Annotated in this window: 99 protein-coding genes (2 of these 99 running past the window's edge); 85 read left to right on the forward strand and 14 right to left on the reverse strand. The window is 52.2% G+C overall.

The genetic code is table 11. From position 1 onward, the window contains the following. The 34 genes from KDC22_RS16025 to KDC22_RS16190 all read left to right on the forward strand — a co-directional run. Positions 1–518, forward strand: partial view of an ABC transporter ATP-binding protein gene (locus KDC22_RS16025; protein ID WP_211723775.1) — the final stretch only. It extends 1342 nt beyond the left edge of the window; 518 of the gene's 1860 nt are visible here — the last part of the coding sequence; the start codon falls outside the window, past its left edge; it ends in the stop codon at positions 516–518. Then, positions 512–2263: an ABC transporter ATP-binding protein gene (locus tag KDC22_RS16030; protein ID WP_211723776.1), complete on the forward strand. Its 1752-nt coding sequence runs from the start codon at positions 512–514 to the stop codon at positions 2261–2263. Before KDC22_RS16025 ends, KDC22_RS16030 begins: the two co-directional genes overlap by 7 nt. A 92-nt stretch (positions 2264–2355) precedes the next feature. Further along, positions 2356–3945, forward strand: a complete 1590-nt coding sequence (locus tag KDC22_RS16035) for a peptide ABC transporter substrate-binding protein (protein WP_211723777.1) — start codon at positions 2356–2358, stop codon at positions 3943–3945. Positions 3946–4097: 152 nt separating this feature from the next. Further along, on the forward strand, positions 4098–4928 hold the full coding sequence (locus KDC22_RS16040; protein ID WP_211723778.1) for an RCC1 domain-containing protein: 831 nt from the start codon (positions 4098–4100) through the stop codon (positions 4926–4928). 139 nt (positions 4929–5067) lie between these two features. Next, positions 5068–7728, forward strand: a complete 2661-nt coding sequence (locus KDC22_RS16045) for a sensor histidine kinase (protein ID WP_211723779.1) — start codon at positions 5068–5070, stop codon at positions 7726–7728. Next, positions 7721–8437, forward strand: coding sequence for a response regulator (locus KDC22_RS16050; protein ID WP_173127303.1), 717 nt, complete (start codon positions 7721–7723; stop codon positions 8435–8437). The genes KDC22_RS16045 and KDC22_RS16050 overlap by 8 nt, the downstream gene beginning before the upstream one ends. Positions 8438–8664: 227 nt before the next feature. Further along, entirely contained in the window at positions 8665–9033 is a 369-nt protein-coding gene (locus KDC22_RS16055) for a hypothetical protein (protein ID WP_211723780.1), read from the forward strand. Between the two features lie 188 nt (positions 9034–9221). Further along, positions 9222–9299: a K(+)-transporting ATPase subunit F gene (kdpF, locus tag KDC22_RS34060; RefSeq protein WP_173127715.1), complete on the forward strand. Its 78-nt coding sequence runs from the start codon at positions 9222–9224 to the stop codon at positions 9297–9299. Between the two features lie 19 nt (positions 9300–9318). Then, positions 9319–10995 (forward strand): potassium-transporting ATPase subunit KdpA, encoded by a 1677-nt coding sequence (gene kdpA, locus KDC22_RS16065; protein WP_281425103.1) that lies wholly within the window; start codon positions 9319–9321, stop codon positions 10993–10995. Positions 10996–11013: 18 nt separating this feature from the next. Continuing rightward, positions 11014–13047 carry a potassium-transporting ATPase subunit KdpB gene (gene kdpB / locus KDC22_RS16070; RefSeq protein WP_211723781.1) on the forward strand — a complete coding sequence of 678 codons (2034 nt, stop codon included), beginning with the start codon at positions 11014–11016 and terminating at the stop codon, positions 13045–13047. Between the two features lie 16 nt (positions 13048–13063). Then, positions 13064–13693, forward strand: coding sequence for a potassium-transporting ATPase subunit KdpC (gene kdpC / locus KDC22_RS16075; protein ID WP_211723782.1), 630 nt, complete (start codon positions 13064–13066; stop codon positions 13691–13693). After that, on the forward strand, positions 13680–16001 hold the full coding sequence (locus KDC22_RS16080) for a universal stress protein (RefSeq protein WP_211723783.1): 2322 nt from the start codon (positions 13680–13682) through the stop codon (positions 15999–16001). The genes kdpC and KDC22_RS16080 overlap by 14 nt, the downstream gene beginning before the upstream one ends. Positions 16002–16167: 166 nt before the next feature. Beyond that, entirely contained in the window at positions 16168–17115 is a 948-nt protein-coding gene (locus tag KDC22_RS16085) for a ketopantoate reductase family protein (RefSeq protein ID WP_211723784.1), read from the forward strand. 185 nt (positions 17116–17300) lie between these two features. Beyond that, on the forward strand, positions 17301–17636 hold the full coding sequence (locus KDC22_RS16090; protein ID WP_211723785.1) for a hypothetical protein: 336 nt from the start codon (positions 17301–17303) through the stop codon (positions 17634–17636). Next, on the forward strand, positions 17623–18108 hold the full coding sequence (locus tag KDC22_RS16095) for a nitroreductase family protein (protein ID WP_211723786.1): 486 nt from the start codon (positions 17623–17625) through the stop codon (positions 18106–18108). The genes KDC22_RS16090 and KDC22_RS16095 overlap by 14 nt, the downstream gene beginning before the upstream one ends. Before the next feature lie 32 nt (positions 18109–18140). After that, positions 18141–19886, forward strand: a complete 1746-nt coding sequence (locus tag KDC22_RS16100; protein ID WP_211723787.1) for an ABC transporter ATP-binding protein — start codon at positions 18141–18143, stop codon at positions 19884–19886. Then, a complete protein-coding gene (locus KDC22_RS16105; protein ID WP_211723788.1) occupies positions 19870–21711 on the forward strand; it encodes an ABC transporter ATP-binding protein in 1842 nt (613 codons plus the stop codon). Before KDC22_RS16100 ends, KDC22_RS16105 begins: the two co-directional genes overlap by 17 nt. Positions 21712–22328: 617 nt before the next feature. Next, positions 22329–23009, forward strand: a complete 681-nt coding sequence (locus tag KDC22_RS16110; protein WP_211723789.1) for a response regulator transcription factor — start codon at positions 22329–22331, stop codon at positions 23007–23009. Beyond that, the gene (locus tag KDC22_RS16115; protein ID WP_211723790.1) at positions 23006–24760 is read left to right on the forward strand and encodes a sensor histidine kinase; all 1755 of its coding nucleotides are present in this window, start codon (positions 23006–23008) and stop codon (positions 24758–24760) included. The genes KDC22_RS16110 and KDC22_RS16115 overlap by 4 nt, the downstream gene beginning before the upstream one ends. Before the next feature lie 38 nt (positions 24761–24798). Continuing rightward, positions 24799–25323: a CDP-diacylglycerol--serine O-phosphatidyltransferase gene (pssA, locus tag KDC22_RS16120; protein ID WP_211723791.1), complete on the forward strand. Its 525-nt coding sequence runs from the start codon at positions 24799–24801 to the stop codon at positions 25321–25323. A gap of 6 nt (positions 25324–25329) precedes the next feature. After that, positions 25330–25824 (forward strand): DedA family protein, encoded by a 495-nt coding sequence (locus tag KDC22_RS16125; protein ID WP_173127342.1) that lies wholly within the window; start codon positions 25330–25332, stop codon positions 25822–25824. A gap of 161 nt (positions 25825–25985) precedes the next feature. Further along, positions 25986–29099 carry a GNAT family N-acetyltransferase gene (locus KDC22_RS16130; RefSeq protein ID WP_211723792.1) on the forward strand — a complete coding sequence of 1038 codons (3114 nt, stop codon included), beginning with the start codon at positions 25986–25988 and terminating at the stop codon, positions 29097–29099. A 20-nt stretch (positions 29100–29119) separates the two neighbouring features. Beyond that, on the forward strand, positions 29120–29992 hold the full coding sequence (locus tag KDC22_RS16135) for an amidohydrolase family protein (RefSeq protein WP_211723793.1): 873 nt from the start codon (positions 29120–29122) through the stop codon (positions 29990–29992). A 473-nt stretch (positions 29993–30465) separates the two neighbouring features. Next, positions 30466–31593, forward strand: a complete 1128-nt coding sequence (locus tag KDC22_RS16140; RefSeq protein ID WP_211723794.1) for an NAD(P)/FAD-dependent oxidoreductase — start codon at positions 30466–30468, stop codon at positions 31591–31593. A gap of 140 nt (positions 31594–31733) precedes the next feature. Then, the gene (locus KDC22_RS16145; protein ID WP_211723795.1) at positions 31734–33353 is read left to right on the forward strand and encodes an ABC transporter substrate-binding protein; all 1620 of its coding nucleotides are present in this window, start codon (positions 31734–31736) and stop codon (positions 33351–33353) included. Continuing rightward, positions 33350–34339, forward strand: coding sequence for an ABC transporter permease (locus KDC22_RS16150; protein ID WP_246553611.1), 990 nt, complete (start codon positions 33350–33352; stop codon positions 34337–34339). Before KDC22_RS16145 ends, KDC22_RS16150 begins: the two co-directional genes overlap by 4 nt. Beyond that, positions 34336–35205: an ABC transporter permease gene (locus KDC22_RS16155; RefSeq protein WP_211723796.1), complete on the forward strand. Its 870-nt coding sequence runs from the start codon at positions 34336–34338 to the stop codon at positions 35203–35205. Before KDC22_RS16150 ends, KDC22_RS16155 begins: the two co-directional genes overlap by 4 nt. Then, entirely contained in the window at positions 35205–35969 is a 765-nt protein-coding gene (locus KDC22_RS16160; protein WP_211723797.1) for an ABC transporter ATP-binding protein, read from the forward strand. Before KDC22_RS16155 ends, KDC22_RS16160 begins: the two co-directional genes overlap by 1 nt. Then, positions 35960–36709: an ABC transporter ATP-binding protein gene (locus tag KDC22_RS16165; RefSeq protein WP_211723798.1), complete on the forward strand. Its 750-nt coding sequence runs from the start codon at positions 35960–35962 to the stop codon at positions 36707–36709. The genes KDC22_RS16160 and KDC22_RS16165 overlap by 10 nt, the downstream gene beginning before the upstream one ends. Positions 36710–36733: 24 nt before the next feature. Further along, a complete protein-coding gene (locus KDC22_RS16170; RefSeq protein ID WP_211723799.1) occupies positions 36734–37798 on the forward strand; it encodes a pyridoxal-phosphate-dependent aminotransferase family protein in 1065 nt (354 codons plus the stop codon). Continuing rightward, a complete protein-coding gene (locus tag KDC22_RS16175) occupies positions 37795–38946 on the forward strand; it encodes an amidohydrolase family protein (protein ID WP_211723800.1) in 1152 nt (383 codons plus the stop codon). The genes KDC22_RS16170 and KDC22_RS16175 overlap by 4 nt, the downstream gene beginning before the upstream one ends. A gap of 357 nt (positions 38947–39303) precedes the next feature. Beyond that, positions 39304–40161, forward strand: coding sequence for an HAD family hydrolase (locus KDC22_RS16180; RefSeq protein WP_211723801.1), 858 nt, complete (start codon positions 39304–39306; stop codon positions 40159–40161). Between the two features lie 297 nt (positions 40162–40458). After that, positions 40459–41940, forward strand: a complete 1482-nt coding sequence (locus KDC22_RS16185; protein WP_211723802.1) for an Lsa family ABC-F type ribosomal protection protein — start codon at positions 40459–40461, stop codon at positions 41938–41940. Positions 41941–41970: 30 nt separating this feature from the next. Beyond that, positions 41971–42951 carry an aldo/keto reductase gene (locus KDC22_RS16190; protein WP_211723803.1) on the forward strand — a complete coding sequence of 327 codons (981 nt, stop codon included), beginning with the start codon at positions 41971–41973 and terminating at the stop codon, positions 42949–42951. Positions 42952–43050: 99 nt separating this feature from the next. Here the strand turns inward: KDC22_RS16190 and KDC22_RS16195 are convergent, their stop codons facing one another. After that, on the reverse strand, positions 43051–43941 hold the full coding sequence (locus KDC22_RS16195) for a LysR family transcriptional regulator (protein WP_211723804.1): 891 nt from the start codon (positions 43939–43941) through the stop codon (positions 43051–43053). Positions 43942–44097: 156 nt separating this feature from the next. On the opposite strand from KDC22_RS16195, the gene KDC22_RS16200 reads away from it, so the two are divergent. The 8 genes from KDC22_RS16200 to KDC22_RS16235 all read left to right on the forward strand — a co-directional run bounded on the left by KDC22_RS16200 (position 44098) and on the right by KDC22_RS16235 (position 51416). Continuing rightward, positions 44098–44892 (forward strand): SDR family oxidoreductase, encoded by a 795-nt coding sequence (locus tag KDC22_RS16200; RefSeq protein WP_211723805.1) that lies wholly within the window; start codon positions 44098–44100, stop codon positions 44890–44892. 961 nt (positions 44893–45853) lie between these two features. Further along, complete coding sequence (locus KDC22_RS16205) at positions 45854–46561, forward strand: response regulator transcription factor (protein ID WP_173127387.1); 708 nt, start codon at positions 45854–45856, stop codon at positions 46559–46561. Next, positions 46539–47960 carry a sensor histidine kinase gene (locus KDC22_RS16210; RefSeq protein ID WP_173127390.1) on the forward strand — a complete coding sequence of 474 codons (1422 nt, stop codon included), beginning with the start codon at positions 46539–46541 and terminating at the stop codon, positions 47958–47960. The genes KDC22_RS16205 and KDC22_RS16210 overlap by 23 nt, the downstream gene beginning before the upstream one ends. A gap of 156 nt (positions 47961–48116) precedes the next feature. Next, positions 48117–49187 carry a hypothetical protein gene (locus KDC22_RS16215; protein ID WP_211723806.1) on the forward strand — a complete coding sequence of 357 codons (1071 nt, stop codon included), beginning with the start codon at positions 48117–48119 and terminating at the stop codon, positions 49185–49187. Positions 49188–49373: 186 nt separating this feature from the next. Then, positions 49374–49718 (forward strand): YojF family protein, encoded by a 345-nt coding sequence (locus tag KDC22_RS16220; protein WP_173127396.1) that lies wholly within the window; start codon positions 49374–49376, stop codon positions 49716–49718. 72 nt (positions 49719–49790) lie between these two features. Next, a complete protein-coding gene (gene bshB2, locus KDC22_RS16225) occupies positions 49791–50510 on the forward strand; it encodes a bacillithiol biosynthesis deacetylase BshB2 (protein WP_246553615.1) in 720 nt (239 codons plus the stop codon). Beyond that, entirely contained in the window at positions 50507–51064 is a 558-nt protein-coding gene (locus KDC22_RS16230) for a GNAT family N-acetyltransferase (protein WP_211723807.1), read from the forward strand. The genes bshB2 (KDC22_RS16225) and KDC22_RS16230 overlap by 4 nt, the downstream gene beginning before the upstream one ends. Positions 51065–51107: 43 nt before the next feature. Beyond that, positions 51108–51416: a hypothetical protein gene (locus tag KDC22_RS16235; RefSeq protein WP_173127403.1), complete on the forward strand. Its 309-nt coding sequence runs from the start codon at positions 51108–51110 to the stop codon at positions 51414–51416. Positions 51417–51433: 17 nt separating this feature from the next. On the opposite strand, the gene KDC22_RS16240 is transcribed toward KDC22_RS16235, so the two are convergent. Next, positions 51434–52834 (reverse strand): MFS transporter, encoded by a 1401-nt coding sequence (locus KDC22_RS16240; protein WP_211723808.1) that lies wholly within the window; start codon positions 52832–52834, stop codon positions 51434–51436. 111 nt (positions 52835–52945) lie between these two features. Here KDC22_RS16240 and KDC22_RS16245 point away from each other — a divergent pair, with 111 nt between their 5' ends. The 3 genes from KDC22_RS16245 to KDC22_RS16255 are packed head-to-tail and all read left to right on the forward strand — an operon-like array spanning position 52946 to position 55179. Then, on the forward strand, positions 52946–53818 hold the full coding sequence (locus tag KDC22_RS16245; RefSeq protein WP_211723809.1) for a LysR family transcriptional regulator: 873 nt from the start codon (positions 52946–52948) through the stop codon (positions 53816–53818). 22 nt (positions 53819–53840) lie between these two features. Continuing rightward, the gene (gene bshB2, locus KDC22_RS16250; protein ID WP_211723810.1) at positions 53841–54536 is read left to right on the forward strand and encodes a bacillithiol biosynthesis deacetylase BshB2; all 696 of its coding nucleotides are present in this window, start codon (positions 53841–53843) and stop codon (positions 54534–54536) included. A 31-nt stretch (positions 54537–54567) separates the two neighbouring features. Further along, a complete protein-coding gene (locus tag KDC22_RS16255; RefSeq protein ID WP_211723811.1) occupies positions 54568–55179 on the forward strand; it encodes a sugar O-acetyltransferase in 612 nt (203 codons plus the stop codon). 9 nt (positions 55180–55188) lie between these two features. Here the strand turns inward: KDC22_RS16255 and KDC22_RS16260 are convergent, their stop codons facing one another. From KDC22_RS16260 to KDC22_RS16270, 3 genes are read right to left on the reverse strand one after another with little or no spacing between them, the layout of a single operon-like run. Continuing rightward, on the reverse strand, positions 55189–55887 hold the full coding sequence (locus KDC22_RS16260) for a LutC/YkgG family protein (RefSeq protein ID WP_173127421.1): 699 nt from the start codon (positions 55885–55887) through the stop codon (positions 55189–55191). Then, entirely contained in the window at positions 55884–57311 is a 1428-nt protein-coding gene (locus KDC22_RS16265) for a LutB/LldF family L-lactate oxidation iron-sulfur protein (RefSeq protein ID WP_211723812.1), read from the reverse strand. The genes KDC22_RS16260 and KDC22_RS16265 overlap by 4 nt, the downstream gene beginning before the upstream one ends. After that, positions 57308–58057, reverse strand: a complete 750-nt coding sequence (locus KDC22_RS16270) for a (Fe-S)-binding protein (protein ID WP_211723813.1) — start codon at positions 58055–58057, stop codon at positions 57308–57310. The genes KDC22_RS16265 and KDC22_RS16270 overlap by 4 nt, the downstream gene beginning before the upstream one ends. 176 nt (positions 58058–58233) lie before the next feature. On the opposite strand from KDC22_RS16270, the gene aldA reads away from it, so the two are divergent. Beyond that, on the forward strand, positions 58234–59679 hold the full coding sequence (gene aldA, locus KDC22_RS16275) for an aldehyde dehydrogenase (protein ID WP_343222025.1): 1446 nt from the start codon (positions 58234–58236) through the stop codon (positions 59677–59679). Between the two features lie 17 nt (positions 59680–59696). On the opposite strand, the gene KDC22_RS33425 is transcribed toward aldA, so the two are convergent. Together KDC22_RS33425 and KDC22_RS33430 are read right to left on the reverse strand one after the other, a co-directional pair. Beyond that, positions 59697–60113 (reverse strand): zinc-binding dehydrogenase, encoded by a 417-nt coding sequence (locus KDC22_RS33425; RefSeq protein WP_246553617.1) that lies wholly within the window; start codon positions 60111–60113, stop codon positions 59697–59699. Positions 60114–60160: 47 nt separating this feature from the next. Continuing rightward, on the reverse strand, positions 60161–60721 hold the full coding sequence (locus KDC22_RS33430; protein ID WP_246553619.1) for an NADP-dependent oxidoreductase: 561 nt from the start codon (positions 60719–60721) through the stop codon (positions 60161–60163). 91 nt (positions 60722–60812) lie between these two features. Between KDC22_RS33430 and KDC22_RS33435 the strand changes: the two genes are divergently transcribed. The 5 genes from KDC22_RS33435 (at position 60813) to KDC22_RS16300 (ending at position 63791) form a co-directional block, all read left to right on the forward strand. Then, positions 60813–61076, forward strand: a complete 264-nt coding sequence (locus KDC22_RS33435; RefSeq protein ID WP_246553621.1) for a TetR/AcrR family transcriptional regulator — start codon at positions 60813–60815, stop codon at positions 61074–61076. Then, positions 61033–61326, forward strand: a complete 294-nt coding sequence (locus tag KDC22_RS33440; protein ID WP_246553623.1) for a TetR-like C-terminal domain-containing protein — start codon at positions 61033–61035, stop codon at positions 61324–61326. Before KDC22_RS33435 ends, KDC22_RS33440 begins: the two co-directional genes overlap by 44 nt. Positions 61327–61480: 154 nt before the next feature. Continuing rightward, complete coding sequence (locus KDC22_RS16290) at positions 61481–61855, forward strand: BlaI/MecI/CopY family transcriptional regulator (RefSeq protein WP_211723814.1); 375 nt, start codon at positions 61481–61483, stop codon at positions 61853–61855. A gap of 3 nt (positions 61856–61858) precedes the next feature. After that, positions 61859–63247 carry a M56 family metallopeptidase gene (locus tag KDC22_RS16295; protein WP_246553734.1) on the forward strand — a complete coding sequence of 463 codons (1389 nt, stop codon included), beginning with the start codon at positions 61859–61861 and terminating at the stop codon, positions 63245–63247. 184 nt (positions 63248–63431) lie between these two features. Next, on the forward strand, positions 63432–63791 hold the full coding sequence (locus tag KDC22_RS16300) for a GNAT family N-acetyltransferase (protein WP_246553624.1): 360 nt from the start codon (positions 63432–63434) through the stop codon (positions 63789–63791). Between the two features lie 134 nt (positions 63792–63925). Here KDC22_RS16300 and KDC22_RS16305 read toward each other — a convergent pair whose 3' ends face one another. Next, positions 63926–65074, reverse strand: coding sequence for an epoxide hydrolase family protein (locus KDC22_RS16305; RefSeq protein WP_211723816.1), 1149 nt, complete (start codon positions 65072–65074; stop codon positions 63926–63928). A gap of 108 nt (positions 65075–65182) precedes the next feature. Between KDC22_RS16305 and KDC22_RS16310 the strand changes: the two genes are divergently transcribed. The 9 genes from KDC22_RS16310 (at position 65183) to KDC22_RS16350 (ending at position 76654) form a co-directional block, all read left to right on the forward strand. Beyond that, complete coding sequence (locus tag KDC22_RS16310; RefSeq protein WP_211723817.1) at positions 65183–67438, forward strand: ATP-binding cassette domain-containing protein; 2256 nt, start codon at positions 65183–65185, stop codon at positions 67436–67438. A 15-nt stretch (positions 67439–67453) separates the two neighbouring features. Further along, positions 67454–68167, forward strand: a complete 714-nt coding sequence (locus KDC22_RS16315) for a class I SAM-dependent methyltransferase (RefSeq protein ID WP_173127452.1) — start codon at positions 67454–67456, stop codon at positions 68165–68167. A 551-nt stretch (positions 68168–68718) separates the two neighbouring features. Continuing rightward, a complete protein-coding gene (gene ltrA, locus KDC22_RS16320) occupies positions 68719–70011 on the forward strand; it encodes a group II intron reverse transcriptase/maturase (protein ID WP_211720874.1) in 1293 nt (430 codons plus the stop codon). Positions 70012–70523: 512 nt separating this feature from the next. Then, positions 70524–71762: an FprA family A-type flavoprotein gene (locus KDC22_RS16325; protein ID WP_211723818.1), complete on the forward strand. Its 1239-nt coding sequence runs from the start codon at positions 70524–70526 to the stop codon at positions 71760–71762. Positions 71763–71778: 16 nt separating this feature from the next. Next, a complete protein-coding gene (locus KDC22_RS16330) occupies positions 71779–72993 on the forward strand; it encodes an NAD(P)/FAD-dependent oxidoreductase (protein ID WP_211723819.1) in 1215 nt (404 codons plus the stop codon). 26 nt (positions 72994–73019) lie between these two features. Further along, the gene (gene rd, locus KDC22_RS16335) at positions 73020–73202 is read left to right on the forward strand and encodes a rubredoxin (RefSeq protein WP_076075525.1); all 183 of its coding nucleotides are present in this window, start codon (positions 73020–73022) and stop codon (positions 73200–73202) included. Between the two features lie 40 nt (positions 73203–73242). Further along, positions 73243–73953 carry a Crp/Fnr family transcriptional regulator gene (locus KDC22_RS16340; RefSeq protein ID WP_211723820.1) on the forward strand — a complete coding sequence of 237 codons (711 nt, stop codon included), beginning with the start codon at positions 73243–73245 and terminating at the stop codon, positions 73951–73953. Positions 73954–74110: 157 nt separating this feature from the next. Then, positions 74111–75202 (forward strand): PRK06851 family protein, encoded by a 1092-nt coding sequence (locus tag KDC22_RS16345; RefSeq protein ID WP_211723821.1) that lies wholly within the window; start codon positions 74111–74113, stop codon positions 75200–75202. Positions 75203–75745: 543 nt separating this feature from the next. Then, a complete protein-coding gene (locus KDC22_RS16350) occupies positions 75746–76654 on the forward strand; it encodes a glycerophosphodiester phosphodiesterase (protein ID WP_211723822.1) in 909 nt (302 codons plus the stop codon). A 117-nt stretch (positions 76655–76771) separates the two neighbouring features. Here the strand turns inward: KDC22_RS16350 and KDC22_RS16355 are convergent, their stop codons facing one another. Then, complete coding sequence (locus tag KDC22_RS16355) at positions 76772–77947, reverse strand: serine hydrolase domain-containing protein (protein WP_211723823.1); 1176 nt, start codon at positions 77945–77947, stop codon at positions 76772–76774. 84 nt (positions 77948–78031) lie between these two features. Continuing rightward, positions 78032–78994, reverse strand: coding sequence for a helix-turn-helix transcriptional regulator (locus tag KDC22_RS16360; RefSeq protein WP_211723824.1), 963 nt, complete (start codon positions 78992–78994; stop codon positions 78032–78034). A 98-nt stretch (positions 78995–79092) separates the two neighbouring features. On the opposite strand from KDC22_RS16360, the gene KDC22_RS16365 reads away from it, so the two are divergent. Continuing rightward, positions 79093–79578 carry a GyrI-like domain-containing protein gene (locus KDC22_RS16365; protein ID WP_211723825.1) on the forward strand — a complete coding sequence of 162 codons (486 nt, stop codon included), beginning with the start codon at positions 79093–79095 and terminating at the stop codon, positions 79576–79578. A gap of 23 nt (positions 79579–79601) precedes the next feature. Continuing rightward, the gene (locus KDC22_RS16370; protein ID WP_211723826.1) at positions 79602–80066 is read left to right on the forward strand and encodes a phage tail protein; all 465 of its coding nucleotides are present in this window, start codon (positions 79602–79604) and stop codon (positions 80064–80066) included. A gap of 128 nt (positions 80067–80194) precedes the next feature. On the opposite strand, the gene KDC22_RS16375 is transcribed toward KDC22_RS16370, so the two are convergent. Further along, a complete protein-coding gene (locus tag KDC22_RS16375; protein WP_211723827.1) occupies positions 80195–81421 on the reverse strand; it encodes an MFS transporter in 1227 nt (408 codons plus the stop codon). 14 nt (positions 81422–81435) lie between these two features. Continuing rightward, positions 81436–82242, reverse strand: coding sequence for a TrmB family transcriptional regulator (locus KDC22_RS16380; RefSeq protein WP_211723828.1), 807 nt, complete (start codon positions 82240–82242; stop codon positions 81436–81438). Positions 82243–82647: 405 nt separating this feature from the next. Here KDC22_RS16380 and KDC22_RS16385 point away from each other — a divergent pair, with 405 nt between their 5' ends. From KDC22_RS16385 to KDC22_RS16395, 3 genes are all read left to right on the forward strand, one after another. Further along, entirely contained in the window at positions 82648–83265 is a 618-nt protein-coding gene (locus tag KDC22_RS16385) for a lysozyme inhibitor LprI family protein (protein WP_173127489.1), read from the forward strand. After that, complete coding sequence (locus tag KDC22_RS16390) at positions 83262–84110, forward strand: helix-turn-helix transcriptional regulator (protein ID WP_173127492.1); 849 nt, start codon at positions 83262–83264, stop codon at positions 84108–84110. Before KDC22_RS16385 ends, KDC22_RS16390 begins: the two co-directional genes overlap by 4 nt. A gap of 102 nt (positions 84111–84212) precedes the next feature. After that, positions 84213–85166, forward strand: a complete 954-nt coding sequence (locus KDC22_RS16395) for an aldo/keto reductase (protein ID WP_211724072.1) — start codon at positions 84213–84215, stop codon at positions 85164–85166. Between the two features lie 56 nt (positions 85167–85222). Here KDC22_RS16395 and KDC22_RS16400 read toward each other — a convergent pair whose 3' ends face one another. After that, on the reverse strand, positions 85223–86095 hold the full coding sequence (locus tag KDC22_RS16400) for a DUF1835 domain-containing protein (protein ID WP_211723829.1): 873 nt from the start codon (positions 86093–86095) through the stop codon (positions 85223–85225). Between the two features lie 179 nt (positions 86096–86274). Here KDC22_RS16400 and KDC22_RS16405 point away from each other — a divergent pair, with 179 nt between their 5' ends. The 4 genes from KDC22_RS16405 to KDC22_RS16420 all read left to right on the forward strand — a co-directional run bounded on the left by KDC22_RS16405 (position 86275) and on the right by KDC22_RS16420 (position 92503). Then, entirely contained in the window at positions 86275–87546 is a 1272-nt protein-coding gene (locus tag KDC22_RS16405) for a BNR-4 repeat-containing protein (protein WP_211723830.1), read from the forward strand. A gap of 199 nt (positions 87547–87745) precedes the next feature. Next, positions 87746–90358: a phosphoenolpyruvate synthase gene (gene ppsA, locus KDC22_RS16410; protein WP_211723831.1), complete on the forward strand. Its 2613-nt coding sequence runs from the start codon at positions 87746–87748 to the stop codon at positions 90356–90358. Positions 90359–90383: 25 nt separating this feature from the next. Then, positions 90384–91157: an ABC transporter ATP-binding protein gene (locus KDC22_RS16415; protein ID WP_173127501.1), complete on the forward strand. Its 774-nt coding sequence runs from the start codon at positions 90384–90386 to the stop codon at positions 91155–91157. A 131-nt stretch (positions 91158–91288) separates the two neighbouring features. Further along, positions 91289–92503 (forward strand): peptidase G2 autoproteolytic cleavage domain-containing protein, encoded by a 1215-nt coding sequence (locus KDC22_RS16420; protein WP_211723832.1) that lies wholly within the window; start codon positions 91289–91291, stop codon positions 92501–92503. Positions 92504–92976: 473 nt separating this feature from the next. Here KDC22_RS16420 and melA read toward each other — a convergent pair whose 3' ends face one another. Further along, a complete protein-coding gene (melA, locus tag KDC22_RS16425; RefSeq protein WP_211723833.1) occupies positions 92977–94275 on the reverse strand; it encodes an alpha-glucosidase/alpha-galactosidase in 1299 nt (432 codons plus the stop codon). A gap of 182 nt (positions 94276–94457) precedes the next feature. On the opposite strand from melA, the gene KDC22_RS16430 reads away from it, so the two are divergent. The 16 genes from KDC22_RS16430 to KDC22_RS16505 all read left to right on the forward strand — a co-directional run. Further along, on the forward strand, positions 94458–95321 hold the full coding sequence (locus KDC22_RS16430) for an AraC family transcriptional regulator (protein ID WP_173127510.1): 864 nt from the start codon (positions 94458–94460) through the stop codon (positions 95319–95321). A gap of 330 nt (positions 95322–95651) precedes the next feature. Next, the gene (locus KDC22_RS16435; RefSeq protein ID WP_211723834.1) at positions 95652–96410 is read left to right on the forward strand and encodes an AIR synthase related protein; all 759 of its coding nucleotides are present in this window, start codon (positions 95652–95654) and stop codon (positions 96408–96410) included. 125 nt (positions 96411–96535) lie between these two features. Next, the gene (locus tag KDC22_RS16440; protein ID WP_211723835.1) at positions 96536–97120 is read left to right on the forward strand and encodes a MarR family winged helix-turn-helix transcriptional regulator; all 585 of its coding nucleotides are present in this window, start codon (positions 96536–96538) and stop codon (positions 97118–97120) included. Positions 97121–97325: 205 nt separating this feature from the next. Beyond that, positions 97326–98678, forward strand: coding sequence for an MATE family efflux transporter (locus KDC22_RS16445; RefSeq protein WP_211724073.1), 1353 nt, complete (start codon positions 97326–97328; stop codon positions 98676–98678). Positions 98679–99609: 931 nt separating this feature from the next. Further along, on the forward strand, positions 99610–100524 hold the full coding sequence (locus KDC22_RS16450) for an NAD(P)/FAD-dependent oxidoreductase (RefSeq protein WP_211723836.1): 915 nt from the start codon (positions 99610–99612) through the stop codon (positions 100522–100524). 75 nt (positions 100525–100599) lie between these two features. Beyond that, positions 100600–101799, forward strand: a complete 1200-nt coding sequence (locus KDC22_RS16455) for a phosphoenolpyruvate hydrolase family protein (protein WP_211723837.1) — start codon at positions 100600–100602, stop codon at positions 101797–101799. Positions 101800–101907: 108 nt separating this feature from the next. Then, on the forward strand, positions 101908–103125 hold the full coding sequence (locus KDC22_RS16460) for a Tm-1-like ATP-binding domain-containing protein (protein ID WP_211723838.1): 1218 nt from the start codon (positions 101908–101910) through the stop codon (positions 103123–103125). A gap of 24 nt (positions 103126–103149) precedes the next feature. Then, complete coding sequence (locus KDC22_RS16465) at positions 103150–103980, forward strand: phosphoenolpyruvate hydrolase family protein (protein WP_173127529.1); 831 nt, start codon at positions 103150–103152, stop codon at positions 103978–103980. Positions 103981–104146: 166 nt separating this feature from the next. Beyond that, complete coding sequence (locus KDC22_RS16470) at positions 104147–105502, forward strand: erythromycin esterase family protein (RefSeq protein ID WP_211723839.1); 1356 nt, start codon at positions 104147–104149, stop codon at positions 105500–105502. Between the two features lie 128 nt (positions 105503–105630). Then, entirely contained in the window at positions 105631–106878 is a 1248-nt protein-coding gene (locus tag KDC22_RS16475) for an MFS transporter (RefSeq protein WP_211723840.1), read from the forward strand. 199 nt (positions 106879–107077) lie between these two features. Then, positions 107078–108028 carry an ABC transporter permease gene (locus KDC22_RS16480; RefSeq protein ID WP_173127539.1) on the forward strand — a complete coding sequence of 317 codons (951 nt, stop codon included), beginning with the start codon at positions 107078–107080 and terminating at the stop codon, positions 108026–108028. Next, entirely contained in the window at positions 108022–108918 is an 897-nt protein-coding gene (locus KDC22_RS16485) for a carbohydrate ABC transporter permease (RefSeq protein WP_173127541.1), read from the forward strand. Before KDC22_RS16480 ends, KDC22_RS16485 begins: the two co-directional genes overlap by 7 nt. Positions 108919–109038: 120 nt before the next feature. Next, positions 109039–110646: an extracellular solute-binding protein gene (locus KDC22_RS16490; RefSeq protein WP_211723841.1), complete on the forward strand. Its 1608-nt coding sequence runs from the start codon at positions 109039–109041 to the stop codon at positions 110644–110646. A gap of 120 nt (positions 110647–110766) precedes the next feature. Beyond that, positions 110767–112209: a response regulator gene (locus KDC22_RS16495; RefSeq protein WP_211719673.1), complete on the forward strand. Its 1443-nt coding sequence runs from the start codon at positions 110767–110769 to the stop codon at positions 112207–112209. A 20-nt stretch (positions 112210–112229) separates the two neighbouring features. Beyond that, entirely contained in the window at positions 112230–114080 is a 1851-nt protein-coding gene (locus tag KDC22_RS16500) for a sensor histidine kinase (protein ID WP_211719674.1), read from the forward strand. 907 nt (positions 114081–114987) lie between these two features. Beyond that, positions 114988–115343, forward strand: partial view of a family 43 glycosylhydrolase gene (locus tag KDC22_RS16505; protein WP_211719675.1) — the 5' portion only. 2752 nt of this gene lie beyond the right edge of the window; only the first 356 of its 3108 coding nucleotides appear in the window; it begins with the start codon at positions 114988–114990; its stop codon lies off the right edge, out of view.

The raw sequence follows: 115343 nt of genomic DNA on the forward strand, positions 1-115343 counted from the left end.
GCGTCGTCTTCCAGGATTTTATGAAATACAGTTTAACTGTACGGGAGAATATAGCCTTAGGGAATATTACAAAAATCCATAACGATGCAGCTATAGATAAGGCCTTGGGACAGGCTGAACCAATGGGATTCCTTAAGCTTACCGGGAAAGGACTGAATACGCCTTTAGGGAAGCTGGAGGAGGACGGCATAGACCTGTCTGGAGGCGAGTGGCAGCGGATTACTATAGCCAGAGCACTTTTCGCCGATTCTTCATTTATCATTCTAGACGAGCCAACAGCTTCTTTGGACCCGGTTGCAGAAAGTGAACTTTATCAATCTCTTTCTTTAGTTATACAAGAAAAAGGTTCGATTATGATCTCGCATCGCTTGGCAAGTGCCAAATTGGCAGACAAAATCTTTGTTATAGATGATGGGCGGATCTGTGAAGAGGGCAACCATGATGAGTTAATCGCCAAACAGGGAATATATGCTGAAATGTTCAGAGCTCAGGCGAAATGGTATGACATCATATGTTAAAGCAGCTGGCTAAAATATTTAGAATAGCAATGGACTCTTCGCCCGGATCGCTTTTGATTATTGTAATTAGTTCGGCTGCCGGTTTCTTATATCCCGCAGTCTCAACCAGAATTTTGTCATCAATCTTTCATGAATTTAGCAACACGGCTTTGTTTAATCTGCATAAAATCTATTTTTTCATGGTGCTATTTATAGCGATTTATATCCTGAAAACCATCCTTCAGAGTATCGCCGGGTTATTTGTGTCTATTGGGATTTACGAGAAACTGGGATATCAGCTTAATATTTATATAGGCGAAAAGTGTACGAAGCTTCCTTTTATAAGCATGGAAACACCTGAAATATTAAATAAGTTAAATAGAGCAAAAGATTGTGTAACGAGAGCGGTAATTCCGCAATTAATTATGATAACCATCAGCGTGTTCTCCAGTTTCATCTCGGTGCTTCTTGTAATCACTCTGTTAGCATCCTATAGCTTATGGTTTATTCCAATCTCCTTGCTTAGCGTGCTTCCTTATTTAATATCCAGAATTATCCGGGGTAAAGAATTCTACTATTTGAAATGGTTTCAGGCCCCCAAGCGGAGATCCCTGGATTATTTCTGGAGTCTGTTCAATAATAAGCAGGCTGTAAAAGAGATGCGGGTTAACGGCAGCGGCGATTACTTGGCTGAGAAGTGGACCTATTATCGTGATGCTGTGTTGAGTCAAGAGTGGGATTTCAGAAGGAAAGATAGTCTGACTTTACTAGTGTGCGATTTTCTAAGGACACTTGGATACTTGACCAGCATATTTTTTGCCTACAGACTTGTTATCCATCATGAGATAACGATCGGACTGTTTGGTGCGTGTATTGCTGCTTTTGCAATAGTGCAAGACCAGACAAGATCTTTCCTGGTGGAATTTGGCCGTTTTAAAGAACACTTGTTGTTCTCGAAAGACTATCTTGATTTCTTGGAATTGGAGGAAGAGGTTGAGGGCAGAGCGCAAATAAAAGGAGATTTTAATCAAATTACTATGGACAATGTTACTTTTCGATACCCGAATAGTACAGATTATGCTCTGAAAAATGTGAGCCTGCAAATACACAAAGGAGAAAAGCTGGCAATAGTCGGAAAAAACGGGAGCGGGAAAACCACCCTGGCAAAATTAATCTTGGGGATGTATTCATCCAGCAGCGGCAGCATTTATTACAATGGCACGGCTCTTAAGGATATCAATAAAACAAGTTATTATTCTCTCATTTCCTCTATATGGCAGGATTTTGTTACCTACAAACTTACCATCAGAGAGAATATTGCGATTAGTAAGACTCAAAAAATGGATAGCGATGAGGCTATTTTAAATGTTGTGAAAATGATGGGGATGGAGAAGCTTGTCAGAGAAAACGGATTGGATACCCCTATCGGAAGTGAATTTGGCGGGATTGAGTTATCAGGTGGAGACAACCAGCGGCTTGGACTGGCCAGAACGATGTTACGGGATAGTTCAATGGTTGTTCTGGACGAACCAACTTCTGCTATGGACCCAACCTTCGGATCGGAAGTGCTGGAGAAACTCCTGGAAATTTCAGAGAATAAAACATCCTTGGTTATTTCTCATAGACTGGGGCTATGCAGAGTGGTGGACAGGATTATCGTCATGAATAATGGTGAAATTGTGGGAATCGGGACGCATAAACAACTGCTTGAGAACAATGCTGAATACATAAAACTCTATACAGCTCAAGAACAGTGGTATCACTAGTTACGCGCGGGAACGGAAATAGAGTATTAAAAGTTCTGCCCCCCATGCTATTCTATTACTAATACATAATGGCTTACAAAGGGGAAACGTTGATGAAAAGGTTGCTTTATATCATTTTGACAGTAGGTTTAATGATGAGTGTAACGCTCACAGGAGGGGGAGGTACTTCATCTGCTGCCCAAGCAAATAAGATACTACGTATTGGTCTGGGAAGTCTTCCAGATCAGCTTGATCCGGCAGCAGCTGCGGACGACAGCACAGTGACGGTTGTCAAAGGGTTATTTGAAGGACTGGTCCGCTTGAATGCGGCGGGTCAGGCCGTTCCGGCAATTGCAAAATCATGGACCCTCTCGAAGGATGGCAGAACGTATACCTTTGCACTCCGCGGGGATGCGAAATGGAGCAACGGGCAGCAGTTGCTGGCCTCGGACTTCGAGTATGCCTGGAAGCGGGCGCTGGCTCCGGAAGCCAAGAATGTCTATGCTTTTAATATGTACATGATTAATAATGCGCAGAACTACAACGAGGGACTTCTGAAGGATACCTCCAAAATCGGCGTAAAGGCGTTGAATAACACCACACTCCAGGTCACATTAAAGGAGAAAACCTCCTATTTCATCCAGCTGCTCGCAGAGAGCATCTATCTGCCGGTGTACGCTAAGACCGCGAAGGCCAACAACCAATGGGCAACAGACATTAAGTCTATGGTAACCAATGGTCCCTTCAAGCTCAAGACATGGAAGAGTAATGAGATTTCTATAGTTAAAAATCCTGCTTATTATGCGGCCCAAGAAATTAAGCTGCCGGAGGTACGTCTGCTGCTGCCTGGGAATCCGACCGTCGCTTATATAAATAAGGAGGTTGACTGGACTGGAGGCGGCGGGGAGGAATCGGTGGATTATACATCTTTAGATAGCGCATCTTCCCGCGACCTGCATGAAGGACCGTATGCTTCCACCTATTTTTATCAATTCAATCTGACGAAGCCGCCGTTTGACAATCTGAAGATCCGCCAGGCATTGGCGATGGCGATTGACCGTGAAGCCTTGCGTTACGGCAATCCGGCATTTGGATTGGTGCCGCCAAGTATTCATGGGACCAAGTTGAATTTCCGCACAGAGATGTCGGACAAGATGTACTTTCATGAGGATGTGGCGGCGGCCAAGCAATTACTGAAGGAAGGCATGAGAGAAGCGGGACTCACCAAGTTCCCCAGCTTCACTATTATCGTGAATGAATATATCAACCATGACGTTATCGCAACTAAAGTGATTAAGGACTGGCAAAAGAACTTAGGCATTGAAGCAAGTGTAGAAATCCAAAGCTTCGAGGAACTGCTGGATAATCGTATACATCAGAACTACGCTATAGCAAGAGCGGGTTGGAGCGCTGATTTCAATGATCCGGCCTCGATGCTGGAGCTATTCAGTTCACAGAATGTCTCCAATGATACGGGGTGGAGCAATGCAGGGTATGACCGTTATATGCAGCAAGCCCGGCAGGCGGCCGACCCCGGCACACGTATGCAGATCTATGCCACGGCCGAACAGCTGCTCATGGATCAAATGGCGGTTATTCCACTGTTTTACAGTGTGACTGATTATTTGAGTCATCCTAATATCAAAAATGTATATGTTGACTATGACGGGTCTATAGCTTTCACAAGAGGGTCGTGGCGGTGAAGAGCGTATAGAATACAAGATCAGGAGGCCATGAGCGAATTGCTGCTCGTGGCTTCTTAGCGGTGTCTTGTTCCTAAAGGTTGTGTGCTGACTAACGTTCTGCAATACTATCTATACCATTATGACAACGAAAGCAAAGGAGCCGCTAAAATATGCAGACCGCTTCATTGACAGCCATCGCGGCAGGTTACAGGCATTCTGTGCTGCTCCTGCCGGATGGAACGGTAAAGGCAACAGGGGACAATAAATTCGGGCAATGTGAGGTCAGCGGCTGGAGGAATATTATTGCGGTTGCAGCAGGCAATGCACACACAGGGAATGCCCATACCGCGGGACTTCGAGCGGATGGAACGGTTGTGGCAGCCGGCTGGAACAAGCATGATCAATGTAATGTGGGAGATTGGCGCGATATCATTGCGGTTGCAGCAGGCTGGCGCCGTACTGTCGGGTTGAAGGCAGACGGAACAGTGGTTGCGGCGGGAAGAAACAACGAAGGTCAATGTGAGGTTAGCGGTTGGGCGGATATTGTTGCGGTTACCGCAGGAGACTGGCACACGGTTGGACTCAAGGCTGATGGTACGGCCATAGCTGCGGGGAACAACCGCTATGGCCAGCGGAATGTGAACGGATGGCAAGAGCTGACGATGATCGCGGCGGGTTATCTTCATACGGCCGGACTCAGAGCAGACGGCACAGTAGTAGCTACAGGGCTGAACAAGCGTGGACAAGGTGAAGTAGGCGGCTGGTGCAACATTAAGTCCATTGCGGCAGGCAGTCACCATACGATTGGCCTTGCACGGGACGGCACGGTTATGGCTGCGGGCTGGAATGATTACGGGCAATGTGAAGTAAGCAACTGGCAGAATATCGTTGCGGTCGCAGCGGGCTGCACCCATACGCTAGGTCTTCAAGCGGATGGCGTGGTAGTTGCGGCAGGGAGCAATGCATACGGGCAATGTGAGGTTAGTCTGCTGCACCTCTAATCTTAATGCAATCTTAATGCCACAGCAGAATCCGTAATACTATGCTGATTATGCACATGCTATACTGACGCTAGAGTGTATAATGGCTGGGAGAAATCCATGGAACAATGAGGTTCATAAGAGGAAAGGAAACCTTCGGATGACAGGGCAGATTACGGCAGAGAAACGGCGGGGCCGGCTGAAAATATTCTTCGGGTATGTACCGGGAGCAGGGAAGACCTGTGCCATGCTGGATGCCGCCCGTGCAGAGCAAAAGGAAGGGACTCAGGTAGTAGCCGGCTATATTGAGACCCATGACCGAGCAGAAACAGCAGATCGGCTTAGAGGATTGGAGCTTCTTCCGCCGCTGGCAATTTCTGTGGACGGGGCAATCGTCCGGGAATTTGACCTTGACCATGCGATCCGCAGGAGACCGGAACTGATTCTGCTGGATGAACTGGCCCACATCAACGCTCCGGGAGTACGCCACAAAAGGCGGTATCAGGATGTGGAGGAGCTGCTGCGGGCTGGAATTAATGTGTACACTACCATCAATATTGAGCATATTGAGAGTGTGACCGATGTGGTAGCCTCCATTACAGGGATTCCTGTACCCGAGCGTATTCCGGACAGTGTGTTCGATCGTGCAGATCAGGTTGAGTTCATTGATATCGCACCCGGAGACTTCATAGAACGTCTGCAAAAAGGGCGGATCTGTCCCGATGAGCAGCTGAGACAGAAATACGGGGAGATCTATCAACCGCAGAAGCTGATTGCCTTGCGGGAAATCGCCTTGCGTTATACGGCGGATCAGTTAAACCGGATTGCTCTGCAGTTCGGGGAGGGAGCAGGCGCGGCGGGCTTTTATACCAAGGAACATATCCTGGTCTGCCTGTCGTCGGCAATGTCCAGCAAGAAGGTCATCCGCACAGCGGCCCGAATGGCCGAAGCCCTGCATGGGGAGTTCACCGCACTCTATGTGGAGACCTCCCGGACGAAGGAATTGACGGTGAGGAACAAGTCGGAGCTGAGGGAAAACCTGAGACTGGCCGAACAGCTGGGGGCCCAGATTGCAACGGTGTATGGTGAGGATGTTCCGGGACATATCGCCGAATATGCCAAAACCAGCCGGGTCTCCAAGATCGTCCTGGGTCGTTCACAGCATAAAAGCCGCTTACCGACCGGCTCTAACTTCGTGGATAAGCTGACGGCGGCCGCTCCGAATATTGATATCTATATCATCCCGGACCATGGGACTGCCGCGCACCCGAGAATTCCGCTGTATGCCAGACCTCCGCTGCTGTCACTGGCTGATACCGCCAAAACGCTGGGCATTCTGCTGGTCTGCACGCTGATCGGCTTATGGTTCAAGGTTCTGGGCTTCAGCGAAGCGAACATCATCACCGTCTATATTCTGGGCGTTCTGCTGGACGCGATGGTTACGAAGGGACGGCTGTACAGCGCGGTGACTTCGATTTTGAGCGTGCTGGTGTTTAACTATTTTTTCACAGAGCCTTATTTCTCGCTGAAAGCTTATGATTCCGGTTATCCGGTGACGTTCGTCGTCATGCTTGCCGCCTCGTTCATCACCAGTACGCTGACGCTGCGGGTCAAGGAACAGGCGCGGGAATCGGCGCAAAAGGCTTACCGGACAGAGGTGCTGCTGGAGACCAGCCGGAAGCTGCAGCAGGCCAAAGACACCCCGGCCATTATCAACGAGACGGCACTGCAAATGCTGAAGCTGCTGGACCGGAGCATTATCATCTATGAGGTTGAGGGAGATGAACTCTCGGAGCCGCTCGTCTATCCCAAGGCTGGAAGTGCTGTGGAGGCGGAGAGGGATACGCTGGAAGCTGAACGCGAGGTTGCGGAATGGGTGCTGCGGAATAATAAACGTGCCGGAGCCTCTACCGATACGTTCTCGATGGCACGTTGTCTGTATCATGCGGTACGCAGCGGGGATACCGTATTTGCCGTGGCAGGAATCGTGATGGAGCAGGAAGAACCGCTGGAGGTATTTGAGAAAAGCCTGATGATCGCGATGCTTGGCGAATGCGCGCTGGCCCTGGAGAAAGACAAGCTGAGTGAGCAGCAAAAAGAAAGCACGCTGCAAATCCGTCAGGAGCAGCTGCGTGCCAATCTGCTGCGCGGCATTTCGCATGATCTGCGCACGCCGCTTACCAGCATCTCCGGCAATGCGGGAATTCTGATCGGCAACTCGATGGTCCTTAGTGAGGACCAGAAGCAGGAGCTGTACAGCGATATCTATGATGATTCGATGTGGCTGATTAATCTGGTGGAGAATTTGCTGTCCATTACCCGGATTGACAATGGTGCGCTTCATCTGAACTTCCAGGCGGAGCTGCTGGAGGAAGTCATTGCGGAAGCGCTGCTGCATGTGAACCGCAACAAGGAGGATCATGTGATCCGGGTCCTGCTCGAAGATGAGCTGCTGATGGCCCGAATGGATTCACGGCTGATCATTCAGGTGATCATCAACCTGGTAGATAATGCGATTAAATACACCGGTTCCGGGTCACATATCACATTGACCGCCAGACAAGAGGCGGGCTTCGTTGTGGTAGAAGTCGCTGATGACGGACCGGGAATATCCGCCGAGGCGAAGGCCAAGGTGTTCGAGATGTTCTATACGGCGGACAATGTCCGGGGAGACGGCAGGCGCGGGCTGGGTCTGGGACTTGCGCTCTGCAAATCTATTATCCATGCCCATGGCGGGCATTTTGAAGTACAAGATCATGCTCCGCAGGGGACGGTATTCCGCTTCACCCTGCTGGCAGAGGAGGTGAACGTCCATGAATAAACCAATGATTCTGGTCGTCGAAGATGATAAGCCTATCCGTAAGCTGATTACCACAACACTGGAGACCCAGGGCTATAAATACCATACGGCGGAGACGGGAGAGGCTTCCATCCTGGAGGCGGTATCCAGTCAGCCGGATCTGATGATTCTGGATCTTGGTCTGCCCGATATGGACGGCGTTGATATTATTAAGAAGGTCCGGGCCTGGTCCAACCTTCCGATCATCGTGGTCAGCGCCCGCAGTGAGGACCGGGACAAGATCGAAGCGCTGGATGCCGGGGCGGATGATTATCTGACCAAGCCCTTCAGCGTGGAGGAGCTGCTGGCCAGACTGCGGGTCAGCCTGCGGCGAATCCGGGGGGACAGCGAGAAGCTGATGAAGGATTCGTCTGTTTTTACCAACGGGAATCTGCGGATCGACTATTCGGCGGGCTGTGTCTGGCTGGGCCAGGATGAGATCCATTTGACACCCATTGAGTATAAGCTGCTGGGTCTGCTGGCGAAGAATGTGGGCAAAGTCCTGACCCATAATTATATCCTGCATGAAATCTGGGGCAGCCCTACGTATGACATTCCGGCGCTACGTGTATTCATGGCGACGCTCCGCAAGAAGATTGAGCGCAGCCCTTCACAGCCTAAGGTGATCCAGACGCATATCGGTGTCGGTTACCGGATGCTCCAGATCGGGGACGACAGCAGGGTGATTTGAACAAGCAAGCGGAATCCGAATAGCGGTGAAAAGATAAAGGATTCGTAACCATGCCTGAACGGGCATGGTTTTTTGCCGTTCCAGCTGACAGAGAGCAACGGGGGTTACAGCACGCTGGCGATTTTTTACGTAATCTTAATCCGCTGAAGCAAACCCTAATCCTGAACTAATGGCGGGAGTGGTACGCTAAGTCCTGAAGTGAAACACATTAGAGAGAAGGCATGGAGATGGATGTGTGGCTAAGAAATATCGGACTGATGACAGTGCTGACTGCGGTGCTTGTGCTGATCAAACGGAAATATGACCGGGTCTATCTGCTGCAGGGCTGCTCCTACGAGAATAGCCTGGTATACGCTGCTGCGGGTAAGTTTGCAGGGGGCGCAGAGGCCGGGGAGGTCAGGCAGATGCTTCTCACCAGCTTCGAGTTCGATCCGCAGGAGACAGAGCTAATTCTGGCCAGGGCGCTGCCGTACAGAATGGAGCCGGATGGAGGGTATGGCGCTTTTATCAAGGAGGTCAATCAGGTACTGGGTGAAGAGATTTACCGCTCTTCATTCAGTCTTAACGGGATCTTAATGCGCCGGAGGAAACCCTAACCCTGAACTTATGGCAGAAATGATACGCTAGACCGGAGTTACAAGAGAGAGATTACATTAGGGTGAGGAGTGGCAAAGACGATGATGGATGTGTATATGACAGTGGTTATGGCAGCTCTGTTCACTTTGTTCTACGCGTTTGCACAATGGTGTGGCCGTGTGGTGGATGAACAAGGGGGGAATGAGTGATGGCGGTTGTGCTTGCAGCGACTGCGCTGCTGTTTCTTTACCTGGTCTATGCTTTGATTCATCCCGAGAAATTTTAAATATTAAGGAGGGTCATCCGTGGGGATTGTACAAATGGCAGTAGTGATCTTAATACTCGTACTGCTGGTGAAGCCAGTGGGAACTTATCTATATCATGTCTTCTCGAATGAACCGAACCGGACAGACCGGATATTCGGCAGAGCGGAGAAGGGGATTTATCGTCTGATCGGGCTGAAGCAGCGGGGCGGGATGTCCTGGAAGAAGTATGCGGTCAGCTTCATTGTAACGAATATAACACTGGTCGTATTCAGCTATATTTTTCTGCGGTTACAGAAGGGGCTTCCGCTCAACCCGAACGGGATCGGCAACATGGAAGAGACGCTCACCTTCAATACGGTAATCAGCTTCATGACCAATACGAACCTCCAGCATTACAGCGGGGAGAGCGGGGTATCCTACTTCTCGCAGATGGCGGTAATGACGATGCTGATGTTCACCTCGGCCGCCAGCGGCTTCTCGGTTGCGGTTGCTTTTGTCAGAGGGATTACAGGACGCAGCACGGTGGGGAACTTCTTCGAAGACTTCGTCAAAGCGCATATTCGGATCTTCATTCCGCTCGCGCTGCTTGTAACAATGGCGCTTGTTGCGCTACATGTGCCGCAGACTCTGAAACCGACACTTGAGGTGACTACGCTAGAAGGCCAGACACAGCAGATTGCCATTGGCCCTGTGGCCTCCCTGGAGTCCATCAAGCATATCGGCACGAACGGCGGGGGCTTCTTCGGAGCCAATTCGTCCCATCCTTTTGAGAACCCTAGTCCGCTAAGCAATGTGCTGGAGATTCTCTCCATGTGGCTGCTGCCGGCATCTCTGCCGTATATGTACGGGAAGTTCGCCAAGAACAAACGTCAGGGCTGGATGATTTTTGGAGCGATGATGACATTGTTCGTGCTGCTGCTGGGATTGAATTATGCGGCTGAGCGTGCGGGTAATCCGGCGATTAACGCGATGGGCATTGATGCCTCACAAGGCAGTATGGAAGGAAAAGAAGTCCGGTTCGGCATTGCCCAGTCGGCGCTCTTCACAACTGTCACCACAGCGGCAACCACCGGCAGTGTGAACAATATGCATGACACGCTGACGCCGCTCGGCAGCATTACACCGCTAACCCTGATGATGCTGAACAATGTGTTCGGCGGCAAAGGTGTCGGACTGATCAATATGCTGATGTATGCGATACTCGGTGTTTTCCTCTGCGGGCTGATGGTCGGGAGAACGCCGGAATTCCTGGGACGCAAGATTGAAGCGAGGGAAATGAAGCTGATCGCCATCGCTATTCTGATCCATCCGCTGATTATTCTGGTGCCGACGGCGGCCGCTTTTCTGACGGATCTCGGTAAGGGCGGCATCACCAACCCCGGATTCCACGGGATGACCCAGGTGCTGTATGAATATGTATCCGCTGCTGCCAATAACGGCTCGGGCTTCGAAGGCTTGGCGGATAATACGTCCTTCTGGAATATAACGACGGGTATGGTTATGCTGCTGGGCCGGTATGTCTCGATGATTGCGATGCTGGCGGTCGCCGGTTCAATGCTGCGCAAGAAGCCGGTGCCGGAGACGATCGGAACGTTCCGCACGGATAACGGGCTGTTCACAGGCATTCTGATTGGTACGGTGCTGATCATTGGCGCACTGACCTTCCTGCCGGTAATTGTCCTCGGTCCGGTTGCAGAATATTTGACTCTACGGTAGGGAGAGGGAGAGAAGAGAATGAGTACTGTACAACGCAAAAAATTGCTGACCGGCCCCATCCTGTGGAGTGCCGCCAAGGACAGTCTGGTGAAGCTTAATCCGGTGACTCTTATGAAGAATCCGGTCATGTTCGTGGTTGAGGTGGGTACGGTCATCGTACTGCTTATGGTGCTGGCGCCGGGGTATTTCAACGCTGAGCATGCCATCGGGTTCAATATTGCCGTATTCTTCATTCTGCTGTTCACCGTGCTGTTCGCTAACTTCGCGGAAGCACTGGCTGAAGGCCGGGGCAAGGCCCAAGCCGATTCGCTGAAAAAAACAAAGCAGGACATCACCGCCCGCAAGCTGGTGGGTTCAGCTATCAAGGAGGTACCCGCCTCGGAGCTGCGTAAAGGCGATGTGGTGGTCGTGAGCCAGGGAGAATTCATCCCCGGCGACGGGGAAGTGATTGAAGGGCTGGCTTCTGTCGATGAATCGGCCATTACGGGGGAGTCGGCACCGGTCATTAAGGAGGCCGGGGGAGACTTCGGCTCCGTGACCGGCGGTACCCGTGTAGTCAGCGACCAGATCAAGGTGCGGATTACCAGTGATCCGGGAGAGTCCTTCCTGGACCGGATGATCTCACTGGTCGAAGGGGCCAAACGTCAAAAGACACCAAATGAAATTGCCCTGAACACCCTGCTGATCAGCCTGACGATTATCTTCCTCATTGTCGTGGTAACCCTGCGTCCCATCGCTGATTATATCGGCGTTAAGCTGGAGATTCCGGTCATGATCGCGCTGCTCGTCTGCTTGATTCCGACTACCATTGGCGGGCTGCTGTCAGCGATCGGGATTGCCGGGATGGACCGGGTGACGCAGTTCAATGTCCTGGCGATGTCCGGTAAAGCGGTGGAAGCGGCCGGGGATATCAACACGATGATTCTGGATAAAACCGGGACGATCACCTTCGGTAACCGGATGGCGAGTGAATTCGTCACGGTAGGCGAAGCGTCAGGAACAGAGCTTGCCGCCTGGGCGGCGGTCAGCTCGCTGAAGGATGAGACTCCGGAGGGGCGTTCCGTCCTGGAGCTGGCGAAGAAGCTGGAGCTCCGGTATGACAGCAGCCTTGCAGACGGCGGGGAGTTCATAGAGTTCAAGGCAGAGAGCCGCATGAGCGGTATGGATCTGCAGGATGGGCGGTCAGTGCGCAAGGGAGCTGTAGACTCCGTGAAGAAATGGGTGCTGGCGCAGGGCGGGGTTGTCCCCTCCGATCTGGATAACAACTCGGATGCCATTGCCCGATTAGGCGGCACTCCGCTTGCGGTTGCAGTAGACAGCCGGATCTATGGGCTGATCTATCTGAAGGATACCGTCAAGCCCGGGATGAAGGAGCGCTTCGACGAGCTGCGCAGCATGGGGATCAAGACGATCATGTGTACCGGGGATAACCCGCTGACCGCCGCCACGATTGCCCGGGAAGCCGGGGTCGATGATTTCATTGCCGAGAGTACGCCAGAGGACAAGATTGCGGTGATCCGCCGGGAGCAGAACGAAGGCAAGCTTGTAGCCATGACTGGCGACGGTACCAATGATGCCCCCGCCCTGGCTCAGGCCGATGTGGGGCTGGCGATGAACAGCGGGACAACCGCAGCCAAGGAAGCGGCCAACATGGTGGATCTGGATTCTGATCCGTCCAAAATTATAGAGGTGGTAGCGATCGGGAAGCAGCTGCTCATGACACGCGGAGCGCTGACTACCTTCAGCATCGCCAATGATATTGCCAAGTATTTCGCAATCATTCCGGCCATGTTCACACTGGCCATTCCCGAGATGGAAGCCCTGAATGTGATGGGACTGGGGTCCCCCAGCTCGGCGATTATCTCGGCGCTGATCTTCAACGCCATTATCATTCCGCTATTGATTCCGCTCGCCATGCGCGGGGTATCGTACAAGCCGATGAGCTCGACCCGGCTGCTGGCGCGCAATATTGTCATCTACGGGCTTGGCGGTGTGGTTGTTCCATTCGCAGGCATCAAGCTGATTGACCTGATTGTCAGGATCTGGATCTAGAGGAGGCATCATTATCATGGCACAATCCATTCATGAGACGAACGGAGAACAGGCATCGCCTTCACCAGTTGCCTACTTCTTCACTATTGTAAGATTAAGCATAGTATTCATTATTCTCTGCGGAATGATCTATCCGCTGGCGTCTACGGCGCTTGCCCAGGTGCTGATGCCTGCCCAGGCGAACGGAAGCCTGCTGAAGAATTCAGACGGGAAGGTTGTCGGTTCTGCGCTGATCGGGCAGAAATTCAGTGATCAGGCATGGTTCCAGAGCCGTGTATCCAGTATTGAATACAAGGCGGAAGCTTCGGGATCGAATAACTACGGGCCGTCGAATCCTGATATGCTGCAGCGTACTAAGGACTTCATTGCCCAGTGGAAGCTGGACAATCCCGGTATCCCTGCCAGCCAGCTGCCTGTTGATCTGGTTACGAACTCAGGCTCCGGCCTTGATCCGCATATTACACCGGCTGCGGCACTCGTACAGATTCCCAGAATCAGCCAGCTGACCGGTATTCCGGCAGACACCCTTCAGGCCCTGGTGACCAAGCAGACCGAAGGCCGTGATCTGGGACTCTTCGGGGAGAAACGGGTGAATGTGCTGAAGCTGAATCTGGCATTATCGGAACTCACCCGTGGCACCCTATAAACGCAAGTCCCCTGAGGAAATCTTATATTCCATCTATCAGCTCCAGCGGGGGCGGCTGAAGATCATCATCGGCTCGGTCAGCGGGTCAGGCAAAACCTATCACATGCTGGAGGAAGGCAAGCTGCTGAAGCAGCAGGGCATTGATGTGGTGATCAGTGCCGTATCCACTATGGGCCGGGCGGAAACCGTCCAGCAGCTTGGCGATCTGGAGCGGGTACCCAGCATTCACTGGTGGAAGGACGGCAAGGAAGAGAAGGATCTGCCGCTTGAGGCTCTGGTGGAACGTAACCCCGAGGTGCTGCTGGTGGATGGTCTGGCGCACCGCAATCGTGAAGAGGCCCGCTTCCAGACACGGCTGGAGGACATCCGGTATCTGATGGATCAGGGCATCAGTGTGATCACTACTATCAATGTCTATGAGCTGGCCGGTGTAGGTGAGCAAATCTATGAGATGACCGGCATCCGTGCGGAAGAGACGGTCCCGCTGAACACTTTGGAATCGGCTGACGAGGTGCGGCTGATTGACGTCTCTCCGGAGACGATCCTGAAGCGGCTGGAGGAGGGCGTGCTTGGTGAGGGGACTCATCCGGCACTGTCCCGCCGGGGCAATCTTGGCGTACTCCGTGAGCTGTCGCTGCGGCTGATGGCGGAGGGGGTCAATGATTCGCTGGAGAAGCACCGGGAGGCAGAGGGGCTGATCGGTCCCTCCGGCGCAACCGAGCGGATTCTGGTCTCGGCGCAGTATCATTGGAATGGTTCTCTGTATATAAGAAGGGGACAGCAGATCGCCAAGCGGCTGAACGGTGATCTGATTATCGTGACCTTCCTCTTGCGCGGCCGTCCGCTGACCAAGGATCAGCAGGTATTCAAACGCTCCATTCTCAAGCTGACAGAGCGGATTCATGCCCGGTTCGAAGAGCTGGAGGTGCTCCGCCTGCGGCTGCTGCCCTCCATGCTGGTGCGTTATGCCATTCAGAATAATGTCACCAGAATTGTGATGGGCCATTCGCAGAAAAGCCGCTGGCAGGAGAAGTGGCAAGGCTCCATCGCAAGCCGTGTCCTGCGGCGGACGCGGAATATAGATGTGTTCCTGATGGCAGACCGCGCGGAGCAGGACGGTGAACGTATTCTGCCGGTCCGGCCAGCCCCGAAGGAGACTGCGGAACCGTTCCACCGTCTAACCACCCAGGAGCTGGAGAAGAAGATCGAGCATATCCGCCGGGGAACCTTCAAGGTATATATCGGCTCAGCCCCCGGAGTTGGCAAAACGTACAAAATGCTTCAGGAAGGCAATCTGCTCCGCAGCAGGGGAATTGATGTGGTCATCGGGCTGCTGGAGACCCACGGCAGGGAGGAAACCAGGCAGCAGGTAGGCGGATTAACGCTGATCCCCAGAGCGCGGATTCCGTATCAGTCTACGGAGCTTACCGAGATGGATACCGAAGCAATCATCGCCCGGCATCCCGAAGTGGTGCTGGTGGATGAGCTTGCCCATACCAATGTTCCCGGAAGCATCACGAGGAAACGGTATGAGGATGTCATCCGGCTGCTGGAGAACGGAATCTCTGTCATAACCACCGTCAATGTGCAGCATCTGGAGAGCCTGAACGATGCAGTGGAGCAGTTAACCGGTGTGCGGGTCCGCGAGACGGTGCCGGATGCGATTCTGCGGATGGCGAGCGAGGTGGAGCTGATCGACGTTACGCCGCAGATGCTGCAGCAGCGGATGCGGGAAGGGAAGATCTACGCGCAGGAGAAAGTAAATCAGGCCCTGGAGTCCTTCTTCCGGATCGGCAATCTGATCGCGCTGCGGGAGCTGGCCCTGCGCGAGATTGCCGATGATGTGGATGAGCGCCTGGAGGCCTGGGAACGGGAGCCTGCCCTGCGCGGCCCTTGGAGCAGACGGGAAGTCATCTTCGTCTGCGTGGATACGGGCCCGCAGGCCGAGCGGCTCATCCGGCGCGGGTTTCGGATCGCCCACCGCCTCAAAGCCGAATGGCATGTGCATTACGTACGCTGCTCCCGCATACAGACACCAGAAGAACAGAAGCGGCTGGATACGCTGAGGCACCTGACGGAGCGGCTGGGCGGTGTAATGGACATCACCGAGGCGGGAAGCCGCAAGCATCTGCATAAGCATCTGCTCCAGCGGATGAATGACAGGCAGACTACACAGCTGATCATCGGACAGTCACGCAGGCATTGGGCGTATAGCCTGTTCTCGGCAAGCTTCGTCCATTATTTGCTGCGGCACGCCCGGCATATGGATATGCTGATCGTGGCGGTCCATACACAGATCACGGAATGACCAGTGCGGACCGGACCGGCCGGTAATAATGTACAATGACCCCCGGTTTGTTCAATAATTGACATCCACCCCGCCATTGGCAATTGTACTATTTCGTATCCCCTGCTAATCTAATGAACAGATGTTCATAAAAGGACAAATGTTTGAATTCGAGAGGGGATACGATATGCGTATATTAGTTATGGGTGCGGGGGTTCTGGGCAGTTATTTGGCGCATGTCCTGATACGGGGCGGGAATGATGTGACGGTGCTCGCCCGAACGAAGCGGGCGGCCCAATTGCAGCAGGATGGTCTTGTCATCCGGCATTATTTTCAGCGCAGAACGACGGTAGACCAAGTGAAGGTGGTCTCCGAGCTGCGGGCGGAGGATATCTATGATCTGATCTTTGTGGTGATGAAATACAATGACTTCCCGGCGGTGCTGCCGGCTCTGGCGGACAACGGGAGCGCGAATATTGTGCTGGTCGGCAATAATGGGGATACCCGCGGAATGCAGCAGTTCTTCAAGGACAACAGCCGGGTTCCCCAGAACATAGCCTTCGGTTTCCAGCTTAACGGGGGAATCCGTGAGGCGGATGGGCGTGTAATCTGTATACGGGCCGGCAGTCAAATGGTGCTGGGCAGTCTTGAGGGTGAGGTTCCGTTCAAGCCACTGCTCACCCGGGCCTTCCGGCAGACGAAGTATAAGCTGGATTATTCTGAGGATATCAATGCTTGGCTCCTGAGCCATATCGTTCCCATTGTAGCGATCAATTCGGTCAATTATCTTCATGATTTCGACTTGTCCCAGGCGGCCAAGGACAGTGCACGCTGGAAACAGGCGGTTGCCGCGATGGATGAAGGGTTCAGCGTTCTCGCCAAGCTGGGGATTCGAACCAATCCCGCCTCTCTTGTGAACGGGGTCAAGCGGCATCCGGCCTTAGTCTATCAGGGGTTGAAAATAGTGCACAGACTGCCCTTCATGAAGCTGATAGACGGCACTTTCGGTGAACTATCTGCGCTCTACCGGGCTTTTGAATCTGTACAGCAGCAAGCGGGGCTGCCCACCCCGGCCTGGGATGATCTCAAGCAGCAGGCCTTCAGGAAAGATGCCCTGGAGCAGGCTGAAGGCTGATTCTACCGCTAATGCAGGTGAACGGCTGACAATAGCTTCTTAACTGAACAGCTTATGAAGCTCCCCAGCGGCGGGGCTCCATAGGCTGTTTCGTCATGTCTCTTGACAATGACATGAAACAGGAGATACATTGGTATACATGAGACATCCGTATACAATTGTATACATCTAAGGAGTGATTCACTATGCACGAAGGCAAACATGAGCCTGGAGGACATAGGGGGGCGAGAGAGACGGGTCACCCTTTCCATGAAGAGGGCAAGCGGGGCTTCCGCAGCGCCCAGACCTTCCGCCGCGGCCGGGCGCTTGCTTTTCTGGAACGGCTGTATGTCAAACGTTCGACGTTGCTGCAGCAGCTGAACCAGCCGGAATTCCAAGAGATCAGGCAGATAATCAGCGGTGAGCTTAAGGCAACAGACGGGATTATCCAGGAATTCATTCAGGCCTTCGAGCTGCGTGAAGTGCTGGCTGAACAAGAACTTACTATTGAAGGAGCGATACCCGACCATGACAACCCTTGAGACGATCCAGACCCGAAGAACAATTAAGGCCTTCAAGCCAGACCCCATCCCGGAGAATGATCTGAATACCTGGCTGGAAGCTGCCAGCTATGCCCCCAACCACCGGATGAATGAGCCCTGGGAGCTGCTGTTCATTGGACCCGAGACCCGGGCTGCATTGAACCACAAAACAGATTTCGGCGGCGCGCCCGTACTGATTGGAGTTGTATCCAAGCCTGCAGCTAGTGTAGTGGAGCGCGAAGAGAACATCATGGCGGTGTCCTGTTATATCCAGAATTTCATGCTGGCGGCCCATGAGGCAGGAGCAGGTGTGTTCTGGTCGTCCTTAGGCGGTACGGCCCGGGGCCATGAGGTGCTGGGCATTCCCGGAGAGCAGGATGTAATCGCTGTGCTCGCCGTTGGTTATCCCCAGGAGATTCCTGCGGCCAAGGAGAGAACGCCAATCACTGATAAGATCAGCTATTTACCTTAAATTTTACCCTTGATGAGATGAAGGTGAACGGAATGTGGAAGCTCAGAGGGTTCATGAAGCCGTACCTCCTCTGGAGCGTGCTCGCCCCGCTGTTAATGGTACTTGAAGTCGTGATGGACCTGCTGCAGCCTGCACTTATGGCCAGCATCGTGGATGAAGGCCTGATGAAAAATGATGTATCGCATATCCTCACCACAGGCGGAATTATGGTTGGAATTGCTATTATCGGCATGGCCGGAGGTGTGGGCTGTGCGGTATGTGCGAGCATCGCTTCACAGAATTTCGGCAATGATCTGCGGATCAAGCTGTTTGAACATGTTCAGAGCTTCTCGAACCGCAATCTGGACCGGCTGAAGACAGGGTCACTGATCACCCGGCTGACGAACGATGTCGTGCAGCTCCAGACCTTCGTGCAGATGATCCTGCGCAGCTTCGTGCGGTCCCCGCTGCTGCTGGTCGGCAGTCTGGTGATGGCGGTCATGATCAGCCCGTCCCTGGCGATGATCCTGCTGGCAGCGGTGCCGCTGCTGTTCGTCCTGCTGTATGTGCTGATCCGGCTTTCTTTTCCGCTGTTCGCACGAATGCAGGAGAAGCTGGACGGAGTAAGCAATGTGCTGCAGGAGAATCTCTCCGGTATCCGCGTGATCAAAGCCTTCGTACGCGCAGACCATGAGCAGAAGCGGTTCGATACCGCCAATACCGGCTATACCGATACCGGCATCCGGGCGATCCGCCTGATGGCGCTGAATATGCCGTTAATGATGCTGATTCTGAACGCCAGCATCATTGCCGTACTCTGGTTCGGCGGGCTGCAGAACTGGGGCGGCACGCTTCCCGTTGGTGAACTGATTGCTTTCATTAACTACGTTACCCAATTGCTCATGTCCATGATGATGCTGAGTACGATGCTTGCTTTCGTATCACGGGCTAAGGTGTCAGGAGACCGCGTGAATGAAGTGTTTGCTGCCTCAAGTGAAATCATTGAAGGGCCTGCGGCGAATCGTGAAGCTATTACACTCGGGCGGATTGAATTCAAGAATGTCTCCTTCGCGTATGACCGTGCCGATGAGAATCTGGTGCTGGAGGATATCAGCTTCGTAGCAAGTCCTGGAGAAACGGTTGCTATTCTGGGGGCCACAGGTGCAGGCAAGTCTACCCTGGTCAGTCTGATCCCAAGGTTCTACGAGGTATTATCGGGCGCTGTTGTCATTGACGGGACAGACATCCGGGAGATTAGCATAGATCATCTGCGCAGCCGGATTGGCTTCGTGATGCAGCAGTCGCTGCTGTTCAGCGGCAGTATCAGGGACAATATCCGCTACGGCCGTCCGGAAGCAACGGATGCAGAGGTGGAGCAGGCGGCGATTTCCGCTGAAGCCGATGCCTTTATCCGCGCGCTGCCGCAAGGCTATGACACTCTGCTGGGTCAGCGGGGTGTCAATCTGTCAGGCGGACAGAAGCAGCGTCTGTCTATTGCCCGTGCGCTGCTGATCAAGCCGGCGATTCTGATCCTGGACGACAGCACCAGTGCACTAGATGCGGTTACCGAAGCAAGAATTCGCACGCTGCTGAAGACGGAGCTTCAGGACTGTACCGTGGTTATGATTGCCCAGCGTGTGTCATCCATCATTGATGCCGACCGGATTGTCATCCTGGAGAACGGCAGGATCGCTGCCCAGGGTACCCATACAGAGTTAATGGCAGACAGCGAGATTTACCGGGATATCCGCCATTCGCAGCTCAGGGAAGAGGAGGCGCCGTATGTCCAGTCAACCTAAGCAAGAACAGGCTCCCGGCGGGCCTGGCGGGTTAGGCAGCGGACCTCCCGGCCGTGCTGGTGTTGTCCCCAAGGTACGCGCGAAGAATAGCAAGGCAACAATTACACGCATCTGGTCCTATCTGAACCGTCAACGGGCGGGTCTCATTATGGTCTATGTATTCACCATTCTGAATGCTGTTCTTGCGCTGATCGGTCCCTATCTGCTCGGACAAGCTATAGATACTGCGATTCTTCCGCGGGATTACTGGCTGCTCGTCCGGTTCTGTCTCCTGCTGGGCGGCATTTATCTCCTGGGCAGCGCAGTCTCGTGGGTGCAGGCTTATGTCATGACCTCCGTGTCCCAACGGACGGTGTATGAGCTGCGGCGGGATCTGTTCGCCAAATATCAGGAGCTGCCGGTCAGCTTCTTCGACACCCATGCCAACGGTGAGCTGATGAGCCGCGCCACCAATGATATTGATAACGTGTCTAACTCGCTCAATCAGAGTGTGACCCAGCTGCTGAACAGTCTGATTACGCTTAGCGGTTCTCTGGTCATTATGTTGATGCTGAATGTTCCGCTGACAGGTGTTGCCCTGGCAACGATCCCCCTGGTCGTGCTGGCAAGCCGCCGGATTACCGGCTTAAGCCGGATCTACTTCAAGAACCAGCAGCAGCATCTGGGTGAGCTTAACGGCTTCATTGAAGAAGCGGTCAGCGGCCAGAAGGTGATCAAGCAATACCGCCGGGAAGCAGCGGAGGTCACCAGATTCCGCGGCATAAGCGGCGAACTGAATCAAGCCAGCATTAAGGCGCAGATTGTATCCGGCCTGGTAGGTCCGGTGATGAACCTGATCAACAACCTGAACTTCGCACTGATTGCCGGAATCGGCGGATTGATGGCCTTCCATGAGCTGGTTACAGTGGGGGTCATCGTCAGCATGCTGAACTATGCCAAGCAGTTCGGACGGCCGATCTCCGACCTTGCGAACCAGTATAATCTGATCCAATCGGCCATTGCCGGTGCGGAACGGGTATTTGAAGTGATGGATATGCCTTCAGAGTACAGCGGTGAACAGCCTCAGGAGCTGGCCCGGATACGCGGGGAAGTGATTGCCAGGGATGTGGTATTCGGTTATCAGCCGGGTGCACCCATTCTGAACGGTGTAAGCTTCACTGCACAGCCTGGCGAGACCATCGCCCTGGTCGGTCCGACCGGGGCCGGGAAGACGACTATCGTCAACCTGCTGACCCGCTTCTATGAAGTGAACGGCGGTGAGCTGCTGATCGACGGAAGAGATATCCGGGAGCTCAATAAAAATGAGCTGCGCCGCCAGCTCGGGATGGTACTCCAGGACGCACATGTCTTCTCGGGAACCATCCGTGAGAACATCCGCTTCGGCCGCCTGGAGGCCACGGACCAAGAGGTGGAAGAGGCGGCAAGCCTCGCCAACGTCAGCGGCTTCATTGCCAGAATGCCGCAGGGGTACGATACGCTGCTGGGCACCGACGGGACAACGCTCAGCCACGGCCAGCGCCAGCTGTTGACGATTGCCCGTGCCATTCTGGCCGATCCGGCCATCCTCATCCTGGACGAGGCCACCAGCAGCGTGGATACCCGGACAGAAATGCATATTCAGCAGGCCATGCGGACGTTGATGAAGGGCCGCACCAGCTTCGTGATCGCCCACCGGCTCAGCACCATTCAGGATGCGGACCGGATTCTGGTGATCCAGGGCGGACAGATCGCCGAGCAGGGCAGTCACGCGCAGCTCCTTGCCCTGGAAGGTGTCTATTCTGAGCTGTACAACAGCCAGTTCAAGCAAGCTGGTGAAGCAGGGTAACCAGGACACCGAAGTATTGTATCATAGACGAAATGAATGACAGCAAAACAGCGATCCTCCGGTTAATAGAGAATCGCTGTTTTGCATTTTTGCTTCAGCCGCTATTAGGAATTGTGCCGATCACAGTATAGCTTACATCCGATACTCATACTGGTTACAAAGTGCAACAATGCATAGTTTCCAGCACCACACAGATGGAATTCCTGCACGGAATACAACAATGCGCATTATCCAACACCGCGCTGATAGAATTCCTGCACTAATTACAACAATGTGTGTTCTTCAGCCGTGAATCTCACCAAATTCCTGCAAAAAGTACAACAATGTGCATTATCTGAGCTCAAACTGATGGAGTTCCTGCAAAAAGTACAACATTTGTATTCAGTGAGGCTACTTACACTCAAACAGCGGAGCGGGCGGAATGATTGTAGAAAAGCGATTGTAACAACGTTCCGTTTGCGCAGCGTCCACCCAAGCTCTAACATTTCGCATACTCCAGCATGGTTTTCAGAACACATTCTCTACCCGATTACCAGCTAAATTTACACCAGGGCACATAAAGGACATAACACTCGACTATGCTGAGAGGTATAAACGGGTTGAAAGCAGGGAGTATATTGAAGAAAAAGTTGCTGCTTGTCGAAGATGAGCTGCGTATCCGTGAGCTCGTATCTGATTATTTCATCCAGGACGGCTGGGAGGTGCGCGAAGCAGAGAATGGACAGGACGCGATGCTCTGGTTCGATTCGCTGCTGCCGGATCTGATGATTCTGGATATTATGATGCCCAAAATGGATGGATTCGAGGTATGCCGGGAAATCCGCAAGAAATCTGCGACCCCGATTATCCTCCTGACGGCCAAATCCGCCGATGACGACAAAATACATGGCTTTGAATTAGGTGCAGATGATTATGTCACCAAGCCGTTTAGCCCCAAGGTGCTCGTAGCGCGGGCTGCGGCCATTATGAAACGGGTGGAAGGAAGACATCTGCCTGAATCCGGGGTGGTGAGATTCGGCTCGGCGATCTTCAATCCGATGGCGCACCGCCTCGAAGTGGAAGGCGCAGATGTTGAGCTTACGCCGAAGGAATATGACCTCTTATGGCTGCTGATCCGCAACAAGGGAAATGTTATTTCCCGGGATACCATCCTCAGCCGGGTCTGGGGAATTGAATTCGAGGGGGACTCCCGTGTCGTGGACAGCCATATCAAGAAATTGCGCAGCAAGCTGGGATATGAATCCCGCTATATCCGTACGGTGATCGGAACAGGGTACCGGTTCGAGGACGAAGAATGAAAAGATGGGGAATTACCTTCAAGCTGTTTGTGATGACCGTAATCTTTTTCGTCTTGTTCTACGGAATGGTGATCCTCAGCCAGTTCCTGCTGTTTGACCGCTTTTACCAGAATCAGAAGGAGACCCGGGTGGAGAGACATCTCAAGAGCTTCGGGACAAGTTATACCAAAGAGGGCTGGGGCAGAACCCGGACTTCCCGTGAGCTGGTGCGGTTCATGCTGCGCAACAAGACACAGATGGTCATCCTGAAGCTGGATGGCCGGATGAAATCGGAAGATCCGTTCCGGATGAAGCTGCTGGATGAACAGGGGAATACGCAGCTCATTCCCATGTCCCTGTTCATGAACCAGTATGGCGATCCGCTGAGAGCCGCTCATCTGAAAGAAAATGATCAGGTGACGATCCACGGCGAGCATGTCAAGGACGAGAGTGAGCTCGGGAATCTGTTCTACCCGATTACCATTACCAAACAAGGTGAACCGCCGGTAGGCGAAGAAGAGGTGGAGGGAATCACCACCATCTCCGGGACAATTACAGAGCTGGTCCTGCCGGATCTGAAAATATGGAATCCGCGTCAGGGCATTATGTTCGAGGCCGTGGAGGACTGGTTCCCGCTAAGCCCGGATCAGCTTGAGAAGCTGAGGAATCTGAACCTGTACAAAGAGGAGTGGACGGCTCCCTGGAGCGGCATCCGTAATTCTGTGATGATCCTGCCGGTACAGCAGAAGAGCGGAGAGATTGAGCTGTTGTTCTCGGTTACCTCCCTGCAGGATGTGAAGGATTCCAATGAGGCGCTGCGCTGGTTCTTTTTATACTTAGGGCTCGGAGGATTTGTTCTGATTCTGGTCCTGTCGCTCTTCTATTCCAAGATGGTTACCCGCCCGTTAATCAAGCTCAATAATACCGCCAAACGGATGGTGTCGCTGGACTTCACAGGCCATTCTTCGATTCGTCAAAAGGATGAGCTGGGCAGCCTGTCCAAAAGCATGTTCACCTTGTCCCAGAGCCTGGACGCTGCGCTGGGCGAGCTTAGAGAAGCGAATCAGCAGCTCGTTGAAGATATGGAGCAGAAGAAGAAGATGGAGCAGATGCAGCAGGACTTTTTCGCCAGCGCCTCTCACGAATTGAAGACCCCGCTTAGCATTATCAAGGGCTTCGCCGAAGGGCTGGAGGACGGGGTGAGCGCCGGCAAGCAGGATCATTACATCAAGGTGATTATTGAAGAAGCCGATAAGATGGAGTTCCTGGTCAAAGATATGCTGGATCTGGCCAGACTGGAGTCAGGAACGATCAAGCTGCGCAGAACCTCGTTCATGCTGAGTGAAATGACAGAGAAGGTTACGGATAAGCTCGTCCATTCCCTCCAGAACAAGCAGCTCGATGTGGTCATTATTCCTGCGAACGAATTGCCTGTGTATGCGGATGCGACATGGATTGAACAGGTACTCAGCAATCTGCTGACCAATGCGATCAGACATGCGGAAGAAGGCACTACGATTACGGTTACTTTGGAGAGTCAGGCTAAGAACCTCTTGTTCACTATACACAATAAAGGGGAACGTATCCCTGAAGATCAGCTGGTGCATATCTGGGAGCGGTTCTACCGGATTGAAGCTTCACGCAGCCGTCTGACGGGAGGGACCGGACTCGGGCTGTCCATTGCGAAGCAGATCTTAGATATGCACGGCTGCCGGTATGCAGTGATGAACACCTCGGACGGCGTCTGTTTTAGTGTTACCTTTGAAGGCTGACGCCCCATTACAACTTGTCAGGAAAGGAGTGAAACAGCATGAATTGGAAATGGCTGCCTTCAATGTGCACACTGGGGAACCTGGGCTTCGGATCAATTTCCCTGCTTTTCACCATTCAAGAACGTTATCATCTTGCCTTATTTATGATTCTGCTGGCAGCGATATGTGATGTCATGGACGGATTACTCGCCCGGATGCTGCATTGTACCAGTGATTTCGGTAAACAGCTGGACTCTTTGGCTGATATTATTTCTTTTGGCATTGCCCCCGTCTTTCTTATTTTGTTATACCGGCTGGAGAATGTGCAATGGCTTGGACCTGTGGCTGCCGTTGCCTTCCTGATTTGCGGGGCTTTGCGCCTGGCCAGATTCAATATAACGGCACCCTCAAAGAAATTCGTGGGGATGCCCATTACGGCTGCGGGCGTGATTCTCTCGATGATTGCATTAGTGGATGAGCGGCTGAAGCCGGAAATCGTCATCTTAATTATGGGATTGTTGTCCATACTGATGATAAGCCGTGTCCCGTTCCCGTCGTTCAAAAAATTCGTTAACAGGAAGTGATTCTTCATGCCATGGATCATCGAGATGATCTCACAATACGGTTATATAGCTATCTTTGCCCTCCTGGCGCTGGGGCTTCTCGGACTTCCCGTACCCGATGAGCTGCTGACGCTGTTCGTTGGCTATCTATCCTCCACCATGGTGCTGGATTTCTCGCTTTCGGTCCTGGTATGCTTCATAGGATCAATTACAGGTATGCTGATCAGCTATACCATCGGTCTCCGAGTGGGACAACCCGTTGTGGACCGGTACGGGAAATGGGTCGGGCTGACGCCCAAAAGGTTCGCCAGTGTCAAACGCTGGTTTTTCCGGTTCGGGAACTGGACCCTGTTCATCGCTTATTTCGTTCCCGGAATACGGCACGCTACCAGCTATATCTCCGGCATCAGCGCCATGTCCTTCAAGAAGTATCTACTTGTTACTGTTGCCAGTGCGTTTATCTGGTCCCTGCTGTTTGTCTCGATCGGCTATCTGATCGGATCAAGGATCTCTTTCGCCTAGTTTTGCACACAGCAGAGTTGCCGGGGTATGATAGGGGCATAAGTAATATTCTTTTATAATCAAACAGGATCTTACAGTCGTTGAATGATCTGATATATACTGCAAATAGTATTCATTCTATGCTGCTAGGAATTACAGCGATTCGAGGAGGTATTACCGTAATGCCGGATTCACAGGAAATTATCATTGAAGAATACGTACCAGCCAAGCACGCTGCATCCATTGCCGAGATGTGGAACCGAAGCTCTGAGAGCTGGGGCGGAGACGGGTCGTACCGGACAGAGGAGAGCGTGCTGCGGGAGCATGAGAACAGCCCTATGCTCAAGTTGTTCCTGGCGGTAAGCGGCTCAGAGGTCATCGGATATTGCAGCTTCTCCCACTATAAAGAGGATACCGGAGCGCTCTATATTCCGCTGCTGAATGTGAGGCCGGATTACCATGGACGCAAGGTAGGCAAGCGGCTGGTACGTCGTGCGGTCGAAGAGACGATCCGGCTGGGCTGGCCGAGACTGGATCTGTACACCTGGCCCGGTAATGTCAAAGCGGTTCCGACGTACAAGAAAAGCGGGTTCTTCTGGGAGAACCGGGATGATACCACCCATCTGATGAACTTCATTCCTTCCGTGCTCCAGACGGGAGCCGTGAAATCTTATTTCGGGCAGATCGACTGGTATAACGACAGCATCCGTGAAATCATTGTTCAGCCTGACGGCCATGGGGAAGGCGGGTTTGACTATTTTACATATGAATGGGTCAAAGACGGGTTAGCTCTACGAATGGAATATGAGCGGACCGGCCGCGGCCTGCGCCTGATTGAGACGGAGGACTACCGGATACAGGCAACCATCCCTGCTCAGCATGAGCTGCCGTTTGGAGCGGAATACCCTGTGATCTATGAAGCTGTGAATAAAAGCGGGAAGCCCTTATCACTGGCGATTGCCGGTAAGAGTAACGAACAAATCCGCTTTGAGCTGAATGAAGTGCGGGATGTTGAATCCGAGGCGCGGGTGGAAGGCAGCTTCTTCGTGCATCCGGTGAAGGAGGAGCAGGATCTCTACCAGACTCATCCTGTAGTAGAGGCAGAACTGCTCATTAACGGCCTGCCTGCCGTATTCAAGCTGGGGATCAAACCCAAGTTCCCGGTTAAGGTCAAGTTTCAGGTACCGGACAGAGCCGTCTTCGCCGGTGAAGAGGTGGAGCTGGATGTAACGGTGGAGAATGCGTACAGCAAGGACGCTGTGTTCGCTTTTGAGCTGCCGGAGGATGCCATCCTTGCCTTTGGGCAGGAATCGCTTACCCTCGAAGTCCCGGCCAAAGGGCGGAGAACAGTCACTGTGAAGGCCCGGCTGCTTGCTTATGGGATATGGAATCATACAGTGAATGTTCGTCATGCGCAAGAGGGGCTGGATTCAGTCATCCTGGAGCAGGAGCTTAGTCTGGTCTTCCCTGGGGCTGAAGCTGCCTTCGGCGGCCAGACCGATAAGGACTACATCATCAGCAACGGCCGATATTCGGCGGTGCTGAACAAAACCAGCCAATTCCTGGCTTTCTTGGAGGGACGCGAGTATATTCTAGGCCTGCCTTATCCCAAACTGGGCTTACCCTACACGAATGAGTTCAAGAAGCTCGCTGCACTGGATGTGAAGCATTACAGGGAGCAAGAAGCCATAGTGCTTGAAGCCAGCTATGGAGTCAGTATCCGGGAAGGCCTGCTGCTGACGATGGTAGTGAAATTGCACGGCAACGGCATCTGCTCCCGGCATTTCCGGATTCATAACCAGCTGGATACCGATCAAGAGGAGGAGCTGATCCTGAAGGACAGCTTCCAGTTCAGCCTTCACGGAGGGGTAATCCCTTATAACGGCAAGTATCTGGATTTGAGCCTGGGGGCCGAAGCGTCCGATTCAGATTACTGGGATGTACGGAATTTCCATGAGAACTGGATGTTTGCAGCGGATGGTGAACGCTCCAGGGGAATAAGCTGGCCGGCAGAATTGGAGCTTATCCAGGAGTCATGGCTGCACGCCGTTGAGCATTCCCTCGGCCGGCTTCCGGCTAGAGGCCAGCAGGAGACAAGTCCCCTGCGGATCGCGCTGGGAACCTGGGACCATTGGCAGGACTTCCGGGCTTACGCACTGCAACGCGGCAATGAAGAAGACCTGAATACCGGTCAGCAGCTTGAAGTAAGTCTGAATCATGGGAACCCGTTCATCAGCGGGCATGGCCAGCTTACCCTTCAGGAGCAGAAAAAGAGTTATTTAGCCGGTGAGATCAGTATTTCTTCCAGAACGGGCAGTATTGAGGCAACCGGGCTTACGGTGCAAGAGGAGCAGAAGCTCGGCGGGATCAGTCTGCCACTGACCCGTTCATCCAGTACTGCTGTGGATGTGCTTACCCTGCACCTGGATATGGACAGTTATGTGCTGGATCAATCCTATCTGATCCTACCGGTCTCGGAAGAGCCTGTCCGGCAGGAGAGACTGGAAGTGGGCCAGTCACAGGTTCTGGCCGTGGACAATGGGTTGATGCGGATACAGGCAAGCCCTGACTTCGCTCCGGGCTTGTTCTCACTCACACATCAGGGACAGGAATGGCTGGATTCCTCTTTTCCGCAGCCTGTCGCCAAATCCTGGTGGAATCCTTGGGTGGGCGGAATCATGGCTGGTGTAGAGGGAATCGCTCTGCGCAGCTTCATGGAGGAGCCGCGTACCGCTGATTTCGCTGAACTGACAGACAATAAGGGGAACCGCTGGTCGGGTATACGGATTAGCGTGACCATCGGGAAGAACGATAACTACAAAGGTCTTGTCCTGCATCAATATTTCATGCTGCTGCCAGGCGTCCCTATACTTGTCTCCACAGTACATGTTGAACAGAATACAGGCAGAACGTTATACCCACTGAAGCTGGAGACCTCAACCTTGTACCGTGCCGCCTCTGAGATAGCTAAGAGCAGAGGGTACATCAAGCGCAGCAGCGGTGAAGAGCTTGTCTATAAGGCCGGCAGAGTTCAAACAGGGGATAGAAGCACAAACGGGCTTCTGCAGTTGGGCTCCACGGAGCGTCAGCAGCGACTGACCTTAGTTACAGCATCCAAGCAGTCCTCGCCGTCTCTGATGGTCAGTGCGGATGTCGTATTATCCAATACGGAGGAGCGTCTATATCTGCAGGACAGCAAAGAACAGTTCAGCAAGCCCCAATTCTATCTGATCTCGGATCTTCAGGCACCGGAGCAGGCATACGCTGATCTGCGGACTATCCGGTTCGGGAAGTGAGTGAGAGAAAGGAAGCTACTATGAGAATCATTGACGCACATGTGCATTATTCCAATATTGCTGCCTTCCACGAGACTGCAGAAACCCTGGCGCATATTGACTATACCGGTACAGGACTGCTGGAGGAGTTCCGCCGCAGCGGCGTTATTGCCGGTGTGGGGATGGGAGTGACCGAGACGGTGGCCGGTGCATTCCCGGATGCCGATGCGCTTAATCCTATGCTGCTTGATCTAAGTGAGACCCTTCCGGCCAACCTGTTCACCTGTGTGGGCATTAACCCGCTCACGCTTCATCTGGAGGGACAGCTTGAAGCGCTGGAGCAATCCCTGCAGCGGGACGATGTCGTTGGAATCAAGCTGTACGCCGGGTACTACCACTTCAATGTGGGCGATGAGATCTATGATCCGGTCTACAGGCTGGCTGCGGCTTACGGCCTGCCGGTTGTCATCCATGGCGGACTGACTTATGCTGACCAGGGGCTGCTGAAGTATTCCCACCCGCTGTCGATGGAGGAGACCTTCCTGAAGCACCGGGAGCTTACCTTCATGCTCTGCCATCTGGGCGATCCCTGGGTCATGGACACCGCGGCGCTTCTGGAGAAGAATCCGAATCTGTACACCGACTTGTCCGGCTGGATTGTCGGTGATCAGGCCAAGGTGGACCGGCTGCTGACTGAGCAGACCTATACCGATCATTTCCGCCGGGCCATCGTGTTCGCCGAGAAATACGACCGGCTGGTGTTCGGCACCGACTGGCCGCTGGTTCCGCTGGATGCCTATATCGGCTTCGTGAAGCATCTCATCCCCGAGGCTCACTTGGAGGATGTCTTCTATAACAATGCCCTTCGGGTGTTCCCTAAGCTTGCGGAACAGATCAGGGAGCTGAATTTGTAGTGTTTGTAGCGGCATTATAGCGTATCCCCCGGACTGATGTTCCGGGGGTTTTTGAGTTTGTGCCGCGGGGAACGGCGGGGGGAGCAAGCCAGAGTAGACAAGGGAAGCAGGGGAGAAGAGGAAGAAGAGGAAGAAGAGGAGACGTCAGAGGCAGACGCATTAGTTGGATTTTATACACTTGCTAAGGACCGAATGACCGCTGCCCGGCCAATAGTTGGAAAAACAACACTTACAGTAGCCCTCTTAGCCCAAAGTAGCTAAAACTAACTATATTAATTGTACTTCTTCCACTTGCTTCCGGTCATCCCACGGAATCGGGCAAATTAAGATACGTTTGTACACTTCCTTGCTGGATGCCGCCGTTTCAAAAGAACATTCCGCTTCTACATATAACGAACAACCTGTGGTAAGCTGAATAAATGCGGTTTTATGCCATTCCAACTATTCCAACCACTAACGAAAGGGCTGTACATATGAAGAAAGTTATCGTAATCGGCGCAGGCATACTCGGGGCGTCCACAGCCTACCAGCTTACCAAGATGGGGGCAGAGGTGCTTATTATGGACCGTAAAGATCCTGGACAAGCTACGGATGCGGCGGCAGGCATTATCTGCCCCTGGCTGTCCCAGCGGCGCAATCAGGCCTGGTACCGGCTGGCGAAGGCCGGTGCGCGCTTCTATCCCGGGCTGATCGACGAACTTAACCAGGCAGGCATAACCCATACAGGGTATGCCCGGGTAGGTGCGCTAAGTATTCACACGGATGAGGGCAAGCTCGACAAGATTGAAGAACGGGCGCGGCTGCGGCTGCCGGATGCGCCGGAGATCGGAGTCATTACGAGGCTTACCGCAGCAGAGACCCAGGAACGGTTCCCGCTGCTTGCCGGGAATTATGCTGCGGTTCATATCAGCGGTGCTGCCAGGGTAGACGGCCGGGCCTTGCGTGATGCCTTACTGCAATCCGCACAGCAGCAAGGGGCGGTCATGATTAATGGGGATGCCGCGCTTGAATTTGAACCGGGCCGGGTCACCGGGGTCAAGGCCGGGGAGAGCTATTATCCGGCGGACGAAGTGATTATATGTGCCGGTGCCTGGGCGAACCCGCTGCTCCAGCCGCTCGGGATAGACTTCAAGGTCAGCTTCCAGAAGGGGCAAATCATGCACCTTCAGATCACGGACCCTCAGGAGACGGACGACTGGCCGGTAGTCATCCCGCCCAGTGATCAATATCTGCTCGCATTTGCCCGTCAGCAAATAGTGATCGGAGCTACTCATGAGAATGATATCGCAGGATATAATACCAGTGTGACGGCAGGCGGGATGCAGGAGATCCTGAGCAAGGGGCTGGAAGTGGCGCCTGGACTGGCGGACAGTATTTTTGGTGAAGTAAGGGTCGGCTTCCGCCCGTTCACTCCCGGCTTCCTTCCGGTCATCGGGGCTGTCCCCGGATGGAAGGGTGTTCTGGCCGCTAACGGACTGGGGGCCTCGGGACTCACCATGGGTCCGTTCATCGGTTCACAGTTAGCGAAGCTGGCGCTTGGCAGAGAGCCGGATATTGAGCTTGGTGACTATAGCCTTCAGACAGCGGTAACCGGCGGATGATTACGAATACATTTCCTGTGCTGGAACATTTAGTTTCCATTCTGCGTCCCGGATCAACTTTTGTTTGACAGAAGAAGAGGTCTGATCCATAATACAATCCATACTAAACATATATGATTTATAGGAAGGGTGGATCACACGTGATTAAGTTAAATGCTTCTAAGAGAAAAACAGCAGGGCTGAGCACACTCGCAGTATTGTTCGTTATGCTGCTTGCCGGCTGCTCCGGGTCTGCTAATAATACGGATTCGAGTAAGGGCGTTCAAGCAAGTGCGAGCCCAGCCGCAACAGAAAGTGCAAGCACGGCAGAGCCAGCGTCTGGAGGCACGTTTGTCTATGGCCGCCCGGCTTCGGTGACCTCGTTTGATCTGCATAACCAGATTACGTCGAATAACGCATTTGCGATTGATAAAGTGTTTGAATCGCTGGTTGCTTTTGACAGCAAGGGTGAAATTACAGATCAGCTTGCCCAGTCCCATACGATCAGCGAAGACGGGTTAACGTACACCTTCGTGCTGCGTGACGGGTTGAAATTCTCGAACGGTACGCCGGTCACAGCAGAAGATGCAGTGTTCTCTCTACAGCGTCATCTGACAGTAGGTGGTCCGCTGGCCATCTCCGCCAAGGTGGATACCCTTAAGGCAAAGGACGAGAAGACACTCGTAATTACGCTAAAAGAACCCTACACCCCGTTCATCTCGGAGCTGTCGAACTTCTCTAACGGCATCCTTCCGAATAACTTCGGCGGAGTGTCTGAAGAGGAATTCTTCAAGAAACCGGTGGGTACCGGCCCCTTCGTGATTGAAGCATGGGACCCGGCGGGCGATGTTACCTTCACCAAGAATACGAATTACTGGAAGGAAGGCAAGCCTTATATCGACAAGCTCGTATATAAGCTGATCCAGGATGACAGCCAGGCCATTAACCAGCTTAAGGCTGGCGCAGTGGATGCGGTTGAAGCCTTGTCCCTGCAGAATGCGGGGGAGATTAAGGATGGTACAGATACCACGGTAGTCACGAACGGCAGCTGGGTTACTGAGCAGTTGTTCTTCAACACCCTGGATAAGCACTTCTCCGATGTGCATGTCCGCCGGGCACTGGCATTGGCGCTGGACCGTGACGGTCTGACCAAAGCTTTAACCTTCGGGTACGCGCAGACCGCGAATTCCTTGCTCCCGCCAACGATCCCGTACAACGCCAATGATACCCTTAAGGCGCTGAACTTTGATCCGGCGGCAGCCAAGGCAGAGCTGGCCAAATCCGCTTTTCCTAACGGATTCTCCACCAAGCTGCTAATCGCTTCCGGCAACAGTACCAGAGCGCAGGAGGCCCAGATCATCCAGGCCGCCGGACAGGCGATTGGAATCAAGATTGAGATTGAATCCATTGAGCTGGCCACCTTCCGCGAACGCTTCTTCGCTTATGATTTCGCAGCGATGCTGAACAGCGGCCAGGCGGACTCCCCGGAAGCGAACTCGATTCTGGCGTTCCAGACCGATCCGGAAGGCTTCAGCAAATCGTACTGGACACATTACACGAATGCGGAGGTAACGAAGCTGTTATATGAAGGCCAGAAGACAGCCGACGGTGAAGAGCGGGCCGGGATCTATTCCAAGCTGCTGCAGACACTGGCGGATGAAGTGCCTTACCTTCCGCTCTACTACCCGGATATTCTGATCGGCGCCCGTTCTTCTGTAGACGGACTTGTTGTTCTGCCTAACGGCAGCCTCCGTCTGGAAGATGTCCGCACCCTCAAATGATGAACTCCAAGCGGACCCTAACGGGTGCAGCTGGACACAACGGTTCTTACAAGTGGCTGATCCTCGCCCTTGTAAGAGCCTTAATTGTTATCCTCTGCGTAATGACGGCCGTTTTTTTTCTGATCCGAATCGTACCTGGTGATCCTGCCAAAATGATCCTCGGAGAATACAGTACGCCTGAAGCCTTGAAGAACATGCATCACACGCTGGGGCTGGATCTCTCGTTATGGGAGCAATTCATCCGGTTTGGCAAGATGCTGTTCACTCAGGGAGATACCGGCAACTCGATTATTGTGGGCACATCGTCGCGTGAGCTGATTGTAGAGCGCGCACCCGTCACCCTGCTGCTAATTGGGATCGCCTCAGTCTTGGCGATTGTTACCGCCCTCCTGCTGGCAACGGTTGCAGCCACCCACAAGGATAAGCTGCTGGATCACCTGATCCGTATTATTCCTGCCATTACTCTCGGGATGCCGGTCTTCTGGGTTGGCATTCTTTTCATTCTGCTCTTCAGTGTTCGGCTCGGCTGGTTCCCGGTCGGCGGGATTAGCAAAGGGGGGCTGGGCACGCTCCATAGTCTGGTGCTGCCGGCGGTAACGATTGCTTTTTCACAGATTCCTACGCTGGTCCGCTCGCTGCGTGCGCAGATGCTGGAGGTGCTGGAATCCGAATTTGTCGTCACACTAAGAGCCGCAGGAATCCCCTCCAGGGTGATCCTGTTCAAGCATGTCCTGCGGAATTCGGCACTGCCGACGCTGATGCTGCTCGGAGTGAATATCTCTTATCTGATCGGGGGAACGCTCGTGGTGGAACAGGTCTTCGGCATCAAGGGTATCGGCAGTCTGCTGTTCACCTCCATCTCGAACCGGGATTTCCCGGTGATCCAGGGGATCGCGCTCTATTGTGCACTGGCTGTCGTGATCATCAGTCTTCTGATTGAAATAATCTCCGGGTGGCTCGATCCCAGAACGAAGGGGAACCAATGAATACTACTACCCATTTAGATCCATCGTTGCCGGAATCGGGGAAGACGCGAAGCACACTCAGACGGATAGGGAAGACCCCCTCGCTGCTGATCGGGATCATCATGTTCGCCATCCTTATTCTGCTGGCCCTGTTCATTCCTTACTTAAGTCCTTACCAGCCGTCGGAGCAGAATCTGAGCGCATTCCTGCAGCCGCCATCCTCTGCCCACTGGCTTGGAACCGACCAGCTTGGCCGGGATTTGTTCACCAGACTGCTCTATGCCGCCCGTACCGATCTGACGATCATGATTCTGGCCGAGATCATCCCGTTCTGCACGGGAGTCATGCTGGGAATGATCTCAGGATATTACGGCAAATGGACCGATAGAATCATTTCGCTGATCACAGACACTTTCATTGCCTTCCCCTTCTATCTGATCGTCATCATCGTGGCCTTCGCCAGCGGTGCCGGGGAGCGGGGGATATACATCACCTTCATCCTTGTAGGCTGGATTGTATTCGCCCGTGTGGTCAGAGGTCTCAGCGCTTCCTTCCGCAAGCAGGAGTGGATCGCATCTGCCCAGACGCTGGGTCTGCCCGGTATCCGCATTATTCTGCGCCATCTCCTGCCTAATGTATTGCCGCAAGCCGTTGTTGTGCTGATGACGGATATGATCGGCCTCCTGGTAGCCATTGTTACGCTGGGTTATCTGGGGATCGGGATTGCTCCTCCGACACCGGACTGGGGGACGATGATCTCCGATGGACAACCGTTCATTACCACAGCCTGGTGGCTGTCGGCGGTTCCGGGCTTCGCGGTGGTGTATACGGGAATTGCGCTGTCTCTTCTGGGAGATGGCCTGGCTGATATCTGGAGGAAAAAATAATGACTACACAGCCCATACTGGAAGTAGAATCGCTGACACTCGCCGCCAAGTCGCAAGAGAAACTCGTTCATAATATAAGCTTCTCGCTGGAACGCGGAGAGAGCCTGGGTCTTGTAGGCGAATCCGGTTCCGGCAAATCGCTGACCCTGCGGGCGATTCTCGGCCTCCTGCCGCGCGGAGTGGAGCAGACTGGCGGGACGATCCGCAGTAAGGTGAGCAGCAGCATGGTGTTCCAGGACCCCAGAGGTGCGCTCGATCCGCTCTGCCCGGTAGTGAAGCAACTGACAGAGGTCGTATATTACAGACAACAGACCAGCCGCAAGACTGCACGCAGCATTGCCCTGGAGCTGCTCGAACGGCTGGGTCTTCCAGATTCGCTGAGAACCAAAGACCGTTATCCGGGCCAGCTCTCCGGCGGCCAGTGCCAACGGGTGGTCATTGCTATGGCGCTAGCCTGCAAGCCGGGCATTCTGCTCTGCGATGAGCCGACAACGGCGCTGGATGTGACCGTTCAACAACAGATTATGGATACGATAACAAGTTTACAGCAGGAGCTGGGCTTCGCTATGGTCTTCGTCACCCACAACCTGGCGATTGCGGCCAATCTGTGCTCCCGGCTGGTGGTCATGAAGCAGGGCCGGATGATAGAGCATGGGGAGACACACCGTCTGCTGAGGCAGCCTGCCGAAGCTTATACACAGATGTTAATCGACTCGGTGCTTCCCCTGCCGGAGCTTGAAGGAGGCAGACCCTCATGGAATTAGCGTTACAGGTGCAGGATGTGACCGTACGTTACGGCGGATTCACCGCACTAGATCATATACGGCTGGAGCTTGAGCAGCATACTACACTGGGACTGGTCGGAGAGTCGGGGTCAGGGAAGTCCACACTGGCCCGGGTTATCGCCGGATTAATTGCTCCCGACGAGGGACAGATCCTGCTCGGTTCAGAGGAATTACGCAAGAAGCGGAGCAAGGAGCAGCACAAGCAGATCCAGATGATCTTCCAGAACCCGGATGCCTCGCTGAATCCCCGGCATACGGTCCGGCAGATCCTGGCTGAAGCGCTGCTGTTCCACCGGATTGTAGACCGTTCGCAGGTCGGGCGCAGAAGTACAGAGCTGCTTGACCGGGTTCAACTGGAAGCGAGATCACTGGACAGATATCCGCATGAATTCTCCGGCGGCCAGCGTCAGCGGATTGCGATTGCCCGCGCCCTTAGTGTGGAGCCCAGCCTGCTGATCGCGGATGAACCCACAAGCGCGCTGGATGTATCTGTGCAGCGGAGTGTGCTGGAGCTGTTCGATACCCTCCGGACAGAGCTTCATCTTACCATGCTGTTCATCTCCCACGATCTGGGGGTTATTCATGCCGTCAGCGATACGGTTGCCGTCATGCGTCAGGGGAAGCTGGTAGAGGTGAATACCAAGGATGAATTCTTCATTCGTCCCAAGCACGAATACAGCCGTGAGCTGTTGTCTGCGGTTCCGAAGATGCCGCGTTAAAATTCATACCATCAGGAGGTCTATATGAACCGCAAATATACAGGATTTGTACCGTTGTCATTATCTGAGCTTGACACGTTAACACAAGAGCTGTCCCGTCTCTTGGGGACACAGCATCCTCCGGTGATCATTCCGGGTGAGGCGATCATAGGCATTGAGGCGGTAGCTGCGGGGATCGCGGCCCCTGGCCGGACGATTCTGAACATCGTGACCGGCCCTTACGGCAGCTTGTTTGGAGAGTGGCTGGAGCGCGGCGGGGCAACCGTTGCGCAAGTGAAGGTTTCTTTTGACCAGGTAGTTACAGTGGAGGAGGTTGCTGCTGCGATTGAACGTTACCAGCCGGTTGCGCTGTCCTTCGTTCAAGCGGAAGTTGTTACAGGCGGCTCTAATCCTGCGGAGGAGATCTTCAAGCTGGCGCGCAGACATCACCTGATTACCGTAACCGATTCGGTCTCGGCAGTCGGGGGAGAAGCGCTGAACGTAGATGAGTGGGAAGTGGACTTTGCCGTAATTGGTGCACAAAAAGCGCTCGCCGGACCCAACGGGGTCAGTGCAGTCAGTATTTCACCCCGCGGCTGGGCCTTCCTGGAATCGAATGAGCGGGCCCCCCGTAATTCCATTCTGTCTTTGCTGGATATCAAGCCGTCCCCGGATGGTACAGCGCCGCTTCGCGTCCCGCCGAATATTCCGGTACTCGAAGCCAGAGCGCTAATTGAAGCCCTGGAAGCTGTTGCCGAAGAGGGGCTGTCTCAGGTGATTAAGCGTCATGAACGGGCAGCCGCTTCTGCCATAGCCGGTATCTCGGAGCTGGGGCTGGAAGCTTGGCAGAAGGACAGCCGACATTATTCCACGCTGACTACTACAGTACGGATTAATGACGAACAGCTTCTGCTGATCAAGCAGCCTATGGGTATCGTAGCTCCAGGTGACGGGGAGTTGTTCGGCCAATTGCTGCGGATCAATCATTTCGGCACGAATGCCAGCCGTGACAGTGTTGAATCTGCGGTGCAGACGCTTGCCAGACTGCTGAAGCAGGACGCGGGACAGGCCGTGCAGGCCGTCCGCCAGGTTTGGAGTGATGCGGAATGATCCTCAAGCAGCCTCAGTTCCAGGCCTATAGCGGAATTCATATTGCAGGTATCGAGGGGAAGCGGTTCGATATCGAGCTGACGAACGGGCGGTTCACGAAGGTGGCTGAAGCGGTCCCGCAGCAGGGAGAAGCGGAGGCGCCCCGGCAGCAGCTATGGATCAGCCCGGGCATTCTGGATCTGCATACCCATCTCGCTTGGACCGATTTCGACCATGCGGACCAGCTCCGCAGAGACAGCCGCGAGATTGAGGGGATGCAGGCGGAAGCTTTTGCCGCTACCTTGCGGACTGGCGTAACTACGGCCCGCGACGCCGGCGGCATTCTGCCTGCTACGATCCGGCATATCGTGAAGTATTATCAGCAGCCGCTGCGCGTGCAGACCAGTAGTGACATGCTGGGCACAGCGGATGCCAAGGGGATTAAGCATCTGGAGCAGCGTCTGAACGAGATCTACGCTACCGGAGCAGGCTGGGTCAAAATCATGGCCACCGGCGGCTTGGGCGCACCCACCGAGAAGGTAACGGAGCCGAACTTCTCCGAAGCAGAATTCGGCTTCATCGTCCGCCATGCCCGCGCGAACCAGAAGAAGGTCCTGGTACATACCTGGGGCGGTGTGACGATTGACTGGTCCATCCAGGCCGGGGTGGATTCCATCGAGCATGGGATGTTTCTGACCCGGGATCAGTCCGGAAGACTGGCCGAGTCCGGCGTGGCTTACGTGCCGACGGCTTCCATCTACCGGATCGCTGCCGATCCCAAGGGAGTGCTGGCGCTGAATCCGGTCATCTGTGACCGGGCAGCCCGGGCTGCTGATGCCCATGCAACAGCTATAGGGTATGCCAGACAGGCAGGGGTACGCCTTGGATTCGGCACGGATTATGCTACGCCTGCGCTGCATGGCTATAACCTGCAGGAATTCGACACGCTGCTGGATTACGGCCTGAGCCGGGCGGAAGCCTGGCGCTCAGCTACCCGGGACGCCGCCGCGATTCTCGGAAGCGGACATGAGCTGGGGCAGATTGCCGAAGGCTATATAGCCGATGCCGTAATCTACGCAGCCGATCCGTATCAGGCCAAGAACGCCGACCAGCTTCGTACAAGTATTGTTACGGTTATTACCGGAGCGCAGGAAGCGGATTTGATGTAGCATAGGGGGTCACGGCAGGCTCATCTGCACTTCGTACAACTAAAACGTCTCATTCCCAACCTATGATCAGTATAGATGTATTTCGTACAATTAAATTTACACTGTACCTTGCTTCTCACCCCTTCGGGCTGATTTAGTTGTACAGATTACAGGTATACGATTTTTGTATGCCTTTTTGCTGTTTTTAAATGTACATTTTACAGCTATCCTGAATTTCCACTCATAAAAGATCGCTGAAAATGCTATTTATGTGGACAGATCTGCAATGGATGAATCGGCCAGATAATAACCCTTGACTTGGAACGCATTTCATAGCTTATAGTTCAGTGGAACCATAACCAAGGGGGAGAGACATTCATGAACCAGCAGAATAATAGAAAAATTGTCTTCATAGATATTGACGGAACGCTTCTCATGGAGAACGGGATCATCCCGGAATCGGCAATCCAGGCGTGCAGGCAGGCACGGAAGAACGGGCATTTGCTGTACTTGTGCACAGGCCGCTCCAAGGCCGAAATCTATGATTACATCTGGGACATCGGCTTCGACGGGTTGATTGGAGCGGCAGGCGGATATGTTGAGAACGGGAATGAGATGCTCTACCATAAAAAAGTGACCCCGGAGGATGCCAGGCATCTGGTGGATTACTTCAACGCCAACGGGGTGGATTTCATTCTGGAGTCCAATACTGCCCTCCACGGAAGCCGGAATTTGCAGCCCCATCTGGAACGCAGAATCTATGGCGATCTGCTGAATGATCCTGAGGCGCAGGAGAGAAAGCGGCTGTCACCGCAGCATCCTTATATCGCTACGCTCACTTATGGAGACGAAGAATTATATTTAGATGACGTTAACAAAATTTGTTTTCTGGAGAGCAGCCTGCCCTTTCACCAGATCCAGGAGGAATTGCAGGACCGGTTCACGGCGATTCAGTGCTCCATCCCTATCTTCGGTGAGCATAGCGGGGAGCTGATGATGCCGGGTATCCATAAGGCCTCGGCCATTGCTGATGTACTGAACCATTTGAATATTCCCCGTGAACACAGCATGGCCATCGGGGATGGACTTAATGATATGGAGATGCTGGAATATGTGCAGGTGGGGGTGGCCATGGGCAACGCCAGGGAGCCGCTCAAATTCATTGCCGATGAGATCACAGACAATATCGAGGACGACGGACTGTATAACTGCTTCCGCAAGCATGGAATGATCTAACCCGAAGTTGATATCCGGGAAGACTCATGTTAAAATGCTGGTAACTAAAGCGATTGGAGTTGAAGAGTATCGTGCGGAAATTTCTTGCGTAATGTGAACAATAAAAGAGCGTTATTTGTGGCGCGCGTTTTATGGTTTATATGCAAGAAGGGTCTGCATCTTTTCACTCAATCCAAATATCCTTATTCAGGTCTCTCCGGGTGCAAGTCTGTCCGGGGCTGAATTTGCTGTATTTATTTGAGCTGTAAGAAGATCCCCTTCTTGCAGCTTTTATTATTTGGTACAGGAGGATATTGTATGTCATTGATCAATGTAAGCAATCTTACGTTTGCCTATGAGGGCACTTACGATAATATATTTGAGCAGGTGAATTTTCAGCTCGATACCGATTGGAAGCTGGGCTTCACGGGCCGCAACGGCCGGGGCAAAACCACCTTCCTGAACCTGCTGCTCGGCAAATATGAATATAGCGGAACGATATCGGCACAGGTTAGCTTTGAATATTTCCCGTATGCGGTTGCTGATCCTGCGGGCCAGACCCTGGATGTCATCCATGAGATAGACCCGGAGATGGAGCACTGGAAATTAATGCGCGAGTTGTCCCTGCTGCGGGTAGCAGAGGATGTGCTGTACCGGCCGTTCCAATCCCTGTCGAACGGGGAGCAGACGAAGGTGCTGCTGGCCGCCCTGTTTGTGAAGGAGAACCAGTTCCTGCTGATTGATGAACCGACCAACCATCTGGATGTGAAGGGGCGTAAGCTGGTCAGCGACTACCTCAGCACCAAGCGCGGTTATATTCTGGTATCGCATGACCGGGCTTTTCTGGATAACTGTGTAGACCACATTCTGTCGATCAACAAGACCAATATTGAGATCCAGAAAGGGAACTTCAGCAGCTGGTGGGAGAACAAGTCCAGACAGGATCAGTTCGAGCTGGCGGAGGACGAGAAGCTGCGGAAGGACATTAAGCGCTTGTCGGACTCGTCCAAAAGGACAGGCGGCTGGGCACATGAAGTCGAGAAATCCAAGAATGGTACGCGGAATTCCGGCTCCAAGCTGGATAAAGGCTATGTCGGCCATAAAGCCGCCAAAATGATGAAACGTTCCAAGTCGATCCAGCAGCGGCAGGAAACCGCCATCGCCGAGAAATCGAAGCTGCTGCGGAACCTGGAAAGCTCAGACAGTCTGAAGATCTCACAGCTTCCCTATCATAAAGAGCGGCTGGTGGAGCTGGAGGAGGTCTCGATACGTTATGGGGGCAAGGCCGTATGCTCCAGCGTGAGCTTAACCATCGAACAGGGAGACCGGATTGCCTTATCCGGGAGCAACGGCTCCGGGAAGTCCAGTATCCTCAAGCTGATCTGCGGGGAGAGCATGAACTATACAGGTGTCTTCATCAAGGACAGCCAGCTGGCAATCTCTTATGTAACCCAGGATACTTCGCAGCTCAAGGGAAGCCTGAGCGAATATGCCAGAGAGCGGGGGATAGACGAGAGCCTGTTCAAGTCGATTCTGCGGAAGCTTGACTTCTCGCGGCTTCAGCTGGAGAAGGAGATGTCCACGCTTAGCGGCGGGCAGAAGAAGAAGGTGCTGATTGCCGCAAGCCTCAGCGAGAAGGTGCATCTGCATATCTGGGACGAGCCGCTTAACTTCATTGATGTCATCTCCCGGATGCAGATTGAGGAGCTGCTGCTGGAATACACGCCGACGATCCTGTTTGTAGAGCATGACCGGGAATTCTGCGCGAACATCGCCACCAAGCAGTATGATTTGGATTGAAAATCACTACAAGAAAGCGGGGAACGATCAATGGAATATGTGAAACTGGGACATACAGGACTTGACGTATCGCGGCTGTGTCTTGGCTGTATGGGCTTTGGGGATGCTAAGCAGTGGGTGCATTCCTGGGTACTGGATGAAGAGCAGAGCCGGCCTATTATTAAGGAAGCGCTGGAGCTCGGGATCAACTTTTTTGATACGGCTAATATTTATTCCATGGGGACAAGCGAAGAATACGTGGGCCGGGCGTTGAAGGATTACGCGAACCGGGATGAGATTGTCCTGGCTACTAAGGTTCATGGACAGATGCAGCCCGGTCCGAACGGCGGGGGCTTATCCCGCAAGGCAATTATGAGCGAGATTGATAAAAGCCTTAAACGTCTGGGAACCGATTATGTCGATCTGTACCAGATTCACCGCTGGGATTATACTACTCCCATCGAAGAGACGATGGAAGCCTTGCATGATGTGGTGAAATCCGGCAAGGCCAGGTATATCGGAGCTTCCGCTATGTATGCCTGGCAGTTCCAGAAGGCGCTGTATGTTGCCGAGACCAGAGGCTGGACGCGGTTTGTCTCAATGCAGAATCATTTGAATCTGATCTACCGTGAAGAAGAGCGTGAGATGCTGCCGCTGTGCAAGGAGGAGGGAATCGCAGTTATTCCCTACAGTCCGCTGGCTTCCGGAAGGCTGACCCGCGACTATGCGGAATCCACTTCGCGTTCTGAGACGGACCAGATCCAGAAGTCCAAATATGACGCTACAGCAGCCACCGACCGTCTGATTGCTGAGCAGGTTGCCGCTATTGCTGAGCGGCGCGGTGTTCCGCGTGCCCAGATCGCTCTGGCCTGGCTGCTGCAGAAGCAGCCGGTAACCGCTCCGATTATTGGTGCAACGAAGATATCCCATCTCACGGACGCAGCAGGTGCACTCTCCATTCAGCTGACTTCTGAAGAAGTGGCCTCCCTGGAGGAGCATTATGTTCCCCATCCAGTGGTTGGGGCCCTGTAAGGAAGCGGACGGCTGTTACATTATAAAAGAGCAAAGGAGCAGTTCCCCCTTAGTGGAGAGCTGCTCCTTTTTGTTATCTTGACTGCACTGGAGCCTGTGCTAACCTCGCACAGGCTCCAGTGCAGTCTGCTGAATATAATCCAGGAAGCGGCGGGAGGCAGGGGACAGATAGTGGCTCCGGCGCCATTTTATCCCGACCTCCCATTCCCAGCCTTCTTCCTCAATCGGAATCCAGACCAGGCCGTCCAGCATCAGGCCCAGCGTCTGCGGCAGCACGGAGACGCCCAGCCCGGCTTTGATGAAGCCGGCTACAGTAATCAGGTCTTCTGCATAATAGGTGGAGGCCAGCTCGAAATTTGTATTTTGGAAGAGGGAGGTAATGGTGTTCTTCAGCCCGCAGTTCGTCTTCAGCCCGACAAACGGCTCACCCGACAGCTCGAACAGACTCAGACTGGTGCGGGAGGCGAACCGGTGGCTGCTGGAGACCACGATATAAATCGGCATTCTGCGGATCATCATCCATTCATTATCCTCTGTCGTAGTCTCTCTGGAGGTAATCAGCATATCGGAGGTGCCGTTCTCCAGCGCTTCATCTATATCCCCGTGATTCCCCTGATACAGGTCAAACCGGACCTTGGGGTGATCTGCCTGATAATCCCTGATGAGCGAAGGGATCAGGTCCACACCAAGAATATTCAGATACGAAATATGAATGATCCCGCTCTCGGCATTCGACCATTCCCCGATCTCCCGTACACCGTTACCGATATTCCGCAGCGCTTCTTCGACCCATGAACTGAACATAACCCCATAGCGGTTCAACTGGACGTTACGGCCCTTCCGCTCGAATAAAGGAACGCCCAGCTCACTTTCCAGCTTGGAAATCGCATGGCTCAGAGCAGGCTGAGTGATGCGCAGCGCCTTGGAAGCAGAGGTCATATGTTCGAGCCGGGCTACCGTCAGGAAGTACTCCAATTGTGTAAGCTCCATTCAGATTAGGCTCCTTATATATTAATATTAGTAATGAATCTAATGAAAATAATAAATTAGACGCACAACTTAATCAAGCTTAAGATCAATATAGACCCTGAAGGGCTGCACCTGGCAGCTCGAACAAGGAATATCTAATGAAATGAGGCTGTAACAATGACTATCACTTATGCAAACCCCATGACAGAATACGAAGGCAAAAAAATATTGGTCACAGGCGGAACCAAAGGAATGGGTGAAGCTATCGTCAACAGATTTAAGGCGGCTGGCGCTACCGTGATGACAACTGCCCGCACCGTCCCGGCTGATCTGGCAGATTCGGGATTATTCGTTGGGGCAGATCTGTCTAAGCAAGAAGGCGTGGAGAAAGTGATTGCGGCGGTCAAGGAACGTTTCGGCAGCATTGATATCGTAGTGAATAACATCGGGGGCAGCTCTACACCTCCCGGAGGATTCCTGGCAGCTAGCGATGAACACTGGATGGATGCGCTGAATTTGAACCTGCTGGCAGCCGTCCGGCTGGACCGGGGACTCATTCCTCTAATGCTGACCCAGGGTAAGGGGGTAATCATCCATATCTCTTCGATTCAAAGAGTGCTCCCGCTGGTCGAATCCACCATCCCCTATGCGGCCGCCAAAGCAGCGTTAAGCAATTACAGCAAAAGCCTGTCCAAAGAATTCTCACCCCAGGGTATCCGGGTAAACCGCGTGGCTCCGGGCTTCATTCAAACCACAGCAGCCGACGCCATGATGGAGAATATTGCGAAGGTGACAGGCAGTGTGGAAAGTGCGCTGCAGTCCGTGATGGATTCGCTGGGCGGCATCCCCATTGGCCGTCCCGGTTACCCTGAGGAGGTGGGTGAACTGGTAGCCTTCCTCGCTTCGGACCGTGCAGCCTCCATTACGGGTGCCGAGTACGTGATTGACGGTGGAACCGTGCCTACGGTTTAAGGATGTGTAGCACATTCCCCACTAAGAGCAGCCTAAGCTAGCACAACGTCAGATTTAAAAAGGTGGAGTGGGCGCGATGAAGCCAGAAGGACGATAAGAGTGAAGTCATTGGGCCAGACGTATGCGAAAACAAACATGTTTTCAAGGCACAACTCCAGCATGAAAATGAGCAGCGTGGCTAAAAAACAGAACATTGTCTTTTCATTTATTTAACATATTTTAACGGAAAACCAAACACAATTAGACTGGGTGCACCGCGTAAGCCGAAAGTAATCGAAAAACCGAACACAATTGGATTGGATACGCCACGTAAGCCAAATGTAATCGGAAAACCGAACACAATTGGACTGGTAGCGCCGCGTAGGCCGTGCGTTTATCGCAGTGCCAGACGTATTTTCACAGAGAACCGAACACAATCGCAATCTGCTGACATGAAGGTCCTTAGGCTGAATGTATGCGAATAACCGAACACAATAGTAGGTGTTTTGATCTTACTGATTCAATCTACTGTATAAAGTCCGATGCTCTACTAGCATATACCTCATAAGACAGTCCGTTAAGCCATTATTGGCTGTGCGGGCTGTTCTTTTTGTCTGTTTCGGGCTATTATTTCTTTTTAGCAGCGAAGCTGAGCTAAATGACCGTCCAGTAAGGAAGCCCTAAAGAAAAAAACAAAAAGCAAAAGAAGCGGAGGGGAAATTTGGAACTGTAGGAGCGGTAGTGACCGCCTTTGACTCCGGATTTCAACCGCGCACAGCAGTCCAATAGAAGAAATCTGGTGACAACAGCGGCCGGAAGTCCAAATGTTCACCGCAGTGACGATGAAGCTTCAAGTTCAAATCTTGTGTGCGCCTTATATATTCTTTAGTTTTTCTTTAGATTTGGTTTAGACTGGATTAAGAATGGCAGGCTATAGTTACAGTTAGTGCAGCTTGCATGACGAGATAGAGGGGGATTCACCATGTATACCATTCTCATAGCCGATGATGAATCGGAGATTGTTGAGCTTCTGCAGCTATATCTGGAGAAGGAATATAACATTCTGCAGGCACAGAACGGAATCGAAGCCCTGAAGGTGATGCAGAACAACAAGATTGACCTGGCGATATTGGATATCATGATGCCGGGGATGGACGGGCTGCAGCTGCTCAAGCGGATTCGTGAACACGAGCATTTCCCTGTGCTGTTCCTGTCCGCCAAGAGCCAGTATCATGACAAAATCCTGGGGCTTGAGCTTGGGGCGGACGACTACATAGCCAAGCCCTTCAATCCGCTGGAGATTGTTGCCCGTGCCGGGGCCATGCTGCGGCGGGTGCATCAGTTCGATGCCCAGGCGGTGGAGGAAGAGAAACCGAGTGAGCAGATTGTGCTGGGAAGGCTGACCCTGGACCGGAGCACCTGCCAGGTGGAGGTAGCCGGGGAAGCTGTTGCCCTGACCTCAACCGAATACAAGATCCTGGAGCTGCTGATGCAGCAGCCGGGCCGTGTGTTTACACGCAAGAAAATCTATGAGACCGTCTGGGAAGATTTCTATGTCTACGAGGACAACAGCATTATGGTGCATATCAGCAATATCCGCGACAAGATCGAACGAGATTCCAAGAGACCGGAATACCTGAAGACGATCAGGGGATTGGGGTACAAAATTGAAGCACCCGTGGAAAAGTAGAGATAACCGGCCGCTGCAATCGTCACTTACGATCGACTTCCTGCTGTTCAACTGTATGCTGCTGATGCTTGTGTTAGTGGTCTATCTATTCGTTCAAAAGGATATTACGCAGGTCCTCAGGGACCGGATGACTCCTGATCCCGATCTGTCCGTAGAAGCCGGGGCTTACCGCGACGAGCTGGGCCAAGGGCCGGAGAGCAAACGGCTGCTGCGCAGCGGCGGCTGGCTGGAGTTGCTCGATTCCGGCAAGCAGGTGATCCGTGTCGTTGGAGACAAACAGGATGATACCCTGGCTTATGACGAGAACAGTCTGTATCAGGGACTGGAGAACCGCAGCGATCAGCCCTATTACTATTCCATTACCAGCCTTAATGAGGACAGCGGGGCAGCCTGGCTGCTGCTCAAGATTCCCCGGGATGTGATCAAGGTGTCCATCAATAACGAGCTCCTGGTCGCCTATCTGAATCATTCTGTTTTCTTTTATGTTTTCTTGGTTAGCGGGCTGGTGCTCCTGCTGATCTTTGTGTACAGCTATTGGGTCTCCAGACGGATTAAGAAGCCGCTGCGGGTACTGAATCAGGGAATGAACCGCATGATGGAGGGACATTACAATACACGGATTACCCTCTATGCGGAGACAGAGTTCCTGCGGATCGGCAACAGCTTCAACTATATGGCAGATGTGATTGAGAAGACCACAGAGGAGAAACGTCAAGCCGAGAAGAGCAAGCAGCGGCTGATGGTGGACTTGTCACATGATCTGAAGACGCCGATTACAAGCATTCAGGGCTATGCCCAGGCGCTTATCGAAGGACGGGTTACCGACCCGAAGCGGCAGACGAAATACCTGAATTATATCTACACCAAGTCGGTGCAGGTTACGAAGCTCATTCAGCATATGCTGGACCTGCTCAAGCTCGATTCACCTGATTTCATATTGCGCATAGAGCGCCTTGAGCTGGGCGGCCATTTGCGGGAGATTATTGCCGATACCTACGGCGAAATTGAGCAAAAGTCCTTCGAGCTTCAGCTTCAGGTACCCGAAGAAGCGGTCTATGCCCGCTATGATCCCGAGCTGTTCGCCAGCGTCATCAATAATCTGATCTCCAATGCGCTCGCCTATAATCCGGAAGGGACACGCATCCGGGTATCGGTCATTCCAGAGGATACGGAGATCCGCATCGAGATTGCTGACAATGGAGTCGGCATTCCGAAGGAGCTGTGGTCTACCATCTTTGATCCGTTCGTGCGGGGAGATGAAGCCCGGACGACAGCAAGCGGGGGAACAGGACTTGGACTATCCATTGCCAAGAAGAACGTGGAGAAGATGGAGGGTACACTGGTGCTGGAGAGCAGGGAAGAAGAGCCGTCAGTGTTTGTAATCCGCATTCCGAAGTGAAGAACGGGTGAAGAGTACAAAGTTCGTGTTTTTTTATAAGGTTCGTGCTTTTATATGGAGGAAATAAATAACTTCTTGTCGAATGTACTGATCTGGAAGATTCCGGCACCTTGCCGGGGCACCTAACTTACATCGGGGGAAGGAATTAGAACATCTATGAAAAAACTTGCATTACTGCTCACCACTCTGCTGCTGACGATCGGACTGATCTATCCAGGAGGCACCGGACGGGCAGCGGCCGCAGCCGCGCCAGCGTATACTGAGATTTCTACGTTTGTCGAAGGCAAGCTGCTTATTACGCCAGTCAAATCTGTACTCGTGAATGGCTCTGCTTATGTGCCGGTTAAGCTTGTGGGGCAGATTCCGGGCTTCACTGTGGCGGCGGATACCGCTGGCGTAACCCTCACAGGCAGCAAAGGAAGCGCCAAGCTGAACAAGGATAACTCCGTACTGTACAAAAGCGCTAACTACGTTGCCTTCAAAACCCTGCTGAAGCTCGGAGCCATTGACGGCAAATATGCCTCCAGCGCCATATCGTTGTTCATTTGGAGCACAGAGGACGGCAAGAATAAGAGTAATAGTATGCTCTACGCCATCAGCAAGCTGCCTGGAACCATGGGCATTGTGTTAGGCAAAAAGGTCTATTTATACGGGCATCCGGGAAGCCATTGGGTGAAAAGTGTACAGTACGTTGATGATTACAACCAGAATTTTGTGATGCAAAATGAAGCCGGAACCGAGTGGGTCCTGGACTTGAACGATTTTGTGGACAATACCATGTACACCATGGAGAGTATAGACTATTTGAAGTATTACTATAATGGACTAACGGTGTGGACCCGGAACGCCTTGATTGCAGATAGTCCGTTCAAGAACTTTGAGAAAGCAACCATCGCCAATTTCCGCTCGAACCCGGCCAGTGGTAATTTAGAAATGATCATCCGCCGGGCCAACGGGCAGGAGGTTCCGCTCGAGATTGAACCTCGCGATGACTATAGTGAGTATGTCGAAGATATACTGTTCTTCAAGAATCCGCAAACGGCCTTCAAGATCAGTGATAAGATGTGGTCTGCCATCCGTGAAGAGCGGGCGGTCAGCGGCATGACGATTACCGAGCTTCTTCTCTCCTGGGGAGACCCGGACAGCGTTCATGAAGGGTATGTGGTGTACGGCGACCAATACGTCTATTTCATTAATGATAAGGTCTACTCTATAGTTAATTTGTAATTAAGCGTGGAAAAGGGCTTCCGTCAGCGGGCTTGCTTAAGGAATTCATGGAATTCCTTGGGCAGGCTCTTTTTCTGTTGATTTGTCAAGGTAGCTGGTGCAACTGTCACAGGTTTTGAGCTTCGGGGTTTTCATGTATAATGAATGCACTGGAAGAAGCCATCTTTTACACTATAGGAGGACAATATGCAGCTCATTCAACCCCACCTTATTCAGACTCAAATTGACCGGTTCGCCGGACAGGAACTATATATTCACCTTGAGCTTACGACAGGAGCTTATGCCAGTCACTTCGACAGCACCCGTCCGCCTGGATCGGCGTTCATCAGCAATGCGGTGATCCGCTATACGGTAGGCTCTATCTCCGGGACCGGCCCCTACCGGGTTGGCCTCAAGACAGAGAAGGGCTGGATCTATGCCGAGGGACTTACCCATGTGGATGAGAACGACACAGAGCGGCTGATTCTGGCCGGGCATGACAGTCAGGGCAAATTGATTGTCGCTTTACAGCTTAGCCGGAACCCTTTTTAAAAAGATAAGAATTTATAGGCTAAATGGACGGCAATGCCGTTTCCACTTGTGAAACCGGAGGAGTAAGCAGCCATGAATAACAGATCTATGAAGAATAAGAGAATCCTGGTGGTGCTTCCCCATCCCGATGATGAAGCGTACTTTGTAGCGGGAACACTGGCTAAGTACATCGCTGACGGGGCTGAAGTTACTTATGCCTGTCTGACGCTGGGGGAGATGGGACGCAACATGGGGGTTCCGCTCTTCGCGAACCGCACCACCTTGCCGATTATCCGCCGAGGGGAGCTTCTGGCTTCCTGTAAGGCTATTGGCATTCAAGACCTGAGGATGCTGGGCTTCCATGATAAAATGATTGAATTCGAAGACCGCACGCTGCTCGATAGCCGCATATTGTCGCTGGTCAAGGAGCTGACGCCGTCGCTGGTCATTACGTTCTACCCCGGGTACAGTGTGCATCCTGACCATGATGCTACCGGAGCTGCGGTGATCCGTACGCTTGCCGGCCTGCCCGCTGCGGAACGCCCGGTTGTACATAGCGTTGCCTTCTCTAATCATCATCAGCACAGCATCGGACAGGCGGATGTAGTTATAGATGTGACCCGGCATCTGGCGGTCAAAATCGCATCCATTCTGGCGCACAGCACCCAGTTCCAGGCAGATAAGGTGCTTGGCGGCCATCGTCCGGATGATGAGGTGATCCGCAAGAGGTTCGGTACTGAACGGTTCTGGACCTACCGGTTCAATGATTGCACGGAACCTTATGAGGAAGCCGGATTGGAGTGTTGCAGATGACAGAACAACGGGTATACCTCCGCTTTCCCGAGGAGACAGATGCCGGAGAGTTGACAGGGATGTACACGCGCAACCGTGAGTTTTTTGAGGAGCATTCGCCGGAGGTGAATGAGGAATTCTACACGGAAGCATACCAGCGTGAGAGGATAGTGCAGTATTCCAAGGATCGGGCCGCGGATGAGCGGTATGACTTCCTGGTTATTCATAAGGCAGACAACCGCATCATTGGTACCATTGGTTTGTCTTTTGTAGTGCGGGGGCCGCTGCAGAGCTGTATGATCGGATACAGCCTGGATAAGGATTATAACGGCAAAGGCTACATGACGGAGGCTGTGAAGCAAGCCGTGAGCTACGCCTTCGGGGAACTGAAGTTCCACCGGATTACAGGTGAGGCCTCTCCGGGCAATCCCGGATCGATCCGCGTTCTGGAGAATGCCGGGTTCCATAAGGAAGGGATTGCCCGGCTGAACGTGAAGATCCGGGGCGTGTGGCAGGATCACCAGATTCTCGCGATGATCAATCCGGCAGACCTGATCGAACAGACGGAGCAATAACCGGAGTCAACACATGAAATTTCACAACTTGGAGGTAACCCGTATGAGTCAACGTTGTCGTATCACCCGTTCCATGCAGGAAGAGACGGCGGAGCAAGCCATAACTTTGGAGGAATGCAAGCAATACTTTGCCGATAAATCCGGCTTCAGCTATTCCGGGGTCTTCACCGTGAAGGGGCCGGAGAGTACCATGACGATCGAGGGGGACTTCTTCATGTGGAGCCATGAGGGACTGGAGTATCCGTTCCGGCTGTACATGGGCGAGCTGTACGTAGCCCTCTCATCGGAAGCGATCATTCCTGTAATGATTGAGATTGCCACCGACCTGCGGGCCGATGTGGTGGAAGGGTAGGGTCTTCCAAAGGCTCCCTAGCGGTCATCAAGACTGTGATGGGAGCCTTTGGTCTCTACCGAACGCCGCCGGGACATGAATACCAGACACAGGGCAATCACGGCGAGGATGATCCCAAGCAGCCGGAAGCCGCTGAAGCTGAACTGATTGCCCATGATGATTCCGATCAGCAGGGAGGAGAGGATCGTCCCGAAATATCTGGAGGTGCTGAATAAGCCGGAGGATACCCCGATGATCTCTTTCGGCGAGTTGTTGAACAAGGCTGCTTGCATGGCGACGTTGTTCAGTCCGTTGCTGATACCGAAGGCAGCCAGTGCCAGGATTATACTGACTACAGGCGAGGCCGGATTCAGCATCACGATCCACACCGACCCGACGGTCATGAGGATTGCGGATACTGCCTGCGCGGGCCGGGGCCCTGAGGCATTGATCCATCTTCCGGCGATTGGAGAAACGGCTAGCGAGCATAGACCCAGGCTTAACATCAGAAGCCCTGTGTGGAATTCACTGACCTGACGAACGAGCTGCAAATAAGACGGAAGACCGAAGAAGACGGAATAAAATAATAGATTAACCAGCATGAATTCGACATTGACACGGATCAGCCCGGGATACCGGGCGAAGGTACGCAGAGGAATGAAGGGCATCGCTGTTCTTAATTCATGCCTTACGAAGACCGCAAGCAGGATCAGCCCGGACAGACCGATGACTACATTGAATAGGGAGACATGACCGGAGGACTTGGCCGACAGCAGCTGGGCAAGCACAGCCACCAGCCCTACAGTGAACAGGAGGATTCCAGGCACATCCATCCGGCTCATCCATTGCCGTAAGGACTGCTTGGGTAATAAGGCTGCGGACGGCTTGTCTTGCGGGATGGTTCTCCAGGCTAACAGAAAGCTCGCCGTTACAAACGGCAGATTAATATAGAAGATTGAAGACCAGCCCCACACATGGATCAGGACTCCGCCGATGAACGGTCCTACCGCTGCCGCTCCCGATGTAAACATCGACAGCACGGACAGAGCAGAGGCTTGCTTGTCAGTAATATTGACCCGGATGATAGCCATCCCTACAGCCACCACCATACTGGTTCCGATGGATTGGATAATCCGCAGAACGACGAGTCCCCCGAAGCCCGGAGACCAAGGGGCTAGCAGGGAGGCTGCGAAGACAATTACCAGTCCGGCCAGGAATATTCTCCTGCGGCCGAAGATATCGCTGGCTCTGCCCATAACAGGCTGGGCAACAGCGCTGCCAATATAGAACGAAAAAATAATCCAGGAAACCACAGTGAACTCAAGCCCGAACACGTGCTGCAGCCTGGGAATCGCCACAGCTACCATCGAAGAGTTAAGCGGGTTAAGCATGATTCCCAGCCCAACGGATATCATTAACCACCAGTTCCGTGCATTCATTGTTATTCCCCCTCAAGTGCTGTACAGTTATCGTACAGGAAATGAGTTATTTACTCCAACGCATTTCATGTTATGATTTCATAGACTTGAGGGAATGAATGGAGGCGGGATATGGAACTTCTTCAATTGCAGTATTTCATCGCGGTTGCCCGCCTGGAGCATATGACCGAGGCTGCACACAGGCTGCATGTTACCCAATCCTCCCTGAGCAAGACCATTCAACGGCTGGAGGAGGATCTCGGAGTTCCATTGTTCGACCGGAGCGGGAGGAAGCTGCAGTTAAACGAGCCGGGACGCCGATTTCTTCAGCGTGCAGAGAAGGCGCTGTTTGAATTGGAGCAGGGGAAGCAGGAGCTTAAGGATCTGTCCAGCCTGGAGTCCGGCACCCTTGAATTAGCGGTAACCACCGCAAGCACATTGCCCGGGATTCTCCGGGCGTTTCGCCTTAAGCAGCCGGACATTCATTTTCACGTACAAATGCTGCCCATGCAGGAGATGATTACGCTTCTCCAGCGGGGAGAAGTCGATTTCTGTTTGTCCTCCCCTCCGGTAAGAGGGGAAGATATTGAATGTCAGGTGGTCTGTAACGATCACATTTACCTTGCCGTTCCAGCCGGGCACCCTCTGGCGGACCGTAAGAGCCTCGCCTTGATAGAGCTTAAGGATGAGTGGTTTGTGGGGGTCAAGCAAGGCTACGGGATTCGTGATCTGGTGGATTCCGTCTGCCAGGCTTCAGGGTTCTTACCACGCTATGCATATGAGGGGGACGAACCAGCCCGGCTGATCGACCTGGTGGAAGCCGGGATCGGCTTAGCCTTCATACCGGGAACGGCGAAGAATGGGCAGGATCATATCCGTATGATTCCGCTGGAGGACCACGGGCTGGTCAGGGAAATCGCCTTGTTATGGCATAAGAACCGTTATATTTCACAAGCGGGCCTGATTTTCCGCGAGGTTGTGATCGAGTATTTCACTACGCTATAATGTCACCGGGAGGAATGAACCTATGAACCGTACACAGCTTACCGAACATCCGCGCATTCTGGTGGTGTTCCCGCATCCTGACGATGAGGCCTTTGCTGCCGCAGGCACACTGGCGAAGTATATAGAACTTGGTGCAGAAGTCACCTATGCATGTCTGACACTCGGAGAGATGGGGCGCAATATGGGAATCCCGCCGTTTGCGAGCCGTGCCACCTTACCGGAGTTCCGCAAGCAGGAGCTGCTTGCTTCCTGCAATGCCATCGGGATACAGGACTTAAGAATGCTGGGCTTCCACGATAAAATGATTGAGTTCGAGGATCAGGCGCTGCTGGACCATACGCTGCTCAAGCTGCTCCAGGAACTGGCCCCTTCCCTCGTCATCACCTTCTATCCCGGTTACAGCGTGCACCCGGATCATGATGCCACCGGAGCCGCTGTGATCCGCTCCGTTCTCCGGCTTCCGGCGGAGGAGCGGCCCGTTGTGCATTGTGTCGCCTTCTCCAGCAACCACGAACAGATGATTGGACTACCGGATGTGCATGTTGATGTGACGGCGGTCCTGGAGAAGAAGATGGCCTCCATCCGGGCACACCGTTCGCAATATCTGGCAGCGGAGCTTGTCGGCAGCCAGGAGCTGACGGCGCAGGACATTCAGCTCCGTTACGGACAGGAAGCCTTTTGGACCTATCCGCTTAAAGACATCACCTTGGAGACATAACCTAACATCATAAGAAAAGGCAGGAACAACCATGAATCAGAAAGAAAGAATGCTCGCAGGCTTACCCTACAAAGCATGGCTGGACGGATTAACCGAAGAACGGACAGCAGCCCGGCTGCTGGTTCATCAGTTCAACGGGCTCCGGCCCGATGAACATGAGGAGAGAGACGCGCTGATCCGCGCACTCTTCGGCAAGACGGGGGAGATTGTGCATATCGAAGCTCCCTTCCGCTGCGATTATGGAGCGAATATCACCGTTGGGAATAACTTTTACGCTAATTTCAACTGTACGATTCTTGATGTAGGCAAGGTGGTTATCGGCGAGAATGTCATGTTCGCTCCGAATGTATCGCTCTATACAGCAGGCCATCCCATCCATCCCGATTCCCGGAATTCAGGCTATGAATACGGGATTGCTATAACGATCGGCAATAATGTCTGGATCGGCGGCAACGTGATCGTGAATCCGGGCGTAACCATCGGGAACAATGTAGTCATTGGAGCGGGGAGCGTAGTCACCAAGGATATTCCCGATAATGTGATCGCGGTAGGAAGCCCGTGCAGAATTGTCCGTGAGATCACGGAGGAAGACCGGAAATTCTACTATAAAGACAGAGAATTCGACGTTACGGATTACAACTAGAGCCGATGACTAAATTAGCACATAGGTAGCCCTCAGCGGTCCATGCACCCCGACGACAAGCTTCATTTCGATATCGGCGGAATTGGAGGGACCGGAGATGAACTGAATCGCTGAGCCTACCGGCTCCCCGGCCTGAATTCTCCGGTTCAGCTCAGCGGCGGCTTGCGTGGAGCGAAGCACCAGCCTCCTGCGTTCAATCACCGCAATATAATGGGCAGGCAGGAAATGGAGGGAACGGCCCTGATCCGGGCGGCTCTCCAACACAACCGTTCCCGATTCTGCCAGTGCACAGTCGGCGAAGACAATCGCTGTATTCGCCGATTCCGCACGCCTGATATTCTCCACTCTGCCTGCCGTTTCTTCCCACACCGCAGCATCCGGGAACGCCAGCCCGTATTCATTGAAACGGCGGTCTCCAGAGAGCATTACCGTCCCGCCGCCATTCGCTTCAATCAGATCACTCAGTGTTTGTTGCAGAATCTCCGGTGTGGATTCAATGACCTGGGTGTGGATGAAGAAGCATTGCTCCTTAAGAATCTCCACCAGATCGTCCGTGGTAAGCGGGCCGTAGCTGTCAGGAATGAACTCCTGGATTGCAGGACGCTGAACCTCAGTCCTACGTTCCCGGCCCAGCTTGGAGGCAATCGTATTCAGAAAAGCCTCCTTATTCGTGTTTCTGTTCGCGCTCTTATTCGTGGTTACTGTCATTGCTCTGAGCCTCCTTTCCGTTGCTCCAGCCATGCCCGGAAGCTGTCCTTCTGCCTGACGGGCTGCTTCAGGTCGCGGGAACGAATCCAGCCCTGAAGCAAGGCCGGTCCTCTTACAATCCGGCCCTGCTTGCTCATCATCCGGCTTGCGGAGTGGGCGAACCGCAGGGTTTTGCCGAACAGGGCAGGGGAGGAGAGCAGCTTGCTGGCGGCTTTCATCTGGATACGGTCTGCGGTGCCGGTTCTTTTCTGTTCCACTATCTTCTGGCGGTGCACGATGAGCTGCTCATGCAGCGGGATGCGTACCGGACAGACATCCGTACAGGCGCCGCACAGACTGGAGGCAAAGGGAAGCTCCTTGTAGTCATCATAACCGCCAAGCAGCGGGGTGATGACCGCCCCAATCGGACCCGGATAGATTGACCCGTAAGCATGGCCGCCGATATGGCGGTAGATCGGGCAGACATTCAGACATGCACCGCAGCGGATACACTGCAGCGCTTCGTTGAATTCGCTTCCGAGAATATCGGACCGCCCGTTATCGACGACTACCAGATGGAATTCCTCAGGGCCGTCCGTCTCACCGGCGGAGGAGGGTCCCATCACTGTGATATAGCTGGTTAGTTTCTGTCCGACGGCGCTGCGGCAGAGCAGATTATCCAGCACCTCCATCTCCTCCAGGGTCGGCACAATCCGCTCCATGCCCATTACCGCGATATGCGTCTTGGGTATGGCGGCCGTGAGATCGCCGTTGCCCTCATTGGTGACCAGATTAATCGCTCCCAGATTGGCGATGGCGAAGTTGCAGCCCGTGATTCCGACCTCCGCTTCCAGGAACTTCTGCCTCAGCACCGTACGGGCGAAGCCAGCCAGCTTCTCCGGGGTTTCATCGCCTGTATATCCAAGCTTCTCTGTGAATACCCGCTTGATTTGCCTCCGGTCCTTATGCAAGGCGGGAGCCACGATATGCGAGGGAGGGTCCCAGTCGTCCATCTGGAGGATATATTCTCCAAGATCCGTCTCCGTCAGCTCACAGCCAGCTTCAAGCAGAACGCGGTTCAGCTCAATTTCTTCCGTGACCATGGATTTCGATTTGACGATCTTGGTGGCTTGTTTGCGCATAATAACATCCCGGATATAAGAGCTGGCCTCTTCTTTGGTCGCTGCAAAATAGATATGCCCGCCCTGTCGCTCAATATTGCCGGCAAGCTGCTCCAGATAATAATCCAGATTCTCCAGGGTATGCTGGCGGATAAGCTGGCCTACGTTCCGCCAATGCTCCCAGTCACCGAGCGCAGTGGCTGCAGACAGACGTCTTGTCTTGAGACTGTCCTGCGCCGAACCCACGGCACTGCGCATGAAGGAATCCCCAAGGCCATCCGTCGTCCGTTCGCTGAAATTACGTGAATCCGTTTGCAGGCTCAAGTCCGGCTTCCCCCTTTGCTAATCACAGGCTGACGTTGGTTCAATACCTCTGCAATATGCATGATCCGCACAGGCTCACCTTTGCGGGACAGGCGTCCCCCGATATTCAGCAGGCAGCCCATGTCTGCACTGATTAGAATATCCGCTCCAGTCTCCATGACACAGCCGCATTTCTCATCCACCATCTGCTCCGAGATTTCAGGCATCTTCACTGCAAAGGTTCCACCGAACCCGCAGCAGTTATCGCTGTTCTTGAGCGGCTCAAGCTTCAGTCCCTGCACATGCTCCAGCAGTTGGAACGGGGTTTCCTTCTCGCCCAGGAGTCTGGTCATATGACAGGAACGATGGTAGGTTGCGGTGCCTTCGAGAGTGGCCCCCACATCGGTCACACCAAGTACTTTTACAATGAACTGGGTGAGTTCATAGGATTTTTCTTTTAGAGCAATCGCTTTCAATTCCCAGTCGGGCTCACCTCTGAAAATCTTCGGGTATTCATGAAACATAGCGATGCAGGAGCCGGAGGGACCCACCACGTAATCCGAAGCTTCGAAGGCAAGCATCATGTTCTGCATCGCCAGCTTGGAATCCTGGAGATAACCGCTGTTATAGGCGGGCTGTCCGCAGCAGACCTGTGAAGCCGGATAATCAATCTCGCAGCCGAGCCGCTCCAGGACCTCCACCATGGCAATCCCGACATTCGGGCTCATAAGGTCTACCAAACAAGTAGAAAAAATACTGACTCGCACTCCTACCCCTCCCATCAATGAAAACCTATATCCCCAGCTTAACTCAATAAGTCAATGAAAAACAACACAAAAACAAATAAAAAATGTGAAAGTTATTGACAATAAATATTGATAGCGTTTACACTATGGTTGGGTAATTGGGAAAATGGAATAATCTACCTTGAGGGGGAGAAACAGTGACCAAGCATTTGATGTATATCGACGGCCAATTTACGGAATCCGAAGGCAAAGAGTGGATGGATGTGACCAATCCGGCAACCGATGAAGTAATCTCACAGGTTCCCAAGGCTACAAGGAATGATGTCATACGTGCGATTCATGCAGCGGAAGAAGCCCAGTCTGCCTGGGAGGAGACACCGGCGGTGGAGCGGGGCAAGTACCTTCATGCCATCGCAGACGGGATTCGCGGGGAAGCGGACAGCATCGCCAGGCTGATCTCGGAGGAAGTCGGCAAGACCCTGGAATTATCCACCGTAGAGGTTCATTTCACTGCGGATTATTTGGATTATATGGCGGAGTGGGCACGGCGTTATGAGGGAGAGATCGTGCAGAGCGACCGTGATAATGAGCATATTTTTGTATTCAAAAGAGCGATAGGGGTAACGACAGGCATTCTGCCCTGGAATTTCCCGTTCTTCCTGATTGCGAGAAAGATGGCCCCGGCGCTGATCACCGGCAACACGATTGTCGTCAAGCCCAGTGCTGAATCCCCGAACAATGCCGCGGCGTTCAGCCGTATTGTGGATAAGGCCGGGCTTCCTAGAGGGGTATTCAACCTTGTAACCGGCAGAGGGGCGGAAGTGGGACATGAGCTGGCCAGCAATGCGAAGGTTGGCATGGTCAGTCTTACAGGCAGCGTACCGGCAGGGCAACGGGTCATGGAAGCCGCAGCCGAGAATATCATCAAGGTCAGTCTGGAGCTGGGCGGCAAAGCGCCGGCCATTGTCATGAAGGATGCCGATCTGGAGCTGGCGGTCAAAGCGATTGTCGATTCCCGGGTAATTAATACAGGGCAGGTCTGCAACTGTGCGGAGCGTGTCTACGTGCATGAGGACATTCAGGCTGAATTCACCTCCCGGCTGGTGGAAGCGATGAAGGCCGTGAAGTACGGGGACCCTCTGAAGGACAAGGATATTCATATGGGACCGCTGATCAACAAAGCCGCCCAGGAATCGGTACAGCTGAAGGTGGACCGCGCCGTCCAGGAAGGGGCAACGATCGCGCTCGGAGGTAAAAAGGTGGAAGGAGCAGGCAGCTTCTTCGAGCCGACAGTCATCACCGGTGCTACCAATGAGATGGAGATTGTGCAGGATGAAATCTTCGGACCGGTTATCCCTGTCATTACGTTCTCTACCCTCGATGAAGCGATCGCACTCGCCAATGACAGTGAATTCGGATTGACCTCATCGCTATATACGCAGAATCTGAATGTCGCCATGAAAGTAATCAAGCGGCTGAAATACGGAGAGACGTACATCAACCGCGAGAATTTCGAAGCGATGCAGGGCTTCCATGCAGGCTGGAGAAAATCCGGCATCGGCGGCGCTGACGGCAAGCACGGCTTGAATGAATACCTGCAGACGCATGTAGTCTACCTGCAATATGACAAGTCGGTTAACTGAATGACCTCATAATATACTCAGACACAAGAAATGCTCCCGGACAGTTGGGAGCATTTCTTGTATAATTCTTTTGAAATCACGATTTTTCCCCGTCTGGTTTGTTTCTCGCTTGTGCGGTACGCTTCAAATAAACCTTGAGTGGTAAATGGATACCTATGATCTACATGAATCTTGAGCTTCCCCTCCTGCATGTGAATCGAAATTTCATTAAGATCAGCCCGGTTTGGATGGGCACGGAAAAATATCGAGTCAATATTGCGGACGCCCGGACAGGTTCCAATACCGAAAGAGGTTATGGAAATATATTTCCCGCCATCCTTTAAAATGTCATAGCTATAATCCCCGAACTCGCCTGGAAGTCCAGTTTCTAATTCTTTTTTCCCCAGCATAGCTGTATCAAGAACCATATCTACAGGTGCCGATAATTTTGTCACGTAATCCGGTTGTGAATAATAGTCAATGACTTCATCTGCGCCTAAACTTAGACAAAGCCATGATTATGCTCTCTTGCTGTTGTAATTACATAAGCACCATAATGTCTGGCTAATTGAATGGCTGCATGTCCAACACCACCGGCGCCTCCATGAATGAGGATACGCTGACCCGGCTGAAGCTTACCGTGCTCAACAAGTGCCTGCCAGGCCGTCAAGGCTACGGTAGGCGCAGCAGCGGCTTCTTCGAAGGATATATGGTCCGGTATCCTCGTTAAGGCATCCTCATCTGCTGCCACTTGATCCATATAAGAGCCTCCACGGACCATCCCCATAACGCGGTCACCTGCTTTAAAGTGCTGTACTCCAGTACCCACAGCTTTTACAACACCGTCAACATCACCTCCAAGAAAATACGGGAATTGAATAGTGAATTGCCCGCCTACCGGGCTCTGTAGCAGCTCACCTGAACGTAAATAATGATCTCCAGGGTTAATTGAGGAGGCATGCACCTCCACCAGTACTTGTGTTTCCTTAATCGCAGGAACAGGTAGTTCATACTCTTCAAAAGACTCAGGGATTCCAAAGCCGGTTATACCTATTGCTCTCATGGCGTACCCTCCATTTGTATGATTGAACATTCGTTGAAAAATCAACAGACACCTTAGAAATGTTCAATTCTGTCTCATGAAGGAGCAAGATATGGATAGACGTATACAGAAATCTAAACAGGCTATTACGGATGCTTTTTTAGCATTAATGGCGCAAACAGATATTGAGAATATCACTGTAAATAAAATCGCTGAGCTGGCCAATGTTAACCGTGGAACGGTTTATTTACATTTTCTAGATAAATATGATCTGCTTGATCATTGTTTGGAAGAACAAATTAACCGCTTAATCGACAAATGCGCGCCTGACAGTGAGGTTACCGGGAAATTCACTTCGAAATCCACATGCTTTTAGAACTCGTCTGCTTGTCGTTGTCCGGGAGAGTCTTAGCAGACAGTTCGATGTAATCGCTGCCGGACCAAATTTCAACAAGGAAATCACCGTACAATTTCTAGCTTCTGCTGTGATAAGCTCTTTCGAATGGTGGATTAGCAATTCTATGCCCTATCCGGCTTCAGTGATGGCCGAACAGATATGGGCCTTATTAGACCGGACGATGATTAGTTTGCCCCTGTCTAACCAAAATTCCGGATCTGTTATATAATCCTAAAACCTAATGCAGGTGCTGTTTTTCTATAATAGCCCAGCGATTTTATTGTACATTTGACTATCCACTACATTTTGTAGTAGATTATAACTACTACGTAGTGTAGTAATTGAACGTTATGGACGCATAACGAAATGAAGAGGTGTTCACGGTGAGCAAGATTCACAAGCTATCGGATACAGAATTAGAGTTAATGGAAGCGATATGGGCGAGTGCGCCGCCAGTAACGTCAACGGAACTGCTGAACCAATTTCTGCTCAAGGGAAGGGACTGGAAAGCGCAGACGATCTCCACCTTTCTGTCACGGCTAGTGGATAAAGGGTTCCTGACTGCCACCAGGCATGGCCGGTTAAACAAATATATCCCGGAGATTTCACCCGAAGCGTATAAGCTGGTCGAGACTCAGCATGTCCTGGACGGGTTGTATCAGGGTTCGGTCAAGAATCTGATCTCCGCTATGTATGACGGCGACAAGCTATCGGACCGGGATATTGATGAGCTGAAGCACTGGTTCGCGGAAAAGTAGGTGATGACGATGAATTCCTTACTTGAGATTCTATGCTCGCTGAGCGTTGCCGGAAGTGTAGTTACAGTCAGCTTTCACGCACTGGGCAGGTTATCCACCGATCATTTCCCGGCCAAATGGCGATACGTACTCCTTAAGCTGGCCCTGGCCTTATATTTGTTTCCTATAGCACTTGTTCTACCGTGGTTATCACGGCTCGCTGCACCACACCCGGCAAGCAGCGCACAGAATATACAGACCGGCAGGGTTAGCGGGCATGTAGCGGAGACGCTCCAGCCTGCTGTGACCCTTTCAGCAAGTACTGCCTATCTCCTCCTGAGCATATGGGCAGCGGGAGCGATCACCTTTGCCGCTTGGCAATGGTACGCTTACCGCAGATTCACCGCACAACTTGAACGTAACCGTACGATGGTACCGGAGAATAGTGAGACCGCGGTCCTGCTGAAGAACATCAAGGAGCAGCTTGGCCTCACATGTAGCGTCAAGCTCGCATACAGCTCTATCGCACGCAGTCCTTTTCTGGCAGGTCTATGGAGACCGACGATCTATCTGCCTGCACAGAATCATGCAAATCTGGATATGGACATGGTGCTCCGTCATGAATTGGTTCATCTGAAGCGGAAGGACCTGTGGATCAAGGCAGCATTGCTATTAGTCCGTACATTGCATTGGTACAACCCGCTGGTTCACCCGGTTCGCACAGAGCTCCACACCTGGAGTGAGCTGACCTGTGATCAGGAGGTTGTCCAGGATATGTCCCACGCTGAACGCAAACGTTACGGCGGGACCATTCTGAATGTAATGGCGGGTTCCAATGGTCTGCCCGAACAATTCTGTGCTTCATTATCCGGTGACGGCAAACAATTAAAAAGGAGATTAACACATATGCTTAATGTAAAAAAGCTTAATAAACAAACCCTCTTCCTATCGGTAACCGCAGCCCTGTTAATTGCAGGCATCAGCACCTCTACTGCTGCACTGGCCTCTAAGGTCATGCCGCAAGTGGTTCCTGACTCAGAGTATGTGGCTTCCGAAGCCGCAGCTACTGCCCCGTCCGAAGGAGGCTTAACCGTGCCGGACACAGTATCCGTCACCGAGCCTGCTGAGAGCAGCTCAGCAGCCGCTCAGCAGGGGACAGCGGCACAGGCTGAACCTGCACCCGTTCCGGCAGGGAGTGTTACGGTACCTGCCCCGGAAGGAACAATCGCACAGCCGTTGCCGGAGCTTGTACCTGCCCCGGCAGAGAGTGTTCCGGCACCCGCACCTGCTCAGGAGGTAACGACCGCACAGCCTATTCCAGATAAGCTTGCTGCTGTAACGGTCTCTGCTCAGGAGGATACAAGCACCGTGCCGCATCCCGAGATCGTACCCGCTCCCGCACCAGCTAAATAACAAGCCGTGGTGCACGAACTGAAGACGATTTCTATGGAGGTTAATAGATACTTGAACAGGAGCAGCTTCTTGGAAGCTGCTCCTGTTTGGTGTTTGTGTAGTCGAACGAATAACAGTTATAGTGATATACTCATACAATGAAGCCGTTATTTTTGAATTTTCTTAAAAAGGGAGCCGAGTCGGGATGAAAAAGACTTTGCATTCGTCTAACCTCATCATTAGAAACGCTGTCTTCGACGATATCGGCCTACTTCGCGATGTCTATCGCCGTGCGTCGCTGACCGTTGAGGAAGATCGCGATCTCTTTGCTGCTCATCCTGAGTGGTTAGTATGGGACGACAAAATGTTGCCGTTCACACGTGTCGCTGTTGTTAACGGGCGGATCGCCGGCTTTGCGTCAGCATGTCCTGTCAACGGCTGCCTCGAGCTAGAGGATCTGTTCACTGACCCTGAATGGATGCGCCAAGGTGTCGCGATGGCCCTGATCAAAGACATTGCGCGCCGCGGTGTACGTATAGAGGTGACCGCTAGCCCCGAGCTGTAAGGTTGTACGAAGCCGCCGGCTTCATCGCTAACGGCTTCGCGAACACAGAGGGCGGACCGGCACCCCGGATGTATCTCGACGTCACGCGTGCAGGACTGGACAGAAATTAATTCTTCTATTAAACTCTTGATGATCTAAACTCTTGATGATCTGAAGAATTCGCGGATGTCTTGCGCCAGAGATTCAGGATCTTCCATCGCTGTGAAATGCCCGCCGCGCGGCATTGTATTCCAGCTTGTGATATTCAGATTGCGTTCCGCCCATTCTCTAGGCGGCAAGGCAACATCTCCCGGGAATACAGCAACACCCGTAGGCACCTTAATATACCCCAGGGGCGGCAACGTGTGCGTATTCTCATAATAGATATTCGAGGTAGACCCGGCCGTATTGGTAACCCAATAGATCATAATATTCGTAAGCAGTTCATCCTCGCTGAAGCTATGCCGCAGGTCACCCTTACAATCACTCCATGCACGGAATTTCTCAATGATCCAAGCCGCCAATCCGACAGGGGAGTCGGTAAGTCCGTAGGCAAGCGTCTGTGGTCTCGTCGATTGAATCGACATATATCCGCCCTCATCAGCTATCCATTGTGAAGTATTCCGGATGTACAGAAGTTCTTCTTCCGTCAGCCCTGTCTTATCCTGCACAGCCAGGAGACTGCGGATTATCCCGATATCCGTAAGGTGAATTCCGGTGAGCAGTTCTGGGTGATGGAAGGCCAGATACCTTGTAACCCCAGAGCCAATATCCCCGCCTGCCGCAGCGAACTTGCTGTAGCCCAAATGCTCGGTCATAAGCTTCGCCCACAGCTCAGCAACATAGGCATTATTCACACCAGCGCGTGTCAGGCCGTTAGAGAACCCAAATCCGGGCACGGAAGGGACAATAACATCGAAGGAGTCTTCAGGATTGCCGCCGTAACGGGCAGGGTCCGTAAGCATAGGAATGATCTTCTCGTATCGCAGATAGCTGTCCGGCCATCCATGGGTCAGGATTAGGGGCAGCGGCTTGGGGCCTTTTCCGCGCTCGTGTACGAAATGCACATCGACTCCATCCATATTACAGCGAAATTGAGACAAGCGGTTCAACTCGGCTTCCCGGGCGCGCCAATCGAACTGGTCCCGCCAGTAGGTAATAAGCTTCTGCAAATACCCCGGGTCCGATCCCCGTTCCCAGTCAGAGTTCTCTAATAGGTCGGGCCAGCGGACATGATCCAGCCTGTATTTCAGATCTTCAAGGACTGAATCGGGCACATGGATTTGAAAACGTTCAATAGACATCAGGCTCTCTCTCCTTAAGCGTAATAGCTACATGCTATAAGTATAATATATTTTTTCAGAAAAAATGAAGTTACAGAAGAGAACCCAATCACTGGAGGGAAAACACACATGAACGATGCGAATCAGGAGTATATCGTAATTAACGGTGCAAGGGAGAACAATCTTAAGAACGTATCTTTGCGCATACCGAAACGGAAAATCACCCTCTTCACCGGAGTATCCGGTTCCGGCAAGTCATCCATCGTCTTCGATACCATTGCTGCTGAATCTACACGGCTGCTCAATGAGAACTTCAGTATGTTCGTGCGAACCTTCCTGCCGCGTTACCCGCAGCCGGATACCGATGGAATCGAGAATCTGAGTATGGCTGTTATTGTAGACCAGAAGCGGCTGGGCGGCGGTTCCCATTCCACGATGGGCACGATTACTGACATTTCACCTATTCTCCGCCTGCTGTACTCCAGAGTGGGACAGCCCCATATTGGCGGGGTGAATATGTTCTCGTTCAATGATCCGCAGGGGATGTGTCCCGAATGTAACGGAATCGGCCGCAAGCTGGGTGTCGATATGAGTAAGGCGGTCGATAGGTCTAAATCGTTGAATGAAGGAGCCATCGGGCTGCCGGATTATTCCGTCGGCGGCTGGGATTGGAACATGATCGTGCAGACAGGTGATTTCGATCCGGACAAGAAGCTGAGCGATTATTCCGATACGTTGCTGGAGCAGCTGCTCTACGGCAAGGCGAGGAAAGTGAAGATGGACTTTGCCGGTAAGGCGACCAATATCACTGTGGAAGGCGTCATAGAGAAGTTCACAGGCAAGTACATCAGGCAGGATGTGAAGACCAAGTCTGAACGCACTCAAAAAATGGTTGCCCCGTTCATCACCGAAGGAACCTGTACAAGCTGCCACGGAGCAAGGCTCAGCCAGGCTGCGCTCAATTGCCGAATCAATGGCAGCAACATTGCCGATTTATCCGCTATGGAGGTCGGACAGCTTATCCGCACCGTCCGGGAGATTGAAGATCCGGTTGCTGCTTCAATCGTCAAGTCTCTGACAGAGCGGCTGCAGCATCTGGTGGATATCGGACTCAGCTATCTGACACTGGATCGTGAGACCGATACACTGTCCGGCGGAGAATCCCAGCGGGTCAAGATGGTGAAGCACCTGAGCGGCAGTCTCGTGGATGTTACCTATATCTTCGATGAGCCCAGTGTCGGACTGCATCCGCGCGATGTCCACCGTTTGAACGAGCTGCTGGAGAAACTCCGTGACAAAGGTAATACAGTCATTGTCGTTGAACATGATCCCGATGTGATCAAGCGGGCAGATCATGTTGTCGATGTCGGACCTCATGCCGGCAGCCGTGGGGGGACGATTGTGTATGAAGGAAGCTATCCGGGCTTGCTTGAAGCAGGTACGCTGACAGGCACGCATATGAAGCGGCCTCTTCAGCTGAAGCGGGATTGCAGACAGGCGTCCGGCAAGCTGCCCATCACTGGGGCTTCTCTACACAACCTGAAGAATGTAAGTGTAGATATTCCAACGGGAGTCCTGACAGTCGTTACCGGCGTAGCAGGTTCGGGCAAAAGCACGTTGATTAATGATGTCTTCCTTGCCCGGCATTCGGATGCCATCGTCATTGACCAATCGGCGATTGGGGTCTCCACACGCTCTAATCCGGCTACCTACACCGGCATAATGGATGATGTGCGCAAGGCTTTTGCAGCGGCCAATCAAGTGAATCAAGGGTTGTTCAGCTTCAACTCCAAGGGAGCCTGCGAGCATTGCCAGGGACTGGGTGTCGTCTATACAGACATTGGTTTCCTTGACAGTGTGAAGCTGCCCTGCGAAGTATGCGGAGGCAGACGGTTCAAGGAAGAGGTGCTGGGCTACAAGCTGAACGGCAAATCCATTGCTGAAGTGCTGGAGATGACCGTGGAGCAGGCACTGGAGTTCTTCCAGCTTAAGGAGGTTGTGCGTAAGCTTCAAGCCATGAGTGATGTGGGGCTGAACTATATCACCCTCGGCCAGCCTCTAAGCACACTGTCGGGCGGAGAATGCCAACGGATTAAGCTGGCCAGCGAGCTGCACAAGAAGGGCAGCATCTATGTGATGGACGAGCCGACGACCGGATTGCATATGTCCGATATCGGCCACCTCCTGGAGATTATGAACCGGCTCGTGGATGCGGGCAATACTGTGATTGTCATTGAGCATAATCTCGAGGTAATCAGTCAGGCCGACTGGATTATTGATATGGGACCGGATGGAGGCAGCCAAGGCGGAGAGGTTATTTTCGAGGGCACGCCGTCTCAGATTATTCATTCGGAGCGTTCGATTACGGGGAGTTATTTGAAGTGAATTGGGGGCAAAGGAATGGACAGGCTAGCCAAAATCAGGTCCGAAGAGAAGAAATATCATGATCATTGTTACGATACGTGCAACCTATTTGAGCCAGGCTCCTGGCTATACAAACCCGTTGCAACAGTCATCAATCTTGTAGACCAGTATAAAGAACAAGAATATTTAAGTGTACTCGACCTAGGAGCTGGTATTGGCCGGAATAGCATTCCCATCGCCAAATCTTTGAAGCATAGAAATGGACAAGTAGTTTGTGTAGATCTGTTGGAATCGGCTATAGATAAGCTAAAGAGCTACAGTCAGGAATTTGGAGTTGAGCCCTATATTATACCCAGGTTATCCGATATTGAACAATTTATCATTGAACAGCAGGAGTATGACCTTATCATTGCAGTATCTGCTTTGGAGCATGTTCGTTCCCAGCAGGTATTGAGCAGCAAATTGAGTGAGATGAATGCTGGAACCAGACAACATGGAGCAAACTGTATTATTATCGCGTCGAACATCCGTGAGGTCAACCTTGAACGTGAACAAGAGCTTGAACCTATGTTTGAAGTGAATTTGACTACTGAAGGAATGTTGGAATTATTGGATGAGAAGTATGCTGGGTGGGAGGTTCAGCAGCGGTTCGTGAAACATTTGGCGTATGAAATCAGTAGAAATGGCGAACGGGTTAAGCTGACTTCTGACTGTATAACGTATGTCGCTAAGAAAAGCCAATCTTATTGAAGATTGGCTTTTTTATATGGGCGTGCCCAGAGGCACGCATTATCTAGTTGGTGAAAGTCCAACCAAAGGAGGGACCAAGCTACCTTTGTAGCTAGGATGCTTGCACATGGCGAAATCTGTGTGTAAAAGCGCATCGACAAAAGTACTGGTCAGAGACCGGGCGAGCAACAATTCAGGCCGCAACATCAAGTGAATCCTGCCGCGTCGTCAAAAAGGCCCTGCAAAGGGGAACAGAGGGAGCCGAGTCCCGCTATTATGGACGAAGGCCAAGGAAGCTGTGCAGAACTTGGAACAACAGTGAAGAACCCTCCGGCGTATAGGGAACGGCATGGATTGAAAGATAATGCAGTGAACTGGGGAGACCCTCCCCCACACGGAATTTTTTTTTTAGGAACCCGTAAAGAGGCGCTCTATAAGTCCAGAAGACGAAGTGAACCGTCTGTGGGAAGGGAGTCCGAGGGGCTCGTAGTACCGAAGAACCTAAGGACAACATAACCTTAGGGAGGGAAGGAGCCCTGCTTTGTTTACGCTTTTGGAGGAGGTACGAGTGAGTGAATGCCAAACGGCTAACGACACCCAAGGAAAAAGTTCAAGAACTCCAAGAAAAGCTAGGTCATGCGGCCAAGGAGAACAACAAGCGTAAATTCCACGCCTTGTACGACAAAGTCTACCGGTGGGATGTGCTATGCGAAGCCTGGAAACGGGTGAAAGCGAATAAGGGAGCTGCGGGAGTGGATGCCGTAACGCTCGCTGAAATCGAGAAACAAGGAGTGACGAGATTTCTCAAAAGCTGTGAGCAAGAATTGAAAGAAGGCAGCTACCATCCGCAGCCGGTTCGGCGGCACTATATCCCGAAGAAAGATGGGAAGCCAAGACCGCTAGGCATCCCTACCGTACGGGACCGTGTCTTACAAATGGCAACCAAACTGGTGATTGAACCCATCTTTGAAGCCGATTTTAAAGAAGTCTCCTTCGGATTTCGTCCAAAACGAAGTGCCAAAGGAGCGCTGGAGCGAATCCGGAAAGCCTGCAACCGCAAAGGAAATTGGGTAGTCGACGTCGATATCCAAGGTTACTTCGACCATATCAATCAAGAGAAACTCATGAAATTGGTACAGATGCGTATCAATGACAGACGGATTCTGAAGCTCATACGGAAGTGGCTTCATGCGGGAATAATGGAAGAAGGAAAGGTACGGCGCTCCGATCTAGGGACACCCCAAGGTGGTGTCATCTCGCCACTGCTGGCGAATATCTATTTGAACTACTTTGACCGGTTATGGGAAAAACACGGAAGTGGACTGGGAGAACTGACGAGGTATGCAGACGACTTCGTCGTGGTCTGTAAAACCAAAAAGGATGCAGAACATGCGTATGAACTCATCCGCACCATTATGGAACGTCTAGAACTCACGCTGCATCCGACCAAAACCCGCATTGTAGGTCTGTGGACAGGAGACGAAGGCTTCGACTTCTTAGGAATGCACCACCGAAAAACGAAAGCAGAAACTTCTCAAGGGAAGGTGTACTATACCACCCAGCAGTGGCTAACGAAGAAGGCAGAGGAACGTATCCGAGGCGTGGTCAAAGACCGATTAGCACCGCCCGGCATGCGCTGGAAATCGTTCGTGGAACACGTGGAATGGCTCAATCCAAAGATACAGGGATGGAGAAATTATTACTACACGAACTACAGCCAAAAGAGATTAGCCAAGCTGGATTGGTATATCCTGCAGCGATTTACGCGGTGGTATGCGAAGAAGAGACAACGGAGGAGATGGATGAGTTCATTCCCGGAGGTCAAGTATATGGTCAATAAGTGTGGACTAAAAACGCTATTGTAATCTGCATGCCCATGAATGACAAACATCGGAAAGCCGTATGAGGGAAAACCTCACGTACGGTTTGATGAGGAGGGGCTGGGTTGTACCAGCCCTTTACTCTAGAGCAGAGGCAAGGAGGAGCGGGAACAGTTGGATTTTATCCACTTGCTAATGAATGAATGGTTACTTCTAAAACAGCAGGTGGATAAACAGCACTTAAATTCTCCCATTTCACCCCTTGTAGCGAAAACGTATCATAGTAGATGCTGTTAATCCACTTGCTTCCCCATATTCCTCCGAATTGAGTAAATTAAGATACGTTTCTCCACCTGCTTGTTACAGAAGGAATTATTCTTCTCCCACTGTGACCGCACGCACCCCTCCTTTTGGTCAATCGGCTACATTAAGAGTATAGCAAACGAAAGATTTCACTAACTTCTGAAATTTGATTTGAATCCTCCTTTTTAATCGGCAGCCATAATAGAATGAAGGTGCTGATAAGGATAATCAATCAACTATTGGAGGTCAATACAATGAGTACACAATCTAAACAAATTGCCGAGGATATCTACTGGGTAGGCAAAATTGATAATCGTCAAGTCCCGTTCCACCGCCTGATTCTGGCCAAAGGAACCACCTATAATTCGTATCTACTCAAAACAGGCAAGCCGACTGTAATTGATACGGTGGATATGGAATTCGGCCGCGAATATGCCGAGTGCCTCGGCGGAATGATCGACCTGATGGATATTCATTACATCGTCATTAACCATACGGAGCCTGATCACTCCGGCGGACTTGCGGCTCTGGCTGCGCAGGCGCTGAATGCTACTATCGTATGTACGGAAATTGCTGTACCGGAACTACAGGAAATGTACAAGCTGCACAGCCGGAATTTCCTGGTGGTCAAAGACGGGGATACGCTGGATATCGGCGGCAAAACACTGCTGTTCAAAGAAACGCCGTACCTCCATACCGCTGAAACGATGATTACCTATTGTATCGAGGATCAGATCCTGTTCCCTTGCGATATATTCAGCACACATGTGGCGGTGGACAATCTGTTCAGCGATGAAGCAGGGTTCGATATCACCGAAGATTACAAAGGCTATTATGCAGCCATTATCCATCCGCACAGAAGATATGTAAGAACACTGCTGGAAGCGGTGAAAGACCTGGAGATCCGCATGATTGCGCCTTCCCACGGGTTCCTGATCCGCGAGGACATTCCTAAGTTCATTGGGCTGTACGCCACCATGAGCCGTGAGACCACCCAGGGCAAGAAGGCTGTTATTGTCTATACTACCCTCAAGAACAGTACGAAGAAGATGGCCGCGATCATTGAGAATTGCCTGAAGGAGAACAGTATTGAGACAGAAGTCTGGAATGCGGATAAAAGCAGCACCACGGACATCCTGCGCAGCATCGAATCCGCAGACGCAGTCTTCATCGGCAGCTCTACGAAATATGCAGATATGATCGGCAACCTGGAGGAAGTACTGAAAGGGATGCAGGATATGAATCTTGAAGGCAAGCTTGGTACCGCCTTTGGCTCTTACGGCTGGAGCGGAGAAGCCATTGAGGTCATTCAGGATTACCTGAACGGAACGAATATGACCGTACAAAGCACCTCAGAAGTCATTAAAACCACCGGCATGACCCATGTGGAGTTCCCGGTAAGAGTCAGATTCTCGCCTAAAGAACCGGAGAAGGTGCAGAAGATTAAGAATGCGACTGAATTTGTCTCGGATCTGCTGCTCAGTTCTATCTAGGGAGGAGGAAGTTAACATGACAAAGCATTACGTAATTGTTGGTGGCGGTGTATCCGCCGTCCATGCTGCCAAAGCGATCCGCGATCAGGATGCAGACTCGGAAATCTCGATCCTCGGGGAAGAGAGCGGCCTGCCGTATAACCGGATTAAGCTGACCAAGGGCCTGTTCACCGACCTGCACAGCGAGAAGGTACTGATCAAGAAGGAGAAATGGTACCGCGATAACCGCATAACGGTTAAGACCTCAACCCGTATCCAATCCCTTCACCCGGAGCGGCATACGGTAGAGACAGAGGACGGTCAGTGCGTGGAATATCATAAGCTGCTGCTCTGCATGGGAGCGAAGAACCGCGCATTATCCATCGAAGGTGCCGGACTTGCCAACGTCCATACGATCCGGGATCTCACCGATGCAGACCGGCTGAAAGACAGCCTGAAGGACGGCAGCCGCGTAACCGTGATTGGCGGTGGCGTGCAGGGCATTGAGACGGCCTGGGCGCTTCACGAAGCGGGATATACAGTGACTGTGGTCGAAGCAGCGCCTTCCCTGATGGGCCGACAACTGGACAGTTACTCTTCCAACAGACTGAAGGAGACGCTTGAGCAATCCGGAGTGAAGGTGCTGCTGCAAGCAGGTGTGTCTTCTATAGAAGGAACTGATTCTGTTACTGGTGTCACACTGAAGGACGGCTCCAGCTTCCCCTGCGATCATGTGGTCTATTCCATTGGCATTGTCCCGAATACGGACCTTGTTACCGGCTCGAATATTGAGGTCGGCCAGGGCATTATTGTCAATGAACATCTGCAGACCAGTGATCCGAACATTTATGCAGCCGGTGACGTTGCCGAGTATGGCGGTCTGGTGGAAGGACTGTGGGGCGGAGCAATTGAACAGGGCAAAATTGCCGGAAGCAATATGGCAGACACTCTGACGGTATACCGCAGAGCCGTTCCGGTTACTTTGTTTAACGCATTCGGTAGTTCTCTATTCGCCATTGGCGGCACAGATGAGCGGTTCTGCGACCGGACAGTATGCGGAGAAGAGAACGGTGCCTATACACGTATCTTTGTGACAAACAGCATTATTACCGGTGCCATCTCCTGGCAGGGAGCAGCTGCGTCCCTGACCTACAAGACTGCTATTGAGCAGGGAACCTCTCTGTCGGGGATTCAGCTTGACGGCCGGAGTATTACAGATATTATGGCCGAAGTCCAGTTCAGATTGAACTAAATATAACCTATTAGGAGCTGATAACGATGAAAAAATACATCTGTACCCCTTGCGGCTACATCTATAATCCGGCAGTAGGCGATCCCGATGAGGATGTCGCAGCCGGCACAGCCTTTGAAGATTTGCCTGAAGATTGGGTATGCCCGGTCTGTGGCGAGGACACCAGCCACTTCGTACCCGTAGAAGAGAAGAACACGATTGCACATTAGAGGCTTAAGGCTCCACATTTCACATTACAGGGGGAACGGTATGAAAGAGCATTCCTGCCAGCACGCCGCAGAACCTTGTACACGCAAGGTACCGATTTTTGCCGCGCTGACCGATGAGGATCTTACCCGGATCAGCGCGATGATCAAGCACCGCAAGTTCACCAAGGGGCAGCCGTTAATCCTGGAAGGGGCACCCTCGGATACGCTGTATATTATTCAACAGGGGCATGTGAAGTTATCCAAAATCACTCCCGAAGGGAAGGAACAGATTTTACACATTCTGACGAACGGGGATTTTTTCGGGGAACTCAGTATTTTTAACAGTGATGAGCTTAGCAACTTCAGTGCGTACGCGCTGAAAGAAACCAATATCTGTATGCTGACCCGCAGCGATATGGAGCAGTTAATGACAGAGAATCCCGATATTTCACTGCGGCTGCTGAAAAGTCTAACCAAAAGACTCGCCCATACAGAGAATCTGGCGCAGAGTCTGGCGACCAAAGACCCCGAGATCCGGATTGCTTACATGATCATGGAACTCAGCGACAAATATGGCAAACCGCGCGGCGGACGTATTCATATTGACCTTCCGCTATCCCGTGAAGAGCTGGCGAGTTATGTCGGGGTGACCCGGGAGACCATCAGCAGGAAGTTCTCCAGGTTCGAAGACAGTGGTCTGATCAAGCTGATCGGCAACAAGCAGATGGTCCTTATCGACCCGGCAGGTGTTGAGAAGTATATGGGCTTATAGACGACGATATATGAGCGGCATGTCTATCATTTCATGATGGGGATGCCGCTTTCACTTGGATTGGATGTTCATTCCCGCACCAGGCACCTTACAAATACCTGACGCATATTGTATGGTTATAAGCCTACCAGGCGACAACGGGAAAGGAAGTGGGTGTATGGCTGCGAGAATTTTAAGATATTTTGCAGACGGCAATACGGCTCTTGGCTTCTACAGTTTGTTCGAATCGAATCTTCAAGGGCTCCGGCGGATCTTCATCTTGAAAGGCGGTCCCGGTACCGGAAAATCCTCCCTGATGAATGCAATCGGCACGGAATGGGCGGAGCGGGGTTACGATATTGAGCTGATCCATTGTTCATCCGATAAGGATTCCATTGACGGGGTTATTATACCGGCGCTTGGCGTGAGCATTGTTGACGGGACTGCGCCCCATGTGATCGAGCCTAAGGCTCCCGGAGCGGCCCGGAAATACGTGAACCTGGGAGAAGTGTGGGACTCGGCAGCGCTGATCAGCCAAAGGGAGATCATTGAGGAGCTTAACCGGAAGGCTGCTGATGCCTATGCGGCAGCGTACAGCAGGTTTGCGGAGGCCCTGAACATTCATGACGAATGGGAAAAGATTTACTTCGAGCATATGGACTTCGGCCGGGCGGATCAATTAACGGCCCTGATGCTGGAACAGCTGTTTGGCGAAGCGCATCTACAGAGAAGTGCTGACGTCAAGCACCGGTTTCTGGGCGCAGCAACGCCGGCAGGATCGGTCGACTTTGTACCTAATTTGACCGAAGGGCTGTGGAGACGCTTCTTCCTCAAAGGCCGGGCCGGAACAGGCAAATCAACCATACTCCGCACAATCGCCTCCGAGGCGGAGAAGAGGGGCTTTGATACGGAAATCTATCATTGCGGATTCGATCCCCACAGTCTGGATATGGTCATTGTGCGTGAGCTTGATTTTGCGATCTTTGACAGCACCAGCCCGCATGAATATTACCCGGAGCGGGAGGGAGACGTAATCGTTGATACGTATGAAGCTGTTGTAGCACCGGGAACGGATGAGCGACTCGCCGGGCCGCTAGAGGAAGTAAGCACACAATATAAGGCCACAATGAAAACGGCGATAGCCGCATTGGCAGAGGCCAAGGTGCACCGGGACGAATTAAAGAAAATTTATATCGCAGCAATTGATTTTAGCGTGGTGGATGCGGCCAGGAAGCGGATTTCTGCTGAACTGGCAAGTATGCAGGCGTAGCGGTTACTATCATCTGTACCAGCCTTGGGGCTTACTCTGCGGAGGTATTTTCCATCCGTAGAGTAAGCCTTTTTCGGCCTGAAAAGCGAGCGTCTCCTCCTGCTCCGAATACCAAGCGAGAGGAGAGAGTGTGCTAGCCTGGATGGCGGCTGCAGGTATTTAGTTCAGGTACGAGAACAATGGATTGTTTACGCGACATAGGTCTGATACGATAGATAGACTTGAGAATAATTGACCGGGCAGGGTCTGGGTTTGCAGGAAGGGGGATATTATGCAGATATGGTATTTCATGGATATAATGCGGTTACACGCTATATAAAAGCTCTCAGAGAATAATGAAAAGCGAGAAGGAGCGGAGGGAAAATTCGGAACTGTAGGAGCGGTAGCGACCGCCTCCGGATTTCTACTGCCAACAGCGGTTTAAATCAAGAAATCTGGGGACAACAGCGGCCGGAAGTCCAAATGTTCACCGCAGTGACGATTACGCTTTCCAGTTCTTTTCTCTTGAGCTTTTTATAATCACACATAAATGGGGACAGCAGCATGATGAGGATATTCAGACATAAGGCTTATTTTATCGGATTACATGTATTGACTATTATTTGTTTGTTCTCCACGCTGTATGCCTATTCTCCAGTAATCCGGGTGAAGGTGAAGCAGATTATTACTCCGGCGGACAAAGTATATACGATTGCCCATCGCGGCGCGTCCGGGTATGCCCCCGAGAACACTATACCTGCCTTCGAGCTGGCGCATGAGATGAAGTCCGACTCGATTGAGCTGGACATCCAGCTGACCCGGGATCTGGTTCCTGTCGTGATTCATGATGAGAGGGCCAACCGGACCACAAACGGTACAGGTTATGTGAAGAATATGACCTTGGAGCAGATCAAACAGCTTGACGCAGGGTCATGGTTCAATAAGGCGTACCCGATGTTTGCGAGAGATCTCTACGCAGGTATTACCGTTCCCACGCTTGAAGAGGTCTTCGACACCTTCGGCAGCAACATGAACTATGTGATCGAAATCAAGGAGCCGCTTCCGAAGAATATCGAAGTGATATTGAATGATTCTATTACAAAATACAAACTGGAATCTGTAGTATCCATCCATTCCTTCAGCGCATCCAGTCTACAGAGGTTTCATTCCATCAACCCGGACATTCCGCTCTACCAGCTTGTATGGAATGATTATACGGCCACAAGGGTTACCCAAGCCTATCTGACCAAGGTGAAGACTTACGCTGTCGGGATCAGTCCGAATTTCCAGGGGATCAGCGCAGCTTATGTGGCACAGGTGAAGCGAGCGGGACTGAAGCTTATGCCTTACACGGTGAATTACCAGCTCAACATGGATAAAGCCTATTCCTGGGGAGTAGATGGAGTGTATACCAACTTCCCTGACCGTTTTCTTGAAGTCATTGCCGCGAACAGGGCCAACGCCAAGTGGTGACGCCAGCGGGACCCTGTGACAATACACCTGTAACTACACAAGGGTTCAGTTCTTGTCCAGTATCCCGGATCAGAACTGAACCCTCTATTGGTGTGCTCTACAAGTTATGACCGCCGCTTATAAGCTGCTGAACACGATATTGCGCAGCTTGCGGGTAATGGGCAGGGTTCCGGCGTCCTTCTTCTGAATCATGAACAGGATGGTCAGACCGTCTTGCGGACTATTGGCAAAATAAGCCCCCAGCCAGCCGTCCCAGCCGTATTCACCAGCGCCGCCGAGTCCTCCGGCCAGGCCGGGATTAGTCATGATCCGCATCTGGTTGCCATAGCTGTAGCCCTGGAGGGAATGCCACGGATCGAACCCTTTCTGCTGCCAAGCGGTTAGATGCGCCGAGGTCATATATTGGACGGTTCTGGGCCGGAGCAGCTGAATGCCGTTATGACTGCCCTGATTCATCAGCATCGTTGTGAAATTGGCGGCATCCTCAATGGTGGAGACCAGACCGGCTCCGCCTGATTCGTAGGCGGGTTCTTTATCCATGTGATGACAGATACCCAGATGATTCTCTGTATACCGCTTCAAGCCGCCTGCGCCGTCATCCTGGTAGACTCGGGCCAAGCGGTTTCTTTTGTCCTCCGGCAGCCAGAAGCCGGTATCATTCATTTGCAGCGGACCGAAGATTTCCTGTTGCAGGAATTCCCCGTAGCGCATACCGCTAACCGCTTCCACCACCGCACCAAGGACATCTGCGGAAGTGCCGTATTGCCAGGAGGTTCCCGGCTCGAATGAGAGCGGGCCTTCGCCCAGACGGTTCGCGAATTCCAGAGTACTCATCGGATGACCGCCGTGCAGACGGCCGTCCAGCTCCCGGAACAACGCCTCTGTATGCTGCCCCGCCTTGTCTGTTCCTCCGTAGACCAGCCCCGAGGTCATGTTCAGCAGATCCAACAGGGCAATCTCCCGTCCCGCTGGAACGAGTTCTCCATCTTTCTCAACCCTCTGATGCTTGAATCCCGGAATATACCGGCTGACCGGATCGAACAGATCAATCTCTCCGCGCTCCAGCAGCAGCATTACGGCCGTGGCTGTAACCGGTTTCGTCATAGAATACAACCGGACAATCGAATCTCTGGACATTGGACGTCCCTCTTCGATGTCAGCATAGCCATCCTCTTGATACAGGATTTCTTTCCCGTCCTTGATCACCATGAAATTCGCACCGGCAATTTCCTTATTGCTGATACTGGCGCTCAGTGTTTTTTCTAATAGCTTCATTGTGTTTGAATCCAGCATGTTCTTAGCGTCTCCTTTTGCAGTTAACTATTGAGAATATTAAACTCTTTTAGACAGGTTGTATAGAGTCCGGAGGAAACAATGTCAGGTTGTAAACAACCGCAACCGCTCTTGCAGCCCTTGCCGCATTTCTGCGGGCATGTCTCTGACCTTGACGTCCCCGCCCAGGAACAGCAGCCAATTCATCATGCCGCTCACTTCATCCGGCTTCGCCGGATCGACGAAGGTCTCCAGCAGGGCCGAGGTCTGATAAGGATCGGTATAGGAAATGGCCGTTTTGAAGGGATGGTATTTCTTGAATTGGGTGATGGCTAGCGGACCAAGCTCAAGGACCAGATTGATTGCTTTTGCCTGCTTGCTCAGCTTGTCCATAATCTTTTTGGGGCTTAATCTCTTTTTGACCGGATAGGGGATAACAGCTGTAAGCTGATCGACAGGATACACCTGCTTCGTTTCTTCATTCAGGTCAAAGCCTTCAATAAGCCAGACACTTTTCTCACGGTACAGGTGCAGCAAATAGATAGGATAGGTCCGCAGTTCACGGTCTTGTTCAACCGTAATGCACATGTAGCGGTCCTGAAGCAGAAGCTGAATCAATTGTTCCAGCATGGGATGAGGGAGGTCAGAGAGATCGAGCAGGTCGGGATTATAAGGGTTCGTGCCCTCAAACAACAGGATTTGATTCAATAGAAACAGGTCCTCCTGCTGGTTCTCCGAGATCAGGCCGAGTAATTTCTCCCCTAAAGACTGCCGGCTCTTGAGATAAGGAAGCTGTGCATTCCGTGTAGCCATGAAGGCGATAAAAAGCGCTTTAAGCTCACTGTCAGTGAACCGCACAACGGGAAGGACAGAGTTGCGCATGACGAAATACCCGCCATCCCTGCCTACCTCAGCGACCAGCGGCATGCCCAGAGCCTCGATTTCCCGGATATCCCGGATCGCTGTGGAACGTGAGATATGGAATTCCCGCATGATTTCAGACAAGGTAAAGTGGGCACGATTGTTAATGTACCGCATGATGATATTAATCCGTTCCACTTTTTTCATAGGCGCTCCTAAACAGGTTCATTTTTTGACATGGTTTAAGGTTATCATATTCATAGGAAGTACAGAAGACAAAACTTATACCAAGGAAGGTGCTAACTATGGCAGTGTATACCATTGCAGAGAAAGACAGCTTTACCGTGATAGGTCTGGGAACTGAGCTTAAGAGCAGTTACACAGACTATGCCGGGATTCATAAGGAGAAATCGGATTTTTGGCAGGCGGTTACTGAAGATGGCAGACTTAGCTATCTAAAAGGAATCGCGGCGAATGAGTATGTGTTCGTAGTGAATGAAGCGGTTAACGGCAAGATGATGCATTATGCCGGTGTTATGGCAGGAGCTGGAACACCAGCACCGGAAGAAGCCAGAGTGATCCAATTCCCCAAAGGGGAATACCTGGTGGTTGCCGGAGAAGCGCAGACGTCTGAGGAATTAAGCAATACTCTGACAGGTCTGGCCTTTGGACAGGCCTTGCCGGAAGCGGAAGCGTTCGCCTACGTCGGCGGGCCCAATGCGGCTGTGGAGATGGGGCAGCGGGATGGCTTGGTTTATGGTGAGATGTGGATTCCTGTAGTCAAAAAATAATGTGAACCGTACGGAGGGACGAAATGTCGTATGTGGTAGATTTCAAAGAGGTATCTGTAGTAGGGCTGGAAACATCACCTGTGGCTGAGGCCCTTGCCGGGCTGCGTGCGAATGAAGCACGTTACTTCATGAATAAATACAAGCATGAATTCACAGTGATCCCGGCTGCCGAAAGCCAGGAGACCCTGGATTATGTGAACGGGATTCTAAGCAAAGAGCGCGGCCTGGAATTCGCGGCCAGACCGCTGGAGACGTCGCGCTTTCAAGTGGAGAATATCCGGTTCGCCTACGTCTTTTATGAGGATGGCCTGGCGGTTAACGTCATGTACACGGTGGATGACCCCAAGAAGCGGGCGGTCGGGTTCAAGCTCTCCGAGGGGATGGAGGTTCCCAAGGAGCTGGAGACAAAATTCAAGTTCGCCAGACAGAAGTCCAAGCTGGCCGGAACCATCCGGGGATCGTTTTTTGTAATCAAGGGAGAGTATTAAGTTCGCCGGAGGCTCGCGGGTTGCTGAGCGTGTATCACCTCCTGTGTACAGCAAAATGGGGCTGCCGGATGGCAAGCCCTATTTCGCTATGTGCATCATCAACCATGATTAAGGTTATCCGCTGCTTCCTAGATTTCCTCCGCTGTAAAGGTCTTCTGCGTGCGGAGAACGGGGAAAAGCCAGTACATCCAGATCACAGAGATGATCAGGGTGCCCAGTCCGCCGATCACCGTAGCAGGCACGGCACCGACCAGCCCGGCCATCGTCCCCGACTCGAATTCACCAAGCTGGTTCGAGGTGCCGATGAACAGTGAATTGACCGCGTTCACACGGCCCTGCATCTCCGGCGGCGTGTTGACCTGGACGAGTGTCGAACGGATGACGACACTTACTACATCGGAGGCTCCGATCAGGAACAGCGCGAAGAGAGACAGCCAGAAGCTGTGGGAGAGGCCGAAGAGAATCGTCGCCAGCGCGAACACGATGAGCGAGGCGAACAGCGTCTTCCCGATAGCCCGTTCCACCGAATACCGGGTCAGGATCAGCGAGACGATGATGGCCCCAACTGCCGGTGCGGTACGGAGCAGACCGAGGCCAAGTGAGCCGGTCTTCAGAATATCTTCGGCAAATATCGGCAGCAGGGCAGTGGCGCCGCCCAGCAGCACAGCGAACAGGTCCAGCGAGATGGTGCCGAGAATAATCCGGCGGGCGAATACAAACCGCAAGCCGCTGAGGAAGGTGTCCATGCTGACCGCGTCCAGCTTCTTCACGAAATGGACCGTCTTCACGAAGAAGATCAGGACCGTGGATACCAGCAGAGCGACGAGGGATGCCGTGTAGGCGGCGGCAGTTCCCCAGATAACGAGGACACCTCCGAGCGACGGGCCGATGATCATCGCCGTCTGCATTGCGGATGCGGACCAGGCTGCCGCCTTCGGCAACTGCTCACGGTCCACAATGTCCGGCACAAGCGCCGCTGAGGCCGGGCTCTCGAAGGTGCGGCACGCGCCAAGAACGGCTGCTGCCGCCAGCAGATGAACCGAGCCGAGCCAGCCCTCTATACTGCCGATAACGAGCAGCAGAACGACGAGGCTCTCTATCAGCTGACAGAGAAAGACGATGGTGCGGCGGTCATAACGGTCCGCCGTCTGTCCGGCAGGCAGCGTCAACAGCAGCATAGGCAGGAATTGGGCCAGGCCGACCAGACCAAGCTGGAAGGCACTGTCCGTCAGGGCATACATCTGCCAGCCGATGGCAACGGACAGCATCTGAAAGGCGCTGGTCGAGAAAATCCGCGCGATCCATAAGCGCAGGAACGAGCGGTTATGCAGCACGGATGATCCGGGTTCTGTCATGGGAATTCATCCTTTCAGAGTTCAGGTTCTGTCTCCAGCTTCCTGGAGAGCATCTCCGGGTGTTCCCGGCGGATCAAAGCGTAGTTCTTACCGTAGCGGTCTTCCAGTGCTCCCGCGAAATCTTGCTCAATCCGCATCATAACAACATCGTGGTAATAGGAAGTCTGAAGAGCGTCCAGTACCGCCGGATGGTTGCTCTCCAGCGCCGAGGCTTGGGAATGCCGGTTGAAGCTTCCCAGAAGAGAGATCTCCTTATCCAGCAGGATCGAGAAATTCCGGGATTTAGGCGGGGTTCCAGGTGGTACGCTATGTATAATGACGCGCTTCAGCTCTGTGGGCACCTCCCCGATCACCATCAGATGAACAGCGATGCCCCGGTGCTCGGCAGCAAGCAGGGCTTCCTCTACCCTGTGCAGATCCTCGGCCCACAGATCCACCAGAATCTCCTCTTGGGCATTGGCAGCAAGGCGGCGGATCGCCAGGTCCACTTGCGGGTCTCCCTTCCAGTTACTGAAGAAGGGCGGTGTCACCGGCAGAGTCGCCAGCTCATTCTCCAGCAGGCGGGCCGTTCGCTCGAAGTCAGCCTGAAGCAGCTTGACTACCTGTCCCACCGGAATGGCTGCGTACGTAACAGGCTCGCCTTCGCAGGTCCGGCAGACCCCTTTGTCTACCAGGCTGCGCAGCGCGCCGTATACGTTGGAACGCGAGACGGACACTTGCTTCGCTACCTCGTAGCCAGAGGAGGGAGGCTGGCCGTGGAGTGCCAGATAGCAGCGGGCTTCCAGATCGGATAAGCCTAGCTTGCGTAATGCTTCAATCATGGATGGGGCTCCTTTACTGTAATTTATCCTTCGAATACCGTAGGAGTATTTTAAAATACTACTGCGATCACAAACAGCTGTCAAGCAGAAATGTCTTGATTCCAAAACAGCGAATTCAGGTAATTACTCTGAAGAAGGTGTTTTAACTATTTTAAGAAGCACTAAAGAAATAAACAAAAAGCAAAAGAAGCGGAGGGGAAATTTGGAACTGGAGGAGCGGTAGCGACCGCCTTTGTCAGCGGATTTCACCCGCGAAGAGCGGATTAAATCAAGAAATCTGCTGACAACAGCGGCCGGAAGTCCAAATGTTCACCGCAGTGACGATGAAGCTTCAAGTTTAAAACTTAAGTGCGTCTTATAGAGCAAATGAATTTCGACTATAACCCAATGACAGGATGAGGACTTATGAGACAAGCGATTCTAACTACGATGCTAATCTCCAGTCTGCTACTGGCAGGCTGCGGGAATAATGAGTCTACTAATGGAGACGCAGCAACCCCTGTGGAGACCGGACAGGCCATAGCGGCCTCACCGGACACAACGCCGCAGGCTACACCGGAGACTACGCCGACAACGGAACCGACACAGGCTCCGACTGCGCAGATCCCTGCGTCAACAGCCGCACCGGAAGCTACCCCCAAGGCCACTCCGGAGGCGGAGGAGTCACAGCGGCAGGCGTATTTTGACAAGCTGGATAAGATTGAAGAGGGCCTAAGTGATCTGAAGGCACTGTCGGACAGCGGCATAACGGCAGATATGAAGGAGGCCGCCTCCAAGGAGCATGAGCGGTGGGACAAGGCGCTGAACGAAATTTATCAGGTGCTCAAGCAGCAGCTCTCCGAAACCGATATGGCCGCATTGAAAAAAGAACAGCTCAGCTGGATTAAGGAACGGGATGAGACCGCCGCCAAGGCTGCAGCTCAATATAAAGGCGGCACTATGGAGGGATTGGAGTACGCGGCTACGCTGGCAGGCGTAACAAAGGACCGTTGTTACAAGCTGGTCGAGTTGTATATGAAATGAACAATAATCCGGATGGTGATCATAAGATGTTAGTCAGCCACAAGGCCAAAACACTGGGGGCGTTCCTGAAATCACGCAGAGAACGGCTATCTCCCAAGGATGTGGGCCTAAGCATTCACAATGGGCAGCGCAAGACACCTGGACTACGCCGGGAGGAAGTCTCGCTGCTCGCAGGCGTAAGTGTTACCTACTATACGTGGCTGGAGCAGGGCCGGGAATTAACAGCATCCAGGGAAGTGATGCAAAGTATCGCCGAAGCGCTGCAATTATCAGCGGACGAGAAAAATCATCTGTTTGAGTTATGGAATCCGCATACCTCGAATCCTCCTCTGCCTCTTGCCGCCCCGGATTTCGTGAATCCGCAGATGCAGCTGATCATTGATCAGATCGAATATCCTTCCTATATCACCAATGAGAGGTCAGAGATTCTCGCCTGGAACGAGGCCGCGGGAGAGATGATCGCTGATTTTGCATCCATTGCTGCCGAAGACCGTTATTTCATCCGTTTGTTATTTAACAACATGGATATACGCCGCCGCATCGTCAATATAGAAGAGTTCTCAAGCTATGCGGTTTCTGTCTTCAGAACGTATTATGATAAACACAAGGGAGACCCCTGGTATGAGGAGACGGTGAAGGAGCTGACCGGGAGCAGCAGGGAATTTAATCAAATCTGGAAGTCATACGATATACAGCTCAAAAAAGTACAGCGTATTACGCTACAGTCTTTGGATATCCCTAAGTACGTTACTTATGATATCAACTCCTTGCTTGATCTGTCCGGCAGTCCGGACATTCACATCTGCGTCTACACACCGGTTCTGGAGGGGAATGCTGACAGGTAATATTTTTACTAGTAAAAGCGTTGTGTGGTTGCCCTGGTATAGATGGATTAGAATAGACCCATATCAACTGATTCTAAATACTTGAAAAGAGGAAACCATATGCTGCAACAAAGAAAGCTGGGGAGCGAAGGACTTGAAGTGTCGGCCCTCGGCCTCGGAACGATGATGATGTCGGACAACGAGGAATCGGTACGTACCCTTCAAGGGGCGCTGGATGCGGGCGTGACGATGTTTGACACAGCGGACATTTATGGGGAGGAATACCTCCTCGGACGGTTCGGGGGGAACGAAAAGCTTGTCGGGCGTGCGCTCAAGGGGCGCCGGGATCAGGCCGTGATCGCCAGCAAATTTGGTATTACGCATGGTCAAGGACCCACAGGAACTCCTGCCTATATCAAAAAATCCGTTGATGCCAGTCTCTACAGCCTGGGCTTGGATTATATTGATCTCTATTACCAGCACCGGCCCGATCCGAATACCCCCATTGAGGACACGGTCGGCACGCTCTCTGATCTGGTGAAGCAAGGGAAAATCCGCTATATCGGGCTGTCGGAGGCACCCGCCGATATCATCCGCCGGGCACATGCGGTGCATCCGGTTAGTGCCGTCGAAACCGAATACTCCCTGTGGAGCAGGGAAGTGGAGGACGAGATTCTCCCCGTTCTGCAGGAATTGCGTATCGGTCTGGTCCCTTATAGCCCGCTTGGCCGCGGGTTTCTAACCGGACAGATCAGGAAGTTCGAGGATCTGCCGGAAGATGATTACCGGCGTTATTACCCGAGGTTCCAAGGCGAGAACTTTACGAAGAATATTGAAGTCGTCTCCCTGATCGAGCAAATGGCCGTCCGTAAAGGCTGCACACCCGCGCAGCTGAGTCTGGCCTGGCTCCTGGCACAAGGTGAGCAGATCGTTCCGATTCCGGGAACCAAGCGTTTGGAGCGCGTGCAAGAGAATATAGGTGCGCTGCAAGTGATGCTAACCGCAGAAGATTTGGCAGAGATTGAACAGATCTCTCCTAAGGGTGTAGCAGCCGGCAGCCGGTTCGGTGCATTTTAAATAGTAAGCAGTATCAACCTTAGCGCTCGGGTGGACGCTGCTTGAACGGACCGTTGTTACAATCGCTGTGGGAGACCAAGGCGAAGCGAGAACTGGTGCAAAGCCCACGGTAATCCTCTGAACGCTAAGTCGCCTTGGTTCACCAGCATCCAAATTCTATAAGTCACAAAAGCTTCTCCCACGAATTGCAGCGAACTCTTGAATACTCTAATAAAGACACTCGCGGCATTGATATACCCGTGCTCGTCTTGCTCCTGCTCCAGCTCCCTGACGGCCCGCAGGATGACCTCATCCAGCGCAGTTTCCTCCCGGCCGATAACAGTGGATTCTTCCCACAAGCGCAGCACATGATGGTCTTCCGATAGCCTCAGCCACTCCGCTTCATACATGCTTCTTAAGCCATTATCAAGAGGAAGTCCTTGATAATGGTTTTTTACAATGGACAGAAACTGCTCTTGACCGATTGCGCCTCGATAATAGGGAAGGTTCCCTTCTGTACTATGCAACCCCGCTGTATAATAAAGCTCCGTTACATTGGCGATATGAACCCGTTCTTTCCGCTCCCGCAGCAGATGTAATACGAACCGCAGACCTGTTTGATCATGCGCGTTATCTGCACACCAAATGACTATCGGTATATGCCCGGGAATACTCCTTACTGCTTGTACCATATTAGCAAGCGTATGCTCCTGGTTGTGATGTAGATAAAAGCTATAGTCCTTATCATGCTCCATCATCCAAAGATGCCTATTCTGCTGTCCTGTTGCCGTATCTATGCTGGATATTGGGCCGACTGAAAACAATTCATTGAAGGACAGGACTTCGCATAACTCCCGCACACCAATGGTACTAAGCGCTACTTTTAAGGAACCGGCGTCAGAGAGACTAAAAACAATATGAACATATTGAAAATTATCTTCTTGGGGCATATCAATCACTCCTTGGACTATACAGTAATCTTGCAATAATACAGTAACATTCCTCCGGGCTGCATGCTATTGTTGGGCCAGCAACATAGTGAATCTGATAGAAGGAGGGGCGGTGCCGAATCGTTGTGAATGCGTTTACATCACGATCAAGAAGTAGTGATCTAAGGGAGGCGTAAGCTTTGAAAAAGAACAGAAAATGGACGCTGGGTCTCGTTATGACCCTGCTGTTAACCCTGCTGCCGGCGGGAACCGGGAGTGCTGCTGCGGTACTGGAGGAAGTGCCTTTTCCGATGGACTCCAGTAATCAGGCCGGATGGTGGTCCCCTATCGCCACTTATGGGCTTGGCTTCGAGTATGCTTATATGGCCTATAACGCCCCGGGAGCTATACCCGGCAAGCATACCATTGCTATTGCAAGAAGAGACAATGACGGAATCTGGAGCAAGCTTCCGCTTATGGACGGTACAATTCCTGCGGAATATCCGGATGATCTCGGCCATAACCAGCCCTCAATGGCTAGAGACGGGAGCGGACGGTTCCATGTATTTGCTTCCATGCACAGCAATGCCTGGAGGTATTACCGCTCGGATTCCGTCGGCGGAATTCCCCAGAATCACTCGGATGAGCTACCCGCAGATATAACGGTGACCTATCCGGTAGTGACAACTGCTCCGAACGGAGATTTGTATCTGCTGGTGCGCACGGACAAAGATCCGGCAGGCAAAAGAGAGGCTGTTCTATTCCGCTGGAATAATGCCGATTCTGTCTGGACTCAGGTCAAGGTGATTGCGGCTCACCTGAACCGGTCTGTCTATCCGGACGATCTGGTCTTTGACGCTAACGGAGATCTGCATATCCTGTTCGAGTGGGCGTATTTCGCCGCCAGTCCGCTGCGCCACCAGTTGTCCTATCTGAAATACAGCCCGGCCACCGGTGTGTTCAGCAAGGCGGACGGTACTCCAGTATCAGCGCCGGTCTCCCTGACTACGGCGGATATTGTACAGCCTATGGCTCCAAGCGAGGCCTATGTGCAGAGCGGAAGTGACCCCGGAGGTCCAGGCGTCCAGAGCGCCAAGATGACGCTTGATGCTGCGGGCCGTCCCGTGATTGCTTACCGTTACCGCGAGGAGGGCAGCACCAGCTTCGCGGTGAAGCAGGCCACTTATGGTGCAGGAGGCTGGACCCGGGAGACAGTCTATAACGCCGCTCCCACCAATGCCGCCATTGATGTGACCTGGGCTGGTACGGCTGCAAGAATCTACTACGTCAAAAGCAGCGGAACCGACCGGGCGTTCATGGCGGTAAACACCGGCGGGGGCTGGGCTGAAACCTCACTTGCACCGTGTATCCCGATCGAGCGCCTTGCGGTAGACCGCAGTCCGAAGGGCATAGATATCCTGTATCTGGTGGATGTCACCAACCTGAAGCTTTACTATGGACGAAATAATTAATGTTTTCGCTCAAAAAAGAACCTGGGCCATAGGCCCAGGTTCTTTCATATTGCATATGTACATACACAGTGATATAATCAATTCCGATTACGATTTTAGTTAATGAGCACAGAAATGTTATCTTATATTACCAATATAACATGCTGCCAAGCTCATTGTCAAATTTTTTTCTCATTTTAATAGGTCAGGGGAGATAGGAATGCGTTCACTGGTTCTCGGTTTGGAGGAAATGGACCATACACCACTGTCACAGGTTGGCGGCAAAGGGCTAAATCTGAGCAAGTTGTCCAGGATGGAAGGCATCCATGTACCTGAAGGATTCTGTGTTACTACTGAGGGCTATCTGGAAGCTATCCGGCATAATGAAACGTATCATGCTCTGCTGGAACGGTTAACCCTGCTGCAAGCAGATGACCGGACGCAAATAGGGGAGATCAGCAGAGCGATCCGCCAGACTCTTACTGAAACGGTGATTCCTCCCGGAGTGGTGGCAGCGGTGACCCGTCATCTCTCCCGGCTTGGGGACGATCAGGCGTATGCCGTGCGCTCCAGTGCCACTGCCGAGGATCTGCCGCAGGCCTCTTTTGCCGGTCAACAAGATACGTATCTGAATATTATCGGGCTGGACGCCATCCTTGAGCATATCCGCAAATGCTGGGCGTCGCTGTTCACGGACCGTGCGGTAATCTACCGGATGCAGAATGGTTTTGACCACAGACAGGTCTACTTATCCGTAATTATTCAAACAATGATCTTCCCGCAGGCTTCGGGGATTCTGTTCACTGCAGATCCGGTTACGAATAACCGCAAGCTGCTGTCTATCGACGCCAGCTATGGTCTTGGGGAGGCACTAGTCTCAGGCTTGGTCACTGCGGATGGTTATAAGGTGCAGAACGGGGAAATCGTCGAGAAGCGGATAGCGGCCAAAAAACTGGCGATCTACGGTATCCCGGGAGGCGGCACAGAAACCCGCCTGCTCGGTCCCGATCAGCAAGAGGCTCAGACTCTTTCGGAACCACAGATTTTACAGCTCGCACGTATCGGGAGACAAATAGAAGCTAATTTCGGGTCCCCCCAGGACATCGAATGGTGTTTGGCTGATGACACCTTTTATATCGTCCAGAGCCGGCCGATCACAACGTTATTCCCCATCCCTGAGTCTAGTGATCAGGAGAACCGTGCGTATCTATCCGTAGGTCACGCGCAAATGATGACAGATGCCATGAAGCCGCTGGGCTTGTCATTTTACCTGATGATTACTCCTGCTACCATGCGCAAAGCCGGCGGACGGCTGTTTGTCGATATCACCTCCCACTTGGCTTCACCGGCCAGAAATACGATCATTGATACGCTTGGCAAATCCGATCCGCTGGTCAAAGACGCGCTTCTGACGATCATCGGACGGGATGATTTCATCCCTGCTCCCCCGGCTGCTGAACAGCCGCCTGCTCCTAACCAAAACAATACAGCCAAGCCGTCCCCCGCAGAACAAGTCCCTGCCGGAGGCGATCCGGCCATCGTTACGGAGTTGATTAAGAGCTGCGAAGCATCGGTAGAAGCGCTGAAACAGAGCATCCGAACGAAATCAGGCTCAGCGTTATTCGAGTTTATCCGGGAGGATATCCAGGAGCTGAAGAGGGTTCTATTCAATCCGCAGAGTACAGCGGTGTTCATGGCAGCAATGGATGCTTCGTCCTGGATCAATGATCATCTGAACGAGTGGTTGGGTGAGATTAACGCCGCAGATACGCTGTCGCAGTCTGTACAGAACAATATCACTTCTGAAATGGGCCTGGCGCTGCTGGATGTCGCCGATGTGATTCGTCCCTGTCCGCAGGTTGTAGATTATCTACAGCAGGCACAAGGGGATGATTTCCTGGCCGGACTGTGTACGTTAGAAGGCGGACAAGAAGCCTACGATGCTCTGACAGACTACCTGGACAGATACGGAATGCGCTGTACAGGGGAAATTGATATCACCAGACCCCGCTGGAGCGAGAAGCCTTCCATGCTGCTCCCTCTGATTCTTGGGAATATCAGAAACTTCGGGCCTAATGCCGGCAAGCAGAGATTTGAGCAGGGACGGCAGGAAGCCTGGAATAAGGAACAAGAGCTGCTGGCCCGCTTGAAGCAGTTACCGGATGGTGACCATAAAGCCCGGGAGACCAAGCAGAATATTGACCTGGTCCGCAATTTCATCGGTTACCGGGAATATCCCAAATACGGCTATATTAACCGTTACATGGTATACAAGCAGGCGATGCTGAAGGAAGCGGAGCGGCTGGTCCAAGCAGGGGTTATCCGTGAGCGGGAGGATATATTCTATCTCTATTTTGAAGAGCTGGAGGAAGCTGTCCGCACAAGTTCGCTCGATGATCAGCTCATCCGCACACGTAAAGACGAATTCCATGGATATCAAAAGCTCACTCCCCCGCGTGTAATAACCTCTGACGGTGAGATCCTCTCCGGCCGGTACAAAAGGGAGCATCTGCCGTCTGGAGCGCTGGCCGGTCTGCCTGTTTCCTCCGGTGTGGTAGAAGGACGGGCCCGGGTGATCCTCAAGATGGAGGAGGCTGACCTGGAAGAAGGGGATATATTAGTTACCTCATTTACTGACCCGAGCTGGACCCCCTTGTTCGTCTCTATTAAAGGCCTGGTCACCGAGGTCGGGGGACTGATGACACATGGCTCCGTAATCGCACGGGAATATGGCATACCGGCAGTGGTTGGGGTGGCGGATGCGACCAAGCTGATTCAGGACGGGCAGCGCATCCGTGTGCATGGAACCGAAGGGTATATTGAAATATACTAGAATGAGAGAAGGAGGGGAGCCGAACATGATTATATCACTTGAACATGTATCGTGGCGGCGTGACAAGACCATGATCTTGCGCGATATGAATTGGAAGGTACAACAAGGGGAGCATTGGTGTATTGTCGGTTTGAACGGGTCCGGCAAGACGACCATGCTGAATGTGGTGAACGGCTATATCTGGCCCACGGAGGGGGAGGTGGAGGTATTAGGCCACCGCTTCGGCGATGTCGATCTGCGGGAGCTGCGCAAACGGATCGGCTGGGTCAGCACCTCCCTGCAGCAAAAGCTGTACGGCCATCAGACCGCACTCAACATCATCCTCAGCGGTAAATTTGCGACGATCGGGCTATATGACAAGACGGATGAAGAAGATCTGAAGCAGGCGGAGGAGCTGATGGAATTTCTGGATTGTTCCGTCCTGGCTGCCCGTACTTATGATACCTTATCGCAAGGACAACGTCAGAAAATCCTCATCGCACGCGCGCTAATCGCCAATCCGGAGCTGCTGATTCTGGATGAGCCCTGCACGGGACTGGATATTTTCGCCCGCGAACAGCTGCTGCAGATGATTGAGAAAATCACGAAGCAGGAGGGCGGGCCTACCTTGCTGTATGTGACGCACCACATCGAAGAGATCACCCCCTGCTTCACCCATACGCTGCTGGTAAAGAACGGAGAAATATATAAAGGAGATGAGACTGTGAACTGCCTGCAGTCAGAGGTGTTGAGCGATTTCTTCGATACCCCGGTTGAAGTGCAGGAGCATCATCACCGCAGATGGCTTACTTTGGGTTGAAGCGGTTGTTGTGGTTAATATAGTGTCGGAATATGACAAATAGTTGGTTGTACCCTAGAGATATGCCGTGTCCATTCCTTCTAATATTCAATAGTCTATAGGGTAGGACAGAATATTAGGAGGAATGACTTATGGCAAATGAAGGATGCAATCAAAATGCTCCCGGGTCTTGTGCGCATGCAGAAGGGAATTCCACTACCGCTAGCGGCTTTGCCTCCCATGCTGAGGGTTATGAGACGACAGCCGCCGCTTCAGCGGCTCATGCCGAAGGGTACCAGACCATTGCACTATTGGACACGGCCCATGCCGAAGGGAATGGTACGCTTGCATCAGCACCAGCCGCACATGCGGAAGGCTACAACACTTATGCAATCAATGACGCTGCCCACGCTGAGGGAGGTTTAACTACTGCTTCCGGAACGCAATCTCACGCTGAGGGTGCTCAAACGACTGCTTCGGGTGTAGCTTCACATGCGGAAGGCAATCAGACGCTTGCATCGGGTGTAGCCTCACATGCGGAAGGCAATCAAACGAATGCTTCGGGTGATGCCTCACATGCGGAAGGTTCTCTCACTCAGGCAAATGGACCTTTTTCGCATACTGAAGGTTTATCCACCATTGCAGATGCATTATCCTCTCACGCTGAAGGTAATAATACGGTCGTTCTACCAATACACATTTTTTCTCACATTATGGGTTCGAATGGAGAGACACTTTATCCCGGTTCTTGGCATTTAGCCAATGGTAATGCTGATACCTCCGGCCTGGCTGCTGTTCTTCAGGGGTCTACCGGAAATTTATACCTTCAAGGTAATGTGTTTCCAAATGGTGCAGATTACGCCGAAATGTTTGAGACGGTGGATGGATTGCCGATAGAACCGGGTTATTTCGTGACCACAGAGGGTGAACGGGTCAGAAAGGCCACACCGGCAGATAAATACATCTTGGGTGTTATCAGTGCAAGACCTTCTATACTGGGAGATGCAAGTCATTTACATTGGAAAGGCAAATACGAAGTTGATGAATGGGGCCGGGTCATCTATGCAGATCGGGAAGTGGAGGCTGTTACAGACATGAAGGGCAATGTTCTAACCCCTGCGTATTCTGTGAGCGCGGCCGTTCTCAATCCTCAATATAAGCCTTCTCAAACGTATGTTCCACGGATTGATCGTCCAGAGTGGGTGGCTGTAGGAACCATGGGCAAGCTCCTTGTCCGCGATGATGGAACCTGTCAAGTGAACGGCTATTGTCTTCCAGGTGCGAATGGAGTGGCAACTGCTTCTACAGAAGGGTACCGGGTCCTGGCAAGAACTGCACCGGATCAGATCAGAATTTATGTGAAATAGAACCGGAGTTCTTAAGCGTTAAGCACCAATCTAAGGGGAAGTCTGTTCATAATGACCGGAAAAACCATGAAGTCCGTCAGAAGAGTACCGTTATTATGGGTGTAGGGGACCAGGGGCCCGATCCGGGTTCAGCCAGATCTTTGCCTTGGTTCTCTTGTTCTTCCTGCTCTTCTGCGGCCACATGAAATCTCTCCTTCCAGATCCATTGGCAAGCAAAGAGGGTCAATGGACTATTGAATGTACAAAGAAATCGCTCCTTTTGAAATGGTTGGGTCGTACCTCCATTTACCAAAAGGGCGATTTCTTTTTTTGAAAAAGTGTTTTCGTATTCCGCTTAAACAGCGGAGAGGACGGAACGACCCGCGGAAAAGCGAAGCGTTCGCCTTGGTCTCCGGATTTTCACTGCTAAGGGGAATGAAAAAAATCTGGAGACCACGGCGAACCAAACAACGGTCCGTTCACGCAGCGTCCGCCTATTGATACTTAGGCAGCCAGTCACCATGGGCAGCAATCAGATCATCGCACATGCTGATGATATCGTCCATCGACAGCTCGGCAGCGGTGTGAGGGTCAAGCATGGCCGCATGATAAATATGCTCCTTCTTGAGAGTCATTGCTGCCTCAATGGTTAATAGCTGCGTATTGATGTTGGTCCGGTTCAGCGCCGCACATTGCGGAGGCAGGTCGCCTACGAAGGTTGGAGTCACACCGCTGCTGTCCACCAGACAAGGGACCTCGACACAGGCTTCTGTGGGCAGATTGGTGATCAACCCGGTATTCATTACATTCCCGCCAATCTTGAACGGCACATTGGTCTCCATGGCTTCCAGAATATAAGAGGCATACTCATGCGAACGCTCATGCTTCAGCTCCTGATTGTTCACCAGCTCCCCGCGCATCTGCTGCCAGCGTTCAATCTGTTCCACGCAGCGGCGCGGATATTCATCCAGTGGAATCTGGAACCGTTCGATCAGCTCAGGATAGTTTCTTTTGATGAAATACGGATGGTATTCAGCATTATGCTCGGAGGATTCTGTAATATAGTAACCGAATTTCAGCATCATCTCATAGCGGACCATGTCGTGGTGAGGCTCAAGCTGCTTCTCGGCGGCACGGCGTTTGATCTCCGGGTACAGATCCTTGCCGTCTTTGGTGACCTCAAGCAGCCAGGCCATGTGGTTGATGCCGGCGATCTTGGCCTGTACTCCTGTCTGGTCGATCCCCAGGTGATCGAATAATCCAGGGATACATTGCTGTACGCTGTGGCAGAGTCCGATGGTATTCACGCCGCCGTAGGTGTTCATGACATTCGTCAGAACTGCCATCGGGTTCGTATAGTTCAGGAACAGCGCATCCGGGCAGACCTCACGGATATCGGCTGCGAAATCCAGCATAACCGGAATGGTGCGCAGATTGCGGAAGATCCCGCCGATGCCTACCGTGTCCGCAATGGTCTGACGCAGGCCGTATTTCTTGGGAACCTCAAAATCTGTAATGGTGCAAGGATCGTACCCGCCGACCTGGATGGCATTAATCACATACTTGGCACCGCGCAGCGCCTCTTTGCGGTCGGTATAGGTGATGACCGTACAGGTGCTGCCGCTGCTTCTCTTCAGATTCTGGAGCATGTTCGCAGAGTCGTTCAAGCGCTCAAGATCAATATCATATAAGGCAAGCTCGAATCCCTGCAGAGCAGGGGTAGCCATGATATCGCCGAGGACGTTTTTGGCAAATACTGTACTTCCGGCACCGATAAATGTAACTTTAGACATAAGATATTGGCCTCCTGTAGATTGCGGAAAATGCTTCTGCCATACGGGGATATGATCAATAGTCTGGCAGAAATATAAGGTTGCAGAAGCTTTTTTCGCTGTTTTCTTCTATAATCACTATAGAATAGAACTCAAGGTGCGCCTATGGAGAAAGACAAGATGGATATGGAGGAATGTTGCATATGAATCCGGAGCATTATGATTTCACTTTGGGCATTAACCTCACGCCGGAGGAGCAGGATCTGTCCGTGCTGTTCAGCGGAGAGGGGAGGCCGCATCCCGGCCATACCGTCGGGCCGTCCGTACATGATTTCTACTTAATACATACGGTTCTGGAGGGCGGGGGGCTGTTTCAGAGCGATACGTTCTCGGCAGAGTGCCGGGCAGGGGATACCTTCGTTATAATTCCTGGCTCACTATTCAGCTATAAAGCGGACTTGGAGACTCCGTGGCATTACGCCTGGGTGGCCTTACAGGGCATTGGCGTTCTGGATCTGCTCAGAGCCGTGGGCATTACCAGGGAGCAGCCCTTCATGCACTCCGATAATGTCGCAGAGCTTCATAGCTTGTACGAACGGATACGTCATGCGTTCAAGCAGTCCGCTTATCCAAGGCTGGAGAGCCTGGAGGCTTCGGGCTGGGTGCGGCTGCTGCTTCATGAGTTCGGGCGGGATAATCTGAGTGCACTGCCCCCGCATCCGTCAGAAATGCCGGAGATGATCGACCGGCAGATCGACCAGGCGATCCGCTGGATCACGCTGCAATACCATCAGCAGATTAGCATTGATCACATCGCTTCCTCGCTCGGCTATCACCGGGTTCACTTATCTAAGGCCTTCAAGCAGCGGACCGGATTGTCGCCCAAGCAGTTTTTGCTCAAAATACGGATGGACAAGGCCAGAGAGCTGCTGGGAAGTCCGCTCACTATTGAGCAGGTAGCTTCGTCCGTCGGCTTCAACGATGCCCTGTATTTCTCCAAGCAATTCCGCAAGCACTCCGGGATGCCGCCGAGTGAATACCGGGCGGGTCTGCGGGGCGGTTATTAAAAGGAACCGTTAGCAGGAACCAAAGTACAAGAACCCGTGTGAGATTCAGAGAGCGCCGCCCCCACGTAAACAGCAATTGGAAAAACGTATCTTAATACGTTGATTTCAGAGGGATAGCCGGAAACAAGTGGAAAAAGGGCATCTAAGAGGATTAGTTTTAATGACATTGGGTGAATCGGGATGATTTAAGTGTTGTTTTTCCAACTATTGTTCTTGAACGGGCCATTTGCTGATCAGCAAGTGGAGAGAATCCAACTAATTTCAGTGGCAGGGCAGCACGGTTTGGATACAGGGCATGATCCGAGTGAGTTCCAGTAGAGTACGAGAGGGATGACCATTATGAAACCGCAAGTGCAAAGAATCCGTGACCTGACTCTGGTGCGGAGAGAGGGATGCCGCGTGCTGGTCATCGGTTGCGATTCCAGTGCAAGCATAGGAAACAAGCCGATGGATGTCATTCAGACTCCCCCGGATATCGCGGGTTATTACGCTGCCAGGGTTGCCGTGATGGAGGTTCTGTCCGCAGGAGCGGACATTCTAACGGTCATAGATACTCTGGCCGTTGAGAGAAATCCTACAGGCTACCAGATTATCCGGGGCATACATAGGCTGCTTCATGAAGCAGGCCTGACTGACGCACACGTGAACGGCAGCACTGAGGATAATTTCGTATCCTGCCAGACCGGTATAGGCATAACGGTTATCGGTGAAGCTGACGAGGAGCAGTTGAAGCTCGGGTGTTCGGCTATCGGCGACTGCATCGTCATGCTGGGTGAACCGCTGGTGGGCAGCGCCGTCCTGGAACAGGAAGCGAAGCAATGCAGCATCCGGCAGCTTCAGCAGCTGGCAGGCGCAGCTGAAGTCCATGACATTCATCCGGTCGGGTCCAAGGGAGCCGGATATGAAGCCGGGCTTTTGGCTGAACTGAACGGCGGCAGCTTCCAGGCACTCCCCGGCATCACCGAGAAGCTGGAGGCTTCCGGAGGTCCGGCGACAGCGGTGATTTTTACTATAGAGAAGAGTAATCTAGAATTGCTCCAGTCCAGTATCGGCGGCAAGATGGAGATTATCGGTCATTTGTGCCAGTGATATGAACGGTACCTGCAGAAAACTTTTGACAAGTACAACAGGTACCGTTATAATAAATTCAACAGGTACCATCAATTCATTTAACAGGTACCGTAAGATAATCAAATCCAGGAGGATGATGCACAATGAATATGAATGCAGAATTGTATGATAAGCTCGCTAAGCTGCAATGGCTGCTGCAAAGACAGCATTTGAAGAACCACACCGAAGCCGGCCCTATGGCCGATAAGTCTCGGGGGCAAGGAAGGATACTTGCTTTTCTGCGGATGAAGGACGGGATCAGTACCAAGGATTTGTCTTACATGCTGGACATCCGGATATCGTCGCTGAATGAATTACTTGCCAAGCTGGAGAAGGCTGAATATATTACCCGCAGACCTTCAGAGACAGACAAACGCATTATGCTGATCTACCTGACACCCAAAGGCCAAGAGGAAGAGGAAGCAGAAGTCGACAGCTCCGGCATATTCTCCTGCCTGACCCAAGAGGAGCAGACCGCCTTCAGAGATTACTTGGTACGTATAAGCGCAGCGCTGGAAGAAGAGCTGGGAAGTGACACCGACCGTGACTTCATGGCGGTATGGATGGAAGCTGCCAAGGAGCGGATCGGCTCCGAGGAATTCGAGAAACTAATGGCCATGCGCGGACAGATGAGCGGGATGTGGAGAAATATGGGCGATGAACGTTTTCGCAGAGGATTCCGTGACTAATAAGCATATGTCAAGTGGAAACGGCTTTGCCGTCCTTTTAAAGGATGGTACCGTTTCAGCGAGATAAACAGCCATGCACTGCCTCTCCACAAGCGAACTAGAGGCAGATGGGCAGTGCAGGTTAGTTTGTGCTGCGGTACGAGGACTTCATATAGTTAGAATTCTAACTAATATCAGATAAAACTTGAAGAAAGCGGTGACCCCTGTGAATACAGAGAATCTCCATTATTTAGAAAAAGCGCCTATCGCCAAGGCTGTAGCCCACTTCGCTGTACCGATGATGTTAGGGACGTCGATGGGTGTCATCTATTCCATCTTAAATGCCTTATTCCTGGGCACTCTTAACAATACTGCAATGCTAACCGCCCTTGCTCTGACTTTACCGTTATTCGCGGTCCTTATGGCGTTAGGCAACTTGGTCGGCGTGGGCAGCAGCGCATTCATCTCCCGGTTGCTGGGAGAGAAGAACACGGATGAGGTTAGGCATGTGTCTTCCTTTGCCTTCTATAGCAGTATAGTTCTTGGACTTATCACCATGGCTGCCTGCCTTCCGCTGATTGGTACCATTGTTCATGCACTGGGGGCAACGCCTGAATCCTTCGGATATACCAAGGAGTATGTCACAATTATGCTTATAGGTTCGCCTATCCTTATTTTGTTCTTCACATTGGAGAGTATCGTCCGTGCGGAGGGTGCGGCCATGACATCCATGATCGGGATGCTGCTCAGTATGGCTGTGAATATTGTTCTCGATGCCTTAGTCATCTTCGTCTTCCACTGGGATGTGATCGGCGTTGCGTCTGCCACCGTCATCTCGAACCTGGTTGCTTGTGTGTACTACGCCTGCCATATCTTAACTAAGAGTCAATTCTTGACGATCTCCATCCGACAATTCAAGGCTACCCGGAACATTCTGGGCAATGTCTTCAAAATCGGAGTCCCCGTCTTCGTGATGAGTGTCTTCATGGGGGCGATGTCGCTGATCTTTAACCGTTATCTGGCGGGGTATGGGGAGCAAGCTATTGCAGGATTCGGAATCTCATCGCGGTTACTGCAATTCCCCGAGTTAATTCTAATGGGTCTAAGTGAGGGAGTCGTACCGCTCATTGCCTTCTCTTATACAGCGAATAAATTGCGGATGAAGCATACCATTCAATTCACGATCAAAGTGATTGGAGCTCTAGCCGCCGTGTTCGGAGTGATTGTCTATCTGAGCTCGGACCACTTAATCGGTTTGTTTACGAATGATCCGCAGTTCATTGAGATGGGCAGCTACATTCTGCATGTCACCTTCTTATCCCTGTTCATCACAGGAATGACCTCGTTGTTCATAGGGATTTTCCAGGCCACCGCGCAAGGAACGGCAGCGTTCATTATGTCTGTGATTCAAGGCATCACTCTGATTCCTGTACTCTATATCGCGAATCGGATGAGCGGCTTCCACGGCGTGATCTGGTCACTGGTCATTTCGGATATTGCCGCCTTCCTTGTAGGGGCTGTCATGCTCTATGTCCTCCGCAACAAATTGCAGCCGGAGGTTGGGGCAGTGGGGATCTAGTTGTTGGGTTCTAAAGGTAGTGAATGAACAGCGTGCCTAAAAACAGAACGTGTCTGTCCATCTATTTAACAAATTTTAACAGAAAACCGAACACAAATGGACCGGGTGGGTAGCGCAGGCCGAATGTAATCGAAAAACCGAACACAAATGGACTGGGAGCGCCGCGTAGGCCAAATGTAATCGGAAAACCGAACACAATTGGACTGTGAGCGCCACGTAGGCTGAATGTAATCGGAAAACCGAACACAAATGGACCGGGTGGGTAGCGCAGGCCAAATGTAATCGAAAACCGAACACAATTGGATCGGGAGCGCCGCGCAGGCCAAATGTAATCGAAAAACCGAACACAATTAGACCGGGAGCGCCATGTAGGCCAAATGTAATCGAAAAACCGAACACAATTGGACCGGACGTGCCGCGTAGGCTGTGCGTTATCGTCGTGCCAGACGTATTTTCACAGGAAAACCGAATACAATGTGCTGGTGCGAGGGGGCGTGGGCCGGATGCTCCAGTGAGGGGCAGATGGGTATGGTGGAGATAGCCCTACGAGTTGTCTGAACCGCAGGTGTTCATACATTATCCAACCGAAGGGTGATTTTGTTCTTCTCCCCATCCTTGACACCATGAAATAATAAAGCTATTATGGATATGTATAGTCCTTGATTGAGTGCGAGGATAGAGTGACGCGCTTAAATATTTAAGAAGTACTTAAGAAATTAACGAAAAGCAAAAAGAAGCGGAGGGGGAATTTGGAACTGGAGAAGCGTTAGCGGCCAGAAGTCCAAATCTTCACCGCAGTGACGACTCCGCTTCAAGCTCAAGTCTTTAGTGTGTCTTCCGTCTTATACCAAATCTTTTTTTTGCCCAATCAAGGACAACCTATATCTTTAAAATCTATAATACAGCAAACTACAAGGAGGATTCACTATTCATGAATACAGCTGATGTAGTTATTATCGGAGGAGGCCCTGCCGGCTTGAACGCCGGATTAATGCTGGGCCGCGCAAGGAAGCAGACGATTGTCATAGATGAGGGACGCCCCCGTAATGCGGTCACGCGGGAGGCACATGGATTTCTGACCCGGGATGGAATCAGTCCAGGTGAATTCCGGCGGATTGCCCAAGAGCAGCTGCGCGTGTATCCGTCTGTCACTCAGTTAGAGGATACCGTAGTGTCTGTTACAGGTGAGGACGGAGCCTTCCTGCTGGAGACCGCTTCAGGAATGAGCATTACCAGCAAGAAGCTGCTGTTTGCCGCAGGCATGAAGGACCGCAAACTGGATGTACAAGGGTTGAGCGAGGTCTACGGAAAGAGCGCATTCGTCTGCCCGTATTGCGATGGCTGGGAATTAAGAGACCAGCCGCTGGTTGTTATTAGCAGAGGGACGGTGCTGATGCATTTTGCTCCGCTGCTATCGGGCTGGACGAAACAGATCACGGTCTGCACGAACGGCCCTGATGAACTTAGTGAAGCTGAACGCGAAGAATTACGGGCTCATCAGCTTCCGCTATTCGACGCCCCGATTCGTGAGATTTCATCCCATGAAGGAATGGTGGACCATGTGGTGCTTACAGATGGAACAGCAATCCCGTGCAAGGGAATCTTTTTCAGACCCGAGCTGGTTCTGGGAACGGAGCTGCCGCTTAGTCTAGGCTGCGAGCTATCGGATACAGGGGTTATTGCCGTCGATCAGTTTGCAGAGTCCAATGTACCCGGCGTTTACGCAGCAGGCGATACGGCCTCCATGATGCATCAGTCCATAGCTGCCGCCGCATCGGGAGCCTTGGCTGGTGCTGCTATCAACGGTAGATTGAATCAGGAAGCTTGGCAGAATAACAGCAGATGATCTGACCCGTCTCCATCTGATCCGGATCATTGCTATAATTGAAGAGGAATCTGGATAGATGAGGAGCGATAGAGCTTGAACAGAACTGCCGTACTGGAGCGTCTGCAATCACAGCTGCGCGAAGGGAATCACATTATTGGCGTCTCGACGGGAACGGGAATCACAGCCAAGGTTGCCGCTCAGAGCGGAGCGGACTTCATATTAATGCTGAATTCCGGCAAATTCCGGCAGATAGGAAGAAGCTCTTTGGCAGGCTTTTTACCCTTCTGCAACAGCAATGATATGGTCATGGACTTTGCGTCAAGAGAAATTGTGCCGCTGGTGAGGGAGACTCCCGTTCTGTTTGGGCTGAATGCGAACGATCCCACCAGAGAGATGAGTGATTATATAGCAGAGATCAAGGGCAGAGGTTTTGCCGGGGTCAATAATTATCCGACGGTGGGCCTGATCGACGGATTGTTCAGAGAGGCTCTGGAGGAAGAGGGGATCAGCTATGAACGGGAGGTTGAGGCCATAGGTCTGGCCCATCAGCAAGGATTGTTCACGGTGGCCTTCGTATTCGATGAAGCCCAGGCAGTCCAGATGATCGGGGCGGGGGCAGATGTGATCTGTGCCCATCTCGGCCTGACCGAGGGCGGATTACTCGGGGCGCGCAAGGTGGTATCCCTGGAGGCAGCCAAAGCAAGGGCACTGCTTATTGTCGCTGCCTGCAGGCAGCTTAAGCCGGAGGTCATCCGGATGATTTACGGCGGTCCGGTGAAGACACCGGTCGATGTCCAGTACATGTACAGCGACAACACAGACATTATGGGTTACATAGGCGGGTCTGCCTTTGAACGGATTCCATCCGAGCAATCGCTTACGGCAATCACCCGGGATTTCAAGCGCCTGGGCAAGCTGAATGAGGATGATTTCATGGTCAAGATGCTCAGCGGCATCACCAAACATTATGATTACGTGGAGTTCGTCAAAGAATATGTGGCTCAGAACTACAGCGATGAAATTGTTTTTGCGGATCTGGCCAGGGTGGCCCATATTTCGCGCAGTTATTTGAGCAGCTTGTTCAAAAAAGAGGTGGGCTGCAGCTTCCAGACCTATCTTGTAAACTTCCGCATCCATAAGGCCGTCACGCTGCTCCAGGCACCGCAGCTCCAATTATCCGAAGTGGCCGCGATGGTAGGGTATCCGGATTATGCCCAATTCAGCAAAATGTTCAAAAAACTGAAGGGCTGCTCCCCCAAGCGGTACCGATCTAACCTAAACACAAAAATATAGCACCTAAAAGCGTTTTCATTCTTAAATGAACCCCGTATGATGAAGCTATAGCGCTCGGCTACCCGAATGGAGCACTGTTCCAGATGATTCATATGAGGAGGCAGCAGAATGAAGACCATCGCAATAGCAGGAACGTTTGATACGAAAGGTGAGGAGTACCTGTACATCAAGAGGATTGCAGAGGAGCTTGGACTGGGGACCCTGATGATCCATACAGGGGTATTCGAGCCGTCCTTTGCCCCGGATGTATCAGGCCGGGAGGTCGCCTCCGCCGCTGGCATGGATATTGAGGAGCTGGCTGCAAGGAAGGACCGGGCTTTGGCGACCGAGGTTCTGTCCAAAGGACTGGAGAAGCTGGTTCCCCGATTGTACAAGGAGGGGAAGTTCGACGGAATCATCTCCTTTGGGGGCACCGGCGGAACCTCACTGGTCGCACCGGCCATGAGAGCCTTGCCGATTGGCGTTCCGAAGGTGCTGGTATCGACCGTTGCGTCCGGAAATACAGCGCCATACGTAGGGACGAGTGACATTATCATGATTCCGTCTGTGGTGGATGTTGCCGGCTTGAATTCGATTTCTACCAGAATATTTACAAATGCGATATTTGCGGTAGCGGGAATGCTTACGTTCGAGCATTCACATCTCCCGGAGAAGAAGCCGCTTATTGCAGCCACGATGTTCGGGGTGACCACGCCTTGTGTAACTGCGGCAAGAAAACACCTGGAGGAGCGGGGCTACGAGGTGCTTGTCTTCCACGCCACAGGCATCGGCGGACAGTCGATGGAGGCGCTCATCGAGGCCGGGTTCATTGAAGGCGTACTCGACCTGACGACAACCGAGTGGGCCGATGAGATTATCGGCGGGGTCTTGAATGCTGGGCCGCACCGTCTGGAGGCGGCCAGCCGCAAGCGTATTCCGCAGGTGGTCTCGGTGGGGGCTTTGGATATGTGCAATTTCGGACCGGCAGATACCGTACCGGATAGATTCAAGGACCATACCTTTTATCAGCATAACCCGACTGTCACCCTGATGAGAACGACGGTGGCAGAGAATGAACAGATCGGCCGGAAGCTTGCAGAGAAGCTGAATCTGGCAGAGGAGAGCACCGTGCTGATGCTGCCGCTAAGGGGCATTTCGGCCATTGATGTGGAGGGCCAGCCCTTCTACGGACCGGAAGAGGACCGGATGCTGTTCGATACCCTGCGTAAGCAGGTTGACCGTTCGCGCGTCGAAGTGATAGAGATGGATTGCGCCATCAACGATCCGGCCTTTGCAGAGGCCGCCGCGCATAAGCTGATTGAACTCTTGCAGGCATCCTATTCCTGACACACACCTAAGGAGGATATACGAATGAATAAGCTAACCAGATCAGAAATTATGGCCAAATTCAAGGATGAGGTGAAGGCGGGCAAGATTCTCCTCGGTGTCGGGGCAGGCACAGGGATTACGGCCAAGAGCAGTGAAGCGGGCGGGGCGGATATGCTGATTGTATACAATTCCGGCCGGTATAGAATGGCAGGGCGCGGCTCCCTCGCAGGCTTACTGTCCTATGGAGATGCGAATCAAATCGTTGTGGAGATGGGCTCGGAGGTACTGCCTGTCGTCAAGCATACGCCAGTTCTGGCCGGGGTATGCGGCACCGATCCGTTCCGGGTGATGGAGGTATATCTGAAGCAGTTGAAGGAGCAAGGCTTCAGCGGGGTTCAGAACTTCCCTACCGTAGGTTTGATTGACGGGGTGTTTAGACAGAATCTGGAGGAGACCGGTATGGGCTACGACCTGGAGGTCGAGATGATCCGTATCGCCCATGAGCTGGATTTACTGACCACCCCGTATGTTTTTGACCCTGCACAGGCTCAAGCTATGGCGGAGGCGGGAGCTGACATTTTGGTTGCCCATATGGGCTTGACGACCAAGGGTACGATAGGCGCGAAGACCGCGCTGACCCTGGATGACTGTGTAGAACGAATTGAGGCGATTATTGAAGCCGGCAGGGCAGTAAACCCGGATATTATGATTATTTGCCACGGGGGACCGATTGCCGAGCCGGAGGATGCCGCTTATGTCATCAAGCGAACGAAAGGCATCGACGGATTCTTCGGGGCGTCGAGCATTGAGCGTTTTGCGGCAGAGAAGGGCATTACCCAGCAGACCGAGTCCTTCAAGTCGATCCGGCAATAACTAGGACAAACCAGTCATTTTGATTAAGGCCCTTGATAGTTAAGGGTCTTTTTTATTTGAATTTTATTGAACACCAAACTTAAACCAATTTTAAACTCCGCAGCAGACTCGTTTTAACCTCGCCGTGATAAGCTGATGCTCATATACATGGAGAGGGGTTAACCTAATGAATCACTTATTACGCAAAGTTATCTTATCTACAGCATTATGCAGTTTCAGTGTAATGACCGCCGGGCAAGCAGCTTATATGACCGGAGCACCTTCAGCAGAAGCAACGCCCACGATGTCCGCCCACACCATTACATCCATAACGACGGCTAAGAATGACCTATACTCCGACTTAGCGTTTCTTAAGCCGATATTAGCGGACAAACGGCTGGTGAGCCTGGGCGAAGCTTCGCATGGAGCCGCAGAATACAACTCCGTGAAGGTTAGGCTTGTGAAATTCCTGCATGAAAAGCTGGGGTACAACGTCCTCGCCTTCGAGTCCAATTTAGCGGATACGGCTGCTGCGTATACTCAGATCCAGAAGATGACGCCGGAAGAATTGATGACAAGCACGGTCTACGGTGTGTGGCAGGTAGAAGAGAACTTGCCTTTATTTGAATATATTGCCGAGCAGAGCAGAACAGAGCATCCGCTCCTATTGACCGGATTTGACTCCCAGGGTACGACTGAGCCGTTTATAACATTCGTTGAACAATGGTTTGCCAAGGTGGATTCCGGCAAAGCCAAAGCCTTTGCGCAAACGGAACGCTGGTATTTGAACCTCAACGGGATCAAAGATATCGAAGTCTTCAATAGTCAGAAAGATAAAATCAAGGAGAAATATAGTATTTTCCAGCGGTTTGTTAAAGACAATAAAGATCAATTAAGCAAAACCTATTCCGGGCAGCCTAAGCTTGTGTCTCTGATCGAACGTGTATTGAACAACAGGATTGATATGCTGGATACGTACCATCCTCATATCGTGCAGCTGCTTGCAGGGGTTGACCCGGAGAAGCAGTTGAAGCAAGGGAGTTATGAAAGAGACCGCGTTATGGCAGGGAATGTAGCTTGGCTGGCAGACACGGTCTATCCTAATGAGAAGATGATTCTCTGGGGACACAACTATCACATACGTAAGCATAACTCCACCATGATCACAGAGCATAACGGCTTCGATTATGATCATAATCCGTACCCGACGATGGGGGAGATGCTTCCGCATTCGCTGAAGCAGTCCGGATATGTCATTGGATTATATGCCTATGAAGGAAGCTCCTACAAGAATAACGGGAAGATTGAGCAAGTCATGCCCCATGAAAAAGATAGTCTGGAGGATATTCTGGGTACAGGAATGGGTACGGCCCGGTTCATTAACATGAGGGATACAGCATTAACTTCATCCACTGAATGGATGTATACCCCCCGTACTGCCAAAGCCTGGGGCGTCTTGAACGAGAAAATGATTCCCCGTGATCAGTATGACGGAATACTGCTTATTCATCAGATCCATCCCTCCCACCCTATAGCAAAGTAAGCACTCCAATTTCTCTTTTTCCCTCTTTATTGATCCGGGTCTGGTCCGTATAATGAGGAAGGGAAAGGAGAACATGCCTGAATGAAGAGGAGTGTACTTTGTGGATAAATAGGAGGGTTATTAGATTGATGAGTCATACCGATAGCGCAAATCCGCCGAGCCTGTTCCGTAACCGGTTCCTGCAGACGATTCTTTTATCCAGCGTGCTGCTGCAGGTTGGCATCTGGGTGCGGAATTTTGCGATCCTCCTGTATGTGGCGGACAGGACCAACAATGATCCCTATGCGATTTCCCTGATCAGTGTAGCTGAATTTGCGCCCATTTTTGTTTTTTCATTCATCGGAGGGACCTTTGCCGACCGGTGGCGGCCGAAGCGAACGATGATCTGGTGCGATTTATTATCCGCGGTATCGGTATTCGGCGTGCTGCTAAGCATTCACTTCGGCTCCTGGGAATCCGTGTACCTGGTGGCATTCATCTCGGCTATTCTGTCACAGTTCTCTCAGCCTTCCAGCATGCGGTTATTCAAGTATCATGTGCGGGAGGAACAACTGCAGCAAGGCATGGCACTCTTTCAATCGCTGATGGCCATCTTCATGGTGCTCGGGCCTATGCTGGGCACCTTCGTCTACAGCAACTTTGGCCTTGAAATCTCCATCGCTGTCATGGGCGTGGTGTTCCTGCTGTCAGCACTCGTCTTAATTCGTCTGCCCGAGGATGATATGAAGCAACAGACCGCAGCGGTCAAAGGACAATTCCGTAAAGACTTCGTTGAAGGCTTTCGTTATGTCTGGCGGAGTCAGGTGCTGCGGATGCTCGGACTTGCGTTTATATTAGCGGGACTGGCCGTTGGTGTAGCCCAGGCACTGAATCTGTTCATCGTGACCGAGCGGCTGGGCAAGACCGAGGAGTTCCTGCAATATATGCTTATGGTGAATGGAGCAGCCATGCTGATCGGGGGAGGTATCGTAGCCGTCTTCGCCAAAAGAGTACCACCGCAGCTTTTGCTGTCGATCGGTATGCTGGCAGGCGCTATTTGTACAACCATTGTCGGGTTCTCCACCAGCGTTCCGCTCACGCTGAGCGTCCAGTTTCTGAATGGGCTGGTGTTCCCCTGCATTCATATCGGGATCAGTACCATGATTCTGAAATGGTCACATTCCTCCATTGTCGGCCGGGTCAACGGAGTGCTGAATCCGATGTTTGTCGGAATGATGGTCGTCTCCATGTCCTTCGCCGGTGCGCTGAAGGCTTCCTTTTCGCTGAGTACGATCTTTAGCGGAGCGGGGATATTGTTCCTGCTGGGTGCACTGGTAATGATCCCGATCATGAATCAAAAAGCGCCGGATCATACTGCCGCTGCACAAGAAACGTAACTTTACGGTCTCTATAGAGATCATATTTCACCCCGTACGATACTCCCTGTAAAGGGGAGCTTGTGCGGGGTTATTTGTTTGTGCAGCCGGATTTTAATTAATTACCAAAATCATTTAAGCGATTACATTTTCTAATCTGGCCCGGTAAGTATAATGAAGGACATGAGCGATCCTTTATACAGCCGGAGGGATGAGAGAAATGAAAGCGGTTTTAAACAGTCAACCAAATCAAGTCGGGATCAAACGAGGGAAACTTTTTCTCCTCAGAATCAAACGGGATGCCCTACTGTATGCCCTTTTGCTGTTGCCTATTGCTTATATTGCCATTTTTAAATATGCCCCTATCTACGGGTTGATTATGGCCTTCCAGGATTACAACATTTTTGAAGGCATACGGGGCAGCGAGTGGGTGGGGCTTGATGTGTTCCGTTTTATTTTCGAGCAGGACAGCTTCTATCGTGCACTGAAGAATACGCTGGTGCTGAACGTTCTGGATCTGATCGCGGGATTTCCGGCACCGATTCTGCTGGCTATTCTGCTGAATGAAGTAGGGCAGGCCAGATTCAAGAAAATAACCCAGACCGTCCTGTATCTGCCGCACTTTATGTCCTGGGTGATCATTGGGGGGATTGTATACCTGATGTTCTCGAACAGCGGGATGGTCAATCATTTCATCGCTGCCCTCGGACTAGAGAAGATTGAGTTCCTGTCGCAGAAAGTCCCCTGGCTGATCACCTACATCTTCGTTGGTGTCTGGCAGAATATCGGCTGGGGGACGATCATCTATCTGGCGGCGATCACCGGGATCAATAAGGAATTGTATGAGGCCTCCGATATGGACGGGTGCAGCAGGCTCCGCAAAATGTGGCATATTACTCTGCCCGGCATTAAGCCGACGATCAACATTCTGCTGATCCTTCAGATTGGGCGGATGGTGTCCATCGGGTTCGACCGCCCCTTCGTGATGGGGAATTCCCTCGTCAGCGAGTACTCTGATGTAATCAGTACCTTCGTGTATAGAGTGGGCATCAGCTCAGGGGACTTCTCCCAGGCTACAGCGGTAGGCTTGTTCCAATCCGTGGTCGGTCTGACCCTGCTCATAGGCGCCAACTATATTGCGAAGAAATTAGGTGAGGATGGAATATGGTAAAGCTGGTGAAGAATGTGCGTCCAGGCAAAAAAATGAGCGTAGCCGATATTGCGATTCTAGTATTCATTGTGGCCTTGTCTTTCACATGTATTGTTCCGTTCCTATATATGATTGCGCTCTCACTCAGCTCTAACGAAGCGATTGTAGCCCAGAAGGTAGGGTTGTGGCCGGTAGATTTCACAATCGAAACGTACAAAACCATTCTGAGCGATATGGATATGCTGTATACGCTGGGTTACAGTATTGTGCTTACGATTGTCTTCACCGTCGTCTGTATGTTCCTGACCATTTGTGCGGCGTATCCGTTAACGAAGAAGCGGCTGTGGGGAAGAAATTTCATTCTGTCCGCCCTCGTCTTCACAATGTATTTCAGCGGGGGACTGATTCCTTCCTATATTCTGGTCAAAAACCTCGGTATGATGAACACGGTATGGAGTCTGATTCTGCCGGGCGCCATGAGTGTCTTCAACCTGATCATCCTGAAAACGTTCTTCACCTCGCTTCCTGAGAGTCTGGAGGAATCAGCGTCCATCGACGGGTGTTCGGATCTGGGCATTCTCCTCCGGATTGTGCTTCCGCTCTCACTGCCTTCCATTGCCACATTAAGCCTCTTCTATGCGGTGGACCGGTGGAATGGCTTCCAGGATGCCTTGTTCTATATAACGAAGAAAGAGCTGTATCCTATGCAGCTCAAGCTGTACCAGATCATCTCGGCCAATCAGCAGCTTGACAGCCAGCAGGGGGGAGAAGGAAGTATCGGCTCCTTCATCGTGCCTGAATCTCTGAAAGCAGCGAGCGTGATGTTTACAACCGTTCCGATTCTGCTAATCTATCCGAAGCTCCAGAAGTATTTCGTAGATGGGGTAATGACCGGAGCAATTAAGGGCTGAGAACGGCAGGGTCCGAGTGAAGGGGGGGATTCCCGGACGGGTTGAAGCGGAGATGTAGAGTTGCACAAGAACTACAGCGTGGATAATCTCAACAATCAGGGGAATGAAAGGGTGGTTAATGTGAGTACGGGTATAAAGAAAACAGCAGCAATTCTGTTCAGTATGACGCTTCTGGCCGGTGTTGCGGCAGGCTGTGGAGGGAATGGCAACAAGAGCGGGGAGACATCGTCGTCAGAGGGATCGACGACTGCCTCCGGCGCCCCTGCCGGTGCTCCGGCAACCTTGACGGTAGAAGTGTTCGACCGCGGGGTTCAGGGACAGCCGGATTTGAACAACAACAAATGGACCCAATACGTCAATGAGAAATTCGGCAAGCCCAATAACGCCGTGGTAGAATTTGTTCCTGTCCCCCGCTCCCAGGAAGTCGACAAGCTGAATGTATTAATGGCCGCGAACCAGGCCCCTGATATCTCCTTCACCTACGACGGGACACTGGTCACCCGCTTCGCCAAAAGCAAGGGACTCTATACACTGGACGAATTGCTGGAGCAGCACGGGCAGCAATTGAAGGCTTACCTGGGCGAGAATGTACTCTCCTACGGCAAATATGACGGCAAACAGGTCTCCATCCCGGGCAAGCGGACCCTGCTGGCCTGGAACGGAATGTTCATCCGCAAGGATTGGCTGGATAAGCTGGGCCTGCCGCTTCCGACGAACCGGGATGAATTGTATGAGACGCTGGTGGCCTTCCGCGACAAGAACCCCGGTAATGTTGACGGCGTCATCCCTTGGGCTACAGCGGCTGCCGGTATGAACTACACCTTCGGCAATCTGGTGCAATCGTTCTGGAAACCGCTGTCCGAGGAGGAATTCGTCACTACGCCCAACTGGCTGAAGCCAGGCAACAAGGAGGCCTACCAATGGCTGAACAAGCTGTACAATGAGAAGCTGATCAGCCCGGATTTTGCCCTGGACAAAACAACCAAGCAGGCGGATGCCGATGTAACCAACGGCAAAGTAGGCTTCTATGCCGCCAACTGGGATTATCCGATGACACAAAAAATCCGTGTGCCGCTGAAGCAAAATTCGCCGGATGCCAACTATGTTCCGATTGATACCTTCAAAAATGACGAAGGCAAATACCTCAAAGAGGTATATAATGAGAATGGAATATTCTCCTTCATTCCTAAAAGCAGCAAGAATGCGGAGCTGGCGATAAAATATCTGAACTGGATGGCTGACCCGGAAGTGATGTTCTTCCTGCAGTTCGGTGATGAAGGTGTTAACCACAAGCTGGTAGACGGCATTCCGCACGGGATTGAACAGAGCGGCGAAAAAATGCAAATGAGCAATTTGAATATGGATTATACGATGATTGTTAACGGCGCCGAGCTGGGCGATACCGAAAAGAATGTCAGAACCTATGCGGCAGCGCTGGCAGCCGGGGACAAGAGTTATGAGAAGCTGGCTATTGACTCCTATGCAATCAATACAACGGACGGCTATAGCAGTTACAACTATGGCATCCCGAACGAAGCCAATATCAAGTACGGCAAAACGCTGGGCGATATGAACAAACAAATGATTGACAGGCTGATCGTTGCCAAGCCGGCAGAGTTCGACGCGCTGTACGAGAAGCTGGTGAAAGAATATATGGACGCCGGCGGTAAAGCGGTTCAAGAGGAAAATGTGAAGAATTACAGAGAGAGTAAAGCCGCCCAAAAATAATCCCATCATATTCGGATAAGCCATGGAGGGTTCATCATCATGGTTTATCCGAATTTCGGTTGCTATTCCCGGACAACTTCACTATTATTCAGAGGAATCCATAGGTTCAGGAGGCTACCCATGTACAAGGTCATGATTGTAGATGATGAGTCATGGGCGATAAGAGGAATTCAGAACGCCTTTGACTGGGAGAAATACGGTTTTGAAATTACAGGACAATTTACAAGCGCTTACAAAGCGTGGGAGGCTATGTGTACACAGCAGCCGGACTTGGTGTTTACGGATATCCGGATGCCGGATATCTCCGGGCTGGATCTGATGAAGCGGGCTAGAGCCCAAGGGATGAACACGGAGTTTGTCATCGTAAGCGGATATGGAGAATTTGAATACGCCCAGGAAGCGATACGCTACGGGGCACTTGATTATTTCCTCAAGCCTCTGGACGTCGATATGGCGGATACATTCATTGCGAAGCTGGCCGCTCACTTCTCCCGGAGAAGCGCAGCTCGCAATCACCTTCTTCTGGAGGCGCTGACCTCGGGGGATGAGACCGAGATCAGGCGGTTCCTGCCGCTTCCGGCCAGCATGGCTGTATGCTATTACCAGGTGTTTGCGGTCTATTTGCGGAGTGACATTAAGGATATCAGGAAGCTGCTGTCTCCGGAGGGCAGGAATCTAACTGCCGTGGAGGTTGAAGCTGGCTCCCGGAAGCTGCTGGTCGTGCGGATGGCTGAGCATCTGAGCGGCTTGGAGTGGACTCCGGATGAAGGGGTGCTGACCGAGACGGGAATCCAAAGTGTGGGCATCAGCAGCATCAGCAGCCAGCCGCAGCAGGTGAGCAAGCTGATCAAAGAAGCTGACCTGTCCGCCTCGCATATTTTTCTGGAGCAGACGGCTGAAGCCGTTCACTATGAGCCGAAGCTTCATCTCATGAAACCTTGTATTGATGGACTCTATACGATCATTCACGGGAATTCGCTTGAAGATATGGATGTGTACATTACAGGACTGCAGGAATACTTCAGGAACCATCAATTGGGCATGGGTGAAGTGGTCTACTTATGGAATCAGGCTGTTGGGATGCTTATCAACGCCTATGCTGAGGAACTTAGGGACATGGAGCTGGAATTCCTCAATTATTCCGAGCTCAAGGAACGGTTCGAAGACTTTGCGTCTCTGTGCAGCTTCTTGCATGACGTCCTTACGGTCATCCGGCAAGGCAGCAGCCGTTCCTTGCAGGAAGGGGATATTCAATCCTGCTTCAACCGGATGGTCGCCTATATCGACCGGAACTTTGAGCAGAAGCTGTACCTGAAGGATTTGTCTGTCCAGTTCTTCATTAATCAGGTGTATTGCTGCCAGTTGTTCAAGAACAATCTGGGCAGAACCTTCTCCGAATATGTGGCAGAGCTGAGGCTCAGGAAAGCCCGGGAGCTGCTGAAGCATACGGACCTGTCCATTGAGCAAATTGCCGTTAAGTCCGGGTATGTGGATTATTATTATTTCAACAAAGTGTTCAAGAAGCACTGCGGGATGACGCCCACCAAATTCAGAAAAAGCTAATCGGATCGGAGCGGTAAGCCATGAAGACGAGTAAAGTGAAATTAAAACATCAGATATGGCTTATCTTTTTTTTCTCGATCGTTATATTTACCGTCATGGAGATCTATTTCTTCCATAGCTTCTCTAATTTAACCCAGAAACGGGCCGCCACTTACGGCAACCAGATGATCGAACAGACCCGCCGCAAGATTGATACGGTGTTCAATGATATCCGGGTCAGCACCGGTATTGCCGTCAACAGCAAGCTGATTCAGGAATTCTCCGTGGAGGTCGATGACTACAAAAGAGCGTTCGACAGCGGTCCGTATGCACTGGATCTTATGGAATATATGAGATCCTTCAATTCCTATGTGAATGGTATCGTCATTAACGACATTAAGGGAAGGCGGCTGCACAGTCTGGACTCGGCAAGCGGCGATATTTTTTTCATCAACCCCTATGATACTTTTATTCAGAAATATAAGGATGACCCGTTGCTGCGGGAGCGGGGGAGGTTCACCACGATTCTGAAGGACGTACGGACAGGTACGGAACAGTTCTTCTATATCGCGCCGATTGTGGAGAACATTGGGGGAGTCTATTTCTCCCAGATTACAGGTTACTGCACCGTGATGGTCAACATGGACAAGCTGCAGGGGCTGGTAGAAGATACGGAATTCACGCAGAGCTCCACCTTGTATATTCTGAATAACCGGGACGAGGTGATTGCCTCCACGAATTCGAGTGCACGGGGCACATTGTTCCAGGAAGTTCTGGCTATGGACAAGGACAGTCTGCTTCACGGGGTAAAGACTACCATTGACGGAGAAGAGATTCTCGTTCAGGTCAAGGGTCTGGAGCAGGCAGACGGGTGGCGGGTGGTTAGTATGATTCCGGTGCATGAGCTGACTGCGGACATGGCCCCGATGCGGAAGGTCAGTATTATCGTCGGCATTGGCATTATTCTAACCATGCTCTTAACCGGCAGCTTCTTCATGAACAATCTGATGCGTCCGTTAATGGGACTGGTTATGGATATGAAGAGGGTCGCCCGCAAGGACATGGGCTTCCGCATTAAAGTCCGGTTCACCAATGAGGTAGGCCTCCTGGCCCGCGACATCAACCGGATGATGGATGAAATGGAGGAGATGGCCCGGGATATGTTCGCTACCCAGGCCAGACTCTATGAATCTGAGCTTAGCCAGAAGCAGGCGGAATTCGCCGCCCTGCAGAGCCAGATCAACCCGCACTTCCTCTATAATACGCTGAATTGTATCAGCAGCATCGGGCTGGAGTACGGGAGCAGGGAGATTGCGCAAATTACCTACTGTATGTCCAAGATTTTCCGGTACAGCATCAAAAAAGATAATCTTGTACAGATCGGGGAAGAAGTGGACTGTATTCAGGCGTATATGAAGATTATCTCCATCCGCTACGAGAATAAATTCTCCATGGAGCTTGAAGTGGAGGAGAGGCTGCTGTCTATGAAGACGCCCAAGATGATCCTCCAGCCGATTGTGGAGAATTCTGTATATCACGGACTGGAGCGCATGGATCAAGGGGGGCGGCTCCTGCTTACCGGGAGTACCGATGTGCACGGGGATGTGACTTTCTGTATCACAGATACAGGGAGGGGAATGGAGCCGGAGGAGCTGGCCGCCCTTCAGGCCAAGCTTAGTGCGGATTACCCGGAACGAACCTCAGACGGACAACCGGCACAAGGCATCGGGCTAACGAATATTCATCACCGGCTGCGGATGCTGTTCGGAGAGGGCTACGGGCTCACCGTCGAGAGCCGGTTCGGCCAGGGAACGACCGTGACCGTGAAGATTCCGCAGTTGCCGTTCGACTGCAATACGATTGAAGAGATAAGACAAACCGAAGGAATGTGAGCTATGGCTCTACGCTGATCCTGCGGACAGAATTCCCTGTCCGTAATTCGTAAGATCCGGCCGGATTCCCAAGGCTCCCCTGGAGCGCATCAGACAGATCGTTTACGGAAGGGCAGATAGGCCTATCTCGTATCTTCAGGAGACACTCGGCCATCAGGAGACACTCGTACCATCAGGACACATCCTTTAACCGGGAGGTGTCCTTTTTGAGTGCATGTGATTGCATAGCTGGGGGAGCCGGCAACAATATGGGCAAGGATGTGGCAGCGCCTGTCGTTAGCGCCTGTCGTAGCCGGAAGCAGTTGGATTAACTACACTTGCTCATGAACGTAGGAGCCCTTGCCGGGTAACAGTTGGAAAAACAGCACTTACTAGGCGGCAAATTGAGCATAGTAGTTGAAATGATTGGAATTAAATGACGTTTATCCAACTAATTCTCTCAGATGCTGCAAACGATCCAAATTAAGATACGTTTATCCAACTAACTATTTATTGGGAAATTTGGAACTGGAGGAGCGGTAGCGACCGCCCGAAAGCTTTCCGAAGGAAAGCTACCTCGTAAGCATAAGCTGTCACTGGATTTCACCCGCTTACAGCGGTTCAAACTTAAGAAATCTGGTGACAACAGCGGCCGAATGTCCAAATGTTCACCGCAGTGACGACGAAGCTTCAAGTTCAATTACTTAGTGCATCTTATATACCCTCAGCAGTCACCCTCCGGTTGATTCTATTGGATTCCCGCCCTAGATAAGGCACTTTTTCTAAAACGGTTACAAAAACCATTTAAGATAGTACATTTTTTAAATGTTCTCCAGAAGGTAGAATGAGGACGCTAACCCAAAAAAATCTAAGCAAGAGGGAGATGAAAAAAATGAAAGCGTTTTTATCTGTCAAAGGAGGGCTGTACATGTCTGGAAAAAGATCCAGGGTTCTGCTGCTGTGTCTCGCACTGCTGCTGATGCTGCCACAATGGGGCGGGGTGGCGGCTGCGGAAGAGTCAACGCCAGCTTCACCGGGGACGGCTGCTGTACAAGGAGGGAATAATGTGTCCGATTTCTACAATGTTATTATGCAGACGGGAGCCGATCCCTGGGTATACCAGCACACGGACGGCTATTATTACAATGTATTCGTCAATGCCAGCGGGATCATGATCCGCAGGTCGAAGACCATCACCGGCATTGAAGCGGGCGAGCGGAGCCTGGCCTGGACACCGGTTAAGGGGACGCAGTATAGCTCCAATGTGTGGGCGCCGGAAATGCA

Source organism: Paenibacillus tritici (assembly GCF_018207515.1).
Taxonomy (GTDB): Bacteria; Bacillota; Bacilli; order Paenibacillales; family Paenibacillaceae; genus Paenibacillus_AQ; species Paenibacillus_AQ tritici.

Bases quoted from the DNA above. Each gene is read 5' to 3' on its own strand.
- KDC22_RS16030 (WP_211723776.1), top strand. From the start codon at position 512: ATGTTAAAGCAGCTGGCTAAAATATTTAGAATAGCAATGGACTCTTCG.
- KDC22_RS16035 (WP_211723777.1), top strand. From the start codon at position 2,356: ATGAAAAGGTTGCTTTATATCATTTTGACAGTAGGTTTAATGATGAGT.
- KDC22_RS16040 (WP_211723778.1), top strand. From the start codon at position 4,098: ATGCAGACCGCTTCATTGACAGCCATCGCGGCAGGTTACAGGCATTCT.
- KDC22_RS16045 (WP_211723779.1), top strand. From the start codon at position 5,068: ATGACAGGGCAGATTACGGCAGAGAAACGGCGGGGCCGGCTGAAAATA.
- KDC22_RS16050 (WP_173127303.1), top strand. From the start codon at position 7,721: ATGAATAAACCAATGATTCTGGTCGTCGAAGATGATAAGCCTATCCGT.
- KDC22_RS16055 (WP_211723780.1), top strand. From the start codon at position 8,665: ATGGATGTGTGGCTAAGAAATATCGGACTGATGACAGTGCTGACTGCG.
- kdpF (WP_173127715.1), top strand. From the start codon at position 9,222: ATGGCGGTTGTGCTTGCAGCGACTGCGCTGCTGTTTCTTTACCTGGTC.
- kdpB (WP_211723781.1), top strand. From the start codon at position 11,014: ATGAGTACTGTACAACGCAAAAAATTGCTGACCGGCCCCATCCTGTGG.
- kdpC (WP_211723782.1), top strand. From the start codon at position 13,064: ATGGCACAATCCATTCATGAGACGAACGGAGAACAGGCATCGCCTTCA.
- KDC22_RS16085 (WP_211723784.1), top strand. From the start codon at position 16,168: ATGCGTATATTAGTTATGGGTGCGGGGGTTCTGGGCAGTTATTTGGCG.
- KDC22_RS16090 (WP_211723785.1), top strand. From the start codon at position 17,301: ATGCACGAAGGCAAACATGAGCCTGGAGGACATAGGGGGGCGAGAGAG.
- KDC22_RS16095 (WP_211723786.1), top strand. From the start codon at position 17,623: ATGACAACCCTTGAGACGATCCAGACCCGAAGAACAATTAAGGCCTTC.
- KDC22_RS16100 (WP_211723787.1), top strand. From the start codon at position 18,141: ATGTGGAAGCTCAGAGGGTTCATGAAGCCGTACCTCCTCTGGAGCGTG.
- KDC22_RS16105 (WP_211723788.1), top strand. From the start codon at position 19,870: ATGTCCAGTCAACCTAAGCAAGAACAGGCTCCCGGCGGGCCTGGCGGG.
- KDC22_RS16115 (WP_211723790.1), top strand. From the start codon at position 23,006: ATGAAAAGATGGGGAATTACCTTCAAGCTGTTTGTGATGACCGTAATC.
- pssA (WP_211723791.1), top strand. From the start codon at position 24,799: ATGAATTGGAAATGGCTGCCTTCAATGTGCACACTGGGGAACCTGGGC.
- KDC22_RS16125 (WP_173127342.1), top strand. From the start codon at position 25,330: ATGCCATGGATCATCGAGATGATCTCACAATACGGTTATATAGCTATC.
- KDC22_RS16130 (WP_211723792.1), top strand. From the start codon at position 25,986: ATGCCGGATTCACAGGAAATTATCATTGAAGAATACGTACCAGCCAAG.
- KDC22_RS16135 (WP_211723793.1), top strand. From the start codon at position 29,120: ATGAGAATCATTGACGCACATGTGCATTATTCCAATATTGCTGCCTTC.
- KDC22_RS16140 (WP_211723794.1), top strand. From the start codon at position 30,466: ATGAAGAAAGTTATCGTAATCGGCGCAGGCATACTCGGGGCGTCCACA.
- KDC22_RS16150 (WP_246553611.1), top strand. From the start codon at position 33,350: ATGATGAACTCCAAGCGGACCCTAACGGGTGCAGCTGGACACAACGGT.
- KDC22_RS16155 (WP_211723796.1), top strand. From the start codon at position 34,336: ATGAATACTACTACCCATTTAGATCCATCGTTGCCGGAATCGGGGAAG.
- KDC22_RS16160 (WP_211723797.1), top strand. From the start codon at position 35,205: ATGACTACACAGCCCATACTGGAAGTAGAATCGCTGACACTCGCCGCC.
- KDC22_RS16165 (WP_211723798.1), top strand. From the start codon at position 35,960: ATGGAATTAGCGTTACAGGTGCAGGATGTGACCGTACGTTACGGCGGA.
- KDC22_RS16170 (WP_211723799.1), top strand. From the start codon at position 36,734: ATGAACCGCAAATATACAGGATTTGTACCGTTGTCATTATCTGAGCTT.
- KDC22_RS16175 (WP_211723800.1), top strand. From the start codon at position 37,795: ATGATCCTCAAGCAGCCTCAGTTCCAGGCCTATAGCGGAATTCATATT.
- KDC22_RS16180 (WP_211723801.1), top strand. From the start codon at position 39,304: ATGAACCAGCAGAATAATAGAAAAATTGTCTTCATAGATATTGACGGA.
- KDC22_RS16185 (WP_211723802.1), top strand. From the start codon at position 40,459: ATGTCATTGATCAATGTAAGCAATCTTACGTTTGCCTATGAGGGCACT.
- KDC22_RS16190 (WP_211723803.1), top strand. From the start codon at position 41,971: ATGGAATATGTGAAACTGGGACATACAGGACTTGACGTATCGCGGCTG.
- KDC22_RS16195 (WP_211723804.1), bottom strand. From the start codon at position 43,941: ATGGAGCTTACACAATTGGAGTACTTCCTGACGGTAGCCCGGCTCGAA.
- KDC22_RS16200 (WP_211723805.1), top strand. From the start codon at position 44,098: ATGACTATCACTTATGCAAACCCCATGACAGAATACGAAGGCAAAAAA.
- KDC22_RS16205 (WP_173127387.1), top strand. From the start codon at position 45,854: ATGTATACCATTCTCATAGCCGATGATGAATCGGAGATTGTTGAGCTT.
- KDC22_RS16215 (WP_211723806.1), top strand. From the start codon at position 48,117: ATGAAAAAACTTGCATTACTGCTCACCACTCTGCTGCTGACGATCGGA.
- KDC22_RS16220 (WP_173127396.1), top strand. From the start codon at position 49,374: ATGCAGCTCATTCAACCCCACCTTATTCAGACTCAAATTGACCGGTTC.
- bshB2 (WP_246553615.1), top strand. From the start codon at position 49,791: ATGAATAACAGATCTATGAAGAATAAGAGAATCCTGGTGGTGCTTCCC.
- KDC22_RS16230 (WP_211723807.1), top strand. From the start codon at position 50,507: ATGACAGAACAACGGGTATACCTCCGCTTTCCCGAGGAGACAGATGCC.
- KDC22_RS16235 (WP_173127403.1), top strand. From the start codon at position 51,108: ATGAGTCAACGTTGTCGTATCACCCGTTCCATGCAGGAAGAGACGGCG.
- KDC22_RS16240 (WP_211723808.1), bottom strand. From the start codon at position 52,834: ATGAATGCACGGAACTGGTGGTTAATGATATCCGTTGGGCTGGGAATC.
- KDC22_RS16245 (WP_211723809.1), top strand. From the start codon at position 52,946: ATGGAACTTCTTCAATTGCAGTATTTCATCGCGGTTGCCCGCCTGGAG.
- bshB2 (WP_211723810.1), top strand. From the start codon at position 53,841: ATGAACCGTACACAGCTTACCGAACATCCGCGCATTCTGGTGGTGTTC.
- KDC22_RS16255 (WP_211723811.1), top strand. From the start codon at position 54,568: ATGAATCAGAAAGAAAGAATGCTCGCAGGCTTACCCTACAAAGCATGG.
- KDC22_RS16260 (WP_173127421.1), bottom strand. From the start codon at position 55,887: ATGACAGTAACCACGAATAAGAGCGCGAACAGAAACACGAATAAGGAG.
- KDC22_RS33430 (WP_246553619.1), bottom strand. From the start codon at position 60,721: ATGAGAGCAATAGGTATAACCGGCTTTGGAATCCCTGAGTCTTTTGAA.
- KDC22_RS33435 (WP_246553621.1), top strand. From the start codon at position 60,813: ATGGATAGACGTATACAGAAATCTAAACAGGCTATTACGGATGCTTTT.
- KDC22_RS16295 (WP_246553734.1), top strand. From the start codon at position 61,859: ATGACGATGAATTCCTTACTTGAGATTCTATGCTCGCTGAGCGTTGCC.
- KDC22_RS16300 (WP_246553624.1), top strand. From the start codon at position 63,432: ATGAAAAAGACTTTGCATTCGTCTAACCTCATCATTAGAAACGCTGTC.
- KDC22_RS16305 (WP_211723816.1), bottom strand. From the start codon at position 65,074: ATGTCTATTGAACGTTTTCAAATCCATGTGCCCGATTCAGTCCTTGAA.
- KDC22_RS16310 (WP_211723817.1), top strand. From the start codon at position 65,183: ATGAACGATGCGAATCAGGAGTATATCGTAATTAACGGTGCAAGGGAG.
- KDC22_RS16315 (WP_173127452.1), top strand. From the start codon at position 67,454: ATGGACAGGCTAGCCAAAATCAGGTCCGAAGAGAAGAAATATCATGAT.
- KDC22_RS16325 (WP_211723818.1), top strand. From the start codon at position 70,524: ATGAGTACACAATCTAAACAAATTGCCGAGGATATCTACTGGGTAGGC.
- KDC22_RS16330 (WP_211723819.1), top strand. From the start codon at position 71,779: ATGACAAAGCATTACGTAATTGTTGGTGGCGGTGTATCCGCCGTCCAT.
- rd (WP_076075525.1), top strand. From the start codon at position 73,020: ATGAAAAAATACATCTGTACCCCTTGCGGCTACATCTATAATCCGGCA.
- KDC22_RS16340 (WP_211723820.1), top strand. From the start codon at position 73,243: ATGAAAGAGCATTCCTGCCAGCACGCCGCAGAACCTTGTACACGCAAG.
- KDC22_RS16345 (WP_211723821.1), top strand. From the start codon at position 74,111: ATGGCTGCGAGAATTTTAAGATATTTTGCAGACGGCAATACGGCTCTT.
- KDC22_RS16350 (WP_211723822.1), top strand. From the start codon at position 75,746: ATGATGAGGATATTCAGACATAAGGCTTATTTTATCGGATTACATGTA.
- KDC22_RS16355 (WP_211723823.1), bottom strand. From the start codon at position 77,947: ATGCTGGATTCAAACACAATGAAGCTATTAGAAAAAACACTGAGCGCC.
- KDC22_RS16360 (WP_211723824.1), bottom strand. From the start codon at position 78,994: ATGAAAAAAGTGGAACGGATTAATATCATCATGCGGTACATTAACAAT.
- KDC22_RS16365 (WP_211723825.1), top strand. From the start codon at position 79,093: ATGGCAGTGTATACCATTGCAGAGAAAGACAGCTTTACCGTGATAGGT.
- KDC22_RS16370 (WP_211723826.1), top strand. From the start codon at position 79,602: ATGTCGTATGTGGTAGATTTCAAAGAGGTATCTGTAGTAGGGCTGGAA.
- KDC22_RS16375 (WP_211723827.1), bottom strand. From the start codon at position 81,421: ATGACAGAACCCGGATCATCCGTGCTGCATAACCGCTCGTTCCTGCGC.
- KDC22_RS16380 (WP_211723828.1), bottom strand. From the start codon at position 82,242: ATGATTGAAGCATTACGCAAGCTAGGCTTATCCGATCTGGAAGCCCGC.
- KDC22_RS16385 (WP_173127489.1), top strand. From the start codon at position 82,648: ATGAGACAAGCGATTCTAACTACGATGCTAATCTCCAGTCTGCTACTG.
- KDC22_RS16390 (WP_173127492.1), top strand. From the start codon at position 83,262: ATGAACAATAATCCGGATGGTGATCATAAGATGTTAGTCAGCCACAAG.
- KDC22_RS16400 (WP_211723829.1), bottom strand. From the start codon at position 86,095: ATGCCCCAAGAAGATAATTTTCAATATGTTCATATTGTTTTTAGTCTC.
- ppsA (WP_211723831.1), top strand. From the start codon at position 87,746: ATGCGTTCACTGGTTCTCGGTTTGGAGGAAATGGACCATACACCACTG.
- KDC22_RS16415 (WP_173127501.1), top strand. From the start codon at position 90,384: ATGATTATATCACTTGAACATGTATCGTGGCGGCGTGACAAGACCATG.
- KDC22_RS16420 (WP_211723832.1), top strand. From the start codon at position 91,289: ATGGCAAATGAAGGATGCAATCAAAATGCTCCCGGGTCTTGTGCGCAT.
- melA (WP_211723833.1), bottom strand. From the start codon at position 94,275: ATGTCTAAAGTTACATTTATCGGTGCCGGAAGTACAGTATTTGCCAAA.
- KDC22_RS16430 (WP_173127510.1), top strand. From the start codon at position 94,458: ATGAATCCGGAGCATTATGATTTCACTTTGGGCATTAACCTCACGCCG.
- KDC22_RS16435 (WP_211723834.1), top strand. From the start codon at position 95,652: ATGACCATTATGAAACCGCAAGTGCAAAGAATCCGTGACCTGACTCTG.
- KDC22_RS16440 (WP_211723835.1), top strand. From the start codon at position 96,536: ATGAATATGAATGCAGAATTGTATGATAAGCTCGCTAAGCTGCAATGG.
- KDC22_RS16450 (WP_211723836.1), top strand. From the start codon at position 99,610: ATGAATACAGCTGATGTAGTTATTATCGGAGGAGGCCCTGCCGGCTTG.
- KDC22_RS16460 (WP_211723838.1), top strand. From the start codon at position 101,908: ATGAAGACCATCGCAATAGCAGGAACGTTTGATACGAAAGGTGAGGAG.
- KDC22_RS16465 (WP_173127529.1), top strand. From the start codon at position 103,150: ATGAATAAGCTAACCAGATCAGAAATTATGGCCAAATTCAAGGATGAG.
- KDC22_RS16470 (WP_211723839.1), top strand. From the start codon at position 104,147: ATGAATCACTTATTACGCAAAGTTATCTTATCTACAGCATTATGCAGT.
- KDC22_RS16475 (WP_211723840.1), top strand. From the start codon at position 105,631: ATGAGTCATACCGATAGCGCAAATCCGCCGAGCCTGTTCCGTAACCGG.
- KDC22_RS16480 (WP_173127539.1), top strand. From the start codon at position 107,078: ATGAAAGCGGTTTTAAACAGTCAACCAAATCAAGTCGGGATCAAACGA.
- KDC22_RS16485 (WP_173127541.1), top strand. From the start codon at position 108,022: ATGGTAAAGCTGGTGAAGAATGTGCGTCCAGGCAAAAAAATGAGCGTA.
- KDC22_RS16495 (WP_211719673.1), top strand. From the start codon at position 110,767: ATGTACAAGGTCATGATTGTAGATGATGAGTCATGGGCGATAAGAGGA.
- KDC22_RS16500 (WP_211719674.1), top strand. From the start codon at position 112,230: ATGAAGACGAGTAAAGTGAAATTAAAACATCAGATATGGCTTATCTTT.